The organism is Streptomyces sp. NPDC051018 (assembly GCF_044456085.1).
In the GTDB taxonomy this organism is placed as follows: Bacteria; Actinomycetota; Actinomycetes; order Streptomycetales; family Streptomycetaceae; genus Streptomyces.
The window spans coordinates 402,676-518,018 of record NZ_JBITFN010000002.1 but is presented as its reverse complement, the minus strand read 5'-3'; the positions used below and the strand labels follow the sequence as shown (position 1 = coordinate 518,018).

Below are 115,343 nucleotides of genomic sequence, written 5' to 3'. Positions count from 1 at the left end.
GGGGTGTGCCAGGGGGTTCCCGGTCCGCCGGCCCGGGAGCCGGTAGGGCGGGGCGGTGGGCCCGGTGCGCCCGGGAGCGCTTCGGGGCCGGGAGAGTGTGCGCGACGGACCGCGTGGGCGGGGTGCGGCACAGGGGAAGGGGAGCGGTGAAGCGGTGCGGGGCCATACTTCCGGTGCGGCGGGCGCGCGCGGGTCCGGTGTTCCGGGCGACGAGGCCGGGACCGGAGCCGGGGTCCGGCCGTCAGCCGCCGCGGTACTCGTCCCGGGGCGGGGTGAAGATGTCGAGGATCCAGGTCTCGCCGTGCTCCGGGTCGCCGATGAACAGGCTGTCCCCGTGGTCATGGCCCTTGGGCGCCCAGTAGACATCGCCGGGGCCGAGGGTCCGGCGCTCGTCCGAGCCGATCCGGAAGTCCAGCCTGCCCTTGAGGACGATGCCCCACTGCTCGTTGTCGGGATGGTTGTCGTACGGAGTGGGGCCGCGCCCCTCCTCGATGCGCCAGAAGGTCAGCATCATGTCGTCCCCCGTGTAGACGCGTCTGCGGAACCCGGGCTTGACCTCCTTGAACTCCGAATCGTCGAACGGCCAGATGTGCTGTTCCCCGCTCACGGGCGAGTCCGTCCTCTCTGTCGTGCCGCGCCCCGGCCGCCCCCGCCCCGCCCGGGGCCGAGGGCGACCGCCCGGGGCCTGTCGTCAGAACATGCGGGCGATCATGTGCTTCTCGACCTCGCCGAGATGGTCGGCGGCGGCGAGTGCGGCGGCCCGGGCATCGCCGCCGGACACCCCCGCGGCGATCCGCACATGGGCGAGGGAGGCTTCCGCGATGACCTCGCGGACGGCCCCGGCGTTGTCCTCGGCGTCCAGCAGCGAGGAGAAGTCCTCGGAGTCGAACACCGCGTCCAGCGCCTTGCGGTACAGCTCGTGCAGGGTGGGGTTGCCGCAGGCGCGCGCCAGCGCCAGATGGAAGCGCCGGTCGAGGTCCCGGAAGTCCTCCAGCCCCATCCCGGCGCCGAACCGGTCCGCCAGGGCGGTGATATGGGCGCGTTCGGCCTCGCTCGACCGCAGGGCGGCCAGCCGGGCGATGGCGACCTCCATCACCTGCCGTACCTCGAACAGCTCCGACACATTGCGCTTGCGCTGGTCGTCGGCGCCCAGGGGGACGTCGGGCAGGCTCTCGGCGACGAAGAACCGGTTGCCGCGCTTGATGACGCATCCCAGGAAGACCAGCCCCTGCACCGCCTCCCGCACCGAGGTCCGCGCCACGCCGAACTGTTCGCACAGCGTCCGCTCCGCGGGGAACCGGGCGCCGGGTGCGAGCACTCCGTCACGGATGCTCTCCAGCAGCGAGTCCCGTACCTTCTCGGAGACCGTCGCGCGGGAGACGGGGGCGAAGCGCAGCGGGTCCATCGGCACAGGTGCCTAGGAGCCGCTCGCGACGGCGAAGCGCCGCAGCTCCGCGTCGATGTCCAGCGGCCGGACGATGGCCCGGTGCTCCTCGTCGCCCCAGTGTTCCGGCGGGACGAGCCACATCACCTCGAACTCCAGCCCGTCCGGGTCCCTCGCGTACAGGCTCTTGTTGGCCCCGTGGTCGCTGGCGCCCTTCAGCGCGCCGGCCGCGGCCAGCCGGTCCCGTACTCCCGCGAGGTCCTGAAGCGACGGCACCTCCCAGGCGATGTGGTACATCCCCACGGTCGCGGTGCCCGCGTCGGACTGCTTCGCCTGCTCGCCGATGGTGAAGAAGGCGATGTCGTGGTGGTTGTCGGAGGCCGGGGCCCGCATGAAGACAAAGCTGCCGGGCGGGCCTTCGATGATGGTCTCGAAGCCGAGTACGTCCTGGTAGAACGCGGCCGTCCGGCGGGCGTCCCGCACATACAGGACCGCGTGGTTCATGCCGGTGATCGCCATCGTCGGCAACTCCTTCCGGGTTTTCGGACTGATGGTCTGACGGTCAGAAGGTAGGTATGCCGGACCACGCGGGTCTTTGTTTCAGGAGCACAAATCGGGGATTCAGCCACTGTGCACCTGGATGTTCACGGCCTTGACCCGGGTGTAGGCGTCCACGCCCGTACGGGAGAATCCGCTGGCCTTGCGGGGCTCACCCCGTCCGCCGTTCATGTCCGGGGCGAAGTGGCAGTTCACATTGACCTCGCCGCAGTCGAGGGTGTCGGCGAAGCGGAAGGCGCGCTCCAGGTCACGGGTGAACACGGTGCCGTTGAGGCCGTAGCTGGTGCCGTTGGCGATCTCCCCCGCCTCGGCCTCGGAGCGGAACGGCATCGCGGCCAGCACCGGGCCGAAGACCTCCTGCTGTTCCAGCTCACAGCCCCGGCGCACCCCGCCGAGCACGGTGGGCGCGACGAAGGCCGGGCCGAGTCCCTCCGGCAGCTTCGGTGAGCCGATGACCTCGGCGTCCCCCGCGGCGAGCGCGCGGCTCACGAAGCCGCGGACCCGGTCCGCGTGGGCCTCGTTGATCAGCGGTCCGATGAAGGTCTCCGGATCGAGGGCGTCCCCGACCGGAAGCCCGGCGGCGGCCTCGGCGACACCGTGCAGGACCTCCTCGTACACGGACTCCTCGATCAGCAGCCGGCTGCCCGCGACACACACCTCGCCCATGTTCACGAAGGCCGCCATCATCGCCCAGCCGACCGCCTGCTCCAGATCCGCGTCGGCGAAGACCACGACGGGCGACTTGCCGCCCAGCTCCAGATGGACGGGGGTCAGATTGCGTGCGGCGGCGGCCATCACCCGGCGGCCCGTCCCGGTGCCTCCGGTCAGGCTGATCAGATCGATCCTCGGGTCGGTGATCAACTGCTCGCCGACGGTGCCGCCCGGGCCGAGCACGAGATTGAGCACACCCGGCGGCAGCCCGGCCTCACCGAGCAGCCGCCCGAGTTCGCTGAGGGTGACGACCGCGTCGGCGGGAGGCTTCGCGACGATCGAGCAGCCCGCGGCGAGCGCGGAGGCGATCCGCTGACTGCCGGTCATCAGCGGCCCGTTCCACGGCAGCAGTTCGGCCACCACCCCGGCGGGCTCGGGCTCCCGCACGGTGAGGATCCGCGGGCCGCCGCCGGGCAGCAGCTCCGGCGGGAAGGTGGCACGGCGGGCGTCGCCGTGCGCGGTACGGGCCACGGCGGCGGCGTACGAGAAGGCGTTGGCGGCCTCGTACACATCATTGGCCAGCGCGCCGGACACCCCCTTGCCGGTGTCGAACGCCTCCAGCGCGGCGAACCGCCGCGCGTCGGCGCGGATCGCGGCCGCCGCGGCCTCCAGCACCTCCGCACGGCGCGGTCCCGGCATCCGCCGCCACACCCCGGTGTCGAAGGAGGTACGGGCGGCGGTGACCGCCTCGTCCACCTCCTCGGCGGTCGCCGCCAGATAACTCGCGGGCCGCAGCCCGGTGGACGGGTCGGTGATCGGCCGGAGGGTGCCCCCGGTGGCCTCACGGCCGCCGATCAGCTGGGGATAGGGGTCCGTACGGAGCAGGCCCGGCCGGAGCCGGGATCCGGCACCGGCGCCCCGGCTCCCGTCGGCTGCCTGTTCGGACGTCGCGGCACACATCGCGGCTACTCCCTCTGACTACCTGGACGCCATGGACGAATGCGTGTCAGGTTGGCGTTCCGGTGGGCGGCCCGCATCGTGTTCCCGGCATGGACGAGACGCCAGGGATTGTGCTCCCGGCCACGATGTCCGGCGGCGGTGCGCGACCTACTGTCCCTGGTCATGGTGAGCGACCACGACCCGAGCGCCGGGCACGACCCGGGCGCCGACCGCGGCACGCGTCCCGACCTGCTGGTCACGGGCGGCGACGTGGTGACCATGAACGCGCGCCGGGAGGTGCTCGCCGGGGGCACGGTGGCCGTCGCGGGCGACCGTGTGCTCGCCGTCGGCGCCACCTCGGCACTGCGGGCACGCTGGCCGGGTACCCGGGAGCTGCGCGCCGACGGATGTGTGGTCACCCCCGGGATGGTCAACGCCCATCAGCACCAGACCGGTGACCCGCTGGCCCGCGCCCGGATCCCCGACGATCTGCCGCCCGGCGCGTCCGTCGATTCCTGGGCCGTCCCCCTGCACGCCGCGCACACCGGGGACGACGACGAGCTGTCCGCGCTGCTGGTCTGCGCGGAGAACGTTCGCAACGGGGTGACGACCGTCGTGGAGGCGGGCACCGTCGCCCATCCGCACCGGGTGGCGGACGCCATGCGCGCGGTCGGGGTGCGGGGCACGATCGGCGCCTGGGGCTGGGACGTGCCCGGCGCGCCCTTCGGCGCGCCCGCGCCCCGGGTCCTGGAACGGCTGGGCCGGCTGCTGGAGTCCTATCCGCCCGGCGGCCGGGTGGAGGGCTGGGTCACCCTCGTCGGCCACGGTCTCGCCTCCGACGCGCTGCTGTCCGGGGCCGCGGAGCTGGCCCGTTCCACGGGTGCCCGGATGACGATGCACCTGTCTCCGTCGGAGGCCGACCCCCGGCACTATCTGCGCGCCACGGGCCGGCGTCCGGTGCTGCATCTGGAGCACCTGGGGGTGCTGGGCCCGCGGCTGCTGCTGGCGCACGCGGTGTACCTGGACGACGCCGAGGTCGAGGCGGTCCTCGCCAGCCGTACCGCCGTCGCCTACTGTCCCTGGGCGTATCTGCGGCTCGGCCAGGGCGTGACCCGGGCGGGACGGCACGCCGAACTCTTCGAGCGGGGCGGCCGGCTGGCCCTCGGCACCGACTCGGGCAACGCCGGTGACAGCTCGGACATCCTGCGCACGGCCGCGCTCGCCGCCGGACTGGCGAAGGACATGCGCGCCGATCCCACGGGCCTCGGCGCGGCCGAGGCGCTGGAGCTGGCGACGATCCGGGGCGCGGAGGCGGTCGGCATGGCGGACCGGATCGGTTCGCTCGAACCGGGCAAGTACGCCGATCTGGTGGTCCACGGGACGGCCCGCCCGGAGTGGACACCGCGCGGTGACATCGCCCATCAGCTGGTGTGGTCCGCCGACGGGCGCTCGGTGCGCGATGTCCTCGTCGGGGGCCGGATCGTGGTCCGCGACCACGTCTGTACGGGGGTCGACGAGTCGGTGCTCCGGGCCGACGCGGCCCGCCGCGCCCCCGAGTTGCTGTCCCGGTCCGGGGTTCCGGCGCGCCCCCGCTGGCCGGTGCTGCCCGCGCTCTGACCGCTTCACCTCCGAAACACACACCACAAGCACCACGGATCACCAGCACCACGGACCACGCATCACGCATCACGCACGACGAGCATCACACCCGACGAGACTCCGGGAGTCCACCGAATGAAGATCGCCGTCATCACCGCCGCCGAGCAGGTCGGACTGCGCGAGGAGCCGGACCCGGTACCGGGACCCGAGGACGTTCTGGTCCGGATCGGCGCCTGCGGGCTGTGCACCATGGAACGCCGTCTCTACCTCGGGACCAAGCCCGTCTACCCGGTCGCCGCCGGTCACGAGGTCGCCGGGGAGGTCGTCGCCGTGGGCGCCAAGGTGGCCTCGCTGCCCGGTGTGGCACGGGTGGGCGACACCGTGACCCTCGATCTGCTCACGCGCTGCGGCACCTGTACGTCCTGCCGCCGGGGGCGCAGCGCGCTGTGCAAGCAGCCGCAGGGCGGGGCCCTCTCGGACGGCACGATCTCCATGGGCGCGGGCCTGGCCGAGCTGGTGAAGGTGCCCGCCGCACAGGCGTTCGGCACGGGTTCCGCTCCGCTGCGCCATGCGGCGATGGGCGAACCCCTCGCCTGCGTCACCCACTCGGTACGGCTCGGCCGGCTGCGTGCCGGGGACCGGGTGGCCGTCGTCGGCGCGGGCTTCATGGGCAGACTCCATCTGGCGCTGGCGAAGCTCAGGGGCGCGGCGCGGGTCGGGCTGATCGACATCAGCGGGCAGCGGCTCGCCGAGGCGCGGGCGGCCGGTGCCGACTGGACCGCCACCCCCGACGAGGCCCTGACGACGGGCGGCGAACAGGATCTGGTGTTCGTCACCGCGGGCGCCCCCGGTGCGCTGGAGACGGCCGTCTCGATGTGCGACGACGGTGGCACGGTGGTGCTGTTCGGCGCGTTCCCCAAGGAGCTGTCCGCAGGGATCAGCCCCGATCTGGTCCACCATCACGAGCTGACCGTGACGGGTGTCTTCAGCCATGAGCCGCAGGACTGGACCGAGGCGGCGGCCCTGATCGCGTCCGGCCGGCTCGCCGCCGATCTGGACGCGCTGGTGACGGCGCAGTTCCCCCTCACCGAGGTGGACGAGGCATTGAAGCTGGCCGCCGGTTCACCGGTCTACCGCGTCCTCGTGGGCGGCTGACCGTGGCGCCCGCGCCGCCTCCGGTGGTCGTCGGCGTCGACCTGGGGAGCAACTCGGCCCGCGCGCTGGCCCTCGGCCCCGACGGCCGGACCCTGGGCAGCGCGACCGCCGGATACCCCGGCTCGCCGTCCTGGCGGCCCGGCCGTGCCGATCCCGAGGGGTGGCTCGCCGGGGCGGTCGACGCCGTGCGACGGCTCGCCGGCCGGCTGCCCGCCGCCTCGGCCCCGGTCGCCCTCGGCTTCGGCGGGCAGAGCCCGACGACCGTCGCCGTACGGGGTGACGGCACGGCGACCGCGCTGACGTGCCGTCACCCGGCGGGGGCCACGGGTTCCCCGGTGGAGCAGCACCTCGCCCAGCACGCGGCCGCGGGGGCGGACAGTACCCCCTGGCAGCTCTACGACTGGGTCATGGCGCGCCTGGGCGCGGACCGGCACCAGTCCCGCTGGCCCGGGGATCCGCGGCTCGACGGCTACGGCCCGCTCGCCCGTACGGGCACGGTGACCGGGACGGCCTCGGGGGCGTACGGCATCCCGGCCGGTACGCCCCTGGTGGCGGGCGCGCAGGACGCGTACCTGGCCTTCTGGGCGGGCGGACTCGACCGGGCGGGCCGGGCGATGGACCCCGGCGGGCGGACCGGCGGGCTCGCGGTCGCGGTGGCGGCCGGTTCGCCCGCCGCCGACCACTACGCGCTGCCCAGCGCCGTCCCGGGCCTCGATATCGTCGGCGGTCCGGTCGCCGCCCACGGACTGATGCTGGAGTGGCTGAGCACACTGACCGGACGCGCGGTCCCGGAACTGCTGGCCCTGGCCGGTCAGGTGCCGCCCGGGGCGCGCGGGGTGACCGTGACCCCGTATCTGGAGGGCGAGCGGGCGCCGCGCTGGAACCGCGATCTGCGCGGCGAGATCCACGGGCTGTCGTCCGCGGCGGGCCCCGGCGAGATCGCCCGCGCCGCCGTGGAGGGCGCCGCCTACGGACTCGCCCATATCGCCGTCGGACTGGCCGCGGGCGGAGCCCCGCTGGACACCCTGGTCTGCGCGGGTTCCCCGGCGCGCAGCCGTCTGTGGTGCGAGGTCAAGGCCGCCGTGCTCGGTGTCCGGGTGGAGGTCCCCGATCCGGTCGACGTGGCCGCCTACGGAGCGGCGCTGGCGGCGGGGGCGGGTGCGGGCTGGTGGCCGCAGCCGGGTACCGGACGCGGCGGCGACTGGCCGCGCCCCCGGATGACGGTGATCGAACCGGAGCCCGATCCGGCGTACGAGGAGGGGCTCGGGCTCTTCCTCGCCCTCGGGGACGCGGAGGTCGCCCGGCTGGCCGGGCGCGCCCGGAACCGGGGAACTGCCGCGCCCACGGCACAGGAGCCGCAAGCACGGGGGCCGGAAGCACGGGAGCCGCAAGCACGGGGGCAGGAAACGCAGACACGGAAAGCACCGGAGGCCCCGGCACCGGACCCGCGAACACCGGGCGCTCCGCCACCCGTCCGGACGGCACCGCGGACACCGACCCGGGACCGGGAGGCACCGCAGCCGTCGCCACCCGTCCGGAAGGCACCGCAAGCACGGTCGACGGGCCGGAAAGCACCGCGGACACCGCCGACGGACCGGAAAGCACCGCAAGCACCGCCGACGGACCGGGAAGCGCCGGGGACCGCGGCGACCGACCGTTACGAGAGCCAGGAGAGCAGATGCCCAACCCCGTGATCTTCATGGACCTGCCGACGCCGGATGTGGAGGCCACCTCGCGCTTCTACGCCGATCTGTTCGGCTGGACCTTCAACCGGCGGCCCGAGGGAGAGTTCCACGAGGTCCTGCCGGGAGTGAAGCCCAATCTCGGCATCCACCGTGAGGAACGGCCGGTCACCGGACCGGTGCCGAGGATCTACGTCATGGTCGACGAGCCGCCCGCGTATCTGGAGAAGGCCGTGGCGAACGGCGCCTCCGTGCTGTGGGAGGAGAAGTCCTGGGCCGAGTTCGAGGCCCGTTACGCGGCCTTCCGCGACCCCTGGGGCAATGAGGTGGTGCTGTGGAGGGACAAGGGCACGTACTTCAAGAGCGGCCACGCCCCGGAGGCGTAGCGCCCGAGCGGTCGTGGGGCAGGGAGCCCGTGAGCCCCGTGAGCCCCGTGAGCCCCGGGCCGCCTCCGGGGTCGCCGGAGCCTTCCGCCCCCTCCGTAACACCAGCCACCCGCCCGCCGGTGTCCCCGCCGGCGGCTTCCCACCCCACCCTGAGGAACCGTCATGACCAACACCCTTGTCTTCGTCGACATCCCGAGCCCCGACGTCGAGGCGTCGACCGTGTTCTACCGGGAGCTGTTCGGCTGGACCATCAATCCCCGGCCGCAGGGCGTCTTCCATCAGATCGTGCCCGGTGAGGGCCTGCACCTGGGGCTGTTCAGCGAGACCGAGCAGCACCCCGACCCGGCGCCGCTGCCCGCGCAGCCGCGTTCCGGGCTGCACACCCGGGTCTACATCCTGGTCGACGCCCCTCCCGGCGACTATCTGAACAAGGCCGTGCTGCTGGGCGCGACCGCGCTGTGGGAGCAGAGCTACTGGGAGGAGTTCAACGGCCAGCACGCCTCGTTCCTGGACCCGTGGGGCAACCAGATAGTGATGTGGCGCGCGAACGCATAGGCCCGCTTGACCGTACCGTCCGTACGGGTCCCCGAGCAGCAGCCCCCTGGAAACCGCCGCGAGCCGGGGGGCTGCCTCCCGCCGTGTGCCCGGGTGACTGCCTTACGCGTCGGAGGGCGGCGGTGGCCCGGGCGGGGCCACGGATCCGGCGGGGGCGGCGGGCCCTTGGGGATCCGGGGCCGGGTTGCTCAGAGCGGGCGGCGGGCGTGGGCCCTTCGCCGCAGCGCGGGGTCCGCGAGCGCGGGCGGGGCGTACGGGCAGTCCGCGGGGTTCACATCGGTCCCCGGCGCCACCAGGGCGTCCAGCCGGTCCATGACGTCGGGCCCCAGCCGTACGTCCGCCGCCGCGAGCTGGGCCGTGAGCTGCTCCATGGTGCGGGGCCCGATGATCGCGGAGGTGACGGCCGGGTGGGCGAGGACGAAGCCGAGGGCGAGCTCGATCATGGTGTGGCCGGACTCGTCGGCGAGTGCGGCGATCTCCTCGACCACGGCGTACTTGCGCGCGCGGACGGTCTCCTCGGCGTGGTCGAAGTGCTCGGCGTTGCGGACGGCCCGAGAGTCGGCGGGGGCGGCGGTGCCCGCCCGGTACTTGCCGGTGAGCCAGCCTCCGTTGAGGGGGCTGTAGACCATCACACCGAGCCCGTGCCGCTCGCAGGCGGGCAGGGCCGCCGCCTCCGCGTGCCGGGCGAGCGCCGAGTAGGCGAGCTGCTCGCTGGTGAAGCGCTCTCCGCCCCGGCGCTCCGCCGTCCAGCGGGCTTCGACGATCGTGTCCGCGGGGAGGGCCGACGAGCCGATCGCCAGCACCTTGCCCTGCCGTACCAGATCGGTCAGGGCGTCCAGTGTCTCGCCGAGGCCGGTGCCGGGGTCGGGCCGGTGCAGCTGGTAGAGGTCGATCCGGTCGGTGCCCAGACGGCGCAGGCTGTCCTCGACCGCGCGCATGATCCAGCGCCGGGAGGCGCCCCGGGTCAGGGGGTCGCCGTGGTCCATCTGCTCACCGAACTTGGTGGCGAGCACCACGCCGTCCCGCCGCCCCTTGAGGGCGCGGCCGAGGATCTCCTCCGTCTCCCCGGAGGCGTACACATCGGCGGTGTCGATGAAGTCGACTCCCGCGTCCAGGGCGGTGTGCACCATGCGCACACACGCGTCGTGATCCGGGTTGCCCCACGCCCCGAACATCATGGTGCCGAGACACAGGCGGCTGACCCGGGGGCCCGTTCCGCCGAGGTTCGCATAGTCCATCGCCCGAGACTGACACGCCCGCCCCGCCGCACCGATGTGGCCGGGGAGCAGCGTGGACGGCCGATGTTCGTGCCTGAAGCACATATCGGCCGTGTGCGCCGCCGACCTACCTTCGGGGCATCGACAAGCAACCGAGTGCAAGCGACCGAGTGTTCGAGAGTGCCTGGGAGGAAAGCCGTGCTGGACCGGATGACCGCTTCGGAACTCGCCCTGCACCAGCGGGGGGACAGGGCCCTCCGTACCACCGGGCCCGAGCGCGAGGGGGACGGGCTCGTCGGGTCGCCTCTCCCGAGCGACATGCTCCAGCCCTGGGAGGTCTGGAGCCAGGAGCTGTTCGACCTGGAGATGATCAGGGTCTTCGGCCGTTCCTGGGTGTGGCTCGGGGACACCGAGGATCTGCGCAGACCCGGTGATTTCATCACGGGGAGGATAGGCGGCCAGTCGGTGCTGGTGGTCAAGCAGCGCGACGGTTCGGTCAAGGGCTTCCTCAACAACTGCCGGCACCGCGCCTCGGGCGTGGCCTTCGAGCCGGCGGGCAACTGCGGCAAGGCGTTCGCCTGCCCGTACCACGCCTGGACGTACGGTCTCGACGGCTCACTGCTGTCCATCCCCGACAAGGACCGGATGTACGGCCCGGACTTCCCGATGAAGGAGTACGGGCTGGTCCCGATCCGTATCCACATCGCCTTCGACAAGCTGGTGTTCGGCTGTCTCTCGCGCAAGGCGCCGGCGTTCGAGGAGTGGATCGCGCCGCTGCTGCCGAGGTACGAGGCGTACCGGATCGGCGAGTACCACCGCTACCACCGTGAGCTGGACGAGATCTATCCGATGAACTGGAAGGTCTTCGTCGAGAACTCCAACGACGACTACCACGTCCGCTTCGTGCACCGCAGGCTGAACAAGGTGCGCAAGCAGATGGACACCGTCGTACGTTTCCAGGGGCGCACCACCAGCGGCTACAAGCCGCACAGCGACGGTTTCGACCTCTCCCTCGGCCGTACGGATCTGAACGAGGAGGATCTGCGCGGCAGCTACGCCGAGTTCGTCTACCCCAACCTCACTCCTCTGCCGTACGGCGCACAGCTGATCATGGTCCGGGTGGATCCGCTCGCCCCGGACTCCAGCAGGCTGGTCTCCCGTATCTACGGGCTCTCCGACGACATCGAGCTCCAGGAGCGGGAGCTGGTCAATCTGGAGCTGACCAACAAGGAGGACACCGACATGGTGACGGTCCTCATGGAGAATCTGCGCTCGCCTTTCTACCGCGTCGGCCCGCCGAGCACCTGGGAGGGCCGGGCCCGGCACATGATGAGGCAGATCCGTGCGGACGTGGCGACTCCGCTGGCGCCGGACGAGTTCGACGGCCCGGTCGAGTGCTGACCCGTGAACCGAAGGAGAGGAGTACCCGTGCCCGACAGGAAGCTCACCGAGGCACGCTGGACCCATATCGCCCTGCCGACGAGCGATCTGGAGGCCGCGATCGAGTTCTACACCTCGTTCACCCCGCTGGTCGTGGTCGCCCGGCACAGTGACGCCGCCGGCGCCAACGCCTGGCTGTCGAACCAGGGGCAGGTGGAGACGCCGTTCGTCCTGGTCCTGGTGGGGTTCGACAAGGACAAGGGCAAGAAGCAGCCGCAGCTGAGCCCGTTCGCCCATCTCGGCATGGAGGTGCCCGAGCGGAAGGACGTCGACACCACGGCTGCCCGTGCCCGGGAGGCCGGCTGTCTGCACTGGGAGCCGATGGAGCTGCCGCCGCCGGTCGGCTATATCTGCGCCCTCACCGACCCGGACGGCAATGTCGTCGAGATCTCCCACAACCAGAAGGTCTTCGAGGAGGTGCGCACCCTCTGGGGAGACGGTGCCGGGCGGTGACGCGGGACGGGGAGACCGCGCAGGGCACCCGTGAGGCAGTCGAGAGCTATCTCGCGGCTCTCAACAGCGGTGACGCCGACCGGATCGCCGACCGGGTGACCGAGGACTTCCACAACGAGCACACCTCGGCACTGGGGCGGAGCGTCCACGGCAGGTCCGCCTACCGGGAGCGGCTGACGGCCTTCCTCACCGAGTTCCGGGAACTGGCGTACACCACCGAGGACCTTCTGGTGGACGGTGACCGGGCGGTTCTCGCCTACCGGATGACCTTCCGCTGGGCAGGGGCAGCGCACCGCCCGGAGATCCGGATCCGGGGCGTGTTCCGGTTCCGGGTCAGGGACGGGGCGGTGGCCCACCGGATCGACTACTGGGACGGCGCGGAGTTCCACCGCCAGGCCGGCGGAACGGCACAGCGGTGAACGGCGGTCCGGCGAACGGCAGATGGCGGATGTCGGACGGGAGGGGCTCAGCGGCCCATCCGCCGGGCCGGTCCGGCGGTCCGGCGGTCCGGTGACGACGACAGACCAGCAGACCAGCAGCGCGCAGCCAGCGATGAAAGGAACAACTGTGCAGACCCATTCGGCCCTCGGGGCGGGCAAGCTCCGGCGGATGCGCCGTATGTTCGGCGAGGACGGACGTGCCGTGTTCGTCGCCATCGACCACGCCGCGTACATGGGTGAGGGCCCGCCGCTCGGCGAGCCGATGGCGCGGATCGCCTCCGGCGGGCCCGACGCCGTGCTCGCCACCTGGCATCTGGCCCGCGCCTACGCCGATGTCTTCGCCGGCTCCGGCCTGGTCCTGCGGGTGGACGGCGGCTCGTCCGAGATCGGCGACTTCGCCCGGAGCGATGTCAACGAGATCATGCATCTGCCGGAGCAGGCCCTGAAGATCGGCGCGGACTGCCTGGTCGTGCTCGCCTTCCCGGGCGCGCCCGACGAGGATCTGTCGCTGAAGCGGCTGGCGCGGCTGGCCTCGGAGTGCGAGCTGCTCGGGCTTCCCGTGATGGGCGAGATGATCCCGGGCGGCTGGGGCAAGGCCGTGCCGTGGACCGCGCAGAACGTGGCGCGGGCCGCACGGATCGGCGCGGAGCTGGGCGCGGACATCATCAAGACCGTCTGCCCCGGGCCTCCCGCGGAGTTCGCCGAGGTCGTGGCGGCGTGTCCGGTGCCCGTGGTGGCGCTCGGCGGCCCCAGGACCGACAGTGAGGACGATGTGGTCGCCCTTGCCAAGGGTGTGGTGGACGCGGGGGGCGCGGGTGTCGCGTTCGGCCGCAATGTGTGGGGGTCGCCGGAGCCGGACAAGCTCGTCGCCCGTCTCCGGGACGCGGTCCACGGCACCGGCGCCTGAGTCCCGGCGCGTCCGTACCGCGCCGGTATGAGACCTCCGGGGCTCCGGCCCCGGGAAAGGCCCCGGGCGGACCGGGTGAGGTACGGGAGCGCAGGCCCGGTCCGCCCGGACTCCGTACTCCGACACCGGGTACGCCGACACCGGTCGGGGCCGGGGTCCGGCTCCCCGGGTGCGTACACCGGACGGATCAGTGGCTCCCCGGCTGCTCACACCGGTCCGGGGCCCGGCTCCCCGGCCGCGTACCGGCCGGGGGTCGGCCGGGGGTCGGCCGGGGGTCGGCCGGGGGTCGGTAACCGGACGCTCTCCCGGCGACCGGCCGGGCCTGATCGGCTCTCGCCGTCCGTACCGAACCGTCGAGGGGGCGGGCTCCCGAATCACCGGCCGGACCGCGGTTCCGGCGGCCCGTCACCCCTCGCCCCCGGCCGGGGGCCGGACGGCGACCCGCCCACCGTCCCCAGCCGGTGCGGTACGAACCGCCGATCCGGTACGGGCCACGTCCCACCGAGCCACCCCTCCGGCGCCGGGGGCCGACCGCTTCCCTGACCGACGGGACCCCCGCCGACGAGCCCCCGGCCCGCGAGCCGCCCCTGCCACCAGGAGTCGTGATCATGACCAAGCAGGTCCTCGCCGTTCCCTCGGTGGTCATCCGGTTCGCCGGTGACTCCGGCGACGGCATCCAGCTCACCGGTGACCGGTTCACCGCCGAGACCGCGGCCTTCGGCAACGACCTGGCCACCCTCCCCGACTTTCCCGCCGAGATCCGTGCCCCCGCGGGCACGCTCCCGGGCGTGTCCGCCTTCCAGCTCCACTTCGCGGAGCACGGGATCTCCACGCCCGGGGACAGCGCCGATGTGCTCGTCGCGATGAACCCGGCCGCGCTCAGGGCCAATCTCGGGCAGCTGCGGGCGGCGGCCCAGATCATCGTGGACCGCGACCAGTTCACCCCGCGGAATCTGACAAAGGCCGGCTACTCCTCCGATCCGCTCCAGGACGGCTCCCTCGACGCGTACACCCTGCGCCCGGTCCCGCTGACCACGCTGACGGCGGGCGCGCTGAAGGACTCCGGGCTCTCGCGCAAGGACGCCGGGCGCGCGAGGAACATGTTCGCACTCGGGCTGCTGAGCTGGATGTACCAGCGGCCGACCGGGAACACGGTGGCCCATCTGACGGCGAAGTTCGCCGGGAGGCCCGACATCATGCGGGCCAACATCACGGCCCTCCACGCGGGCTGGAACTTCGGTGAGACGACCGAGGCGTTCGCCGTGTCGTACGAGATCGCGCCCGCTCCCGCGCCCCCCGGACGGTACCGGAACATCACCGGGAACCTCGCGCTGTCGTACGGTCTGGTCGCGGGCGCGCGGCGGGCGGGGCTGCCGCTCTTCCTCGGGTCGTATCCGATCACCCCGGCCTCCGACATCCTGCACGAACTGAGCCGCCACAAGAACTTCGGCGTGACGACGTTCCAGGCGGAGGACGAGATCGCCGCGGTGAGCGCGGCCCTGGGAGCGTCCTTCGGAGGCTCGCTCGGGGTCACCACGACCTCGGGCCCGGGGATGGCGCTCAAGGCGGAGGCCGTCGGTCTCGCCGTCACCCTCGAACTGCCGCTGGTCGTCGTCGACATCCAGCGCGGCGGACCGTCCACCGGGCTGCCCACCAAGACCGAGCAGGCCGACCTGCTCCAGGTGCTGTACGGGCGCAACGGCGAGTCGCCGGTGCCCGTCGTCGCGGCGAGTTCGCCCGCCGACTGCTTCGACACCTGTCTGGAGGCGGTACGGATCGCGCTGAAGTACCGCACCCCGGTGGTGCTGCTGTCCGACGGATATCTCGCCAACGGCTCGGAGCCCTGGCGGATCCCCCGCGAGCGCTCGCTGCCCGACCTGGCCTGCGAGTTCTCCTTCGCCACCGGCCCCAACGGGACGGCCGAGGACGGCTCCCCGCGCTTTCTGCCCTATCTGCGGGACCCGGACACCCTGGCGCGGCCCTGGGCAGTGCCCGGCACCCCCGGTCTCGAACACCGTATCGGCGGGCTGGAGAAGGCGGACGGCACGGGAGACATCTCGTACGACGCCGCCAACCACGAGTTCATGGTCCGCACCCGACAGGCCAAGGTGGACGGCATCGCCGGGGAGCTGCCCCCGACGGCCGTCGACGATCCGGACGGCGATGCCCGGGTGCTGGTGCTGGGCTGGGGTTCCACGGCGGGGCCGATCACCGCCGCCTGCGCGCAGGTGCGGGCCGCCGGGGGTTCGGTGGCCCGGGCCCATCTGCGGCATCTCAATCCGTTCCCGTCCGACCTCGGCGAGCTGCTGGCCGCGTACGACCGCGTGGTCGTCCCGGAGATGAACCTGGGTCAGCTCGCCCTGCTGCTGCGGGGGCGCTATCCGGTCGACGTCGTCTCCGTCACCCAGGTACGGGGAGCGCCGTTCAAGGCCGCCGATCTGCGGACCGCCGTCGAGAAGGTGCTCTCCGATGTCTGATGCCCCGCCGATACCCGATGTCCCGACGGCGCCCGACGCCCCGCCGATGTCCGACGCCTCGACGGCGTCCTGCGCCCCGGCGAGCGTGCCCGCGACGGACGCGTCTGTGACCATCGCGTCTGTGACGCGCACGCCCCTGACGCTGACCGCGAAGGACTTCCGCTCGGACGAGGAGGTGCGCTGGTGCCCCGGCTGCGGTGACTACGCGATCCTCGCCGCCGTGCAGGGCTTCATGCCCGAGCTGGGTCTGGCGAAGGAGAACATCGTCTTCGTCTCCGGCATCGGCTGCTCGTCCCGCTTCCCGTACTACATGAACACCTACGGGATGCACTCCATCCACGGCCGTGCCCCCGCCATCGCCACCGGACTGTCCGTCTCCCGGCGGGATCTGTCGGTCTGGGTGGTCACGGGTGACGGCGACGCGCTCTCCATCGGCGGCAACCACCTCATCCACGCCCTGCGACGGAACGTCAATCTGAAGATCCTGCTCTTCAACAACCGGATCTACGGCCTGACCAAGGGCCAGTACAGCCCGACCTCCGAGCCCGGGAAGATCACCAAATCGACGCCGATGGGCTCGCTCGACACCCCGTTCAACCCCGTGAGCCTCGCCATCGGCGCCGGGGCCGGCTTTGTGGCCCGTACGGTCGACTCGGACCGGGGGCACCTCACCTCGGTGCTTCGGGAGGCGGCCGCGTACGAGGGCACGGCGCTGGTGGAGATCTACCAGAACTGCAATATCTTCAACGACGGCGCGTTCGAGGTCCTCAAGAATCCCGCCACCCGGGACGGACATCTGCTCCGCCTCGAACACGGCCGGCCGCTGCGGTACGGCGCCGACGGCGAGCGCACCGTCGTACGCGCTCCTTCCGGGTCCCTGCGCCCCGCCCTCACGGCGGACCTGGCCTCCGGAGCGGCGGCCGTCGCCCCGACCGGCAGTTGTACGTCCTGCGGAAGCGCGGCGGCCGGGGGTGAGCCGGCCGGCGGTGGAGGGGTCGCCCGGAAGGACGCCGGGCACGAGGTCGTGCACGACCGCGGTGAACCCGATCCCGCCGTTGCCTTCGCCCTCTCGCGGCTGCCCGAGAACGGCGGCCCCACCCCGATCGGGGTGTTCCGCTCGGTGGCCAGGCCCTCGTACGACCGGCTGGTCGCCGACCAGGTACGCGAGGCGGCCCGCACCGGGGGGCCCGGCGATCTGGACGCGCTGCTCACCGGGCGCGACACCTGGACCGTCGGATAACCCGCGCCCCGGCCGCCCCAGTCCGTTTCCCTCCGGGAGGTGTCCATGACCTATGTGATCGGTACGAACTGCGTCGACGTCAAAGACCGCACCTGTATCGCCGAATGCCCCGTCGACTGCATCTACGAGGGCGAACGGATGCTGTACATCCACCCGGACGACTGTGTCGACTGCGGCGCCTGCGAGCCGGTCTGTCCGGTGGAGGCAATCTACCCCGCCGACACCCTTCCGGCGCAGTGGCTGTGGCATCTGACCGCCGCCACCGAGGTGCTGGCGGGACACCGGGAGGAGCCGGGCGCGGGCCAGGTGACCGACCACCGGGACGTCACCCGGCTGCCCGCCGCCTCCGACGCCCCCTGACCCCGGCACCACGCACACCCGGGGGTCCGGATATCGCCGGACCCGCCGCCCCGCCGCCCGTACCGGCCGGGACCACCCTTCCCACCGCGATCAGAGAAGAGGCCAGACGTGACTGATTGGCGCCTTGCCGTGGACATCGGCGGCACCTTCACCGATGTCGTCCTGCTGGACGCCGACACCGGCCGTGTCGTCGTCGAGAAGACGCTCACCACTGCGTCCGCGCCGCTCGGCGGCGTACGCACCGGTGTGCTGTCCGCTCTGGGCAAGGCCGGGATCGCCCCCGGCGACATCACCCGGCCCATCGTCCACGCCACCACCCTCGTCACCAACGCCCTCATCGAGGGCAAGACCGGGCGCGCCGCGCTGGTGACCACCGACGGCTTCGGTGACACCCTGGAGATCCGCAGCGAGCACCGCTACGACATGTACGACCTCCAGATCGAGTTCCCGGCGCCGCCGATTCCCCGGGACCTGGTCTTCGAGATCAACGAGCGCACCTCGGCGAGCGGGGAGATACGCACCCGGCCCGGCGAGGCCGGGCTCGACGCGCTCGCCGACGAGTTGCGGCAGCACGACGTCGAGGCGGTCGCCGTGTGCCTGCTCAACTCCTATGCCGACGCCGAGAACGAGCGCACGGTCGCGGAGGGGCTGGCCAAACGGCTCGGTGTGCCGGTCTGCGCCTCGCACGAGGTGACCCCGCAGATCCGTGAGTACCCGCGCATGATCACCACGGTCTGCAACGCGGCGACCATGCCGGTCATCGGCCCCTATCTCAAGGAGCTCCAGGACTGGCTGACGGCGACGGGATTCGGCGCCTCGGTGCTGATGATGCTCTCCAACGGCGGTGTGGTCTCCGCCGACGACGCCCGCAGGGTGCCGATCCGGCTGGTCGAGTCCGGTCCGGCGGCCGGTGCGCTGGCCGGAGTCTGGTACGCGCGCCGGCTGGGCGAGGAGCGGCTGTTCTGCTTCGACATGGGCGGTACGACCGCGAAGTCCTGCCTCATCGAGGACTACCGGCCGGAGCTGACCAATGAGTTCGAGGTCGCCAGGGTCTACCGCTTCAAGAAGGGCTCGGGCTACCCCTGTTCGATCCCGTCGGTCGACCTGGTGGAGATCGGCGCGGGCGGCGGCTCGCTGGCCCGTGTCGACGACCTCGGTCTGCTCAAGGCAGGTCCCGACTCGGCGGGCGCCGACCCCGGTCCGGTCAGCTACGCCCGCGGCGGTACGGTCCCCGCGACCACGGACGCCGATCTGGTGATGGGCCTGCTCGACCCGGCGTACTTCCTCGGCGGCGAGATGCCGCTCGACCTCGGCCGGGCGCGGGCCGCGTTCGCGCCGCTGGGCGAGCGGCTGGACGCCTCGGCGGACGACACCGCCGTCGGGGTGTACGAAGTGATCAACCAGAACATGGCGGCGTCCGCCCGGATGCACGCCGTGGAACGCGGGATCGATCTGCGCGGTGTGTCGCTGATCGCGTTCGGCGGCGCGGGCCCGGTGCACGCCTGCGGGGTGGCGTCCCTGCTGGAGGCGCCCCGGGTGATCTTCCCCGTGAACGCGAGTGTGCTGTCCGCGTTCGGCACCCTGGTCAGCCCGGTACGGATCGACCTGGCCCGGTCCATGGTGCGGTCCCTGGACGGGCGGGTCTCGTCCGACCGGGATGTGCTGCTGGAGGACATGCGCCAGGAGGGCCGCCGGATCCTGGCCGCCGCGGGAGCCGCCGCCGGTGATGTGAGGTTCCGGTACGGCCTGGACGCCCGGTACGAGGGCCAGGGCAACGAGATCACCCTCTGGGTCGGCGAGGGCGCCTCCTGGCCGGCGACGCTGGAGGAGACGCTGGACCTGTTCCACGGCGAGTACGAGAAGATCTACGGCCTGCGGATCCCGGATGTCGGGGTCGAGGTCGTGACCTGGCGGGTCGCCGCCTGGTCGGACGCCCCCGGCTTCGAGGTGCCGGCCGTGGCCGGGGGCACCGGCTCCCCCGTGCCCGACCGCCACCGTGACGCCCGCTTCCGCAGGGGCGAGGACCCCGTGCCCGTACCCGTGTACCGGCGTGCGGCCCTCGGCGCGGGTGACCGCTTCGAGGGGCCCGCCCTCGTCGAGGAGCGTGAGACCACATCCGTCATCCCCGGCGGCTGGAGCTGTGAGGTCGCGGCCGACGGCTCGATCATCGCCACCGCCACACCGAAGGAGGTCTCCCCGTGAGCCCTGAGAGCCCCGTGAACCCTGAGAGCGCTCAGAGCCCTGAGCCCGCTGCGAGCGCTGAGAGCGCTGAGAGCCGCACGTTCGACGCGATCGAGCTGGAGGTCCTGTGGGGCTCGCTAGTCGCGACCGTCAACGAGCAGGCCAAGGCGCTCCAGCGATCCGCCTTCTCCCCGATCGTGCGGGAGGCGGGCGACCTCGCCAACGCGCTCTTCGACCGGCGCGGCCGGATGGTCGCCCAGGCCGTCACCGGCACTCCCGGCCATATCAACTCCCTCGCGATCGCCTGCCGCAACATCCTCGACCGCCATCCGGTCGACTCGCTGGCCCCCGGTGATGTGCTCATCACCAACGACCCGTACCGGACGGCGGGTCAGCTGCTGGATGTGACCGTGCTGGTGCCCGTGTGGCGCGGGGGCCGGGCCATCGGGTTCTTCGGCTCCACCATCCACCACACCGACGTCGGCGGGTACGGCATCGGCGCGGGCGCCCGCGATGTGTTCGAGGAGGGCCTGTGGATCCCGATCAGCAAGCTGATGACGGCGGGCGGGCGCAACGATCCGGTCTGGGACTTCATACTGGCGAATGTGCGCCAGCCCACGCATATGGCGGGCGATCTGCACGCGCAGATGGCGTCCGGCGAGGTCGGCGCCGGGCGGCTCCGGGCACTGCTGGACGCCTACGACCTCCCCGACATCGAGAACCTGGCGGACGAGGTGATCCGCCGCTCCGAGGACGCCACCCGGCGCGCGATCCGCGAACTGCCCGGCGGGGTCTACCGGGCCTCGTCGGTGCTCGACCTGGCGGACGGCTCGGAGATCACCATCGAGGTCGCGGTGACCGTCGACTCCGACAAGGGCGAGATCCTGGTCGACTACGCGGGCTCGTCGGGCGCGAGCCCGTGGGGCATCAACGTGGTGAAGAACTACACCCACGCGTATACGACGTTCACCCTGCGCAGCCTGCTCAATCCGGAGATCCCCAACAACGCGGGCTCGCTCGCGCCGATCCTGGTGGAGGCGCCGGAGGGCAGCATCGTGAACGCGGTGCCTCCGTCGCCCTGCACCGCACGCCATGTGGTGGGTATGTTCCTGCCGATGCCGCTGCTCCAGGCGATGTCCCAGGCGCTGCCGGACGCGGTGATGGCCGAGGGCTCGGCCGCCGTGTGGACGATGCAGGTCAGCGGGCACGACGCGGAGGGCAAGCCGTTCATCACGGCGATGTTCACCTATGCGGGCGGGGTGGGCGCGCGGGCGACCAAGGCGGGTCTTTCGACCACCTCGTACCCGACCGGCGTGTCCGCCGTGCCGCTGGAGGTCGTGGAGGCGTCCGCGCCGATCCGGTTCCTCCGCAAGGAACTGCGCCGCGGCTCGGGCGGGAAGGGCGCACAGGAGGGCGGGATGGGGCAGACGATCGAGTTCACGGTCGACTCCCCCTCACCCTGGGTCCTCAACGCGGTGACCAGCCGTCTCGCCCGGGGCCCCCGGGGCGTCTTCGGCGGTGGGGCCGGGGCGACCGGCCGCTTCCTGGTCAACGGGGAGCCGGTCCGTACCCAGGCGCGCATCACCCTCCAGCCGGGTGACGTCGTACGCCTGGAGCTGCCCGGCGGCGGCGGGTACGGGGAGGCGGAACCCCCGGCGGCGGCCGCGTTGGTCTGACGTTCCGTCACGGGGGCGGGTGGGACGTCCGCGGTTCGGGTCCGAGGTGCGGTCCGGTCCCGGTCCGGTCCCTCCGTGGTGCTCGTGGTGCCGGGCCTCCGCCGGTCGGGATGTGGGTCCGCGCGCCAAAGGACAGTCCTCGCCCCCGGGGTTCCGTTCACCGGGTGGTGCCCGTCGGTCCGGTCCTCACGGGGGCGGGGTCACGGCCGGGAAGGCGAGCAGGCCGGAGCGGCCCGCGCCCCACGGGGTGGGCCTCCCCCGCGCGCGGGCCCGCCCGAGTCCCGGCACAGCCCCGTATCCACCCGTACCTCTCCCGCCCGCGGCGGGCCGCACTTCCCCGGCCCGCCGCGGGACCCGGACTTCTTCGGAGGCAGGACATGGCGATCCCACCACCCACCTTCGCGGCCCGCTGGGCGGACACCGTCGCCGCCGTCCCCGGAGCGACCTTCCTCGTCTGGGAGGCACCGGACGGCTCGGTGACCCGCTGGACGTACGGCGCGTTCGACGACCTGGTCGCCCGGACGGCCGGCGCGCTGGTGGAGCGAGGTGTCTCCCGCGGGTCCCGGGTCGGCATCGCACTGCCCAACTGCCCGGCGTACGTGGCCCTCTGGCTCGCCCTCGCCCGCCTCGGCGCCGCGATGGTGTGCTCCGACCCGTCCGCGCGCGCCCCCGAACTCGCGGCCCAGCTGCGCCGCACCGGGGCCCGGCTCGGCTTCTGCGCCCCCGCCCTTGCCCCGGAGTTCCGGGCCGCCGCGGCAGGGACCGGCACCGAGGTGATCGAGGTCGAGGTCACCGACACCGGCCTGGCCTCCCTGAGCGGCCCCCCGGTGTCCGCCGTGCGCGCGGAGCCGGACGATCCGGCCGGGCTGATGTTCACCTCCGGCACCACCGCCGAACCCAAGTGCGTGGTGGTGACCCAGGCCAACTACGCCTTCGCCGGGGACGTCATGGCGTCCGCCGCCGCGCTGCGGCCCGGGGACCGGCAGCTCGTCGTCCTGCCCCTCTTCCACGCGAACGCCCAGTACTACTCGTTCGCCCCCGCCATCGCCGTGGGCGCGTCCGTCGTGCTGATGCCGCGCTTCTCCGCGAGCGGCCTGCTGGCCCAGGCGGCCCGCCACGAGGTGACCCATCTCAGCCTGTTCGCCGCGCCGATCCGGATGGTCCTCGCACGGGGCGCCACCGAGGTGCCCGGACAGCGGATCACCCACTGCTGGTACGCGCAGAACATCACCGGCGAGCAGTACGAGCGGTTCGCCGCGCTGGTCGGGTGCCGCCCGCGCCAGCTGTACGGGATGACGGAGACCGTGCCCGCCGTGCTCACCAATCGCGCCCTCGCCCCGGAACCGTCCTCCATGGGCACGGTGACCCTCGGCTGCCGGGTCGAGGTCCGCGACCCCGGGACGGGGCGCGCGGCAGCGCCCGGGGAGGAGGGCGAGGTGTTCGTCCACGGAGAGCCGGGGACCACGCTGTTCGCGGGCTATCTGGACGATCCGGCGACAACGGCCGCCTCCTACCCCTTCGGCGACGGCTGGTTCGCGACCGGCGACCGGGCGACCACGGACTCCCTGGGCAGGTTCTTCTTCGCCGGCCGCCGTGGCGATGCGCTGAAGGTCTCCGGCGAGAACGTCTCACTGATCGAGATCGAAGCGGTACTCGCCCTCCACCCGGCGGTCCTGGAGGCCGCGGTGGTCGGCGAGCCCGATCCCGTACGGGACGAGGTCCCGGTCGCCTATGTGGTGCCCGCGCCCGGGGCCGAGCCGGACGCCCTGGACGATCTGGCGGACTGGTGCGCCGCGCGCCTGGCGAAGTCCAAGCGCCCGGTGCGGTACGAGCGGGTGCCGGAGCTGCCGCGCACCTCGGTCGGCAAGATCCGCAAGTTCCAGCTCACCGAGAGGTCCCGCGCATGACGGCCACCCCGCCTCCGCACCGCCCCTTCCCCGGCCTCACCGTGCCGGAGCGGCTGCCCTCGACCGCCGCGCTCGCCGACGTCCTGCAACTGTGCGGCAGCGCGGGCTGGCTGACCCCGCCACTGCGCCCGTTCGCGCGGGGCGGTCCGGCACCCGTCCTGGGTGCGGCCCGTACCGTACGGATGGCGGCGGGCCCCGGCACCCACGGGCTCGGTCCGCTGCGTTCCCTCTTCGGCGAGAACCTGCCGGGGCGGATTCTGGTGATCGCCGGTGCCGACTGCGTGCCCGGTGCGGTCTGGGGCGAGATCCTCACCGCGGCCGCGCTCGCCCGTGGCGCGGCCGGAGCGCTCATCGAGGGGCACGTACGGGATGTGACGGCCCTGGAGCGCCTGTCACTGCCGGTATGGGCCCTCGGCGAGGCCACGGCGGGCCCGGGGACAGGGGTGCATGTCGCCGAACTGGACGGCCCGGTCACCATCGGCGGGGTGACGGTGACGGACGGCTCCCCCGTACTCCTCGACGACGGCGGCGCGGTGGCACTGGACCCGGACGAGGCGTCGCGGCTCCTCGCCGACGCCGAGGAGTACACCCGGGCGGAGGAGCAGGTGATCGGCGCCCTGGAGTCCGGACTGCGGCTCCCCCGGGCGTACGCGCCCAAGGCCCGGACCGTCGCCCGCCTGCGCCGGAGCCGGTCCTGAACCACGGCCCTGCGGGCGCCCCGGCACCCGCCGCCCGATGAGAAGCGCTCTCATCACATGACAGTCCACCCATATTCGTTGACCCGCCTGTCCGCACCCTCCTAATCTCGCCAATCACTGCGGTGCGGCGCAGGGTTCCCAAGCCGCCTCGTCCGGGCCTCCCGGCCGTGTCGAGGAGATCCTTGGGAACCGGCACCACATTGCTGCCGAGAAGAGAGCCGTCGCGGCCCATGGCGAAGGCTCTCCCTTGGACCGCTCGTCGGCCTGGCCACTCCCGTACAGGCCGACGGGCTTTTTTCTTTTGTGGCTCGGTTCTCCTCCGGGGGCCCTAAGTGTGCGTCGACGGTCGATCGTGCTCGACCAGTGGGCCGGGCGGGGCGGTCTCCGGACAGTTGCCGACGCGCGGTTTTGTTTTGTGGCTCGGTTCTCCCCCAGACTCCGTCCGGGGGGACCCCCACCCGGGGGCCTGAAGTGTGTGTCGACGGTCGATCGTGCTCGACCACTCGTTCCTCGCGGCCTCCGCGCGTTCTCCCTTTCGACACCCACGGCCCCCTTCGGCTCACTCGCCAAGCACATGGGGTGAAGGGAGAGGGCGCAGGCCCCTCCAGCGGCTGAGGGGCAGGCCCGAGCAATCCCGCCCCACCCGCACGTCAGGACCAAGCGCCCCAAATCCCGCCCCTCCGGCGGCTGAGGGGCAGGCCCGGGCAATCCCGCACCACCCGCACATCAGGACCAGGGCACCAAAAAACAGCCCCTCCGGCGATTGAGGAGCGGGGACCGGGGCAGAGCCCCGCAAGCAACCGGCACACGAGCAGGGCCCGCGCACCAGGCCACCCCGGGGCCGCAGACACCCCCACCCGCGAGGGACCGGACGCATCAACCCGAAACGGCACTTGAGGGCCGGGTCTCCGGCGATTGAGGAGCAGGGTCCGGGGCGGTGCCCCGCGGGCGACCGGCACACGGGCCCGCACACCAGGCCCCGCACAACCCCCTACGCGCCCGCCGAGCGCGAGCGCGTACGGCGGCGGGGGCCCTCCTCCTGGTCCGTGGCGCGCAGATCCTCCAGCAGGCGGGCCTGACCCGTCAGAACGCCGGTGAGGATGCCACGGGCGACCCGGAGGAGTTCGGCCACCTCGGGGCTGGCCAGGGCGTAGTACACCGCCGAGCCCTCACGGCGGGTCACCACCAGATTCGCGCGGCGCAGAACCGCGAGCTGCTGGGAGAGATTCGCGGGCTCGACCCGCACCTCGGCCAGCATTTCCGACACGGCGTGCTCACGCTCACTCAGCAGTTCCAGCACCCGGATACGCACCGGATGCCCCAGCGTCTTGAAGAACTCGGCCTTCAATTGATACAGCGGCGCGGTCACCGGACCCGCCCCGTGCCCCGACGCCCCGGCGTCCGGCCGGACGTCGACCGCCCCGCCCGCTCCATGCCCCACATCCCCTCAGCAGCCACTGTCACATGGACATCATCGGCCATCGCGCCATTGTGGCGACATCACGGCGGCCGGGCCCGGTATTCGGGAAAGCCGGAGAAAGCCATGCGGGCGGCTGTGTCCGCGACTTTTTTGCGGACACAGCCAATCCGTCATGTAGTGAATTGCAGAAGTCTGCAATTCATGGGCAGAAGAAAAGGGTTCGGGAGATCAGCCCGGGTTCCCCTGGTCGTAGCGCCGAACGGCCCAGTCGTCGCCGGGGCCCCAGCTCCACTCCATCGACGGGTCGTACCCCTGCTGAAGGCCGTACTGCGTCTCGTCGTACCCGGAAGGGCGGCCGGGACCCTGCGGCTGGCCGGAGGCCTGTAGGGGGACGCCCTGGGGCGGGGTGCCTTCGGGGCCGTACCCCTGCGGCTGGGGGTACTGCTGATAGTGCTGGTAATGCTGGTGACTGTGGGCCGGGTGCGGAAGGTGCACCTGCGACTGCTGGGTGGACTGCTGCTGGTACGCGGCGCGGCCGTACACCTGTCCGCCCATGCCGTACTGCTGCTGGTGCTGCTGGATGTGCTGGTGCTGCCGGGCGTACGGGCTTCCGTGCGGCAGATGACCGTGGGCGTATCCCTGGGCCATCAGGTGCGGGGCGTCGAACCCCTGCTGCGCCTGGGGCACATAGGGGCGGAAGGTCTCCGGCTGGAACTGCCCGGGCACGGGCCGCGCGGGCTCCTGGGCGGTGACCGTCGCCGCGGTGGCGGCGGCCGGCTCGGCAACGGTTTCGGTCACCGGCGCGGCGGTCGCGGGGCTCTCCTCGGGCCGGTGGCCGGGGAGCAGGACCTCGACGTCCCCGTCGCCGGCCTTGCGCCTGGCCTCCGCCCACTCCTCCAGCTGGGCCTTGCAGGCGAGGTCCAGATGCATCACGGCACGGGCGTCGATCACGACCCGGCTCTTGTCGGCGACGGACTCCAGGGCGTCGATCAGCTTGAGCATCTTCAGGAAGGTGGCGCTGCCCTTGATCACCAGACGGGCGCTGTCGCCGTCGGTGGTCTTGCGGATGGTCATATGGGACATCCGCAGTGCCGTGAGGACGATGGCGACCGCGAGACCGGCGAGTACGCCCTCCAGGAGGTTGGCGAGGACGATGGCGCCGGTGGTGATCACCATGACGATGCCCTCGCCGCGGTCCGTCTTCCACATCTGCACGAACGCGGGCGGGTTGAAGAGCTTCCACCCGGCGTGGAGCAGGATGCCGGCCAGAACCGTCACCGGGATGAGCCCGAGCAGGCCCGGCAGCAGCAGGCCGAAGCCGAGGAGCCAGGCGCCGTGCAGGATGCGGGAGACCTTGGTCTTCGCGCCCGCCTGGACGTTGACCGCGCTGCGGACGATGACAGCGGTCATGGGCAGGGCACCCAGGAATCCGCAGAGGGTGTTGCCGACGCCCTGGGAGAAGAGTTCCTTGTTGTACTCGGTGCGCTCACCGGAGTGCATCCGGTCGACGGCCGCGGCGCTGAACAGGCTCTCCGCGGAGGCGATGATGGTGAAGGTGACGATCATCATCAGCACGGCCGGGTCGAGGAGGTTCCCGAGGTCGGACGGGCCGACGAGGTCGATGGCCTCCGTGAGGTCGTTGACCTTCACCCTGTTGATGTCGAACACCGGCAGCGCGGCGATGATCGAACCGAGCAGCACGGCGAGCAGGGGCGCGGGCACCTTGCCCAGGGGCTCGGGGACCTTCTTCCACACGAAGCACAGCACGACGCTCATGGTGCCGAGGGCCAGCGCGGCGATCTTGTGGTGATCGCCGAGGACGTCCCCGACCAGATCGGGGAGACCGGCGATGTTCTTGGTGGCCGTACCGAGCTGCTTGGAGTCCACGAGGGCGTACGCCTGGCTGAGCATCAGGGGGAGGCCGATGCCCGCGAGCATGCCCTGCACCACGGAGAGCGAGATGGACTGGAACAGCCGGCCCATCTTCAGCATGCCGAGCCCCATCTGGAGCAGGCCGGAGATCAGGACGACGGGTCCGAGCAGGGCCACCCCGTGCTCGGTGGTGAACTCCAGGACGAGGACGGCGAGTCCGGCGGCGGGGCCGCTCACCTGGAAGGTGCTGCCGGGGAGGAAGCCGACGACGAGGCCGCCGACGATGCCCGAGATGATGCCGAGGGACACGGAGACGCCGGAGGCGGCGGCGACACCGATGCACAGGGGCAGGGCCACCAGGAAGACGACGACCGACGCGACGATGTCGGTACCGATGGACCCGGCGGGGGCGGACGAACCGGCGGGTTTCCCGGAAGGTCCGCCGCTGCTCCGTTTGGCGTGACGGCCCGCACCGGGACGTGTTCGTTCAGACGACAAGGTGGTTCCTTCCACCACATCCGGCCGGCCGTGGAGCCCGGGGGGGAAGTCCGTGCGGCGGACCGATGCGTGAGTCGGGGGGGTACCGTCCGGCTCGGACGGCCGGGGCTCCGGGCGGAGTCCCGGGCCGGAGCATGCGCCCGTGCCGTGAGTCGTCCGTGAGCACTTCATGAGAGCGTTCTCACCGAAGGGGCGAAACCCCTGCCCGGACGCGCGGACCCGAGCGGAGCGCCGGGGAGTTCCCCGCACCCCGGCCCCCAGGCCGCCGCCGGGTCGCCGTAGCAGTGCTCTGGCGGCCCGAACGGCCGTGGCACGGGAAACCCCGCGGGAGGGCCCGTACAGGCCGCCGTACGGCCGCTCAGGGTGCGGCAGGAGCGCCGCCGCGGACCGCCCTTCCCGGCAGCGCGTCCGGAACGATCTCTCCGTCACGGACGACGAAGGTGCCGCCGACCAGAAGATGACGGACGCCGGTGGACGGCCGGGTGCTCTCGGCGTAGGTCGCCCGGTCGCTGATCGTCTCCGGGTCGAAGACCACCACATCGGCGTCGCACCCCGGCTGTACACGGCCCTTGGCGCGCATCGCGGGTGCCGCGCGCCCGGCGATCCGGGCCGGGACGAGGGTGCAGCGGCGGACGGCCTCGGGCAGGCTCCACAGACCCGTCTCCCGTACCGTCGTCCGCAGGGTGCGGGCGAACGTCCCGGCACTGCGCGGATGGGTCACCGCGCCCGGCGGCAGCGGCCATCGCAGCGGGTCGGCGGGCCGCCCGCCGGGCCAGGTCAGCGGAAGGGCGTCGCTCGCCACCGCCCCGCCGGGAAAGGCGAGCGCCCTGGTGAGGAACCCCCGGTCGGCCGGGTCCCGTTCGTCGAGCAGTTCGACGAGGGTCAGCCCGCCGGGATCCTCCCCGCGCAGCCGGAGCAGATGGGCGGTGTCCCTCACGCGCTCCCCCGTCGGCAGATGCACCAGGGACGACGGGCTGAGTCCCCAGCGGCCCAGACGCCCGGGGTCGAGGAAGGCGGCCCCGATCCCGGTGGCACCCGTGCCGTAGGGATACGCCTCCGTGGACACGGACGCACCGTGCTCCACGGCCCGTGCGATCAGCGCCAGCACCCGGTCGACATGGCGGCGCGAGGTGCTGTTGATGTGGCACAGATGCAGATGCGCCCCCGTGTCGCGGGCGGCCGAGACCACTTCCGCGGCGCCGTCGGCGGGAGTGCCGGGATCGGCTTCCACCAGTTCCCGCGCATGGGTGTGGACGGGGACGCCGAAGCGGGCCGCCAGTCGCGCCACGGCGGTGAACTCCTCCGGCGCGACCCGGGGCGCGTATCCGATGAGGACGCCGACGCCCAGCGCGCCGTCCGCGAGGTCCTCCGCCAGCAGGCCGAGCAGCGCCCGGAGCTGCGCCGGGGTCGCCGGGGCCTGCCAGCGGGGATCGGCGACACGGGCGAGCATCCCGGAGAGCCTTCCCGCGCCCGCGAGCCCGCCGACGACCCGCATCCGGGCCGCCGCCCAGGAGGTCGCGAAGCCGTGGTTCAGGGGCCTGCCCTCCTCGGCGGCGGCCGCGTAGGCGGCGGCGACGGGCAGGGCACCCGCCTCCAGTTCGAGCGCCGTGGTGACCCCGTCCAGCGCCTGGAGCCGCTGCTCGGCGATGCCCTGGCCATGGCTGTGCAGATCGATGAAGCCCGGGCAGGCCACCAGGCCGCCGATGTCGAGGACCGTGCGTCCCCGCAGCTTCTCCGGGGCGCCGGCGAGGCCCGAGATCCGTCCGGAGGTGATGCCGATGTCACGGACGCCGTCGAGACCGGTCCCGGGGTCGATGACACGCCCGCCCGTCAGCACCAGATCGTGTTCCCGGTCCCGGTCCCGGTCCCGGTCCCGGAAGCCGGCGCCGGGCAGACGCGGGTCGCCCTCCACCGGCGCCCCGCCGGAGCGCTCCGTACGGCTGCTCACGCCGAGAACCACGACTCGATGCCCAGCGGGGTCACGAGCTTCCCCGGGAGCTGCTCGTCCAGGGCCTCCAGGGTCCAGCGCCCCTCGCTCCTGAGGTCGTGGACGACGGGCGGCAGGGCCGAGACGATCAGCCGCGCGCCGACGAGCTGGAACACCTGCCGGTCGGCGGGACAGCCGGAGGCGGCCAGCCAGGCGATCAGCGGGGAGACATGGGCGGGGTCGAGCGGATCGAATCCGGATCCGGGCGGTGCCATGGCCTGTTCACCGCCGTCGGCGCTCGCGGCGATACGGGTCCTGCCGCCCGGCGACACGGTGTTGGAGCGGACTCCGTACTTCTCCCCCTCGATGGACGTCACCTGGGACAGCGCGAGCACACCGAGCTTGGCGGTCGCGTAGTTGGCCTGCCCGAAGTTCCCGATGAGGCCCGCGAGGGAACTCGTCATGACGACGCAGCGGTCCTCGCGCGCGCCGGCCCGGGCGCGTTCCCTCCAGTACGCCATGGCGTGGTGGGTGGGGGCCGCGTGGCCCTTCAGATGCACGCGTACGACCGCGTCCCACTCCTCCTCGGACATATTGACCAGTGCGCGGTCCCGGACGATTCCCGCGTTGTTCACCAGCACATGGAGGTCGCCGAACGTCTCGACCGCGAGCGCGATCAGCTCCTGCGCACCGCGCCAGTCGCAGACGTCCTGCCCGCCGGCCACCGCCTCGCCCCCGGCGGCGCGGATCTCCTCCACCACCGTCCCGGCGACCGTGCCGTCCTCCCCGCCGCCGTGGACATCGCCGCCGAGGTCGTTGACGACGACCTTCGCACCGTGGCGGGCCAGCTCCAGTGCGTGGGCCCGCCCGAGCCCACGGCCCGCGCCGGTGACGACGGCCACCCGTCCGTCCAACCGCCCGCTCATGCCCGGCTCCCTTCGTCCGCCGCCGTCCGCGTCTGCCGCGCGAGTGCTCCGCGCCTGATCTTTCCCGCCGCGTCCCGGGGCAGTTCCCGGGTGAACCCGAAGCTCTTGGGGACCTTGTGCGGCGACAGCCGCTCCCGGCACCAGTGGCCGAGTCCGTCGGCCGAGGCCACGGCGTCCGGGGCGAGCTGCACGACCGCGTGCACCCGCCGGCCCCACTCCTCGTCGGGCAGGCCGATCACCACGGCGTCCTCCACCGAGGGGTGTTCACCGAGCACGGCCTCCACTTCGGCCGGGTAGACGTTGACCCCACCGCTGATGATCAGGTCGACGCGCCGGTCGGAGATATGGAGATAGCCGTCCTCGTCGAGCCGGCCGAGGTCGCCGAGGCCGATCCAGCCGTCGGAGGTCTCCTCGGCGGGGGCGGCTCCCACATAGCGGTACGACGGGGTCCCGCCCGCCTTGACGAAGATCTCCCCGGTCTCCCCGGGCGCCACCGGCCGGCGCCGCTCGTCCAGGATCCGCAGCGCGCCGGGGTCGGGCCGGCCCACACTGCCCGGGTGCTCGATCCACTCGTCACCGCGGATCAGGGCTCCGCCGAGGCCCTCGGTCGACCCGAAGGCCTCGAAGACGATACGGGGGTCCACCAGTTGGAGCCAGGTCTCCTTGACCCACCGGGGGCACACGGCCCCCGAGTGGACGATCCCGCGGAGGGAGGACAGATCGCGCCGGTCCGCGTCCGGGAGGCGGGCGCAGCGCTGCATCATCGTCGGCACCAGGGTCATGAACTCGATGGCGTGCCGCGGTACGAGATCCAGCAGCAGCGCCGCGTCGAACTTCTCCATGACGACGGTCCGCTGTCCGGCGAACAGCGCCAGATTTCCCCAGGAGAACGCCATGTTGTGGTACAGCGGGCCGGGTACGAGCGAGCTGCGGGCGTCCTGGAAGCCGAGCCGCTCTCCCAGCTCCCCGACGGCCCGCTCCGGATCGGCGCTCCAGGGCCGTGGATCGACGATGATCTTAGGTGTTCCCGTGGAGCCGCCGGAGGCGATGGCCTTGCCCGGGTGGGAGACGGTGTCGGGGAGTCTGGCCCTGCCCGCGGCGGTTGCCGCCGCGGGCAGGGCCGTACGGTCCAGGGTCCGCCGGCCGCCCCAGTCCGCGAGGATCACGGCGGGATCCGCGAGGGACAGGAGCGCGTCCCGCTCGTGCTCCGGCATCCGGGGGTTGAGCGGCAGGGCGAGAGCGCCCGCCGCCCAGCAGGCCCAGACGGCGACGAAGTGCTCCAGGCTGTTCGGGTACCCGATGACGACGGTGGAGCCGGGCGAGACGCCCGAGCGCACCAGCAGCCCGGCGAGCGCCTGGACCCGGCGGTCGAACGCGCCCCAGGTCAGTGACTCCTCCCGGCCGTCGGCGCGGACGAGCACGAGGGCCGTTGCTCCGGGGTCGTCGGCGGCGAGCCGTGCCAGCCGGGCGGGAAACGATACGGGCATGATCACGTTCCTTCGGACGCGGGGGCGCCGCCGGGCGGCAGGGGCCGGAACACGGGCAGGGGCGGGCCGTCGGGGCGCTCGCGCCAGGTGACCTCCACCCGGTCGCCGATCCGGGCGGGGCCGCCGACGAGGTTGGTCACCAGCCAGGGCCCTTCGTCGAGTTCGACGACGGCGACCGCGTAGGGCGGGGTGAGGCCGGGGGTGACGGCGATATGGGTGGTCGTACGGGAGTGGACGACGCCTAGGCCCGACGCGGTGACCCAGCCGACGGCGTCGGACTGGCAGGTCAGACAGAAGGGGCGCGGATAGAACTGGAAGACCCGGCAGTCGGCGCACCGCTGGAGCACCAGCCGGTGCTCGCGCGCGGCCTCCCAGTAGGGCGCCGTGGTCGGGTCCTGATGAAGGTCACCGGTCGTCTCAGTCACGGCCCAGCACCACCGTCGCCGCCACGGAGGCGAGGCCCCCGATCCCGTGGACGACGGCCACTTCGGCCGAGGGCACCTGCCGGTCGCCGCACTCGCCCCGCAGCTGCCGGGTCGCCTCCACGAGCAGTTGGACGCCGAGGGCGCCGGGGTGGTTGTAGGACAGTCCGCCGCCCGAGGTCATCGAGGGGAGCGATCCGCCGGGCCGCAGCCTCCCCTCCGCCACGAACTCCCCGCTCTCACCGCGTCCGCAGAATCCGAGGTCCTCCAGCGCCAGCAGTACGTTGACGGTCGAGGCGTCGTACGGTTCGAAGACATCGACGTCGTCGGGGGTGATCCCGGCCAGGGAGAACGCCTCGCGTCCCGAGACCACCGCCGCGGTGGTGGTGAGGCTGGGCTGCTGGGAGAGGTGCCACGCGGTGTGGCTCTCCCCCGCGCCCAGCACCCTGACCGGCCGTTCGGCCGCGTCCGCGGCACGGTCGGCGGTGGTCAGCACCACGGCCCCGCCGCCGTCGAGCAGCAGACAGCAGTCGAGCTTGTGCAGCGGCTCGGAGATCATCGGTGAGGCGAGGACGTCGTCCACGGTGAGGGGGTCGCGCCGCCATGCCCGGGGGTTGTGCTGCGCCCAGGCGCGGGCCGCGACGGCGACCTCGGCGAGCTGTTCGGACGTGGTGCCGTACTCGTACATGTGCCGGGCGGCGAGCAGGGCGAAGTGCCCGATGGGCGCGGCGATCCCGTACGGAGCCTCGAACTGGGCCATGAGGGTGCCCGGGGGCCCGGCCGAGCGCGACCGGAGCCGTTTGGTCCGCTGGCGGGAGGCGAAGGCGATCAGGGCCACGCTGCACCGGCCGGCGGCGAGCGCGAGCATCGCGTGGTGCACATAGGCGTCGAAGGCGGCGCCGCCGAGGTCGCTGGAGTCGGCGTACCGGGGCTGGATGCCCAGATACTCGCCGAGCTGGACCGTCCCCTCGTCGCCCATGTAGTTGACGAACAGGCCGTCGACGTCCTTGAGGGTCAGGCCGGCCTCGGCGAGCGCTTCCCGGGCGGCCAGGGCGGCCATGGAGTTCTCGCTCTGGCCGTGGACCAGACCGAGCGGTGCCTCCGCCACGCCCGTGATGTAGACGGGGCGCTGCAGGAGCTGATTGCGGGGAGTGCTCATCGGCCGTCTCCCGGGTGCAGGACCAGGTCGAGGAGCGCGTCGGTCAGTTCGCTCGCCCCGAGCCAGTCGTGGGCGGTGGCCACGACGGCGGTGCCGGTGTCCGGCAGGATGTGCATGATCTGGCCGCCGTGGCCCAGCGCGCTCGCCGACCGGACGGTCCCGCCGTCCGGTGCGGGGGTGTCGAGCAGCCACCACTGGTATCCGTACGCCGCCATTCTGGGGACGAGGGGGTGGGGACCGGCGGGCGCCGACTGTTCGGTGACGGACCGCCGGATCCACTCCGCGGGCAGGACGCGCCGGCCCTCCCACACTCCCCCGTCGAGCACGAGCCGGCCGAACTTCGCGAAGTCCCGGGGTGTGAGCCAGAGTCCGCCGCCGGTGTGGCAGGTGCCGTCGGGCATCGTCATCCAGTGGAACCGTTCGATGCCGAGGGGCTCGAACAGGCGCCGCCGGGCGGCTTCGGGGACGGGCAGTCCGGTCACGGCGCGGACGAGTTCGCCCATCAGCAGCGAGAGTCCGCTCTGGTAGACGAAGTCGCCGGGCCGGCGCCGTGCGCCGAGCGGGGTGTTCAGGACGAACTCGATCCAGTCGGGGGCGCCGTTCATCCTGGTGGCGTCGTTGTCGGGGTCGGAGTAGGGCCGTTCGACCTCGTCCCAGTCCAGCCCCGCCGACATCGACAGCAGTTCGTGGGAGGTGACGCCGTACGCCTCGTCGATCCAGCGGGTGCCCTCGCGGTGCTTGAGGTAGCGGCCCGCGGGGACATCGAGGTCGACGGCCCCCTCGGCGACCAGGGTGCCGAACAGGAGCGCCGTGATGGACTTGGTGGCGGACTGGAGGGAGTGCAGGCCGTCCGGGGTCCGGCCGTAGAAGTACTCCTCCAGGACCGTCTCGCCGCCCTCGATGAGATGGAGGCTGTCGACCCAGGGGAGCCGGCCGTCCTCGACGGCGCCGGTCAGCGCGGCGGCCGTCGGTGACGCCTGCCGGTCCGGGCGGGCGTCCGCGGCCAGGGTCCGCCGGGGTGAGGCGAAGACGGCGTCCATGGGGTGGCCGCGGCGCAGCTCGAAGGCGAGGCCGGGCAGGACGGACGAGGTCAGGGAGCCCTTGAGGGTGTGCCCTGTCCGTTCGAGGGAGAGCAGGGTGGGGCCCATGGTGCCGGTGAGCCTTCCGTCGGCGACGGTGACTCCGGTCAGGGGGGTGGGTCCACCGAGCGCCTCGAACCCGAGGACGACCTCGGGGGCTCCGCTCGCGCTGACGCCGCGTACGGTGATCCGGACGGGTCCGCCGACGGTGGCGGGGGCCGGTCCGGTCCAGGTGCCGAGGTACTGCTCGTAGTCGTTCACGGTGTGTCATCGCCTTTCGTGCCGGCGTCCGTCGGGCGCCGGCGGGTGTACCGCTCGATGTAGTGCGGTGTGGCGGGTGCTCCGGGCCGGGGGTCCGGTGGGCCGAAGACGGTCTCGACGGGGATGACGCCGGACCAGTGGTCCGTGCCGTGCCCGGTACGGGAGCGGCCGGGGCCGGACACGGCTCCGGGTTCGACGGGCGGGCCGGTGCGGGACTTCACGGACGCCTCCCGCAGCGGGATCCTCAGCAGGGCGGTCGCGGCCAGCTCCCGTGCGTCGGGGGCGACGCTGTCGTCCGCGCGTCCCGGTACGACATGGTCGACGAGGGCGGCCAGCACCTCGGAGCGCTCGCGCGGGTCGTCGACGAGACGCGCCCGGCCGTGGACCACGGCGCTCCGGTAGTTGAGCGAGTGGGTGAAGTGACGCCGTCCGAGGACGAGCCCGTCCACGAGGGTGACGGTGAGACAGACCGGGATGCCCTCGGGCCCCACGGTGCGCAGCAGTCGCGCCGCGGTGGAGCCGTGGACGTACACCCGGTCGCCGACGCGTACATGGGTCGTCGGCAGCACCACCGGCTCGTCCGCGACGACGAAGCCCAGATGGCAGATCAGCGCCTCGTCCAGGACCGCGTGCACGGCTTCCGCCTCGTACCCGACGAGTTCGCGCCTGCGGGTGGGCGTGGTCCTCGGGGTCGGGGAGTACGTGGTCACCGCTCGGCCCTCCGGGTGCCGAAGGCGCCGTTCATCAGGCCGCTCGCCTGTTCCGCGCCGTTGAAGACGAACGCGATGTCCCAGGTGTGGTGGGTGGTCATCTCGTCGTCGCCCGGGAGGAAGCGGTGGTCCCCGATGGGCTTCAGCTCGGTGGTGAGCGACGGCAGGTCGTCCCGCTGCTCGAAGTTGTCGCCGTTCTTGGCGTTCCGGGTGAGGAAGAGCCTGCCGTCGGCGGCGGTGACCTCGTAGGTGAAGCCGTAGCAGTCGTAACTGCCGGTGTAGAGCGCGGTGTCGACGGGCAGTGAGCCGTCGGGGACGGGCCGGGTGGGTTTGCCGACGCCCAGGACGTCCGGGAACAGACGGCCGAGGAGGCGGTCGGTGAACTCGTAGCCCTTGGAGGGAACGTTCATCGTCACCGCGATGACGGCCTCGTGCTCCGGCACCCACAGCAGCAGGGACGAGCCCCCGATGTTGGTGCCCGAGTGGCCGTAGACGTCGGTGCCGTCCCAGGTCTTGTGGTAGGGACCGACGCACCAGCTGTCGGCGAACCACTTCGCGGGGACGTCGGCGGTACGGGTGTGCAGGACGGCGGCCGACTCCCGTGTCAGCGCGCGGGGGCCGCCGGACGCCTGTCCGCCGCTCATCAGGACCTGCCCGAACCGCATGAGATCTCCGGCGGCGGCGCACAGGGTGGTCCCGGCGGGTCCCATGCCACGGCCGATGATCCACGGGCGCCGCAGCCGGGCGGGTCCGGTGCCGGTGTCGTGGCCGACGGCGACCGAGTGGTAGATCTGGTCCTCCGGCAGGGTCGCCGCCCGGTGCAGCGCGAGGGGTGCCAGCAGCCGGGAGCGCAGGGCGCGGTCCCAGGTGACGCCGGTCAGCCGCTCGACGAGCAGGCCCGAGACGACGGTCGAGGCGTTGCTGTAGCCGTATCGCTCGCCCGGCGGCGAGATGAGGGGAATACGGCCCAGCAGCCCGGCGTACCGGGCGATCGCGTCGTCACCGCGCCCGGTGTCGCGGTAGGGACCGTTGTCCAGCCCGCTGGTCATCGACATCAGCAGGCGCGGTGTGATGTCCGCGGCCTCCGGTGAGGAGGAGAGCGGGATGTCCGGCAGCCGGCGGGAGACCGGGGTGTCGAGTCCGAGGAGGCCCTCGTCGACGAGTTGCAGGATCAGGGCCGCGGTGAACAGCTTGGTCGTGGACCCCACCTGGAAGATGGTGTTCGTGGTGACGGGCTGGCGGGTCCTCGCGTTCGCCAGTCCGGTCGCGCATTCGGCGGTGTCGTCACCGACGGCCATCGCGAGCTGCGCTCCGGCGACGCCCATGTCCTGTGCGGTCTCGTCGAGCAGTTCCTTCAGCATGGCCGGGTCCGGCCGTCGGGGGCTCACAGCCGGGTCTCCCTGTTCGCGGTCATCGGTACGGGCTCCTCGGCGGTGTTGCAGGTCAGGGGAAAGTGGCAGGCCGTACGGTGCCCGGTGTCCCCGCCCGACGGCTGGGGGCGGACGCGCAGACAGCGTGTGCGTTCGGGGCGGTGCAGGGGCCCGAGCGGGCAGCGGGCGGCGAAGGCGCAGCCCTCGCCCGGGCTCCCCGGCGGCGCGTCGGCGGCGGATTTCGCGGGAGCGGCGAGCGGCGTCCCGCCCAGGGCCGGGACGGCGTCGATCAGCATGCGTGTGTAGGGATGGCGGGGGGCGGCGAGAACGCCCGTCGTCGGGCCCGACTCGACGATCCGCCCCGCGTACATGACATGCACCGTCTCCGTCATGTAGCGCACGACGGGGAGGTTGTGCGAGATGAACAGCATCCCCATGCCCGTCTCGCGGTTGAGGCCCCGGAGCAGGGTCAGAACGGCCGCCTGGGTGGTGACGTCGAGTGCGGTGGTCGGCTCGTCGGCGACGAGGATGTCCGGGGCCGCGGCGAGCGCCCGTGCGATGGCGACCCGCTGGCACTGGCCGCCGGAGAGCTGATGGGGGTAGGCGCCGGCGATCCGTTCGGGCAGCCCGACCTGGGCGAGCATCGCCGCCGTGGTGGGCCGGGTGGCCGGGTCGCCGTCATGGTGTTCCAGGGCCTCCCCCAGCGAGCGCCCGATACGCAGCCGGGGGTCGAGGGAGGTGAAGGGGTTCTGGAACACCATCTGGAGCCGGCGGTAGAGCGGTGCCCGGTCGCGGGCGCGCCGGAGCCCGATCTCCCTCCCGTCGAGGCGGACGGTGCCGCTCATGAGCGGCACCTGTCCGAACAGCGCGTTGGCCAGGGTGGACTTGCCGGAGCCGGACTCGCCGACCACTCCGATCCGCGCGCCCTGCCGCAGCGTCAGTACGACATCGTCGAGTGCGGTAACCCGTCTGCGGCCGCGGCCGAATCCGACGGTCACGTTCTGGGCTGTCACGGTTGTCACCGGGGGTCCCTCGCTTTCGCCGGGGTGGCCGCGTTCACCGCGGCGGAGGGTTCGACGGCCAGACAGGCGACCCGGTGCGGGGCGCCGGCGGGGTGGAGCACGGGCTCCCGGTCGGCGCACCGCGCGGTCGCGTCGGGGCAGATCGCCCGGTAGGGGCAGCCGCCGGACGCCGGGCCCGGGACGGGGGCGCCGTCCTCCCGGCCGCCGGGGGCACCGTCGGGGCCGCTCGGGGTGTCCGTGTCCGATGGGTCCCGGGCCTCCGTGCCCGGCCGGGTGCCGTCCGGGCCGGTGCCGTCGGGGCCCGGGATGCCGGGGAGATCGGCGTCGATGTCCATGTCGAGGGTGGGCACGGCGGCGATCAGGGCCTTGGTGTAGGGATGGCGGGGATGGGCGAGCACCTCGGCCGTGGGACCCTCCTCGACGACACGGCCCCGGTACATCACGGCGACACGGCGGCAGACCTGGGCCACGACCGAGACATCGTGGGAGATCAGTACGAGGCTCAGCTCGTAGCGCTCCTGAAGCTCCCGGATCAGGTTCAGCACCCCGGCCTGTACCACCACGTCGAGCGCGGTGGTGGGCTCGTCGGCGAGGAGGACCGACGGCCGCCCCATCAGTCCCATGGCGAGCAGGGCGCGCTGGCGCATTCCGCCGGAGAGCTGGTGAGGGTACTGCCGCAGCCGCAGCGCGGGCTCGGTGATCTCCACCTCGTCCAGCTTGTCGACGGCCTGGGCCGTGGCCGCGGAACGGGAGACCTTCCTGTGGTGCCGTACGGACTCGGTGAGCTGGCGGCCGAGCCTCAGGGCCGGGTTGAACGCGGTCGCCGGGTTCTGTGAGACGAAGGACATCTCCACCGTCCTCGGGTCCGGCCCGCCGTCACGGGTGAGCAGGTCGTGCCCGTTGAAGCGGAGTTCGGCCGCGGTGAGTTCGGCGTTCGAGGGGAGGAGCCCCGCGGCGGCCAGGGCGAGGGTGCTCTTGCCGCTGCCGGACTCCCCGACGATGCCGAGCGAGTCGCCGCGGACGAGGGTGAGGTCGATGTCGTGCAGCACGGGTACGCGCCCGCCGTCGGTGAGGAAGGAGACGGACAGCCCGCGGACCGCGAGCACCGCGGACCGCGGCGGCTCGGGAGCGTCCCGCGGCGGCGCGGGCCGGGGCACCGGCCGGGCCGTGGAACCGGACCGGCGCAGCGGGTCCAGCCGCTCGGCGAGCCGTTCCCCGACGAAGCTGATGCCGATACCGGTGAGCAGGATCGCCGTCACGGGTCCCAGAGGCAGTGTCGGCTGGGTGAACATCTGGTCCAGGCCCTGGGTCAGCATCCGTCCCCAGTCCGCCGACGGCGGCTGGACTCCGATGCCGAGGAAGCTCAGTCCGGAGACCGCGATCAGCGCGTTGCTGATGGCGACCGAGCCGAGGATCACCAGCGTGGCGGACATATTGGGGACGATGTGCCGCAGAACGACCCGGTACGCCGGTACCCGGAGCAGTTTCGACGCGGTGACGAACTCCCTGCCGCCGATGGACAGTGCGAGGGTGGCGGCGGTGCGGGCGAACCCGGGGGCGAGGGCCAGTCCGACGGCGAGGACCACCGCCTGCGCCCCCACTCCGATGATGGTGGTCAGCAGCAGGGCGAGCACGAGGGGCGGGAAGGAGATCGCCACGTCGATGCCCCGCATGAGCAGGTTCCGGGAGCGCCCGGGAAGCACGCTGGCCAGCGCCCCGGTGGTGAATCCCGCCACGGCGCCGAGCAGTGCGGCACCGACGGCGAGAGCGAGGCTGAGGCGGCCCGCGGCCAGGGTCTGGAGCAGGACGTCACGGCCGAGGTTGTCCGTGCCGAGCAGATGCGCGGCGCTGGGACCCTGCCGGGCCTCGGAGGGTACGGCTCTGGTGGCGGCGTCGCCGATCAGGGTGGGTGCCAGCATGATCAGCACCAGCCCGGCCACGATGACGGCCGCGGCGGTGAGCTGCCAGGTCCCGGCGCGCTTCCGGCCGGCCGCCGGCGGCGCGGCGGTGATGGTGTGCGTCATGGTGCCGCCACCAGGGACCGGGGGTCGGCGATCGCCAGCACCACGTCGACGAGGGTGTTGATCAGCAGGACGGCCGCGCCGAGCACGATGACGATGCCCTGGACGAGGGTGTAGTCGCGGGCGACGACGGCGGCGACGACCTGGCTGCCGAGGCCGGGCCAGGCGAAGAGGTTCTCGACGATCACCGTGCCGCCGAGCATGGCGCCGAGCAGCAGCCCGCCGACGGTCAGACTGCTGGTGAGCACGTTCGGCAGCAGATGGCGCAGATAGATCAGCCTGGCCGGAAGCCGTTTGGAGCGTGCCACCCGGATGTAGTCGGACTCGAAGGCGGCGAGGCCCTCCGCCCGGACGATCCTGGTGAGTACGGCGACGGGCCGCAGGCTCAGCGCGGCGACGGGCAGGACCATGGCCGCGAGGCCCTGGTTCCCCCCGGCGGGCAGCCAGGACAGGAACACGGCGAAGAACAGGATGAGATACGTGCTCGCGACGAACTCGGGGATCGAGGCCACGGTCCCGGTACCGCCCGCGAAGATCCGCTCCCAGGTCCGGCCGGGCCTGCGCCGGGTGATCGCGATGGCCAGCAGTCCGAGGACCAGGCTGGAGACCATGATCACGGCGAAGGCCGCCACGGCCAGCGAAGCGGTCGCCGGAAGGCGTTCGCCGATGACGTCGACGACGGGCCGCCCGCTGGTGAACGAGTCGCCGAAGTCCCCGGTGGCGAGGTCGCCCATGAAGGTGGCGTACTGCTCCGGCAGCGGGCGGTCGAGGCCGAGCCCGAGGCGGAGCCGCTGGACGTACTCCTCCGTGGCGTCCGCTCCGGCGATGCGCCGGGCCGGATCGCCCGGGACGGCCCGCAGCGCCAGGAACACCACGGTGGCGAGTACGACGACGCCGGCGACGAGCTGGACGGTCCTGCGCAGCGCGAACCCGAGCCAGACGGACGCCGCGGGGCCGGGCCGGGGGGCCCGGCGCCGGACGCGGACGAGCGGTGTGCCGACGGCGGTCATCAGCGGGTCACCCGGAAACTCGTGGGCAGGAAGGTGTATCCGGTGAAGCCGCCGATGTCGAAGGACACGCCCTTTCCGTAGTAGCGGACGACGTCGTAGTAGAGGGGAAGGACGTCGGTTCCCCGGTAGAGGGCCGCTTCCGCCCGGCCCCACTGCGCACAGGCGTCCTTCTGGGTGGTCGCGGCGAGGGCGGTGGCGGAGATCCGGGTGTACTCGGGGTTGTCGATGGAGCTGAAGTTCCGTCCCTGTGGAGCGCTCGGCCCGGAGAAGTAGGGAGTGAGGATGCTGGGGACCGTGATGCCGCTCTGGGCCAGCACGGCCACGTCCCAGTCCTGGCCGGAGAAGAGGCGTTCCACGGCGGTGGCGCCGTCGGGGGTGTCGATCGTGACGTCGACGCCGGCGCGCTTCCAGGCGTCGGCGAGGAACTCGGCGGTCGCCACCTCGCCGGAGAGGTCGCTGCTCGAAGCGAGGAGCCTGATCCGCAGTCCGGCACCGGAGAGGGTCCTACGGGCGGTGTCCGGGTCGTACGCAGGCAGTCCGCTCCCCGCGTTCTCGTCGTAGCAGGGTGCGGAGTCCAGGATGAGACTCGGCGCGTAGGCGGCCTTTCCCTCCATGGCGATCTTCGCGAGTGCCATGCGGTCGACGGCCTGGGCCAGGGCCTTGCGGATGCGGGCGTCGGCGGGCTTCTTCCCGGGCCGCTGGTTGAAGTAGAGGTGGACCACGGCCCGGCTGGTGCCGCGGGAGAAGACCTCGCCGCCGGTGCGGAGCCGGTCCTGGGTGCTGCCGGCGGCCGAGGTGATGTCGAGCTGCCCGCTGAGGAAGAGATTGGCGCCCGTGGAGTCGGTCTCCGCGACCTTCAGCGTCAGTTCGGTGGGTGTTCTGACGTCCCAGGCGGTGTCTCCGCCGGGGCCCCAGGTGTAGTCCTTGCGGGGTTTCATCGTGTAGTGGTCGCCGGGTACGGCCTTCTCCAGCGTCCAGGGGCCCGTTCCGTACGCCTTGGTGGCCAGGGCCTTCGGATTCTTCAGCCCCTGGGGGCAGATGATGCTGGGGAATGTGGTGAGCCCGGTCAGCAGGTCGCTGTTGGGCGACGGCAGGTCGACGACCAGCTTCCCCCGCGCGGCGGCGACCTTCAGCCGCGTACTGCCCAGGAAGGTGGCGGCGAAGGGGCCCCCGGTCTTGGGGTCGAGCACACGGTCGAAGTTCGCCTTGATGTCGGCGGCGGTGAGCCGGTGCCCGTCGTCGCAGGTGGCCTTGTCGGTGAGGTCGAACTCGTAACGGGTGGGGGACTGCTGCCGCCAGGCGGTGGCGAGCCCGCTGACGATCTTCCCGTTCTGCAGGTGCAGCAGGGTGTCGTAGGTGTAGAAGCCGAGTTCGCGGCCGATCGCCTGGTTGGTGGTGTGCGGATCGATATTGGTGGGTCCGGCCGGAAGCCGTACCGAGATCGGTTCCCCGGAGGGGTTCCCCGGCTCCGGTGCCGGGTTGTCGCGGGTGCCCGTTGTGCCGGTGCAGGCCGCGAGGGCGAGCACAGCGCACACGGAAACAGCCGCGGAAAATCGTGGAGCCCTCATCTGTGTCTCCTCATCACCCGGCGGCCGGCGCGGGGGCCGGTCGCCGGGTGGACGTGGACGGGATGTCCGGGACCACGGGCGGATCGCAGGGCTACTGCTCGGACTGCCTCCGCCGTGATCTGGTCTTGGTTGCCTCAAGTGCCGACCTGACGTGGTCGAGAGCCGGCTCTCGATGGGTGTTCAGGAGGTTCTCCACCAGGGCGCGGGCCTCGTGCCCGGTCCAGTCGGAGGGCAGGGCCTCGGCGGGCAGCCGGGGATCCGCCTGGACGATCAGCCGCCACTGGTTGTGGGTGGCGGTGAGATCGGTGAACGCCTGCCGCGGATCGGGGGCGGCCGACGGGCCTCCCGGAGAGCGCGGTCCGCGCTCGGCGATGAAGTCGCGGTACTGCCGGTCGAGGGTGTCGAGGTCCCAGCACTGCGAGGCGAACTCCCGCAGGCTCACGGAGCCCTGGTACTGCGCCGTGGTGAAGAGCCGGACGTCCTCGGTGAAGCCGAGCTGCTCGATCAGCTCGGCGACGGGCGCGCGTACGCTGTCGGGCCTGATCCACAGTCCGTTGGCGACGGTCCCGAAGCCCTGGCGGGCGAGGGACGAGCGCAGGACGTGCCGGTCCGAGCGGCGCGACTCGGGGATCGAGAAGCTGAGCAGGGTCCATCCGGTGAACGGCTCGTCGTGGTCGTCGAGCAGTTCCGGGTAGCGCTTGCTCATATAGCGGCGCCAGTCGGTGGTCGGCGCGTATCCGCTCGCGCCGTCGCGGGTCTCCCGGCGCAGGAAGCCTCCCTTCGTCATGCGGTGGAGTCCCGTTCTCGCGCTGTTCTCCGGGACTCCGAGATCTCCGAGCAGCCGTACGTATCCGGCCGCGGGCAGCCAGTCGCCCAACTGGTCCAGGTACTGGAGGCAGAGATCGGTGATGAGGCTGTTCTGCCTCGTGGACGGCATCTGCCAGTCGAGAGCGAGCCTGCCGTCTTTATCTTTCAGTTGCGTGACGCCCGTCATGGCATGAGAATGTAGCAGTGCGGCTTCCGGTTGGCCAGACACCATGCGGAGCCGTCATCGCACCGGATGCGACCAGGAGGAACGTGGTATGCGGCCGTTCGACAACAGCAGGCCGGGCAGGGTCAGGGCCAAGGGCGCGCCCCTGGACAGGGCGGGCTGGACCCCTTCCCAGGAGGCGCTCCCCCGTCTCCCGGAACAGCGGGCCGAGCACGGCGGGGCGTCGGTCTTCGGCCGGGGCAGCCCCTCCCCGCTCGCGCTGGTACGGAACGACCGTCTGCTCGGCAATGTCGACGCGATGGCGATGTACTGCCGGGCGCACGACGTGCTTCTCGCCCCCCACAACAAGACGGCGCTCTCCCCGGAGGTCGCCGCGCTCCAGCTCCGCGAGGGCGCCTTCGGACTCACCGTGGCCAACGCCCGGCAGGCGAGTGTCGTCCACGGCTGGGGAGTGCGGAGGATCCTGATCGCCAACGAGGTGGTCGACCCCGCCGGACTGGCCTGGATCGCGGGCGCTCTGGACGACCCCGGCGACCCGGCCGAGATCTATGTGTTCGCGGACTCCCGGCAGGCGGTCGCCCTGCTGGAGGAAGCGCTGCCGGTACCCGGGCCCGGCGCCCGGATGCCCGCGCCGCTGCGGGTCTTCACCGAACTCGGCACACCCGGCGGCCGGTGCGGCGCCCGGTCCCCGACCGAGGCGCTCGCCGTCGCCCGCAGCATCGGCGGCGCCTCTCCCCGGCTCGCCCTCGCGGGAGTCGCCACCTTCGAGGGCCTGCTCGGCGCGGAGCGGGACGCGGCCACGCTCGGGCGCGTACGGCGGCTGACACGAGACGCGCTGGAGCTGGCCGGACACATCGCCGGCGAGGGGCTTCTCGGCGCCGGCCGGGGGCTGGTCACCGCGGGCGGCAGTTCCTTCTTCGACGGTGTGGTCGACGCCTATCTCTCGTCCGCGGCACGCGCGGCCGGATTCCGGCTCGTCCTCAGGAGCGGCGGCTACGCCTTCCACGACCACGGTATGTACGCGGATGTCTCACCGCTCGACCGGCCCGGGCTGCGCAGACTCCGGCCCGCGCTGGAGCTGTGGAGCAGTGTGCTGTCGCTGCCCGAACCGGGCACCGCGATCTGCGACTTCGGCAGGAGGGACACCGGTTCCGACGCCGGTCACCCGGTCGCGGCGGGGCTCCGCACCCGCGGCGGCCGGCCGAAGACGCTCCCCGGGGGGATCCGGGTCACGGGCCTCAACGACCAGCACGCGTATCTGCGGGTGCCGCCGGACCACGGGCTCGCCGTGGGCGACCGTCTGGGGTTCGGCATCTCGCACCCCTGCTCGACCCTCGACCGCTGGGACGTGCTCCCGGCGGTCGACGAGGCCTACCGGGTCGTGGGCCATGTCACCGTGTCCCTCTGATCCCCCTGCTCCCCCCTGATCCGGCTGATTCGGCTGATTCGGCTGAACCCGCTGTTCCCGCTGTGTGAGGCGCACGTCCCGCCCGCACCCCGCACCACCCGCCACCGCCGGCAGAGCGCCGGATCCAGCACAGAGAAACAGGAGACCATGCCGACACCTGCACTCCTCGCCGAGGACTACCGGCGTGCGGAGCACCTGCTGGGCCATCACCGGTCCCGGCTCGTACTCGGCGCGGTCGTTCCCCAGTGGCTCGACGAGCACCGCTTCCGGTACACCACGCAGACCGCCGACGGGCCGCGTACGGTCGTCGTCGACCCCCGGGCCGGAACCCGTGAGCCGGCCGCGGAGCCGCCCCGGGCCGACGAGGCCGGGCAACCGCCCGGCGGTGCGCCCGAGTCGCGTTCCCCCGACGGCAGATGGGCGGTGTTCCGCCGGGACCACGACCTGTGGCTGCGCCCGGTCGCCGGCGGCGGGGAACGGCGCCTCACCGACGACGGAACCCGGGACCGCCCCTGGGCCGCGAACCCGGACTCAGCCGGGTTCCGTATCACCCTGCGCAACCTCGGCCTCGCCGGGCTGCCCCCGGCCGTCGTCTGGTCGCCCGACTCACGGCGGCTGGTGACCCACCGCCTCGACCAGAGCGCCGTACTCCCCCTGCATCTGGTGGAGTCCACGCCGCCGGACGGCGGCCGTCCCGTGCTCCACACCAGCCGCTTCGCGATGCCCGGGGACAGGGAACTCCCCCGCGCCGGTCTCGTGGTCCTCGACATCGGGCGCGGCACCCGGCTCGCTCCCGAGGAAGCCACCGTGCTCGTCCCCCATATGTCGCCCGTCTTCCAGCGGAAGATCTGGTGGGACGGTGACGGGCTCTCGGTCTACTGGCTCGACCAGTCCCGCGACTACCGCACCCTGCGCCTGAAGCGGCTCGACACGGTGACCGGAGCCGTGCGCACGCTCGTCGAGGAGTCCTCTGCGACCAGGACCGAGCCCGCGCAGGAGTACCTCCAGGAGCCCATGGTCCGGGTGATCGACCGGGGCCGGAAGGTGCTCTGGTACTCCCAGCGCGACGACTGGGGGCATCTGTATCTGTACGACGCTGCCTCGGGCCGGCTCGAACGACGGCTCACGGCCGGTGAGTGGGCCGTCCAGCGGATCGTACGGGTCCACGAGAGCGCGGGCACCGTCCACTTCCTGGCGTCGGGCCTGGTGGGGGGCGATCCCTGTCTCCGGCAGCTCTGCCGGGTCGGCCTCGACGGTACGGGCTTCGCCCGGGTCACCGACGACGAACGCGACCACGAGGTGTTCCCGGCGCCGTCCGGGGCGTACTTCGTCGACAGCGCCTCCACCCCCGAACATCCTCCCGTCTCCACCGTCCGCGACTGGGACGGCTCCGTGCTGATGGAACTGGAGACCGCGGACGACTCCCGTCTCGTCGCGGCGGGCCGGCAGCCGCCCGAGCGCTTCTGTGTCAAGGCCGCCGACGGGGTCACCGATATCCACGGTCTGCTGTACCGGCCCCACGGTTTCGACCCGGCGGGGCGCTATCCGGTCGTCGACCACCCCTACCCCGGCCCCCAGACGCGCCGGGTGCGGCCCACGTTCGACCCGGGGCCCTACGGCTACGATGCCGAAGCGGTCGCCGCGCTGGGCTTCGCGGTGGTGGCGCTCGACGGACGCGGAACTCCGGGACGGAGCAAGTCCTTCCACGACCTGTCGTACGGACGCCTCGGTGACGCGGGCTGTCTGGACGACCATGTCGCCGCCCTGCGGCAACTCGCCGGGACCCGGCCGTGGCTGGATCTCGACCGCGTCGGTCTGTTCGGCCGCTCCGGCGGCGGATTCGCCACGGTCCGGGCGCTGCTCGCCCATCCCGAGGTCTTCAAGGTCGGGGTCGCCGAGTGCGGAAACCACAACCAGGGCTTGTACCAGGCGCTGTGGGGCGAGGCGTATCAGGGCCCGTACGACGAGCGGACCTACGCGGAGGCGGACAACGGAGAACTCGCGGACCGGCTCACCGGAAAGCTGCTGCTGGTCCACGGTGAACTGGACGACAACGTCACACCGCACCTCACGATGGGGCTCGTGTCCCGGCTCATCGCCGCCAACGCCGACTTCGATCTGCTGATCGTGCCCGGTGCGGAACACGGCTTCCACGGCTACGAGCCGTATGTCATCCGGCGCCGCTGGGACTATCTCGTCCGGAACCTGATGGGAGCCGAGCCGCCCGCGGGCTACCGCCTGGCCGACATCCCGGGTGACCCCGAGTCGTTCCTGGCGATGTTCGGCTGACGAGGCGGCCCGCGCCCCCGCGGCAGCGGGGGCGTCACCGGGCGGCGGACCGGGAACCGGATCCGCCGATCCTGCGCACCGGCGGCCGGTCACGGAACGCGCGCCACCAACTCCCGTACCAGCGAGGCGACCTGGTCCGTCTCCACCAGGAAGCCGTCATGGCCGTACGGTGAGCCGATCACCCGCAGCCCGTCCGCGCCGGGGATGCCGTCCGCCAGTTCCCGCTGCTGGTGGAGCGGGTAGAGGCGGTCGGAGTCGACACCGGCGACCAGGGTTCTGGCGGTGATCCGGCGCAGCGCGGCCTTCGTGCCGCCCCGCCCCCGGCCGACGTCATGGCCGTTCATGCCCTCCGTGAGGACGACATAACTGCCCGCGTCGAAGCGGCGTACGAGCTTGGCCGCGTGGTGGTCGAGATAGGACTCCACCTGGTAGCGGCCCCGCCGCCAGGGGTCCTCGTCGCCCTGCTGGCCACGGCCGAACCGGTCCTGGAGCTCCGGTTCGCTGCGGTACGTCACATGGGCGAGCCGGCGGGCGACGCCCAGGCCCGTGTGGGGGCCTCCGCCGGGGCCCGCGTCATGGTAATGGCCGGCGTGCCACTGCGGATCGGAGCGGATCGCGTGCAGCTGGACATGGGCCCAGGCGATCTGCTCGGCGCTCGCCGCCGCCGTGGTGGCGAGCAGCAGCAGCGACTCCACCCGCGCGGGGTGGGAGACGGCCCACTCCAGCGCCCGCATCCCGCCCATCGAGCCGCCGATCACCAGGGCCCAGCGGTCGATGCCGAGCGCGTCGGCGAGCCGGACCTCGGCCGCGACCTGGTCACGCTGTGTCAGATAGGGGAAGTCGCCTCCCCAGTGGCCTCCGCCGGGGCGCGGGGAGGAGGGGCCGGTACTGCCCTGGCAGCCGCCGAGCACATTGGGCGCGACGACGAACCAGCGGTCCGTGTCCAGTGCGAGGCCGGGCCCCACCAGACCGTCCCACCAGCCGGGCTGGAGGTGGCCGGGTCCGGCGGGCCCGCTGACATGGGAGTCACCGGTGAGGGCGTGCAGCACCAGCACCGCGTTGGAACGGTCCGGGGCGAGCCGCCCCCAGGTCTCGTACGCGAGCCGCACACCCGGCAGTTCGCCGCCCGCTTCCAGCCGCAGCGGCTCCGGCAGCGCCTGCCACCGGCGGCGCCCCGGCGGGTCCCCCTCCCGCCAGGCACCGGTCGCCGGCGGGAGGGGGGTGGTCTCGGAGGTTGTCACCGTGTTCAGGACGCGCCCTTCACCGCGCGGAAGCCGGCCTCCAGGTCCGCCTTGAGGTCGGCGAGGTTCTCGATGCCGACGGACAGCCGGACCAGTCCGGGCGAGGTGCCGGTCGCGGCCAGCTGCTCCTCGTCGAGCTGGCTGTGGGTGGTGGACGCGGGGTGGATGATCAGGCTGCGTACATCACCGATGTTGGCGAGATGGCTGAACAGCTCGACGGCGTCCACGAAGCGCTTGCCGGCCTCGACCCCGTCGCGCAGCTCGAAGGTGAGCACCGCTCCGGCGCCGCGCGGAAGGTAGCGCTGCCCGGCCTCGTACCAGCGGTTGGAGGGCAGGCCCGGGTAGTGGACGGCGGCGACCTCCTCGCGGCTCTCCAGCCACTCGGCCAGCGCCTGTGCGTTGGCGGTGTGCCGCTCCAGGCGCAGCGACAGCGTCTCCACGCCCTGGAGCAGCAGGAACGCGGAGTGCGGGGACAGCGCCGGGCCGACATCGCGCAGCAGCTGGACGCGCAGCTTGACGGCGAAGGCGCTCGGGCCGAGGGCGGGCCAGTAGCGCAGTCCGTGGTAGCTGGGGTCGGGCTCGTTGAAGTCGGGGAAGCGCTCGGCGTGCGCGCCGAAGTCGAACGTGCCGCCGTCGACGACCACACCGGCGATGGTGGTGCCGTGCCCGCCGAGGAACTTGGTCGCCGAGTGCACGACGATGTCGGCGCCGTGCTCGATGGGCCGCACCAGGTACGGCGTGGGCACGGTGTTGTCGACGATCAGCGGGACGCCGGCCTCGTGGGCGACGTCGGCGACGGCGCGGATGTCGAGGACGTTCCCGCGCGGGTTGCCGAGCGACTCGGCGAACAGCGCCTTGGTGTTGGGGCGGACGGCCGCGCGCCAGGCGTCGAGGTCGTCCGGGTCGTCGACGAAGGACACCTCGATGCCGAACCGGGGAAGCGTGTGCCGGAAGAGGTTGAACGTGCCGCCGTACAGGGAGGTGCTGGAGACGATGTGGTCCCCGGCGCTCGCGACGGTGAGGATGGCGAGGGTCTCCGCCGCCTGCCCGGACGCCAGCGCCACCGCGGCGACTCCGCCCTCCAGCGCGGCGATGCGCTGTTCGAGGACGTCCGTGGTGGGGTTGTGGATACGGGTGTAGATATTGCCCGGCTCGGCGAGGGAGAACAGGTCGGCGGCGTGCTGGGTGTCGCGGAACACGAACGAGCTGGTCTGGTAGATGGGCACGGCCCGCGCCCCGGTGGCCGGGTCCGGGACCGCTCCGGCGTGGATCTGCTGGGTCTCGAACGACCACGCGGGGGCGTCCGCCCCGGCGGGGGTCTCGTCGGGGGTGTGGCCCGCGGCGACGGAGTCGATGGGCTGGCTCATGGTTCTCCCTTGGTGCGATGGGTACGGCGCGGCATCCGCACGCTCCGCGCGGGCGGGCGGAGAACGCGCGAGCCGCGCGGAGGCGTACGGGTTGTGGCGAATCGGGCGGGGTGACCGGTGTCAGCGGCTGGAGCGGAGCATCGGCTCCCGGCTCGAACAGCCCATCGTGGTGACACGCGCGTAGTCGACGTGGCGGCGGGTCACAAGCAAGGTCATGCGGACAGAGAACCACATACCTGTACCTTGCACCAGCATCTGTCCACACAGCGGACACCTACGGCCCCCGCGTCCGGCATCCGGTGAGGTACGGGAGCGGGCGCGGCCGTCGTCCCGGGTCCCGGCAGGGGCGGGCGCGGCCGTCGTCCCGGGTCCCGGCAGGGGCGGCCGGAGCCGCCGCCCCGGGCGCCCGCCGGGGCCTCGGACCGTACGCTCCGGGTCCGGTCGGAGACCGGCGCACCCCCGTGCCCGACGGCCGGGGCCGCCGCGGACCGCTCCACGGCGCCCGGACTACCGCGAACCGCTCCACGGCGCCGGGACGAAGGTCCACAGGACCTCGGCCGGGGACGGGCCGGTGTTGCGCCAGTTGTGGGGCTCGCGACCCGAGAAGGTGAGGGTGTCACCGGCCGTCAGGGTCTCCGTACGGCCGGTGAAGAGGACCGAGACCTCTCCGCTGACGACATGGAGCACCTCGACGTCGCAGTTGACCGTGTAGAGGGTGTCGCCGCCGTGGGCGCCGGGTTCGAGGTGCGAGCGCAGCACCTGGACCTTGGACTGGGCGCGCGGGGTGATCATGCGGTCGACCACCCCGTGGCCGCCCATGTTGATGTGCGGAGCGTCGCCGATGCGGACGACCTCGGTGTCGGCGTCCTCGAAGAGGGAGCCGACCGGAAGGGACAGCACCTGGCAGAGGGTGACCAGGGTGGCGACGCTGGGAGAGGTCTCGTCCCGTTCGACCCGGCTGAGGAATCCCCTGGTCACCGTGGCCGCGGCGGCGACCTGCTCGATGGTGAGCCCCTGCGCCTTGCGGCAGGCCCGCAGGCGTGCGCCGACCCGGACGGGGGATGCCGACGGCGTCGGATGAAGAGCTTTCATGAAGTCCCTCGCGTCGCTCGGTCTGCTCAGGGGCGACCCTTGACAGGGTGAAAGCCCGGAGCCACACTACCCGGAATGAAAGTTGCCTAATAAGCATTCTTTGTTGTGTATAGGTAACTTCCCCAGAGCACAGATACCTGAGGTTCCGATGAACGCTGTCGAACCCCCTCTCGGCCCCCCTGACGCCAGCCTCAGTCCGCGCTACGCCGGACTGGCCACGTTCGCGCGCCTCCCGCGCATCGAGGACGTGCCCCGCGCGGACATCGCCGTCGTCGGCGTCCCGTTCGACAGCGGGGTCAGCTACCGGCCGGGGGCCCGGTTCGGGCCCGCGCACATCCGCGAGGCGTCCCGGCTGCTGCGCCCCTACAACCCGGCGCAGGACGTCGAGCCGTTCGCCGCGCAGCAGATCGCCGACGCGGGAGACATCACCGCCAACCCGTTCAGCCTCACGGAGGCCATCGGGCAGATCCAGAGCGCGGCCGAGGCGCTCACCGCCGACGGCAAGCGCCTGCTGACCCTCGGCGGGGACCACACCATCGCGCTTCCGCTGCTGCGTGCGGTCGCCGCGCAGCACGGTCCGGTGGCCGTTGTGCACTTCGACGCCCACCTCGACACCTGGGACACCTATTTCGGCGCCCCGGTCACCCACGGCACGCCCTTCCGCCGCGCGTCCGAGGAAGGGCTCATCGACCTCACCGCCAGCATCCATGTCGGCACCCGGGGCCCGCTGTACTCACGCGAGGACCTGCGGGACGACGAGCGACTGGGCTTCGCGGTGATCTCCAGCCCGGAGATCGAGTCCGAAGGGCTCCCCCGCGCCGTCGAGCGGATGCTCACCCGGCTCGGCGACCGCCCGGTGTACCTCTCCATCGACATCGACGTGCTCGACCCGGCGCACGCGCCCGGCACCGGCACCCCCGAGGCCGGCGGTATGACGAGCCGTGAACTCCTCGCCATGATCCGCGCGCTGCGCGCGGTGCGTCTCGTCGGCGCCGATGTCGTCGAGGTGGCTCCCGCCTACGACCACGCCCAGCTCACGGCCGTCGCCGCGTCCCATGTGGCGTACGAGATCCTCTCGGCCATGACCCCGGCCGCCCCCGCTCCCGCCGGATGACCGGCCCGCACCCCCGATAGGACGACGATGGCTTCCCCCGAGACCGCGACCGGTCGCGAAGGACCGATCGAGCAGCATTCGATCGACTATGTGCCGAGCTCCGAGCGGCACGGCAAGGTCTGGCACCAGGGCCCGTTCTGGTTCACGGGCAACTTCGTGCTCCCCACCATGGTCGCCGGCTTCGTCGGCGCCTCCATGGGTCTCAGCGTCGGGTACAGCGTGCTGGCGATCGTCCTGGGCGTGGGCTTCGGCACCTTCTTCATGGCGTTCCACGCCAACCAGGGCCCCCGGATGGGGCTCCCCCAGATGATCCAGTCACGGGCGCAGTTCGGCAGCCGGGGCTCCACCGTGCCCTTCGCCGCGACCGTGTTCGTCTATGTCGGCTTCCTCGTCTTCGACACGGTCCTCGCCGAGCAGGGCATCGGGCTGATCCTGCCGGACGGCAAGCTGTTCTGGTACCCGGTGCTGATCGCGGTCTCGATCGTCATCGCGGTGGTGGGCCACGATCTGCTCCACTTCGTGCAGCGCTGGCTGACGTATCTGCTGATCGTCGTCTTCGCGATCCTCACCGTCGTCGCCATCGTGCACTTCTCCTCCAACCCCGTCGCCCAGGGCGCGCCCGCAGCGACGGCGGGCTGGGACTCGACCGCGTTCCTCGTGCAGTTCTCCCTCGCGGCCGGTTACAACATCAGCTACTCGGTATACGTCTCCGACTACACCCGCTACCTCCCCGCGAACGCCCCCGCCCGCAAGCTGATCACCGCCGTGTACGCGGGTGCCACGTTCTCGGCCGTGTGGCTGATGTCGCTGGGCGCGATCCTCGCGAGCTATCTGCCCGACCCCGACCCGATCCTGGCCCTGCGCGAGGTCGGCGACCTGCTTTTCCCCGGCTTCGGACTGATCGTCGTGCTGACCTCGGTCCTCGCACTGATCTCGATCATGGGCGTGAACGCCTACGGTGCGATGCTGACCGGCGCGAGCGCGCTCGACGGCTTCCGCAAGGTGCGTCCGACCGTACGGCTGAGGGTCGTCGGTCTGGTGATCGTCGGTGTCGCCTCGCTGATCGTGGCGCTGCTGATCCCCGACGACTACATCGGAAGCTTCAACAACTTCGTTCTGCTGATGCTGTACTTCCTGGTGCCGTGGACCGCGGTCAACCTCGTCGACTTCTACTTCGTGCGCCGCGGGAAGTACGCGATCGCCGAGATCCTGAAGCCCGACGGCATCTACGGACGCTGGGCCTGGCGGGGCATCGGCGCGTACGTCATCGGGTTCCTGGCGATGATCCCGTTCTTCTCGACCAGCTTCTACGTGGGTCCGGTCGCGGACGCGCTCGGCGGCGCGGACTTCTCGTTCGTGATCGGGCTGACGGTCTCCGGGCTGCTGTATCTGCTCTTCTCCCGGGGCCTCGACCGGGGTACGGAGGCCGAGGCGCGCGCGGAGAGCGAAGCCGAACTGGAGGGGGCCGCCCGATGACCCCGCGTCCCGAGCCGGCCGGCCGGGCACCCCGCCCCGCCCGGAACTCCACCGGAGCGGAACCCGTAGCGGGCCATGAGCACTGCCGTGGACACGGGTCCGACCAATACCCGGGGCAGGAACCGGGGCGGCGGACCGGGGTCACGGTCGCCTGCTGCCAGATCGCGCCTCGGGTCGGGCGTGTCGGGGAGAACCGCGAGCGTATCCGTACGGCGGTGCTCGCCGCCGCGGACCGGGGCGCGGACATCGTGGTCCTCCCCGAACTGGCCAACTCCGGCTATGTCTTCGAGGACGCGGACGAACTGCGGTCGGTGGCCGAGCCCCTCGACGGACCGACGGTCACGGAGTGGGAGGAGCTCGCGGCCCGGCTGGGTCTGGTGATCGCCGGCGGTTTCGCCGAACTGGGCGAGGACGGCCGGGTCCACAACTCGGGCGTCCTCGTGGACGACAGCGGGCTGCGCGCCTCCTACCGCAAGGCACATCTGTGGAACGGCGAGAAGACCTGGGGCTTCACTCCGGGCGGTGCGCCGCCGCCCGTGGTGGACACCCCGCACGGCCGTATCGGGCTGATGGTCTGCTACGACCTCGAATTCCCCGAGTGGGTACGGCTCGCGGCCCTGCGTGGAGCCGAGTTGCTGTGCGGACCGGTCAACTGGCCGCTGTACCCGCGCCCCGAGGGCGAGCGCCCCGGTGAGATCGTCCGGGTGCAGGCGGACGCCTCCGTCAACCGGATGTTCGTCGCGGTCGCCGACCGCACCGGCACCGAGCGCGGACAGGACTGGCTCGGCGGCAGTGTGATCGTCGACGCCGACGGCTACCCCGTGAGCGGACTGCGCCTGGGCGAGGAGGCGGTCGTCACCGCGACGATCGATCTCGCCGAGGCCCGTGACAAGACCATCAGCGAACGCAACGACGTGCACGCGGACCGGCGACCCGGGCTGTACGCGGGCATCGGAACGGAGCAGCCATGACAGGCACCACGGTCGCGGTCGTCCAGCAGCCGCCGGCCCTGCTGGACCTGGAGGAGTCGCTGCGCCGGGCGGCCGTCCACATCACGGACGCGGCGGCGGCGGGAGCGGATCTGGTCGTCTTCCCGGAGACCTGGCTGACCTGCTATCCGGCGTGGGTGTTCGGCCTCGCGGGCTGGCGGGACGGCACGGCGCGGCACTGGCACGCCCGGCTGCTGGAGCAGAGCCCCGTACTCGATCACGACGGCGGTGTGGACGACGACCTCGCGCCCGTCCGCGCGGCGGCCCGCGAGTGCGGGGTGAGTGTGGTCCTCGGGCTCAACGAGCGGCCGGGCAGGGCCTCGGGGTCGCTCTACAACTCGCTGATCACCATCGGCCCCGACGGCCGCACCCTCAATCTGCACCGCAAGCTGACTCCGACGCACACCGAGCGCATCGTGTGGGCGGCCGGTGACGGGGCGGGCCTGCGGGTCGTCGGCACCCCGGCCGGGCGGGTGGGCTCGCTGGTGTGCTGGGAGCACTTCAGTCCGCTCGCACGGCACGCGCTGCACGCACAGGACGAGGAGATCCATGTCGCGGCGTGGCCCGATATGCCCGAGAGCCATGTGATCGCGGCACGTTCGTACGCTCTCGAAGGGCGCTGCTTCGTCGTCTCGGCGGGGCAGTACCTGACGACGGACGATCTTCCCGCCGATCTGCTCGACGCCTACCGGGCGGGGGTCGGCCCGGACGCGCCCGAGAGCGGGCCCCTGTTCAACGGGGGTTCCCATATCGTCGCCCCCGACGGGTCGTGGGTCGTGGAGCCGGTCTTCGACGAGGCCCGCGTGATCACGGCGACCCTCGACACCGGGCAGCGCTACGGCGAACTGCTCGACCTCGATGTCGCGGGCCACTACGCGCGGCCCGATGTCTTCCAGCTCTCCGTCGACCGGAGCCGCCGTGAGAAAGGTGTCCGGTTCACCGAGTGATTTCGCCCCGTCGAACCGGCCGGTGCACACCGGGGAACGTGCCGTCCGGGCAGGTGTGTTACCCGGTGGCCCGGCCGGTCGGCCGTTGCGGGACCGGGCACGGTACCGCCGCGTCCGGTCGCTGCTCGGGGTTTCCCTCTCCAGGAACTTAGGTTAGCCTCGCCTGAATTCGCGTGCTCGCCATGGGCACGGCGAGCCGGGTACGGAGGGGTGCGGTGGAGGGCGGGGGGCTGTCGCAACGAGCGGTGCTGCGACGGGCGATCACCGGACAGCGCCGCGACATCACCGTCGCGTCCCTGCTGGGAGCGGCCCATCAGACCGCCGAAGCCCTCATTCCGGTCCTGATCGGCCTCGTGATCGACCGGGGCGTCGCCGACGGCGACGGCTCCGGGCTGCTGCTGGGCATCGCCGCACTGGGCCTGGTCTACCTCGGGCTCTCGTTCAGCTTCCGCTTCGGCGCCCGTGCCGGGGAACGGGCCGCCGAGACGGCGGCCCACCGGCTCAGGACCGAGCTGACCGCCCGGATCCTGGCGCCGGAGGGCGGGGCCGGAACCGGGCGGCTGCCCGGTGAGCTGGCCGCCGTCGCCACCCAGGACGCCAAGCGGGTCGGAGCCGTGAATCTGGCCGTCTTCGTGGGCGTCTCGGCACTCACCGGGCTCCTGGTCGGCGCCGTCGTGCTGCTGCGGGTCTCCCTGCTGCTCGGTCTGGTCGTACTGCTCGGCACTCCCCTGCTGCTGTGGGCGGGCCATCTGCTGAGCAAGCCCCTGGAGCGGCGCAGCGGGGCCGAACAGGAGCGGGCCGCCCACGCGTCGGGCGTCGCCGCCGATCTCGTCGCCGGTCTGCGCGTGCTCAAGGGCATCGGCGCCGAGCCGTACGCCGTCGCCCGCTACCGCGACACCAGCCGCGCATCGCTCGCCGCGACCCTGGTGGCCGCGCGGGCCCACGCGTGGCAGGGCGGGATCGTGCTCGCGCTGACGGGGATGTTCATCGCCCTGGTGGCCCTCGTCGGCGGACGGCTGGCCGCCCGGGGGGACATCACCCTCGGCGAACTGGTCTCCGCCGCCGGTCTGGCGCTCTTCCTCCTCGGCCCGCTCTCCGTGTTCTCGTGGGTGAACGCCGAACTGGCGCAGGGCCGCGCCTCGGCCGCCCGGATCGCCGCCGTCCTCACGGCCGACGCCGACGTGGTTCCCGGAACGGCCGCCCCGCGCCGGCCCGTCGAGGGGCGCATCCGGCTGCGCCGCCTGTCGTACGGAACGCTGCGGGACCTCGACGTCGAGTTCGAGCCCGGCGGGATCACCGGTGTCGCCGCCACCGATCCCGCCGACGCGGCGGCGCTGCTGCGCTGTCTGGCCCGGCACGGCGACCCCGACAGCGGCTCGGTCGAACTGGACGGAGTGGATCTGACCGCCCTGGACCCCGTGGACATCCGCACCGCCGTGCTGGTCGCCGAGCACGACGCCGATCTGTTCGAGGGCACCCTCCACGCCAATGTCGCCGCCGCCGCGTCCGGCGGGGACATCCGGGCGGCGATGGCCGCCGCCGGGGCGGACGAGGTCGCCCGCGCACTGCCCCGGGGCGGCGACACGGAGATCACCGAACGCGGACGCTCGCTCTCCGGAGGCCAGCGGCAGCGGGTGGCACTGGCCCGGGCGCTGGCGGCGGACAGCCCCGTCCTGGTCGTACACGACCCGGTGACCGCGGTGGACGCGGTCACCGAGGCCAGGATCGCCGGCGGGATCCGGGAACTGCGCCGGGGCCGTACGACGATCATGGTGACCACCAGCCCGGCACTGCTCGCGGTGACGGACCGGGTCGTCCTCGTAGAGGGCGGCCGGGTGACGGGCAGCGCCACACACGGCGACCTCGTGCGCGACAGCGCCGGCTACCGTACGGCGGTGCTGTCATGACCGGCCCGCACCCGCGGAAGGCCGCGGCGGAGGGCCGGGCGCTGCTTCCCGTCGCGAGCGGGCCCCGTACCCGCGCGGCCGTCGGTGAACTCCTGCGCCCCCACCGCCTCCTCGCCCTCGGCGGCTTCACCGTGACGGTGCTCGCCACGGCCGTGGGACTGCTGACCCAGCCGCTGCTCGGCCGCATCGTCGACATCGCCGCCGACGGCCGTCCCGTGGGCGCGCTGACCTCGACCGTACTGCTGCTGGCGGCCGTCGCCCTCGCCCAGGGCCTCGCCACCGGACTGGGCCTGTCCCTGATCTCCCGGCTCGGCGAGACCGTGCTCGCACGCCTGCGGGAACGTTTCGTCGAACGGGCGCTGGGACTACCGCTGGAACAGATCGAGCGGGCCGGATCGGGCGATCTGACCGCCCGGGTCACCGGGGACGTGTCCGTGGTCGCCGACGGGGTGCGCACCGCCCTGCCGGAACTGGCCCGCTCCCTGCTCGCCATCGTGCTGACCCTCGGCGCCCTCGCCGTACTCGACTGGCGGTTCCTGCTGGCCGCGCTGCTCGCGGTGCCCGTCCAGGCGTACACCGCGCGGTGGTACGTACGGCGTGCCGTACCGCTCTACGCCGAGCAGCGGGTGGCGGGCGGAGCCCAGCAGCAACAACTGCTCGACACGATCGCCGGCGGCTCGACCGTACGCGCGTTCCGGCTGGAGAAGGAGCACACCGAGCGGGTCACCGAACGCTCCCGGTCCCTGGTCGATCTGACCATGCGGGGCGTACGGCTGGTCCTCGGCTTCTACAGCAGGCTGCACATCGCCGAGTTCATCGGGCTCACCGCCGTCCTCGTCACCGGATTCCTCCTGGTACGCCAGGGGTCGGCGTCCCTCGGCACGGCGACCGCCGCCGCGCTCTACTTCCACAGTCTCTTCACGCCCGTCAACTCCGCCCTGGTGCTCCTGGACGACGCCCAGTCGGCGTCGTCCGGCCTGGCGCGGATCGTCGGAGTGGCGGACCTGCCGCCGCCCGGGGAGCCCGAGCGGCCCGCGGTGCCCCGGGACGCCTCTCTCACCGTCACCGGCGTCGGCCACGCCTACGAGAGCGGTCACCCCGTGCTCCACGAGGTGTGTCTGACGCTCCGTCCGGGAGAGCGGGTCGCCCTGGTGGGAGCGAGCGGCGCGGGCAAGACCACCCTGGCGAAGCTGATCGCGGGCATCCACCGGCCGACCGAGGGCACCATCGAACTCGGCGGGGCGCGGCTGGAGGCGATCGGCCCCGCCGCCCTCCGCCGCACGGTCGCTCTCATCACCCAGGAGACGCATGTCTTCTCCGGGCCCCTGGCCGAGGACCTCCGGCTCGCCAAGCCGGATGCCACGGACGCCGAACTGCGGGCGGCGCTCGACCGGGTGGACGCGCTGGCCTGGGCCGAGGCGCTCCCGGACGGTCTGGCGACGGTCGTCGGGGACGGCGGCCACCGGCTCGGCGGCGCCCAGGTCCAGGCGCTGGCGCTCGCCCGGCTGATCCTCGCCGATCCGCCGCTGGTCGTCCTCGACGAGGCGACCGCCGAAGCGGGCAGCACCGGGGCCCGCGCACTGGAGAAGGCCGTGGCCCGGGCCGTGGACGGACGTACGGCGCTGATCGTCGCGCACCGGCTGACGCAGGCCGCGACCGCCGACCGGGTCGTCGTCATGGACGCGGGCCGGATCGTCGAGTCCGGGACACACGACGAACTCCGGGCGTCCCGCGGCAGCTACGCGGCGCTGTGGAACGCCTGGTCCGGCACCCGGGACCCCGCCGGGTAGCCCGGCGCTCCCCCCACACGACGACCGCGCCACCCCGACAGTCCCGCCCTCCGACCGTCCCTCCGACCACGCCTCCCGCCGACCACGCCCTCCCGCCGACCGAACCGAGGAACGACCGATGTCCCGCTCCGCCGTCCGGCGCCTGACCGCCGCACTCGCCTCCGTACTGCTCCTGCTCACCGCCGCCACCGCCTGCGGTTCCGACTCCGAGGGCTCCGGCGGCTCCGAGGGGGGCGGGGCCGCGAAGAGCGGCTCCGCCGACTCGGCCTACCCCGTGACGATCCCGCACACCTACGGCAGCACCCGCATCACCTCCGAGCCGAAGCGGATCGTCACCGTCGGGCTGACCGACCAGGACGCCGTGCTCGCGCTCGGGAAGGTCCCGGTCGGCACCACCGAGTGGATCGGCCGCTACCCGGGAGCCATCGGCCCCTGGGCCGAGGACGAGAAGGGCGACGGCAAGACGCCGGCCGTCCTCAAGGACACCGGCACCGGACCCCAGGCGGAGAAGATCGCCGCGCTCAGGCCGGATCTGATCCTCGCCGTGTACGGCGGGCTCACCAAGGAGCAGTACACCTCGCTGTCCCGGTTCGCTCCGGTCGTCGCCCACCCCAAGGAGTACAACGACTACGGCATCCCCTGGCAGGAGCAGACCCGCACGATCGGCAGGGCGCTCGGCAAGTCCGCCGAGGCGGACGCGGCCGTCGCCGGTGTGGAGGCGAAGTTCAAGGCGGCGGCCAGGCCGGAGTTCAAGAACGCGACGGCGCTGATGGCCACTCCGTACGAGGGCATGTTCGTCTTCGGCACCCAGGATCCGCGCTCCCGGATTCTCACCGGGCTCGGCTTCAGGCTGCCGGACGGTCTGGACAAGGCGATCGGCGACCGGTTCGGCGCGAGCATCAGCAAGGAGCGCACCGACCTCCTCGACCAGGACGCCGTCGTGTGGATGGTCACCGATGTCGCCAAGGACTCGGCGAAGCTCCACAAGGACGCCTCCTACGGAAATCTGAAGGTGGTCGAGGACGGCCGTGAGGTCTTCGTCCACGAGACCAGCGGCTACGGGAACGCCATGGCGTTCGGCACGGTACTGAGCCTGCCGTACGTCATCGACCGGCTGGCGCCGCAGCTGTCCGCCGCCGTCGACGGGAAGCCGGCGACCGCGGTGGGGCAGCCCGCCTCCTGACCGCACGCGGCGCGGGAGCCGGACCGCGCCGGGACCCCGGGTCCCGGCCGGCCTCCCGCCCGCCGACCGCGCACGACGACGCGCCCCCTCCGGGCGGGCGCCGGCCGGCCCCTCGTCCGGGGCCGGTCCGACCGGTGAAGGACATGATGTGGGGAGCCCGGTGACGAAGGAGCAGCGCCCGCGCGCGGCGCTGCTCGTGGTGCTGTCCGCGACGGCGCTCGCCGCGCTGGTCGCGGTCTCGCTGTTCTTCGGCGCGCTGAGTGTGCCGCCCGGCCAGGTGTGGAGCACGCTGCTCGGTGACGCGCCCAGTACCCGGGTCGACAACGCCGTCTGGTCGGTACGGGTACCGAGGACCGCGCTGGGCATCGCGGCGGGAGCGGCCCTCGGGCTGTCCGGTGCGCTGATGCAGGCCCTGACCCGCAATCCGCTCGCCGACCCGGGAATCCTCGGGGTGAGCGCCGGGGCCGCCTTCGCCATCGTGCTCGCGGTGGGGGTGCTGGGTCTGGGATCCGTCCACGGGTATGTGTGGTTCGCCTTCGCCGGGGCGTTCGGCGCCAGTGTGCTGGTGTATCTGCTGGGCGGGCTCGGACGGTCGGGGACGACACCGGTCAAGCTCGCGCTCGCCGGAGTCGCCATCACCTCGCTGCTGTTCTCGCTGACCAGCGCCATCGCGCTGACCGATCCGGACGCCCTGAACCGCTACCGCTTCTGGTCGGCCGGATCCCTGGCGAACCAGGACGAGGGCACCCTGCTGCGGATCCTGCCGTTCCTCCTGGCCGGCGCGGCGATCGCGCTGGCCGTCGCGCCCGCGCTCAACAGCCTCGCGCTCGGCGACGATGTGGCCGCCTCGCTGGGGACGAGGCTGGGGCTCGTCCGTGTTCTGGGCGTGGTCGCCGTGACCCTGCTGACGGGAGGGGCGGTGGCCGTGATCGGCCCGGTGGTCTTCGTCGGCCTGGTCGTCCCGCATGTGGCGCGGGTGCTCACCCAGTACGCGGGGATCGGCCCCGACTACCGCTGGCTGCTCCCCCTGTCGGCGGTCCTCGCCCCCTGTCTGCTGCTCGCCGCCGATGTCACGGGACGCCTGCTGGCCCGGCCGACCGAGATCCAGGCGGGCGTCCTGGTCGCCTTCATCGGGGGACCGTTCTTCATCGCGATGGTCCGCCGCCGCCGACTCGCGGAGCTGTGAGCATGACCGACATCGTTCCCTCCTCCGGCCCCCGGGCCCCCGGCAACGGCGCTGACGGCCCCGGGGCGCGGGAGCCACACGCCCCAGGCGCAAGCGCCTCCGGCCGGGACGCGTACGGAGGTGACCTGCCCGGCCGGGACGCGCCGGGCGGCGACCCGGCCGGCGGTGACCTCTCCGGCCGAGACCCGTCCGGCCGTGAGCGCGGGCGCCCGCCCGGCCGCGGCGCCCGCCGGGTTCACTTCCGGCTGGCCGTACCGCCCGTCTCCGGAGTGCTGCGGCCACGGCTCGCCGGGGTGTGCGCCGCCCTCGCAGCCGCCGCGTTCCTCGTGTTCTGCTGGGGGATGTCCGTCGGCGACATCCCGTACAGCCTCACCGAGGTGATGAACGCTCTCCTGGGCTCGGGCGACCCCGGCACCCGGCTGATCGTCCAGGAGCTGCGTCTGCCCCGGGCGCTGGCGGGCCTGCTCGTCGGCATCGCCTTCGGCATGTCCGGCGCTCTGTTCCAGACCGTCACCCTCAACCCGCTCGCCAGCCCGGACATGATGGGCATCACCCAGGGCGCGGGTGCCGTGGTCGTCGCGGGTGTCGTCCTCGGCTGGGACGGCACCCTGGGCACCCAGGTGCTGGGACTGCTCGGCGCCCTCGGCGCGGCCCTGCTGGTGTACACGCTGGCCTGGAAGCGCGGAACCACCGGATACCGCATCATCCTCGTGGGCATCGGGGTCGCCTGGATCTCCACCAGCGCCACGGACTATCTGATGGCACGGGGGGAGCGGTTCGAGGCCCAGGCCGCGCTCGGCTGGCTCGTCGGCAATCTCAACGGCCGCGAATGGGACCAGGTCACTCCTCTCCTGTACGCCCTGACCGTCCTGGTCCCCGCGGCGCTGCTCCTCGGCCGGCTCACCCGCACCCTCCAGCTCGGCGACGACGTCGCCCGGGGACTGGGCACACGGATCCAGGTGGTCCGGCCCGCGGTCCTGCTCACGGGCGTCGCCCTGGCCGCCTTCGCCACCGCCGCGGCCGGGCCCGTGGTCTTCGTCGCGCTCGCCGCACCGCAGATCGCCCAGCGGCTGGCCCGTACGGCCTGGCCACCGCCGCTGGCCGCGGGACTCACCGGGGCCGTGATGGTGCTGGTGTCCGATCTGCTCGCCCGCGAGCTGATCGACGGGACGGAGCTTCCCGTCGGAATCGTCACGGGAGTCCTCGGCGCGCCGGTGCTGCTGTGGCTGCTCGTCCGTGCCCAACGCGCCGGCTCAGGAGGCTGACCGCATGTCCGTGAAATCCGCGAAGTCCCCTGATCCCGGGACGGGTTCCGGGTCCGTCGCCACCGCTTCCGGGCCCGGGGCGGCCGCCGCTTCCGGGGCAGCCCCGGGTACCGAGGCGTCACCGGGGTCCGGGCCGCCGGCCGAAGGGCCGACGACCGAGGGGCTGCGGGCCGAAGGGCTGCGGGCCGAAGGGCTGCGGCTGGCGTACGACCACCGGGTCGTGGTCGACGGTCTCGATGTGGCCGTCCCACCGGGCCGCGTCACGGCGATCGTCGGGGCGAACGCCTGCGGGAAGTCGACCCTGCTGCGGGCCCTCGCCCGGCTGCTGACGCCGAAGGCGGGCTCGGTGCGGCTCGACGGCCGCTCGGTGCACGCCATGCCGACCAGGGAACTCGCCCAGCGCCTGGGAATCCTGCCCCAGTCCCCCGTGGCCCCCGAGGGCCTGACCGTGATCGATCTGGTGGGCCGCGGCCGCTCCCCGCACCAGACGTGGTGGCGTCAGTGGTCCTCCGCCGACGAGCGCGCGGTCCACGACGCACTGCGCGCGACCGCCATGACCGATCTCGCCGAACGCCCGGTCGACGAACTGTCCGGCGGCCAGCGCCAGCGCGCCTGGATCGCCATGGCGGTCGCCCAGGGCACCCCGGTGCTCCTGCTGGACGAGCCCACGACCTATCTCGATCTGGCCCATCAGATCGATGTGCTCGATCTGATCACCGATCTGAACCAGCACGAGAACCGTACGGTGGTCATGGTTCTGCACGATCTCAACCAGGCGTGCCGTTACGCCGATCATGTCATCGCCCTGAAGTCCGGACGCGTCGTCGCCGAGGGCCGCCCGTCGGACGTCATCACCGCCGCCATGGTGGAGGAGGTCTTCGGCCTCCGCTGCCGGATCGCGCCCGACCCGGTCAGCGGGACCCCGATGGTCATTCCGATCGGCCGCCACCACGAGAACGGTGGGACGAGCGGGAACCGTGAACGACCCGAGCCGCCCAAGCCGCCCGAGAACCGCGCGCAGCCCGAGTAACGGTCGACCGTGCTCGGCCGGCGGCACCGGGCGAAGGACCTCCGGACAGTCACCGACGCGCGCCCCTTTTGGGTGGCTCGGTTCTCCCCCAGACTCCGTCCGGGGGCACCCCCACCGGGCCGCTTGAGCGTCTGTCGACGGTCGACCGTGCTCGATCCCTCGTTCCTCGGGACCTCCGCGCGCTCTCCCTTTCGACACCCGCGCGGCCCTGGGCTCACTCGCCCAACGGGCGAAGGGCCTCCGATTGTTCGGGACCTCGCGCGGGCCCTTCGGCCCACCCGCCCAACCGGCGAAAGGTCTCCGAGTGCTCGGCGTCCCGAGAACCCCCCAACCCACCCGCCCGAGGGGTGCAGGGCCTGTGCTGCTGGCCGTTCGCCCTCGGTCGGGGCAGCCGGACCGTGCGGTTCCGGCCTGTCGTCCGCCGTCAGGGACAGCGCTTGCACAGAGGGCCCGGCCTCCGTCGCACCCGCCCGGAAGACCGGTCGGGCGCCCCTCGGCCGCTCGCTCCGGCGCCCGCGTGCCCGGAACGTGACACCCTGTGCCGTCCGGCGGCCCCGAGTACCGGGTCACGGGATGCCGGACGGGTGGGCCCGGGCGGCGGATCAGTCTCGGCCACGGCCCGCGCGGGCGCCTTGATCCCCGTACGGCCCGGCCGGTTGAATCGCCGGGTGATCGAGATCGGTGTGGACCTGGGCGTCGTCACGGCCCCCTCGGGTGTGCTCGTGCTCGGGATGGCGGGCTGGATCGACCACTGGTCCCGGGCCGGGGCGCCGCTGTCCGAACGTGCCGCGGCCGCGGCCGGGAGCGGCGGGCATCTGCACGAGCCGGCCGGAGGCCGCCCTCATGAGTGGATGTGCGAGGCGGTCGCGGTACCGGCGGCGGCCGACCGGCCGCTGCGGGTACGGGCCGCCGCGTCGCCCTCGCCCTTCGACGGCGGTCCGACGATCGCCGTTCTGGAAACGGACCTCGGCCTGCCCTGGCCCTCCACCGCCGGGGACGGCCGGCCCGTGCTGCTCGGGGACCTTCCCGTCGACCGCTGCGGCATGGTGCTCGGTGACGCGTCGGCCCTGGACTCCTTCACCGGGGAGAACGGCGAGTCGTCCGACGGGCTCGCGGACGTCGCGTACTGGGGCAAGCACGCGGAGACGGTCTACGCGAAGTTCGGCGGTGACCGGGTCACCGGGCACGGCGGCGACACGACCCACGGGTGGCCCGATGTGCCCGTGGCGAAGGCCGAGGCGCTCGCGGAGACCATCCGGTCCTGGGCCGCACAGATCACCGGGGGCGAGGGTCTGACGGTGGCGGTCGCCCTCCACACCCACGCCTACCGGCTGCACCACGCGGGCCGGGCCCATCCCCTGCTGGCCGGCGTCGTCGAGGTGGCCGGATGCCCCGTCCTGGGACTCGGCTGGGACAGCGGCGACCACTCGACGCGGCACCGGGGCGAACGGCGCTCCGGCCATGTCTACCCCGTCACCCTCGAAGCCTCCCCCGGCGGCGGCACGGTGCTGCGCTGGACCATCCCGCCCGCCGAGCCCCCGGAGACGGACCGCTGACGGATACGGCACCGCTCGCCCGGCCCTCCGGGCCGTACGGACAACAGGCCCCGGCCCGGGAGTTTCCGGCCCGGGCGGGACATCGTGGAGGCTCACGCCCGTACGGGACGTACAGACGCGCGCGCCCCGACAGCACAGCTCGGGGCTCCTCCCCGGCCTCCAGGCCGTTCAAGCGGTTCGTGACGGCTCCGCCTACGTACCGTCGAACGAGCCGTGGCGGCCCGCGCCGCTCGCGAAACGGTCCGCGCCCGACCGGGTCTCCCCCGCGCTGAGCGGCACCAGCCCATGGCGGTACTCGACCGCCAGGGCCTCCGGCTCGCTCAGCCCGTGCTGTTCCCGTGCCGACATCCGGTCGCTGCGCAGACACAGTTGGGGGAAGGCGGCGATCTCACGGGCGAGACGTTCGGCGGCGGCCCGGGACTCCCCCGGAGGTACCAGGCGGTTGGCGAGCCCCATCACATACGCCTCCTTCGCCGGTACGGGACGGCCAGTGAGGATCATGTCCATGGCACGGCTCTCGCCGATCAGCCGGGGCAGCCTGACCGTACCGCCGTCCACCAGGGGGACTCCCCAGCGGCGGCAGAAGACACCGAATACGGCGTCCTCCTCCACGACCCGCAGATCGCACCAGGCCGCCAGCTCCAGTCCCCCGGCCACCGCGTGTCCGGCGACCGCCGCGACGACCGGTTTGGCCAGCCGCATCCGGGTGGGGCCCATGGGCCCGTCGCCCTCGGCGAGCACCCGGTTGCCGAGGTCGGTTCCGATCGCCTTGAGGTCGGCACCGGAGCAGAAGGTGCCGCCCTCGCCCCAGAGCACGGCGACGGCCGCGTCCGGATCGGCCTCGAACTCCCGGAAGGCGTCCGCGAGCAGCGCGGCGGTGGGGCCGTCGACGGCGTTGCGTACGGCGGGCCGGGAGAGGATGACGGTGAACACCGGCCCCTCGCGCTCCACGCGTACCGCGGGGCTTCCGTTCCCGGTGCTCATCCCCTGCCCTCCCACAGGGGGTCACGCAGCGCACGCCGGAGGATCTTGCCGACCGGGGAGTACGGGATCGTGTCGACGAAGTGCACGGCCTTGGGCACCTTGTACCCCGCCAGCCGGGCCCGGACGTGGTCGCGGAGCGCCGCCTCGGAGGTCTCGGCCCCCGGCCGGAGGGTGACGAAGGCGGTGACGGCCTCGACCCAGGTCGGGTCGGGGGCGCTGACGACGGCGCACTGGGCGACGGCGGGATGGGAGGCGAGCACGTCCTCCACCTCCCGGGGGTAGACGTTGTACCCGCCCGTGATGATCATGTCGCTGCTGCGGTCGACGAGATGCAGATAGCCCCGCTCGTCGAAGCGTGCCAGGTCCCGGGTGCGGATCCAGCCGTCGGGGGTGAGGCTCTGCGCGGTCAGCTCGGGTGCGTTGTAGTAGCCCGCCATGGCGAACGGGGCCTTGACCCGTACCTCGCCGATCTCACCGGGAGCGACCCGGGCGCCGTCCTCGTCGGTGAGGACCAGTTGCGCGTCGATGACGGGGTGCCCGGCGGCGCCGAGGAGTTCACCGCCCTCCGCGTGGTCGTCGCGGTCCAGGACCGTGAGACACAGAGGGGCCTCGGTCTGGCCGAAGTACTGGACGAACCTGGGCCCCCACACGTCCAGCGCGTGCTCGATGAGCGGCCGGGGCATGGGGCTCGCCCCGTAGACGACGGTGTGCAGCCGTCCGAGGTCGGCGCCCTCGGCCTTTCCCCCGGCGAAGAGCAGGCCGAGCATGGTCGGGACGAGATTGACGGCGGTGACCCCGTAGCGCGGGATGGCGTCGAGGTAGGCCTCGGGCTCGAAGCCGGTGAGCACCACGGACGCGCCACCGCGCACCCAGTACGGAAGGACGAAGGTGCCGCTGGCGTGGATCAGCGAGGCCGCGTGCAGCATCACGTCGTCACGGCCGGGCGAGACCAGGTTGGCGAGGATGTTCGCGGTGATGGCGGCATAGCTCGCCTGGGTGTGCTGCGCGGCCTTGAGCGTGCCGGTGGTGCCCGAGGTGTAGAGGATCAGGATCACATCGTCGGGTTCGGCGTACCGCATGGGGTCGGCCGGGCTGGCCTCCCGCATCGCGGCCATCAGATCGAGGTCGCCCGTGTCCTCGGAGGGGCCCAGGCAGGCGAGGGTCAGTCCGGGCACGGCGGCCCTCAGCTCCTCGGCGCGTTCGCTCAGCTCGGGCCCGTAGACCAGGAGGGAGACCCCGGTGTCCCGGAGCATCCGGGTGTGCTCCGCGAGGGAGAGGCGGCCGTTGAGCGGGACCCGGGCCGCGCCCGCCTTGAGGCAGGCGAAGTCGACGGAGACGGACCACAGTCCGTTGCCGAGGAGGAGACCCACACGGTCCCCGCGGTCGGTGCCGAGTCCGGTGAGGACGTGGGAGAGCCGGTTGGCGGCCTCGTCGACCTCGGCGTAGGTGAGGGATTGACTGTCGAAGTACAGGGCGGTTCGTCCGGCGAAGCGCGCAGCGCCCAGGCGGACCAGGTCTACGGCAAGCATGATGCGGAGGATAGCCCCGAAACATACAGTCCGTCCAGACGGTTTGTTGTTCGGCTTCCGATTGCCGTACCGTCGGCCCATGTCCGCCACACGACGCACTCAGCGGCAACGCCGGGAGGAGACCCGCCAGCGCCTTCTCGACGCCACGATCGACTGCCTGGTCGAGTACGGCTTCGCGGGCACCACCAATCAGCGGGTCCAGGAGCGGGCCGGGATCTCCCGGGGCGCCCTGCTGCACCACTTCGCCTCCAAGGCGGACCTTCTGACGGCCGCGACCCACCATGTCGCCGAACTGCGGCTGGCCCGTCTCCACGAGGAGGCCGACACCGGCACCCGGACCCGGGAGCAGGGACTCGCCCTGCTGCGGAGCGCCATGTCGGGCCCGCACTTCCTCGCCGGGCTGGAACTGTGGCTGGCCGCCCGGACCGACCCCCATCTCAAGGCCGCCCTCCTGCCGGCCGAACGCGAGGTGGGCGCGGCCCAGCGCGAGGTGCTCGCCAAGCTCTTCGGGCCGGAGGTGACCGCCCGCGAGGACTTCGCCCTCCTCTGCGAGTCCCTGCTGGTCCTGCACCGCGGCCTCGCGCTGACGAGCGTGCTGCGCGACGACCCGGACTTCGAGGACCGGCTGCTGGGACTGTGGGCGGACCGGTTCCTGGGGACGGCGACGTAACGGCCCTCCCGAAGCGGCGGCCTCCCGCCGGAGGAACCGGAGCGGACCGCCGCCGGGCCGGGGCCCTGGGTCCCCGGTCTTCCACCGGGTGACGCGAGGCGGATCCGCACGGCCGGTCCCGTACGCACCCGCACCGCCGGACCAGCCCGTGCCCGTGCGCCCCCGCACCGGCGCACCGCTGTGCGTCCTCGTACCCGCACCGGCGACGGCCGCCGTACCGCCGTCCGCCGGGCACTCCCGCGCTCCCCGGGCGCCACGCTCCGGCCGACCCCCGGGTACCTCGGAAGTGCCGCACGCGCCCCCGGAACGCAACCCCCCTGCCGCCGGGGCGATTTCAGAAAGACCACTGATGTTCACCTGCGCGCTACCCCACAACCGCCCGGCATGACCGAGCATCTATGCCCTGACCTGCTGGGAGGGATCACATGGAGCAGCACCGGCACCATCGGCGCACACGTCTGTTCGCTTCGGTCGGTTCGGCGGTGGCCTGCGCTTTACTCCTCTCGGCTTGCGGACTCTGGAGCGAAGACGATGAACCGGAGCCCGCGCCCACGGCGGCGAGCTCGATCTCCTGTGCGCCGCAAGGGCAGTTGGCGGCGTCCGGGTCGACGGCTCAGCAGAACGCCATGAAGCACTGGATGCGGGAGTACCAACAGGCGTGCCCGGGGGTGAAGATCCGTTATGTGCCCATCGGTTCGGGGGGCGGAGTGTCCCAGTTCCTGCGCGGGGCGACCGTCCTCGGCGGTACGGACAGCACGCTGGAACCCGAGGAGGTCGAGGTCTCCCGTGAGGTGTGCCGCGGGGGCCGGGCCATCGATCTGCCGATGGTGGGCGGTCCGATCGCCATCGGCTACAACCTCGGCGGCGTGGAGAATCTGGTGCTCGACGCCGAGACCCTGGCGGAGATCTTCGACTCGAAGATCGACACCTGGGACGATCCCGCGATCGCACGTCTGAACCCCGGGGTCCGGCTGCCGTCGGCCCCCATCGTCGCGGTCCACCGCTCCGACGAGTCCGGGACGACCCAGAACCTCAACGCCTATCTCAAGGGAGCGGCGCCGGACGCGTGGCCGTACGCGGCCGAGCGGGCGTGGCAGGCCAAGGGGGGTCACTCGGCGGCGGGTTCCGGCGGGGTCGCGTCGCAGGTACGCGCGACCGAGGGCGCCATCGGGTACTTCGAGTTGTCCTTCGCGACGGCGGACGACATCACGACGGTCCGCCTGGACACCGGTGCGCCGGATCCCGTGGCCGTGTCGGCCCGGACCGCGTCGGCCGGTATCGCCGCGGCCCGGGTGAGCGGCACGGGCAAGGACATGGCCCTGGAGTTCGACTACCGGACCGGCCTCGCCGACACCTATCCGATCGTCCTCATGACGTATGTCATCGTGTGCGACACGGGAAACCGGCCCGAGGCACTGCCCGCGCTGAGGTCGTTCCTCAGCTACACCGCGAGTACCGAGGGCCAGCGCGAACTGGCGCGGCTGCACCACGCGCCGCTGCCGGAGAAGGTGGCCGCCCAGGTGCGCGGCGTCATCGGCACCCTGTCCTGACCCCGTCCCGACGGCCGACGCCGTCGGACACTCCGCCCGACCGCTCCCCGGACGGGCACCCACCGCCGAGGCCGTGGTGGACGAGGCACCGCCGTCGTCCACCACGGCCTCACTCATGTCTCGCGGCACCCGGGGACCGCCCGGACGGCGGTGGGGAAGCGGGTGGCGGGAACCACCGTCCCCGGCACCACTCCCGGCGCCGGCGCGGTACCGACCGGTCTCGGCCAATGCCCGCCGGACGGCCCGCCAGTGGCGCAGTGTCAGCGCATGAACCGCCTGCGTCAGAAAACGGCCACGAAAATGAGAAATACACAACGCCCAGATTAGAACAATCCCCATGTGGGTCACGGAAATGCAAAGAGGTCACATGGGTCGCCCACGTTTCGATGAAATCTCAGTAACGCGACAAGGGAGAACCAAAACGCCACAACCCCACGACTTGGGTTTACCCCATGCCAGCAAGGCGGGATTCCAGCCATTGCCGGGCAACTGATTCACCATGCGGGACCGCACGCACGACACCAACGGTTACGGCGGTCACGCAGGGGAGTTCGGCATGCTTCCGCATCTGCGGACGGTCTTTCCCGCCCATATCCGCCGCACAGCAGAAAGACCTGTACCAGCATGAACATCACTGTTCTTGGACAAGGCTACGTCGGGCTTCCACTGGCCATGCGGGCAGCTGAAACCGGGCATCAAGTCACCGGCTACGAACCGGACTACGCCCGGTGCGCGCAGCTTACTTCAGGTGACTCCTATGTGGAAGACATTCCCTCCGCCCGGCTGCGCGAGGCGATCGCCGCCGACACCTACCGGGCCACGGACGATCCCCGCGACCTCAAGGGCTTCGACATAGCGGTCATCACCGTGCCGACGCCCCTCACCAACCGCGCACCCGACCTCACCTGCGTACGCGACGCGGCACGCACCGTGTCGTATTACATCGAGCCCGGTTCCACGGTCGTCCTCGAATCGACGACATATCCGGGCACCACACGGGATGTGGTGATCCCCCTCCTCGAAGAGGGCTCCGGCCTCACCGCGGGCCGGGACTTCCATGTCGGCTTCAGCCCGGAGCGCATCGACCCGGGCAATGCCACCTGGCGCTTCGAGAACACCCCCAAGGTGGTGTCCGGGCTCACGCCCGCCTGTCTGGAGCGTGTCAAGGCGTTCTACGACAGCCTCGTGGACACGACCGTCCCCGCGTCCGGACTGGAGGAGGCCGAGCTCGCCAAGGTCTTCGAGAACACCTTCCGGCACGTCAACATCGCCCTGGTCAACGAACTCGGCAAGCTCGGGCATCTGCTCGGCGTCGACGTCGGTGACGCGCTCGACTGCGCCGCCACCAAGCCCTTCGGCTTTATGCGCTTCACCCCGGGTCCCGGTGTGGGCGGACACTGCCTGCCGATCGACCCGGTGTACCTCTCCCACCACGTCCGCCAGCAACTCGGCGAGACCTTCCGGTTCGTGGAGCTGGCGCAGGAGGTCAACGAGCGGCAGCCCGCCTATGTCGTCGAACGGCTCCAGAGCGCGTTGAACCGCTTCGGCAAGTGCCTCAAGGGCGCCCGGATCCTCGCGCTCGGCCTCACCTACAAGCCCGGCACGGCCGATATGCGGGAATCCCCGGCCCGCAGCGTCGTGGAACTACTCACCGCCCAGGGCGCCGACTGCACCGTCGTCGACCCCCACCTCACCTCCCACCCGGGCACGCCGTATCTGACGGCGTTCACCGAGCGGGACCTCGCGGGCGCCGACGCCGTGCTGGTCCTGACGGATCACCCGGAGTTCGACTTCGAGAAGGTGCGCGACCACGCCGCCTATGTCCTCGACACCCGTCGCGCGGTCCCCGCCGGCGCCCACGTCGAACACCTCTGAAACACCTCCCCCCACAACGAGTTCAAAGAAAGCAAGTGAGAAACACATGTCCGAGAATGGACAGCTCGCCCGTACCGGTTCGGCCGCCGGCGCCATCATCGTCGGCGGGACAGTCATCACCGGCTGGTGGCTCCTCGGCATAGCCGCCCTCGTCGTCTGCGCAGGCGCCGTCCTGATCCGCTTCAGCTTCCGCCGCGACCGCACCGCCGACCAGCGATGAGTACCAAGGCCCTGGCGGCACATCCGCACCATTCCGGCACGGTTCTTGTCGGGGGCATCGCGCTCACCGCGGCCGCCGCCTGGGCCGCGCAGCACGCCATCGCCGCCACCCACTACGGCGACGCCACCCGTGGCCGGCTGGGTGTGGTGTGGGCCGTCACCTTCGTTCTTCTGATGGCCCAGACCGTGATGTACCACTTCGACCGGCCCTACCGAGCGACTCCGCGTGTCGGGCGCCTGCTGGCCGGCAAACACGTCGCCGTCCTGGTTCCGGCGTACAACGAGGACGAGGGCTACCTCCGCATGGGGCTCCAGTCCCTGCTGGACCAGACGAGGCTCCCGGACAGCGTGCACATCGTCGACGACGGGTCGACGAGCACCGACTACGCGTCCGTCCGGGCATGGTGGCTCGGGGCCGCCCGGGCGGCCGGCATCCGGACGACCTGGCAGCGTGTCCCCAACGGCGGCAAGCGCCAGGCCCAGGGTCACGGGGTCCGGGCCAGTCCCGAGGCCGACTTCTATGTGACGCTCGACAGCGACAGCTGTCTGGCGCCCAACGCGATCGAGCAGGTAATGCTGCCGTTCGGCCGGAAGTCGGTCCAGTCGGTGGCGGGGATCGTCCTGGCCACCAACCACCGGGTCAATCTGCTGTCGCGGATCACCGACCTCTGGCTGCTGACCGGTCAGCTCGTCGACCGGTCGGCGCTGTCCACGGTGGGTGCCGTGCTGGTCAACTCCGGTCCGCTGGCCGCCTATCGGGCGGCCGTGATCCGCGACAACCTCGACGCGTATCTCGGCGAGACGTTCCGGGGCAAGCCCGTTCACCTGTCCGACGACAGCCTCCTCACCCTGTACGCGCTGCTGCGCGGCAAGACCGTCCAGCAGCCGACCGCCGTGGTCTTCTCGGCGATGCCGGAGAAGTTCGGTCATCTGTGCCGCATGTATCTGCGCTGGATGCGCGGATCGACCATCCGCTCGCTGTGGCGCATGCGGTATCTGCCGCTCGACAGCGTGGCCTACTGGATTCATCTGCTGCGCTGGTTCCAGGTCGCCCTGTCGACCTCGGTCCTGGTGTGGCTGCTGGCGGTGGAGCCGCTGAAGTACGGGAACACCCCGGACGCCTCGTTCCTCCTGCTCCCCTTCCTCATCGGCTGGGCGCAGGGCCTGCGGTATCTGAGCATCATCCGCTCCGACGAGCGCATCCGCTCCCGGCTCGTGACCTGGCTGCTCATGCCGCTGGGTGTGCTGTTCGCCTGGACCGTCCTGCGCTTTATGCGCTGGTACGGGGCCGCCACCTGCTCCAACACGGGCTGGGGCACCCGGCAGGGCGGCGCGGAGGTCTCGCTCGACGGCGGCGGAGGCAGTACGCCCGCGGCCGAGGTGCCTCCCTTCCCCGAGGAGGCACCCCTGGGACCCGGCCCGTACGAGGGCTCGAACGAGTACGGGCCGGGCGGGTTCCCGGAGCCGCGCGAGTACCAGCCGTACGGGCATCCCCATCCCGGGCGGAACGGGTACCAGGAGCCGTACGGGTATCCCCGGCCGGACGGCCACCAGGTGCCGGACGAGTACCAGCGGCCCGCGGGCTACCCGGACGACTACGCGACCGCTCCCCTCAAGCTCCTCGATCCCGTCACCGGGAACACCCTGGAGCTCCCCGTCCGCAGGGCGAGCACCCGGTGAGCCGTTCCGGCCACGCGCCGAGGTGACGCGGAGGCCGGCCCCCGGCAGCTGACCGGACAGCTGCCGGGGGCCGCGTCGTGCCCGTCCGTCCCCCCGGGCCGGCTCATCACGGCGTGCGCGGGCCCGCTGTCGGGACCCGAGGCCACGGACGGACGCGGCCCCGCCCGGTGACGCGCGTCCCGCCGCCGGTGGTGCCCGCCGTCCGTCAGCGGGTCTCCAGGTTGGCCATCATGACCGCGTGATGGCGGCGGACCGCCTCCAGCGCGGCGCCCTCGTCACCCGCCTCGACGGCGTCCCTGATCGGTTCATGGACCGCGAGCAGCCGCTCGGCCTCTCCGGGGGCCAGCCAGGGCGGCATGCTCTGCGAGCGGATCCACGGTTCGTACTCGTAGCGGATGACGGCCGTGTGCACGGACTCGTAGATCGAGGTCAGGAACGGGTTGCCCGAGCGGCGCACGATCGCCGCGTGGAAGACGGTGTCGGCGGCGATCCAGGCAGAGACGTTCCCGGTGCTCTCCCGCAGCCGGTCGAAAGCGTGGTGGACATCTGCGAACCTGGCCCCGGCGGGAAAGTCCGTACCCGCACCGGCCCCGGAGCCCCTGTCCGCTCCTGATCCCGTGCCGGGGCGCGTGGCGGATCCGGCGGCGGGCGGGTTCTCCCGTACGGCCCGTACCGCCTCCCGCACCGCGACCGTCTCCAGCCACAGCCGCAGCCGCGCCAGATGCGGTACGGAGTCCCTGTCGAGGTCCAGCATCAGCTCGACGGTGGCGGTCATCGCCCGGTCCGGACGGTGGACGACATAGGCGCCCGAGCCGGGGCGGATCTCGACCAGCCCCATCAGCGAGAGCGTGCGCAGGGCCTGGCTGACGGTGGGCCGGCTGGTGCCGAAACGGGCGGCGAGGTCCCGCTCGGCCGGCAGCCGGGTGTTCTCGGCGAGATCCTCGGCGACGATGAACTCGCGGATCTGGTCGGCGACACGGTCCGGGAGCCTGCTGACGGTGAGCGGTCGCACGGGCCGCAGCTCCGCGGCGAGTGTGCCTCCCGTCTCCCCCGGGTCCCCGGCCATCCGCCCGGCGCCGCCCGGCTCCCCGGCGCCCACCGCGCGTTCGCCGCCGTCCGCCTCCCGGCCGCCCGTCCCCGGTGCGACCGGCGTCCGCCGCGCGCCGGCACGCGTTCCCGCGCCCGGGGACCGTCCCGCCCTCCGCGCCCCCGAAGGGCCTTGTGCCGCCGAAGCGCCTTGTGCCGTACGGCCGTACGGCCCGCTCTCCTCGGTGTCGGTCATGGCTGCCTCTTTCCCCGGCCGGTGGCCAGGCCACTGTGCCACAGGACGGCCGGGCACGGTCCGGCCATGGACCGCACGGTCGACTCCCTCTAATATTGGCTAATTGGCTTAGCCAATTTACCCTCAGGAGCGATCATCATGAAACTGCGCGACGCCCTCGGCCGATGCCCCACCGAACTCCTCATCGGCGGTGAGTGGCGGCCGGCCTCCGACGGCCGCCGTATCGACGTCCACGACCCCGCGACCACGGAGCCCCTGGCATCCGTCGCCTCCGCCGCCGAGAACGACGCCGTGGACGCCGTGTCGGCCGCGGCCCGGGCCCTGCCCGGCTGGGCCGCCACCCCCGCCCGGGAGCGCTCGGCCGTGCTCCGGCGCGCCTATGAACTGATGACCGAGCGCGCCGAGTACTTCGCGACCCTCATCACCGCGGAGAACGGCAAGGCCCTGGCCGACGCGCGGGCAGAAGTCGCCTACGCCGCCGAGTTCTTCCGCTGGTACTCGGAGGAGGCGGTACGCCTCGCGGGCACCGTCCAGCACGCTCCGGCCGGGGGCTACCGGATCCTGGTCGACCGCGCCCCCATCGGGGTCGCCGTACTGATCACCCCCTGGAACTACCCGGCCGCCATGGCCACCCGCAAGATCGGCCCCGCTCTGGCCGCGGGCTGTTCCGTCGTGCTGAAGCCCGCCAGCGACACCCCGCTGACCGCCCTCGCGACCGGCGCCCTGCTGGCGGAGGCGGGGGCGCCCGCGGGTGTGGTCAACGTACTGCCGGCCGACCGCTCCGGAGCCGTCGTCACCGCCATGCTCGACCAGCCGGCCGTCCGGAAACTGTCCTTCACCGGCTCCACCGAGGTCGGCAGACGGCTGCTGCACGGTGCCGCCGACCGGGTTCTGAGCACCTCCATGGAACTCGGCGGCAACGCCCCCTTCCTGGTGCTGGCGGACGCCGACCTCGACGACGCCGTCCGGGGCGCGATGCTCGCCAAGATGCGCAACGGCGGCGAGGCGTGCACCGCGGCCAACCGTTTCTATGTGCACGAGTCCGTCGCCGAGGAGTTCGCGTCCCGCCTCGCCGAGGCCATGGGCGCACTGCGGATGGGCCCGGGTCTCGACGAGGGCACCGAGGTGGGCCCGCTGGTGAACGCCGCCGCCCGGGCGAAGGTGGACGAACTCGTCCGGGACGCGGTGGACCGCGGGGCCCGGGTGCGGACGGGCGGCCGGATCCCGGACCGCGCGGGCCACTACTACCCCCCGACCGTTCTCGACCGGGTCGCCCCGGACTCCGCCCTGCTCTCCGAGGAGATCTTCGGGCCGGTGGCACCCGTGGTCGGGTTCCGGGACGAGAGTGAGGCCGTCCGGCTCGCCAACGCCACCGAGTACGGGCTGGTGTCGTATCTCTACACCCGCGATCTGCGGCGGGGCCTCGCCCTGGCCGGAGAGCTGGAATCCGGCATGGTCGGACTGAACCGGGGCCTCGTCTCCGACCCGGCCGCGCCCTTCGGCGGGGTCAAGCAGAGCGGACTCGGGCGGGAGGGCGGTCACGAGGGCGTCCTGGAGTACACCGAGACGAAGTACATCGCCACCGGCTGGTGATCCGGCCCGTCCCCCGGGCCGGGCCCACCGGCCCGGGGGGTGTTCCCCGGGCACCCGGTCCACGGGCCCGCCGGAACACCCGGCCGGGGGTGAATCGCGTACGCCACCATCGTGTCGCGGAGCCACCGGGCTGCCGGCTTCCGGAAAGTGGCGCTGCGTCAGCCTGCTCGGCACAAGACACACACCGACCGCGTCCCCGTGCACTTCGACCGGGTCTCGCCGACGAGGCACCGGCCCACCCTGGGGGATCCGGCCGGTCCTGCCGCAGCGGCGATGCCCCCGCCGAGGGCCCCGCACCCGCCGGGGAGAGCCCGGCCTCTCCCGGGACAGCCCGGGACAGCCCGGGACAGCCCGGGACAGCCCGGAAGCCGCCGTGTGCGCACCGCGCAGGACAGGGAGCGGTGGCACGCACACGGCGGCGCATACGGAGGGCCGGCCCCGCACCCGGCCAGGCCGGTGACGGGGGCGACCCGGTGGCGGGCCTGCCCGGAGGCGGCACAGGCCCGGGGCGGCCCGCCGGGCGGTCCCGGAGGTCCGGCCGCCCCCGGCGACACCACACCCGGCGACGGCACCGGACCGGGAACAACACCCGCCCGTGAGCCACCCGGTGGGGCGAGGCACGGCCCGGAAACAACATCCGGCCGGAGGCCACACCGTGGCGGGACACACCCGGCGGCCGGGCCACCGGGCGGCAGCGGAGGCGACGGCACAACACCTGCCTGCCCGGGCCGTTCCGAGGCGGGCACGCCCCGGAACAACACCCGGGCGGAGGCGGCTCGATGGGCGACCCCGGGACCCGCGGCCCGTGTCAGGCGGAGTCGGTCCCGCCCCGCATCCCGGCGGCCCGGGCCTCGACCTCGTACAGCGCCGCGTAGTCGTCCTCCGCGAACCCATGGCCGATCGCCGTCTGGATGAGCTGGTGGACGACGGCGCTCACGGGCATCGGCACCTCCAGCTCCCGGGACGCGCCCAGCCCCAGGTCGAAGTCCTTGCGCAGCATCTTGTTGTTGAAGGTGGGGGTGTAGTCGCGTTCCACCAGGGCACGGCCCTTGTGGCCGATGAAGATGGAGCCGAGCACCGATCCATTGATGAAGTCGATGAACGCGGCGCGCGGGACCCCGCCCTTCTCGGCCAGCGCGGTGACCTCCACCAGCGCCTGCGTGATCATGCCGAGCATCAGGTTGTGGCAGATCTTCACCAGCCGGCTCTGTTCACCCGGTCCGGCGTGCACCACGACAGGCGCGATCAGCTCCAGATACGGCACGACCCGGTCGTACGTCTCCCGGGGCCCGGAGGCCACGATGGCCCCCTTCCGGTCGGCGACCATATGCGGATTGCCGCTGATGGGCGCCGCCAGGAACGCCACCCCGGCCGCCTCCGCCGCCGCCCGTACCTCCGCGGACGCCTCCGCCGACACGGTCGAGCAGTCCACGATCACCCCGGGGAGCCGCTCGCCCGAGAGGAGCCCGCCCTCGCCCTTCGTCACCGCGATCAGGTCGTCGCTCGCCGAGACCATCACAAAGACGATGTCCGCTCCCGTCAGGTCCCCGATCGCCTCCACGGCCCTGGCGCCGCGCTCCACCAGCGGGCCGGTCTTGGACGCCGTACGGTTCCACACCGATACATCGGCGCCGCCTGCCAGCAGGCTCGTGGCCATCACGGCGCCCATGCGCCCGGTGCCGAGCCAGCCGATCCGCTCACCGCGGGTTGCACTCATCGTCCGTACCCTCTCGTTCTTTCCGTGACTGCTGAAGTGTGGGGAACATAGCCAAAACTGTCGGCTATGGCCTATTTGTCCAGTGTGATGGCGACCGTGTCCGCGATCCGGTCCACCGAGGGGATCGCCAGGTCCTCCAGCGAATCCGCCGACGGCAGCGGGATGTGGGGTGTGGTGATCCGTACCGGGGCGCCGGTCAGCGCGCCCCAGCACTCCTCGGTGGCGATGGAGACGATCTCCGCCCCCCAGCCGCAGAGCCGGGGATTCTCCTCGACCGTGAACAGCCGTCCCGTACGGGCGGTCTGCGCCAGGATCGTCGCCGTGTCCAGCGGTACCAGACTGCGGACGTCGACGACCGTGCACTCGATGCCCCGCTCGGCACTCAGCCGCTCGGCGGCGGCGAGCGCCCGGGGCACCATCGCGGCCAGGGCCACGAGGGTGGCGTCGTCACCGTGGCGGCGCACCACGGCACGCCCCAGCTCCTCCACGATCTCCCCGTCCAGATCGGGGATCTCCTCCTTCGAGGAGTAGAGCGCCTTGTGATTGAAGAAGATGACCGGGTCGTCGTCCCGCACGGCCGCCGCCATCAGCCCCACCACATCGCGGGCGGTCGCCGGGGCGACGACCTTGAGTCCGGGGATCGCCATCGCCCAGTTCTCGACGGACTGGGAGTGCTGGGCACCGAAGCGCAGACCCGCTCCGTTGCCGCACTGGACGACCAGCGGGAAGGAGACCTGCCCGTCGGACATATAGCGGCTCTTGGGGATCTCATTGGCGACCAGGTCCCAGCAGACCGCGAAGAAGTCGCTGTACATGATCTCCGCGATGGGCCGCAGCCCGGTCATCGCGGCGCCCATCGCCGCACCGAGGATGGCCTGTTCGCTGATGGGGGTGTCCCGCACCCGCCGGGGGCCGAACTCCTCCAGCAGGCCCGCGGTCGTCTTGAACACCCCGCCGGCCGCGGCGACGTCCTCACCGAGGAAGACCACGCGCGGGTCACGGCGCATCTCCTGGGCGATGCCGTGGGCGACTGCCTTGCGATAGGTCAGCACGCTCATCGGTGCCTCCCCCTTTCCGTTCCTGCCGTACGTTGCGTTCCTGCCGGGCGGCCCGGTCGTCGCGAACCGTCCGGTCGTCGCGTACGGTCCGCTCGTTCCGTACGGTCCGCTCGTTCCGTACGGTCCGTTCGTCGCCCGGGGTGTGCGCCCGGTGTGCCGGTGGCGCCGGGCGTCGTGTCAGTTGCGCCAGGCATGGCCACCGTCGCTCCAGACGTTGGTGAACAGCCGTGAGGCGTGCGGCCAGTCGCCCGCCATCGCCTCCTCGGTCGCCGCGTCGATCCGGGCCGCGATCGAGGCGTCGATCCCGTCCAGCACGTCGTCGCCGATCCCCCGCGCGTTCAGCCGGGCCCGATAGGTGACCAGCGGGTCCTTCTCCATCCAGGCCCGGACCTCACCGGGGTCGCGGTACTTCGCCGGATCGGCCCGCGAGTGTCCGCCGTGCCGGTAGGTGACCGCCTCGATCAGGGAGGGCCCGCCACCGGCGCGGGCGGTGGCGATCGCCTCCGCTGCGGTCAGATGGACCTCGTCGGCGTCATTGCCGTCGATGACGACGGACGGCAGTCCGTACGCCCCCGCCCGGTCGGCCGCCGGGTTGTCGACCGCGGTGACGCTGTCGATCCGCGTGTACTCCATGTACAGGTTGTTCTCGCAGACGAACACGACCGGCAGTTTCCAGACCACCGCGAAGTTCAGCGCCTCGTGGAAGGCGCCGATATTGGTGGCCCCGTCGCCGAAGAAGCAGACCGTGACCTGCCCGCTGCCCCGGTACTGCGCCGACCAGGCGGCTCCGTTGGCGATGACGAGCTGGGCGCCGATGATCGCGTACGAGCCGAGGATTCCGCGCTCGGCGTCGATCAGATGCATCGAGCCGCCCTTGCCGTGCATCAGGCCGTTGTCACGGCCGAGGAGTTCGGCCATCAGCGGAGCGAGCGGTGTGCCCCGGGCGATCAGATGGTTGTGGCCCCGGTAGGTGATGAACGAGTAGTCGTCCTCGCGCATCGCGGCGGCCACCCCGGCGGCGATGGCCTCCTGGCCGATGCCGAGATGGGTGGTGCCCTTGACCAGGTTCTTCAGAAACAGGTCGTACGCCCGCTTCTCGAACTTCCGGGCGGTGCTCATGGTCCGGTAGAGGCCGAGGGCGGTCTGCTCGGACACCTCACCGGGGAGTGCTGTATCGAGGGTCATGACGGTCTCCCGCTCAGTACTGGTTGGCGATGAACAGCTCGTCGGCGGGGAACCGGGTCAGCACCTCGACGCCGGAGGCGGTGACCACGACCTCCTCCTCGATCCGGGCGGCGGAGACACCGTCGGTGGCCGGGCAGTAGGTCTCCAGGGCGAAGACCATGCCCTCCTCGATCTGCATCGGGCTCTCCAGGGAGGTGAGCCGGCTGATGATCGGCCGCTCGTGCAGGGCGAGCCCCAGCCCGTGCCCGAACAGCAGCCCGAACGCGGTCTTCTCGTCCTCCACCCCGATCTCCTCGGCTGTCGGCCAGAGCCGGGCCACGTCGGCGGTGGAGACACCGGGCTTGATCGCGTCGATCGCGATGTCCATCCACTCCCGGGCCCGTACATAGGCGTCACGCTGCACGGTGGTGGCCCGGCCCACGTTGAAGGTGCGGTAGTAGCACGTCCGATAGCCGTTGTACGAGTGCATGATGTCGAAGAACGCCTGGTCGCCCGGGCGGATGATGCGGTCGGAGAAGTTGTGCGGATGGGGGTTGCAGCGCTCGCCGGAGACCGCGTTGATGGACTCGACGTCGTCCGAACCCATCTCGTAGAGCCGCTTGTTGGCCAGGGCCACGATTTCGTTCTCACGGACGCCGGGCTTCAGGGCCTCGGTGATGTCGTGGTAGACGCCGTCCACCATCGCGGCGGCCATCGACAACAGGGTGATCTCGTCACGGTTCTTGATCTGGCGGGCGTCCAGCATCACCTGCTGTCCGTCGCGGACCTCGACGCCCTGCCGGGTCAGCTCCGTGTGCAGCGGCAGATCCAGGATGTCCACGCCGATGGGCAGACCGCCCACCCCGGCGTCGGCCAGCCGGCCCTTGATCTCGGTCACGGCCCGCGCCATCAGCCCGGCGTCCGGCGGGACCGCGCCCCGCATGGTGGTCCAGGAGGACAGACAGTTCTCCGGCTTCATCCACGGCGCGTACATACGGTTGTGCACGGCCGCCGAGCCGAAGTCCCACAGGATCAGCTCACCGGTACGGGTGTAGATCGCGTACCGCGACAGCTTCTCCCGGGTCCACTCGCCGATCGAGATCCCGGTCAGATAGCGGATGTTGTTGTTGTCGAAGACCAGCACCGCGCCCAGCTCGCTCTCGTCCAGCGCCTGCTGGATCCGGGAGACGCGGTAGGCGCGCAGCCGGTCGAAGTTGACCCGCTCCTCGAAGTCGACGAGTGCGTGGCCGTGGGCGGGCGCGATGGGGAGCGCGGGGGTCGCGGGAATGCCGCTCATGAGGAACTCCGGTGTCGGAAGGGGAACTCGGGAGGACGTCGGAAGGGTGGTGTGGGGGTCGGGACAGAGATGAGGACGGTGGTGAGGAGGGCGCGCCATCGCCGCCCGGTCCCGGTCCCGCTGACGGACCGGGAGCGGAAAGAGGCGGACCGGTGCGGGTCCGGCCGGCCGGCGAAGGCCGGGCCGTCGCCCGGGCGACCGGTATCAGCGGACGGGCCGGTGACGGCCGCGAGCGGGCGCGAGCCCGTCACGGCCGGAGCCGCCGCCGGATCAGAGACCGCCGCCGGGCGCGATCCCGGTGCCGGCGGATGCGCGCCGCCGCGCGGTACGCGCCGCCTGGCGGACGGGATTGGCGACCAGGGTGGAGGCCAGCAGGGCCTTGGTGTAGGGGTCCGACGGATGGCGGTAGACCTGGTCGGCGGGCCCCGACTCGACGAGCCGGCCGTGGTGGAGGACACCGATCTCATCGCTGATGTGCCGCACGATCTCCAGGTCGTGCGCGATGAACAGATAGCTGACGCCCAGCTCGCGCTGGAGCTCCATCAGCAGATTGACGACCTGGCTCTGAGTGCTCACATCGAGCGCGCTGACGGGCTCGTCGCACACGATCAGCCGGGGCCGGGGGGCGAGCGCGCGGGCGATCGCGACGCGCTGGCGCTGCCCGCCGGAGAGTTCGTGCGGATAGCGGTCGCGGTGGTAGCCGGAGAGCCCCACCCGGTCGAGCGCGCCGAGGACCTCCCGGTCCCGTTCCGCGGCGGAGAGCCGCCGGTGGCGGGTAACGGCCTGGGCGATCGTGGTGGCGATGGTCTGCCGGGGGTTGAGGGACGACATCGGGTCCTGGAAGACCACCTGTACGTCCCGGTGGAAGGAGAGAGGGGTACGCCTGCCGAAGGCGGCGGTGTCCTGGCCGTCGAAGACGATCCGGCCCCCGGTGACGGGCGCGAGTCTGAGGACGGCCCGTCCGATGCTGCTCTTCCCGGAGCCCGATTCGCCGACCAGGCCGAGGGTACGGCCGCCGCCGATGGTGAATCCGACGTCGCGCACGGCGGTGAGGGTCCTGGCCCGTCCGGTCAGACCGCGGCCCAGCTGATAGCGGACGGTGAGGTTCTCCACCGACAGCAGCGGGGCCGCGTCCCGTGCCGGCCGGTTCACCGGGCACCCGCCAGGTCCAGTTCCGGGGCGCGTACACAGCGCACGCCCCCGGAGTCGACCGGGACCGCGCCGGTGCGGCACGGGTCCGTGGCGTAGGGACAGCGCGGATGGAACCGGCAGCCGGCGGGCCATGCCCACGCGGGCGGCACCCGTCCGGGAATGGTGGCCAGCGGCTCCCCGTCGGTGTCGCTGTGCGGTACGGCCGCGAGCAGGGCCTCGGTGTACGGATGCCCGGGCGCGGCGAACGCGTCCGTCACGGAACGCTGTTCGACGATCTGGCCCGCGTACATCACGGCGATCCGGTCGCAGCTGTCGGCGACGACCCCGAGATCGTGGGTGATCAGCAGCAGAGACATGGAGAATCGTTCCCGCAGATCGGCGAGCAGATCGAGGACCTGTGCCTGGATGGTGACGTCGAGGGCGGTGGTGGGCTCGTCGGCGATCAGCAGCTCGGGATCGCAGGCCAGGGCGCCCGCGATGACGACCCGCTGCGCCATCCCGCCGGAGAACTGGTGCGGATAGTCGCGCAGCCGCTCCCGGGGGTTCGGCACACCGACGAGGGAGAGCAGTTCGGCGGCGCGCTCGGTGGCCTGGGCACGGGTCAGATCGCTGTGCGCCCTGATGGCGTCGGTGAGCTGGCGGCCGACCGTGTGGACCGGGGAGAGTGCCGAGCCCGGGTCCTGGAAGACCATGCCGATACGCCGGCCGCGCACCTGGCGGAGCGATTCGCCCCGGAGCCCGGCGAGTTCGGTGTCCCCGAGCCTCAGTGAGCCGGACCGGATGCCGACTCCGCCGGGCAGCAGACCGAGGATCGCGGCGGCGGTGACGGACTTGCCGCAGCCGGACTCCCCCACCAGCCCGAACGTCTCTCCGCGCCGGATGTGGAAGGACACGTCCGAGACGAGTTCTGCGCCGCCCGCGTCGGTGACGGTGAGTCCGTCGACACGCAGCAGGGCGTCCTCGGGGGCGGACGCCCGCCCGCCGTCGGCGGGCGCGGCCGCGACCGCCCGGGCACGGGGCCGGGTGCGCGCGCCGGACCGGGGGGATCCGGCGTCCCGCAGCCCGTCGCCGAGCAGATTGAACACCAGCACGCTGAGGGTGATCGCCACACCGGGCAGGATGGCCAGCAGCGGGTGGTCGGCGACATGCTGGCGTGAAGCGTCCAGCATCGCGCCCCAGCTGACCTGGGTGGAGTCGATGCCGACACCGAGGAAGCTCAGGGTCGCCTCGATGAGCAGCGCGGTGCCGAGCGCGATCGACGCCTGCACGATGAGCGGCGGCGAGACATTGGGCAGCACCTGCCGGAGCATGATGCCGGAGGACCGGAGTCCGAGGACCCGTGCCGCGTCCACGTACAGCTTCTCGCGCTCGGCGAGCACGACGGCCCGGGTGATCCGCATAAAGCTGACGGCGAAGATCAGTCCGACCGCGAGCATCGCGTTGCCGAGGCCGTTGCCGAGGACGGCGACCAGGGCGAGGGCGAGCAGCAGGGCGGGGATGGACTGCATCACATCGGCGATACGCATCCCGATCCGGTCCCACCAGCCGCCCCGGTAGCCGACGAACAGACCGAGGCCGACGCCGAGGACGAGTCCGATGGCGACGCTCTCCGCGGAGGCGAGGAGCGCGGTGCGGGTGCCGTAGATCAGCCGGGACAGGGTGTCCCGTCCGAGGTCGTCGGTGCCGAGCCAGTGGTCGGCGCTCGGGCCCTGGAGCTTGTCGACGACATCGGGGGCGGCGGGGTCGTACGGGGCGATCCAGGGCGCCGCCAGGGCGAGGACGAGCTGGAGCAGCAGCACGCCGAGGCAGACCAGGGTGACCGGCCGGCCCGCCATACGGCGCAGGGTACGGGCCCTGACGGGGGGTCCGGCGGTACCGGGGTCCGTCCCGTCGCCACCCGGCTGTCCGGAATGCCCGGGATACTCGGGGCGTTCGGGGTGCGCGGTCGCTCCGGCGGCCTCCGGCTGAGGGGCCGGACCGGACGAGGCGCCCGCGGGACCGAGGGCACCGGCCGGATCGAGGGCCGCGGCCGGTACCGCGGCCCCGTTCGGGCCGGGCTCCGGGGAGAGCGCCCCACCGCGTGGTGTGTCGTTCACTGCGGCCTCACCTTCGGGTTGATCACGCCGTACAGGAGATCGGCCGCCAGATTCACCAGCAGGACGATGACCGCCACCAGGACGATGGAGCCCTGGAGCACCGGGTAGTCGGCGCGTACGACGCTGTCGATGAGCATGGTTCCGAGACCGGGCACCGCGAAGATCCGTTCGATGACGAAGCTGGCGGCGACCAGGACGGACATCTGGATCGCGATCACGGCGAGCACCGGGACCAGCGCGTTCTTCACGGCATAGCGCAGCACGATCTTCCGCCGGCGGATGCCCCGCGCCAGCAGTGTCTGGACGTACGGGGAGTCCAGCGCGTCGATCATCGCGCCCCGGGTCTGCCGGGCGATGACGGCGGCCGTGTGCGAGCCGAGCGCGAGCGCTGGCAGGATCATCCCCCGCGCCCACGCCCCCGGGTCCTCGGTGAACGGGGTGTAGCCGACCACGGGCAGCCAGCCGAGGTTCACCGCGAACACCAGCACAAGGAGCAGCCCCAGCCAGAAGCTCGGTACGGCGAGGCCGAGGGCGACCACGGTGGTGAGCAGCCGGTCGGCGGCACTGCCCGGGCGCAGCGCGCCCAGCACCCCGAGGGGCACGCCCACCAGCAGGGCGATGGCCATCCCGGCGACGGCGAGGGAGAGGGTGATGCCGATCCCGGAGGAGATGGAGTCCGCGACGGGAACGCTGGTGTACAGGGAGGTGCCGAGGTCTCCCCGTACCGCGCCGCCGAGCCATTCGGCGTACTGCTCCGGCAGGGGGCGGCTGAGGCCGAGCTGTTCGCGCAGCGCGTCCTTGTCGGCGGCGGGCGCTCCCTCACCGAGGATCTGGGCCACCGGGTCGGTGGGCGTCAGATGGACCAGGGTGAAGACGAACGCCGACACCAGGAGCAGGGTGGGCAGGGCCGAGAGCAGCCGCTGGAGGACGAACTTCGTCATGTGCCCGCGACCTGTCCGGATGGCGCGGCGCCGTCCGTCCGGTGGGCCGCCGCGTCGGCGAAGATCCGCTCACGGACCCGTCGGGTGGCGGCGCCCGCGTCGGCCGGATCGAGGTCGGTCAGCTTCCCGTCCCGTTTGCGGACGGCTCCGCCGACGACGACGGTGTCCACATCGCGCGGTCCGCTCTGGAGGACGATGTGCGCGGCCGGGTCGCCGAGCGCGACCCCGTAGGGCTCGGTGTCGACGAGGACGAGGTCGGCGAGCCGCCCGGGGGCGAGGGTGCCGAGGTCGTCGCCGAGGCCGAGGGCGTGTGCCGCGTGGACGGTGGCGTACTCCAGCATATGGCGGGGCTCGACGAGCGGGACGCCGTCGCGCCGCTCCAGGGGGTAGCGGCCGGCCTCGCGTTCCTGGGCCGCGTCCACGTTGCGCATCAGCAGGAAGGTGAGCCGCATGGCCGCGAAGAGATCGATGGGGACGCGGGAGACGGTGTCGATGCCGAGGCTGGAGCGGACTCCGGCGCGGTGGGCGCGGTTGAGGACGGTCATGGAACGGCCGCCGCCGAACTCTCCCTCCGGGGTGAAGGAGATACCGCCGCCGCAGGCCGCGAGCAGGTCCAGCTCGCCGTCGTCGGCGGCGTTGGCGTGTGCGGGCAGGATGTCGGAGCCGAGCAGTCCGGCCTGGTGCAGGGCCCGGATCTGACCGGCCGGGTTCTGGTGGACGGTCATCCGCATACCGAGGTCGCGGGCCAGCGCGACCTCGGCCGCGGTGCGGTCCAGGCTGCCGTACTCGATGGAGGACAGGGCCATGCCGACCCGCAGCAGCCCGTCGTCCCCGGTCTGCTCGCGCAGCGCGCGGATGTGGTCGAGCCGCCAGGCGTGGTCCTCGGGCGGGGCGCCGAAGCTGCCCAGCATCCCGTACGCCCACAGGGTCCGCTGGCCGGTCCTCCGGTGGGCGCGCAGTCCGGCTTCGGCGTGCTCGGGCGACATCACGTTGTGGCAGAAGTCGAGGACGCCGGTCACTCCGCCGTCGAGCATCTGGATGGAGCCGGCCAGGGTGGCGTCGTGGATGTCGTCGGCGCCGAAGTGCTCGCGCAGACAGAACACCCGGGACTGGTAGTCGTCGAAGGTCCAGCCGTCGGCGTGCAGTCCCTTGAGGGGGGTCTGCCAGGTGTGCATATGGGTGTCGATCAGTCCGGGGATGGCGATCATGCCCCGGGCGTCGATCTCCTCGGCTCCCGGGTCGCTCAGTCCGGTGCCGACCGCCGTGATCCGGTCGCCGGTGATCAGGATGTCCCCGGTGGCGAGGTCCCCGAGGCCGGGGTCCATGGTGAGCACGGTGGCGTTCTTGACGATCAGTCGGGTGGTCTCAGGCACGGCTGGCTCCCTGCGGACGGGGCGTGGCGACGGGCAGGCCGTCGAAGGGCTTCGCGGTGTGGACGACACGTCCGCCCACGAGGGTGAGCACGGATTCGATCCCGGGAATGCGCTCTTCGGCGACGGTGAAGTAGTCCTCGCTCAGTACGGCGAGATCGGCGAGGAGCCCGGGTTCCAGCCGTCCGCGCTCGTCCTCCTCGTAGCTGAACCAGGCGCCGGACGCGGTGTAGCCGCGCAGGGCCTCCTCACGGGAGAGGAGGTTGTGGGGCGCGAGCGTCGTATTGCCCTGGACGGTACGGCCGTTGAGGAACCAGGCGAGGGTGGCGAAGGGGTTGTACGAGGCGACCCGCATGGCGTCCGAGCCGAGGCCGAGGGGGATGTTCCGCTCGATCAGGCTCCGCAGCGGCGGTGCCTCGGCGACGGTGTCGGCTCCCCATACGGTGATGGCCTCCTCGCCCTGGAACCGGTAGAGCCCCTGGGCGAGGACTCCCGCGCCGAGTGCGGCGATCCGGTCGACGTCGGTGGGCGTGAGCGGTTCGGCGTGGACGAGGGACCAGCGCAGCGGGCTGATGTCGTGTTCGGCGTGGACCTCCTCCCAGGCGCTGAGGATGGCGTCGATGGTGGCGTGCTGGTGGGCGTGGGCGTGCACGGTCCAGCGGTTGCGGGCGAGGTCGCCGAAGATCCGGCGGAACTGCTCGCGCACCTCGTCGCCGATCTCCACCGGGTGGGCGATCTTGTCGACCGTGCCGTAGAGGATGACCTCTCCGGCGCCGATGACCCTCAGCATGCTGTCGCCGATGTCGAGCGGGGTGAAGCGCTGGTATCCGGCGAGTTCCTCCAGTTCGGTGCCGGCGCGGGAGGCGTGCACGGCGAGTCTGGCGCGCACGGTGAGCAGGCCCCGGCGCCAGGTCTCGTGGACGGCGGGATAGGCGTCGGGCCCGCTGTTGAAGCCGCCGCCGTCGATCGCTCCGGTGATGCCGAGCCGGTTGAGCTCACGGGACATCTCGGCGGTGGAGGCGACCTGCTCCTCGAAGGTGGGGCTCGGCATCCGGCGGTAGAACCACTCCATCAACGGGGTGCCGTTGACCTTGCCGGTCAGTTCTCCGCCGGGGCCGGTCTCGAAGGACGCGGTGTCGAAGCCCTGTTCGCCCAGTTCGCGGACGAGTGCCGGGTCGACGCCGAGTTCGCGCATGGCGGCGGTGTTCAGTACGGCCCAGTCGTAGAGGAACTGCACATAGACCGGGTGGTCGGGGGCGGCCCGGTCCAGTTCCTCCCGGCTCGGGCCCCGGCCCTCGGGGAACTGCGCGGGGTGCCAGCCGCCGATGACCTTGATCCAGCTTCCCTCCGGGCGCCGGGCGGCGCGGGCCGCGATGGCGGCGAGACCGGTCTCCAGGGTCTGCTCGTCCTCCCAGCGGACCTCGTCGCGCCAGGTGCGGCCCGCTCGCACGATGTGGACGTGGGAGTCGATGAGGCCGGGGACGACCCGTCGTCCCTCCAGGTCGACCACGGTGGTGCCGGGACCCGCCAGGGCCTGGATCTCGCGGCTGCTCCCCACGGCGGAGATCCGCTCTCCGGTGATCGCGAGGGCCCCCGCCTCCGCGTGCCGCGCGTCGGCGGACATGGTGGTCACGCGTCCGTTCAGCAGGACCAGATCGGGAATCGCGGCGGCGGGCAGGGATGTGCTCATGGGTGGGTTCTCCATCCGGGGGTACGGGGTGCGGTTGGCGGACGCGGGGAGGGCGGGATCAGCCCTTCACCCGGGCGTCCTTGTAGCGGAAGACCGCGACGTCGTTGGTGGTGGAGACGATGTTCTCGACCTTCTTGGGGTTGTAGGCCCAGAAGCCCGTGTAATCGAAGTAGCCGCAGTCGAGCGCCTCGTCGTTGACGATCTCCGACATCTTCTTCCAGGCCGCCTCGCGTACGGCGGGGTCCGTGGCGTTCAGCCCCTCCCGGGCGGCGGCGTCGAGCGACGGGTAGGTGATCTTCAGCGGGTTGCCCGGGGCGTCGGGCGCGAACTTGCGGATGTAGTAGTCGTACGCGCCGGAGCGGGAGCCGTCCGAGAGGATGGCGGCCGGGTACTTGCCGCTCTGATAGGTGCTCAGGAACTGCGGGAAGTTGGGCAGCTGGAGTTCGACCTCGACGCCGATCTCCGCCATCTGGCTGCGGAACAGCTCGGCGATGGTCCGCTGGGTGTCATAGCTGATCAGGGTGAACTTGCGCTGGGGGCCGCCCAGTTCCTTCATCAGCTGCCGGGCCCTGTCGAGGTCGTGGGGGTAGCCCCGGAGCGCGGGGTCGTGGCCGGGCTGCCCCGCGGGGAAGCGCTGGAGGGGGACCTTGCCCTTGCCGCCGAGGGCCGCGTCCACATAGTCCTGCGGGTTCATGGCGTGGCAGACGGCCTGCCGGAACTTCTTGTCCTTGAAGGTGTTCCGGGTGTCGTACATCTGGAGGTGCCACAGGACGGAGGGGAACCAGGTGGACTTCAGGCCCTCCTTGTCCGCCCGGGCGGCGAGCGGAGGAGTCGTCCAGACGACGTCGAGCTGGCCGGCCCGCAGGGCGTTGTAGAGGCTGTCGGGGTCGTTGATCTGGGTGATCTCGACCCTGGAGGGCCCGACCGACTTCTTGTCGTAGTACTTGTCGAAGGCGGTGACGACCGTGCGCAGCCCCTTGGTGGACGCCTTGGGGTCGTACTTCCAGGGGCCGGTGCCGCTGCCCTCGGTCTTCCAGTCACCGTCCGCGAGGGCCTTCGGGGAGACCATGTACATCCCGAGGCGCGCGAGGTTGGTGACCAGGCTGGGTGCGGGCTGCTTGAGGTCGATCCGTACATGGGTCGGGTCCACGGCGGTGACGCTCTTGACCGCGGCCAGCTGCCCCCGGTACTGGCTGGGAGTCTTCTGGATCCGCTCCAGGTTCGTGACCACGGCCTCGGCGTCGAAGGGCGTGCCGTCGTGGAAGACGACTCCCCGGCGGAGGGTGAAGTCGACCCGCAGCGGGGTCTCCTTCCACTCGGTGGCCAGCTGCGGCCGGAGCGTGAAGCCGTCCGGGGCGACGCTGAGCAGCGACTCGTACACCAGCGAAGTGAAGGTGCTGTTCTGTTTGGTGACGGTCTCCCAGTCGTCGAACTGCTGGTTGGTGCCCACCTTGAGCGTGGTGCCGGCGCCGCTCCCGGAGCCCTGGCCGGACGGCCCGCCGCCGCTGCACGCGGCGAGGGTGACCGTGAGTGCGACGGCGAGCAGCGCCCCGCCCGCCCGGTGGGCCGACGGTGATCCGGGTCTGCCGGCCCGTCCCCGGGGAGAGGGCGATCCGATGTCTGTCACAGCAAAACCTCCAGGGGCTGCTGAACTGCGTGAGGGTGGGTCCGTGATGCGGTGTGCGCTATAGTGGACGCATGTGCAGTGCAACTGTCAAGAGCTGCGTACAAGATTGAAGAAAAGTCCCCTGTGACATAGGGAAGCGTGCAGATAAAGCCGGATAGACACCTATTTCTCTCTGCACAACTGTCCAGCGGGTAGCCAAAATCGAAGGCACAGTGTTCAATATGGCGAGCGCATATGTGCAGTAACGTGCAGTCCTGTACGGTTGTCCAGTGCGCGAACATGCCGGATCACAGCGATCGGGAGGCCCGATGAAGCCCGAGGGGGGAAGCCCCGGTCTCGGTGCACGGCTCAGAAGAGTCCGCTCCGAACGAGGTATGTCACTACGGGAGCTGGGCCGGCTCGCCGGCTGTTCCGCGAGCCTGATCTCCCAGGTCGAGCGCGGCCAGACGGCCCCTTCGGCCGGTGTCGTCTACGGCATCGCGAACGCGCTCGACATCTCGCTGGACTATCTCTTCGGCGTCGCGGACGCGGAGGAGGCGTCCGCCCCCGCCTCCCGGCCACGGGCGCCCCAGGTCGCGCCACCGCCACGGGGCGGCAGGGACACATCGCCTCTGTTCGCCGCCGTCGGCACGCCCGCGAACGGTACGACCCGGCTGGGGACCGAGGGCGCGGAGACCGATGAACCCGCCGGGAGTACGACGGCGCCGGGGGCGAATGTTCCGCAGGGCGGGGCGAGCGCGGGCGCACCGGCGACCGGTCCCGGACTGGCACCGGCGACGGAGACGATCGTGCAGCGCGGGGGCCGCCGCCGGACCATCGATCTGGCCAGCGGTGTCCGCTGGGAACGGCTGACCCCTCAGCAGGACGCCCGGGTCGACTTCCTCGAAGTCGTCTACGCGCCCTACGGCAGATCGACCGACACCCGCTGCCCGATCCGGCACGACGGCCGGGAGTACCAGCTCGTCCTCCAGGGGACCCTGCACGCGGACGTGGGTTTCGAGACCTATGTGCTGGAGGCCGGGGACTCGCTGGCCTTCGACCCGGCGACACCGCACCAGTACCGCAATATGACGGGCGAGGAGGTCCGGGCGGTCTCGGTCGTCGTCCACGCGGACTGACACGGGCCTGTCCCGTACCGCCGGCACCGTCCCGGGCCCTGCTCCCGCGCCGGCCCCTGCCTCCGTGTCCGCGCCCGGGCCCTGGTTCCGCGCCGGTCCCTGCCCTGCGCCGGGCCGTCCCGTACGGCTGGAGCCCGTCATCGGTGTCGGCCGATGACGGGCTCCTTCACCGCTCCGTGAGCGGGCGTCGGCTGCTCACCGGTCTCTCCGCGCCCGCCCCACGATGCGATGGTCCGGATGGGCTCTCCCGCCGGGAGCCCGGGGGTGTGACCCCTGGCCGACCACCTCCGCATACGCTAAGTGACATCGCGAACACCATCGGTGCCCGTACCGGTAAACCCCTCCCATGAGGGGCGCCTCCCGCGCGCCGTTGACGGGCGGGGCCGTACGGGCGGCACGCTCCCCTCGCACACGGGCCCCGGCGGGTCGAACCTGGCGGTATGGATGACAACGCGCCCGATGTGGTCCTGCGGCCACCCGTCGATGTGATGCGGCCGAGGTCCGTGGACGAGATCCCCGCGCCGGCCGGGTCACCCGGCGGGCTCCAGTACTCCCTGAAGCTCGACGGATTCCGTGCCGTCGCCTTCGTCCTCGGCGGCGGCCGGGTCGTCCTCCAGTCGCGTTCACGCCGTGACCTCGCCCCGGACTTCCCCGATATCGCCGCGTATCTGGGGGAGAGCCTGCCGCCGGGCATCGTGCTCGACGGTGAGCTGTGCGCGTTCCGGGAAGGCCGGCTGAGCTTCACCGATCTGCTGCGGTCCCACGCCGACCGGGTGCGGTCGGGGGTCCCGGTGTCCTACATCGCGTTCGACATCCTCGCCGTCCCCGGCCGGGACACCAGGGCCCTGTCCCTGGAGAAGCGCTGGGAGCTGCTCGGGGCCGCGCTGCACGACATCGGGCCACCGCTCCAGCGGGTGCTGGCGACGACCGACGAGGAGACCGCCCGGACCTGGTTCCACGACATGAGGGCCGTGGGCGTGGAGGGAATCGTGGCCAAGTCGCTGGCCTCGGCCTACCGGCCGGGTGCCACCTGGGCCTGGCGCAAGGTCCGTCACACGGACACCAGGGACGGCACGCTCCTCGGGGTGTTCGGCCCGGTGGAGCGGCCCCGGGCGCTCCTGGTCGGCCTCCCCGGCGGCCGGACGCTGGTGACCTCACCGCGTCTGAGCGCCGTGCAGTCCCGGGGGATCGCAGAGGCGGTGCGCGATCGCCTGGGCGACCGGGTGGACCACCCCGACGGCCCCGTGCGGATGCTCACCGAACCGCTCCCCGTCGAACTCCTCCAGGTCTCCGGCCGCCAGGAAACGGCCCGCTTCGTCCGCATACGCTCCGACGGCTGACCCGTCGACGCCGCTGCGGTGGTGGCCGTGCGCCGCCCGCGTACCGCAACACCCCGCACGGCCCCATGGGACGCCGGGGCTTGGTCCTCAGTCCCGTGCGTCCGCACGCCGGGCACCCGCGATCACGAAGGTGACGCTGATCAGCAGGGCCCAGGACGCCCACTTGGAGAGGGAGACGGGTTCCCAGGATTCGAGCTGGTGCGGGTATCTCCAGGCCCCGAAGTAGGTGGCGATGTTCTCGGCGAGCCAGAGGAAGAAGCCGATCAGCACGAAGGAGAGCCCGACCGGCATACGAAGACGCCGGCCGTCGACCGTGAAGTGCACCCAGGAGCCCCAGCCCGCCAGCAGGAGCAGCCCTCCGAGGACCCAGCGCAGATCGGGCAGCCAGTGATGGCTCAGAAAGTTGATGTACAGCCCGACGGCCAGTACGGCGGTCGTCCTCGGCCGGTAGCCCGACAGCCCCAGATCGAACAGGCGCCACGCCCGGCAGACATAGCTGCCGACGGCCGCGTACATGAATCCGCCGTACAGCGGGACACCCGCGACCACGGTCAGGGCCGGCTCGGGATAACTCCATGAGCCGACCCGCACCTTGACCACTTCGAAGAGGAACCCCAGCACATGGCAGACGGCGACGACCGCCACCTCGCGCCGGGTCTCCCACACCAGCAGACAGCCGAACCCGGTCAGCGCCAGCCCGTAGACCAGCAGCAGGTCGTAGCGTGGCACGGGCAGCCCCGGAAGCACCTCCGACACCGCCATCCCCGCGAACAGGGCGACGGCGAACACACAGCACCGCGCCTGGATCCACGCGAACACCATCAGCTGTCTCAACGGCCCCCGGCCTCCCGACGACACCGTCCGGGCCTTGCCAGGGCACCGGGATCTCCCGGGGACGACGCCCCGGCCGAGGGGGTGGTTCCCGGCCAAGGTTTCCCGGTCGCGGCCGGTGTTCACCGATGGCGGGAAACGCAGGGGACGATGCCATGCGGCCGACGGAGTACGGCCTTTGGCGCAGGCGCCCGCTCCGGGGAGCCGGGCCCGTCCCGAGGGGCGCGCCACCGGCCGTTCGCCGGTTCGGTTCGGCACGTCCGGCCGGTCCCGAGCCGCCAACGGGCGGTGTGTCGCGGGCCGGTGTGCGGACCGCGGGACGGCAGGCGGGAAGACCCCGGGACTGCCCGAGGCAGTCCGAAAGTCGCTCTAGCTCCGCCCTATTCGAACTGATCGAATCAGGTCCTAGTGTCGGCACGGAGGAAATCAACGCAACACCGGTCACGGAATGACATTCTCAGACGGAGGTCACTGCGTGAGTTCCCTGACGTACCTGGACCTGCACCGGCAAGTCTCCCCGGACATCGAGGCGGAGATCACCGCCGCTCTCGAACGGCTCGGCCCGGCGTCGGACGCGATCGGGAACGCGGTCACCGAACTTCTGCGGCACCGGGAGTTGAAGCACCCCCTCTCGGTACTGCCGCTCCTGGTGCACGCCGCCGAGACCGGAGCGCCCGGCCCCGCCCTACCGGTGTCGGCCGTGCATGTGCTGTGGTGGACCTCGGCGTGCTATCTCGACGATCTGGCCGACGGCGCGGGCGCGGCCGTCGCGGGTGCCCTCAGCGAGGACGAGGCACTGCTCGCCACGGTGATCAGCGGACATATCCTCCCCCTGCACATCATCCGGTCACCGCGGATTCCCGAGTCGGTGCGGGGCGCTCTGACGACCGAGGTCGCCGGCGGCTGGACAGGGGCCATCGAGGGACAGCTGAGCGATATCCGCGGTGACAGCGGCCGGGCCACCCGCGATTCCGTGACGACGGTGTACCGGCGCAAGTCGGGCTCCCCCTTCGGCATGGTGACGGCGATGGCCGCGATCGTCTCGGGCGCGAACACCGGGAGAGTCGAACTGTGGCGGGAGTTCGGCTGTGTCTTCGGGATTCTGTGGCAGATCTTCAACGATCAGGAGGACATTCTGACCGGCCGCAACGAGGACCTGCTCAACGGCACCGTGACCTATCTGCTCGCCTGCGCCCTCGAAGTGGCCCCACCGCGGTCGAAGGAACGGATCCGGACCCTGTGCGGCGCCTCACGGCACTCCCACGGGGCAAGGGCGGAACTGACCGGACTGCTGCTGGAGCCCGCCGCCCTCCACCGGTACCGCGAGGACATCTCCGGGTTCCGTGACGGGGCCCACCGTCTGCTCGACGATCTCGGCGGTGACGAGCGGTATCTGCCGGCGCTGCGCCACCTCGTGGACCAGTCCTCGCGGATGCTGCTCGGGGCGGAAGCCGTCCGCGCCGAGGCGGCTCCGGGCCAGAGCTGAGCGGACCGGCGGCGACGGTATGCCGTAAGGACCCCTCCGGCGGACCGGACAGCCGGACCGCTCCCTGAACCGATGGTTCGACAGACCGGGCGCACCCGATTCCGGACAGCCACGGGACGGACGGACCGCGCCCGCTTCCCCTGTCCGGGGAGGCGGCCGGGGCCTGTGAGCGGCCCGACCAGGAGCCTGCCCCGGGCGGAGGCTTCGAGGCGCTCCGTGATCCCGGCCGGCGCCGAGAGGCGCCGAACCTCCTGGCTGATGTCCGGCGTGCCTCTCCCGTCACCACGAGAACACGGGTGTAGGGCAGTACGGTGCCGGGGCATAAACCGATCACCGACGACACCCCGGAGGCCGTACGCACCGCCCGCACGGGTGCGCTCGGCGTAAGGGACGGGCGCCGAACGGGCCGTGAGGGGCAGCCCCTAGGCTTGCAGAGTTGTGCAATTCATCAGCTGTCTAATCGGCCCAAGGGCCGGGGTAGGAGCAGCATGGGCGAGTTCCAGGACGCGGCCTTAGAGCGGATCCGGCGGGCGCGGATCCGGCTGGAGGCCGCCCGTGTCGCACAGGACGTCTTCGAAACGGCCGAGGCGGCCGAGGAGTTGGAGGACGCGCTGCGGATCGCGCGCAACAACGGCGTCACCTCGGACGAGGGGGTGCAGCCGACATGACCGCAGCGCGCTCGGCCGTCTCCGGGGCGGGCGACACGCGGACGGCCTCGCTCCCCGGGTCCACGGTTCGGCAGGCGCCCCCGGCCGTTCCCACGCCTCCGGCCATTCCGGCGCCATCGGCTCTTCCATCACCACCGGCTCGGCGTGTGCCACCGGGTCCTCGGGCCCGTCCGTGCGCCGGTCGTCGCGCCGGAGCCTGTCCCCACGAGTCCCTGAGCGGTCCCGCGGCGGCCCACCGGGCGGGCAGCGCGCCTGAGCGTCCCGCCCGGGAGCCGTACGGACCGGGGCGGTGGTGACGGACAGCACGAGGCGGACCGCACCCGTGAGGCAGACGGAGCGGTGGAAGGGGCGCGGTGTGACGCTGCGCGTCCTCAACTGTGTTTTTGGTACTCATCTGTTCGCCGGATTCATCTGGCTGCTGACCTCTGTGGGCGAGAACGCCCGGAAGTAGCGGGCCTGGCCGGCTCCCCCGTCGGCCAGGACTCCGTAGACCGGAGCCCCACCCGGATCCCCTGAGGTCCGAGGTCGCCGCCCGCTCGTGTACGGCGATGTCATCGACCGCCGTCCGTGCAATCCGGACGCGTGCCCGGACGGACGGCGGCGCCCGCCAGGTCTCCGAACGGACGGGGACCGCACCCGCGGGGCCCGCCGATCGCGGGCCCCGCGGGTGCCGGGCACGGGTCCATCAGGGTGCGAAACCGGGGCCGTGCCCCTCAGTTCCTCTCCGGCTTCTTCTCCAGCTCCACCTTCGGCAGCAGCCGTTCCAGCGGCGCCGGCAGCCACCAGGCGCGGCGGCCCATCAGCTGCATCGCAGCCGGGACGACCAGACAGCGGATGATCACCGCGTCGACGAAGATGGCGACCGCCATACCGAACCCCGTCTGCTGGAGCATCCGTTCGGAGCTCAGCATGAAGGCACCGAAGACCACGATCATGATGGCCCCGGCGGCGCTGATGACCGATCCGGTGTGGGCGCCAGGCCCTCGCGCACCGCGCGGGCGCCGTCCCGGGTGCGTACCCACTCCTCGTGCATACGGGAGACCAGGAAGATCTCGTAGTCCATGGAGAGACCGAAGACGATGGCGAAGATCATCACAGGGAGGAAGGCCTCGATGGGACCCGGTTCCACCCCGAACCAGCCGTGCTGGAACACCAGGGTGATCGCGCCGAGCGCGGCGCCGATGCTGAGCAGATTCAGCAGGGCGGCCTTCAGGGGGATCAGCACCGAACGGAACACGGCCATCAGCAGGAGGACCGAGAGGCCCACGACGATGGTGACGAACAGGGGCATGCGCCCGGCGACCTTGGCGGAGTAGTCCTCGGCCGCGGCGGTCGATCCGCCGACCAGATAGTCGGCCCCCGTCCGCTGCGACAGACCGGGCAGTACGTCGTCCCGCAGTGCGCCGACCCGTTCGGAGGTGGCCTCGTCCTGAGGCGAGGAGTCCGGGAAGGCGATCACCGCCACGACCTCGGGGTTCTCGGTGGGCACCGGCGGGGAGACCGCCTCGATGCCCGGAACACCGCTGAGGACCCGGACCGCCTCCCCCGCGGGCCCGGCCGCGTCCGTGCCCCCGGTGCCGTCGACCACCACGAGCAGGGGGCCGCTGAAACCGGGGCCGAAGCCTTCCGCCAGCAGGTCGTACGCCTGCCGGCTGGTGCTCTCGGGGGCGTCGTTGCCCGCGTCGGCGAAGCCGAGCCTCATCGAGAGGGCGGGCAGGGCGAGGGCTCCGAGTGTGACGCCCGCGAGCAGCAGGGCGACCAGCGGCCGACGCTGCACCACGGTGGCGAGAGCGCGCCACCGCTGCCCCTCGGGCGGCCTGCCCCTGGCCGCCCGCCTGGCCGCGCGGGCGGTGAACCCGCGGACGAACCGATGGCCGAAGACACCCAGCAGGGCGGGCAGCAGGGTCAGCGACGCGACCATCGTCACCAGCACGGTGAGCGCCACCGACAGTGCCACGCCCCGGAGGGAACCGAGTCCGAGTGCGACCAGGCCGAGCAGGGCCAGGATGACCGTGCACCCCGCGAAGAAGACCGACCGGCCCGCGGCGTCCAGGGCCGCCACCGTCGCGCGCACCGGCGTCCGGCCGTTCACCAGTTCCGTCCGGTAGCGGGCGAAGATCAGCAGCGCGTAGTCGATACCGACGCCCAGGCCGACCAGCATCATCAGGAAGGGGGTGTAGTCGGCGATGGTGACCAGATGGGAGGCGAGGACGATGGCACCGAGGGTGGTGCCCACGGCGAAGACCGCGGTGATGACGGGCAGTCCGGCGGCGATGACCGAGCCGAACATGAGGACGAGGATCACCAGGGCGGCGAGCAGCCCCGCCCCCTCGGCCGCGCCGCCGCCTCCCGCGGCCAGCAGTCTCGCCGCGTCACCGCCGAGTTCGGCCCGGAGCCCGTCGCCGTCCGCCCGCTGGATGACCTCGTGGATCCGCTCGGTGTCCGCCTTCGTCATCTCGGTGGAGGGCACGTCCAGCGTGACCGTCGCATAGCCGATCACGCCGTCGGGCGCGATGGCGGACGCGTCGTCGTAGAGGCTGCGCACCTGGGTGACCCGGGGCTGTTCGGCGACCTCGGTGAGCATCGTGTCCACCCGCTGCCGGACGTCCGGCGTACGCAGACCGTCCTCGGCCCGGAGCACGATCTGAAGCGTGTCGCCGGTGCGCGCGGCCCCGTGTTCGGCCAGCAGATCCGCCGCGGCGGCCTGGGACTCGGTGCCCGGCAGGGCGAAGTCCTCGCGGTAGTCGCCGCCGGTGGCCGAGGCCACGGCCCAGACCCCGGCCATCACGACGAGCCAGAGGGTGAGGGCGAGCCGGCGACGGCGGTGGGAGAAGGCAGCGACGCGTGCGAAGACTCCTTCCTTCGGCGGTGCGGTGGGGACGGACTCCGCCGTCCCCCGGTTCATGGTCGATTCTGTCTCGTGTGCGGTCACACACCCACAGTGGCCGTCGGCCTCCGCCGCCGCGTCGGCCGCCGGATGTCACCGTGGATACGTCCTGCGGGGTGGCTGACCCCCGGTCGTACACCCCGGGTTGGCGGGCCGGATGCAACCCGCGCCGGGCTCGTCGGGCCCGACCGGGGCTGGGGCGCCCCCGGAGCGGGCCCCGAGTCCCGGGGACCCGCGCCGCGGGCCGGGGCATCGGGTCAGCCGAGCCAGCCGGGTGTGACGAGTCTGCGGGGTCAGCGGCCTCAAGCCCACCTTCGGACGGGTGCCGAAGTCGGGGTGCGTACCGCTCGGCCACTCGCTCGACCACGTCGGCCCGATGGCCGCCTCGGCCCGCGACTGCGCCGTATTGCTCGGTGTGCTCGCGGGCCGCCACCCCGGCGACCCCTCGTCGGCCGACGTACCCGTGGACGACTACCCGGCGGCCCTCTCGGGCGATCTGGGCGGGCTGCGGATCGGTGTCGACCGGCTGTCCCGGATCGGCGGGCAGGCGGAGGACCCCGCTCTCCCCGCGGTCTTCGGCCGCGCGGTCGACGCCCTCAGGGGCTCGGGGCCGAGGTGGTGGACCTGGAGCTGCCGCTGTACGACGAGCTGACGAGGGCCGCCCATGTGACGCTGGTCAGCGAGGCGTTCGCCTACCACCGGGAACGGCTCGCCCGGCACTGGGACGGCCTCTTCCGTACCACCCGGCTCAGGATCGCGGCCGCAATCCACTTCTCCGGCGCCGACTACGTACAGGCCCAGCGGGTACGCCGGCGGGGGCAGAACGCTCTCGCGGCGGTGTTCGCGCCGGACGAGGGGGTCGATCTGATCGTCACCCCGACCTGCGGGGCGGGCGCGCCGACGGTCGACGACATGACCCGGCCCGTCGTGCCCCGGCTGACCGGCGCCTTCGGCCCGGTCTGCACCCCGTACTGGAACAGCACGGGCAACCCGGTGCTGTCGGTGCCGATGGGGTTCACGGAGGCCGGGCTTCCCCTGGGACTCCAGATCGCGGGCCGCCCCTTCGAGGAGGCGCTGGTGCTGCGGGCGGGTGACGCCTTCCAGCAGGCCACCGACTGGCATCTGCGCACTCCGGGGCTGCCGTCCCTCCCCGGCGGGCCGGGAACGCCGTCCGCCCCCGCATCCGACATCTGAGAGGTGATCGCAGTGTCCGAAGACGGCTCGGCGCAGACGCCGGACCCCTCCGACCCCGTACGGCTTCCCCTGGACGGAATCCGTGTCATCGATCTCACCACCACGTTCATGGGCCCCTACGCCACGATGCTGCTCGGCGGGCTCGGCGCCGACGTCATCAAGGTCGAGTTGCCGCAGGGCGATGTCGCACGCTATGTGGGCCCGCGCCGGCACAACGCCATGGGGCCGGTCTTCCTCAACGCCAATCACGGCAAGAGAAGCATCGCCATGGATCTGACCACCGAGGCGGCCAAGGAGGTTCTCGGACGGCTGATCGCCTCCGCCGACGTCTTTCTGACGAACATGCGGCCCGCGGCCCGGGCGAAGCTCGGCCTGGAGAGCCAGGACGTGATGGCCGTCAACCCGGGGATCGTCTACTGCACCATGAACGGCTTCGGCCAGGACGGCCCCTACCGCGACCTCGCCGCGTACGACGATGTGATCCAGGCGATGTGCGGCCTCGCGTCCGTACAGGGAGGGCCCGGTGGCTCGCCCGCGTATGTCAAGACGGCGATCGCCGACAAGCTCGTGGGTGTCTTCGGCTTCGGTGCCCTTCTCGCCGGGCTCTTCGCCAGGGAGCGCACCGGTGAGGGCCAGATCGTCGAGGTGCCGATGTTCGAGACCATGGTCACCAATCTGGCGATCGAGACCCAGGGCGGCACCGTCTTCGACCCGCCGACCGGCCCCCCGGGCTATCCGCGCAGTGAGACCCCCTACCGCAGGCCGTACGCGACCGCCGACGGCCATCTCGCCGTCCTGCCCTATACGGACCGGCAGTGGCACCGCTTCTTCGAGTTGATCGGGAAGCCGGAACTGTGCGAGGACGAACGGTTCGACACCATCGGCCACCGTACGGTGAACGCCGACGAGCTGTACCGGATGCTGGAGGCCGAGATCGCCGGGCGTACCTCGGCCGAGTGGATGCGGGCGCTCACGGAGGCGGGAATCGCCCACGCCCCGGTGCTGACCGTCACCGAGACGCTGGAGGATCCGCACTCGCGGGCCGTCGGGCTGTTCCGGCGCCGGGAGCATCCGACCGAGGGCGGGATCCGGGTCAGCCGTATCCCGATGAGGTTCGGCGACCGCGGTGTCGAGCACCGGCGGCTGGCGCCCGTCCTGGGTGAGCACGGCCGCGAGGTCCTCACGGAGGCGGGGTACGACACCGCGCGGATCCAGGAACTCCTGGACGCGGAGGTCGTCGTCGAGCCGGCGAACGCCCCGGCGCCCGGCTGAGACCTACGGCGCGGGGCCGAGGCATGCAGCTCGGGCGGGGGCATACGGCTCGGGGGCGGCGGCTCATCCGCCCCCGCGGTGCGCTCCCGGCCCGCGCCCGCAGGCACCGGGCCCGGAGGCCCCCGGTTCCGTACAACGCGCCCGTACGACCCGGGTTCCGCACACCGCGCCCGCCCTCTCCCAGCCCCTTCCCCGCACCCGTTCCCTTCCTGCGGTCCGGCCGCCGCGCCCGTCCCGCGCCCCCGGCCGTCCCCGTTGTCTCCTCCGTCCCACCAGACCCGAACGAGATTGGGTGAACCATGTCAGAGCCTGTCCTGTACCGCGCGAGCGAGGGCATCGCCACCATCACCCTGAACCGCCCCACCGCCGCAACGCCATCAACCCCGCACTCGGCGACGCCCTGCTGGACGCGCTGGAACGCGCGGAGAGCGACGACGAGGTGCGGGCGGTCGTCCTCACCGGCAGCGGTGGCAACTTCTGTGTCGGCGCCGAGCAGTCGGCGCGGGCCAACGACCACGAAAGGGCCCTGACCAAGGCGTCCACCACGTCCTCCAGGACCCTGCTGCTGCGCTTCACCCGGCTGGTTCACTTCATGTATGAGATGAACACGCCGACCGTCGCCGAGATCCGGGGCGGCTGCGCCGGGGCGGGGATGTCCCTGGCCCTCGGGTGCGACTTCCGCTATGCCTCGACGGACACGGTGATGAGCACGGCGTTTCTGAAGGTCGCCTTCTCCGGCGATCTGGGCATGTCGTGGCTGCTCACCCGGGTGGTCGGCCCGGCCCGCGCCAGGGAACTGCTGCTGCTGTCGCCCAAGGTGCGCGGCGACGAACTCCTCGGCTGGGGCCTGGTGAACGGGGTGAGCGCACCGGACGAGCTGGGCGACCGGGTGCGGGCGACGGCACGGACGATCGCCGACTCGGCTCCGGTCGCGATGCGTTCGGCCCGGCAGAACCTCCAGGCCGCGCTCACGCTGTCGCTCGGCGATTATCTGCCCGTCGAGGGAGACCGGCTGATGGCCTGCGCGCAGGCGAAGGACGATGTCGAGGAGGCGCTGAAGGCCTTCGTCGAGAAGCGTCCGCCCAACTTCTTCTCCGCCGACCGCTGACCCGTGGGGACGGGTTCGGGGCACCTGTCCGTGACAACGGAACCGCGGGCGCGGCTCCGCGACACACCGCACCCGGACACCGGATCCCCGCACCGCTCTCTGACACCGGCGCCTGCCCCGGCCACTGACACAGGGGCGGGACGCGGGGACGGGACACACAGGGGTGCGGCCGGCGAGCCCGATGGACGGCGCGACACCGCACGAACGGCGCTTCACTTCACCGAGGCAACGCCACTCACCACGCACGGCCACCACGAGGGACACCCCAAATAGCTTCCAATTACATCTTTACTTACTTGCACGTCGACGGGAGAATCACAGCCATGGACCACAACCACTGGCACATATTCCGGGCGGTCGCGGCGGCGGTACCCGATCGCGAAGCACTCATCCAGGGAGAACGGTGATTTACTTACGCCCAGCTGGCCGACCGTACGTCACGGCTGGCCAGCGCGCTGCGCGGCCTCGGGCTGGGGGTCCGTACCCCCCGGGCCGAGCTGGAGCCCTGGGAGGTCGGACAGGACCGGGTGGCCCTGCTGATGCACAACTGCCCGGAGTACGCGGAGGGCCTGCTCGGCGGATTCGCCGCGCGGGTGGCCCCCTTCAACGTCAACTACTCGTATGTGCCGCACGAACTGGCGTATCTCTTCAACGACGCCGACGCCACGGCCGTCATCTACCAGTCCCGGTTCGCGGCACGGATCGCCGAGACCCTGCCCCTGCTCAACCGGCGCCCGCTGCTCATCCAAGTCGCCGACTCCTCGGGCGAGGCCCTGCTCCCGGGTGCGGTCGACTACGAGTCGGCGCTCGCGGCGGCGGACCCCACCGCGCCCACGGACCAGTCGCCCGACGACGTCAAACTCCTCTACACGGGCGGCACCACGGGCATGCCGAAGGGCGTGATCTGGCGTCAGGGCAGCCTGTGGCAGAGCATGCTCGCCCGGGGACGGCACCGCGGCGGGGCCACCATCGAAACTCTCGCCCAGGACGCGGCGGGCCGCCGCGGCAGCCGGTCGCTGGTCTGCGCGCCGATGATGCACGGCGGCGGCGCACTCAACGCCCTCGGGGCGCTGGTGTACGGCGACACCATCGCCTTCCCGGCCACCACCGAACGTCTGGACGCGGCGAAGGGTGGCGCACGATCGCCGCCGAGCGCTGCGAGGCCATGCTGATCGTGGGTGAGGCGTTCGCCCGCCCGCTGCTGCGGGAGCTGAGCGCCGGCGCCCATGACGCGTCCAGTCTGCGGATGCTGATGACCGGCGGCGCCCCGGTGAGCCGGCAGACCAAGGACACCGTCGCCCGCGACCTCCCCCATGTCACGCTCTACGAGCTGATGGGCGCGTCGGAGACCGGCGGCGCCCTCCAGCGCACCGACAGGAGCGGCGAGAAGCGGCTGGAGCCCGGTGTCTTCGACCGGCGTCCCGGTGCGGAGGTCACCGTCGTGAGCGCCGACCGCACCCGCAGGGAGACCCCCGGGCACCCGGAGTCCGGCTGGCTCGCCGTCGCCGGGAACATCCCGCTCGGCTATCTGGGCGACCGGGCCAAGACCGAGGCGACGTTCGCCACCGTGGACGGCACCCGCTGGTCCATCCCCGGTGACCGGGCGCTGCTGCGTCCCGACGGAGTCGTCGAGATCCTCGGCCGCGAGGCCACCACCATCAACACCGGGGGCGAGAAGGTCTTCGCGGAGGAGGTCGAGGAGGCCCTGCTGACCCATCCCGCGGTCGCCGACGCGGCCGTCGCCGGCCGCCCCAGCGAGCGCTGGGGACAGGAGGTCACCGCGCTGCTGATCGCGCTCCTCCCCGGGGCCAGCGCCACCGACGAGGAGATCAGCGAGGCGGCGGCCCGGCACATCGCCCGCTACAAGCTCCCGAAGGCGATCCTCCGCGTGCCCGCGATCCACCGTACCGCCGTGGGCAAGATCGACCGCTCATGGGCGAAGCAGATCGCGGCGGAGGGTGTGGGGGCGACCCAGGCGGGCTGAGCCCGGCCACGCATGCCCACCGGCACGGCACCACCACGCCTCCCCGGCCCCGGCCCGCTCCCCTCCCCTCGCCTCCTCAGCCCAACCCTCCTCAGCCCATCCCGTCCCCTCCCGTACGTCCTCTCCTTCTCGCCTCCGTGCCCGACCCGTCCCCTGTCCGCCGCCCCTGTCCGTTCCCGGTGCGGCGATCCGTGGCGCCCGTATGCGCCGCTCAGCCGCCCGAGCGCTCCGTCCCGCTGGAGGGAACCACCGATGCCCCACGTGTACGCGTACGAGTCACTGCTCGTCGAGCGGACCGGCCGCCTGTTGAAGGTGACCCTCAACCGCCCCGAGGCCCTGAACGCGGTCGGAGCGGTGATGCACCGGGAACTCGACGAGTTCTTCCGCGAGGTGCGCTTCGACAGCAGTGTGGGAGCCATTCTGCTGACGGGAGCGGGCCGGGCCTTCTCCTCCGGAGGCGATGTGAAGTTCGTGGCGGGCGAGGCCGCCGCGGACAAGCCCCGCTCCAACGGAGCCCAGCGCGTCGGCAAGACGCTGCTGTCGTCCAAGAGCCTCATCACGAACATGCTGGACGTGGAGCAGCCGATCGTGTGCGCCGTCCAGGGGTTCGCCATGGGGCTCGGCGCCACCATCGCGCTCTGTGCCGATGTGGTCCTCGCCGCCGAGGACGCGGTCCTCGCAGACACCCATGTCGACATCGGGGTGGTGGCCGGGGACGGCGGCGCGGTGATCTGGCCGCTGCTGCTCCCCATCAACACCGCGAAGTACTACCTGATGACGGGCGACCGCCTCACCGGCAAGGACGTCGAGCGCCTCGGTCTCGTACTGAAGGCGGTACCCGCGGGCGAGCTGGACGCCGAGGCCCTGGCGATCGCCGAACGGCTCGCGAACGGCCCGACGCTGGCCATCCGCTGGACCAAGACCGCGGTGAACAAAGCCCTCCGCGAGCGCGCCAACCTCCTCTTCGACACCTCACTGCTGCTGGAGGGCGCGACCTTCCTCAGCGACGACCACAAGGAGGCCGCGGCGGCCTTCATGGAGAAGCGGGAGCCCAAGTTCCAGGGGAGGTAGTCAGCGTATGAGTCCGAATGGATCGCCCTCTCCCGCGAGGACCGCGCTGGTCACCGGCGCGGGGCGGGGTATCGGCCGGACCGTGGCCCTCGATCTCGCCCGCGACGGCTTCGACGTCGCCGTCGTCGACGCCGACTTCGGCGGCTACCGGACGTACGAGGCCGAGCAGTACGGCTGCACGGTCGTGGAGGAACTGGCGGACTCGGGACCGCGGGTCCTGTCCGCCGAGGCCGAGACCACCGACGCGGACGCGATGCGCGACCTGGTCGCCCGTGTCACCGGGCAGTGGGGCCACCTCAACGCCGTCGTCTGCGTCGCGGGCGGTGGCACCGGCCCGAGCGACGGCAACCGGGCTTCGGCCATCGACCTGGACGATCTGGACGTCGTGCTGCGAAGGAATCTGCACGGCACCATCGTCACCGTGTCGGCGGCGCTGCCCGCGATGACCGGCGCGGAGAACGCCTCCATCGTCACCATGGCCTCGCGCAACGGCCGGGAGACGACCGAGAGGGGGCGGTACGCGCACTACGGCATCGCCAAGGCGGCGGTCGCGCACTACACCCGCTATCTCGCCGCCGATGTCTCCGAGCGCGGGATCCGCGCCAACTGCGTCGCTCCGGGCGTCATCACGACCGGGCTGCTGCGGCACCGCATCCGGGAGAACCCACGGGTGCGGGCCGAGGTCGAGTCCCGGCCGTCCGGCTTTGGCGCACCCGCCGATGTCTCCGGGCTCGTGCGCTATCTGGTCTCGCCGGACTCGGGGTTCATGACCGGTCAGGTGCTGCGGCTGGACGGGGGATTCCAGGGCGGCCGGGCGTGGCCGGGACCCGGCCGCGATCGCGTACCGGTGCCGTACCGCTTCCCGGCTGCCCGTCCGAAGGAGCCGGTGCCGTACTCCTCTCCCCCGCTACCGCCCCACGGAGCCGGTGCCGTACCGCTCCCCGGCTGCCGGGGCGGGGAGCGGGCCCCCGTCACGGATCCCGTACGGCGCGGATGGCGGCCACAGGTGCCCCCCGGCCTTCTCGGACCCTTGGGGGGAAGTGACGCCCCCGCGTCAAGCGCTGCCGAGGACTCCCCCGCCGTGGAGCAGGCCCGTTCCCCGGCGGCGACAACGCTGCCGGGGAACGGGCCTGAACGGCTCGCGGAGGCCCTGGACCGTACTGCCCAGGACCTCTTCGCCGTATTGCCCGGAACCTTCTGGTCAGAGGCCGAACTCCTGCGGGGACACGCCGAGCGCCACGCACGCCTCCCGCAGGATCTGCTCCTCGGCCGGGGCGACATATCCGTCCGCTCCGGCGACGACGAAGCCGGTCTGTACGACCGCCTTGGCCTCCACCGGCTTCTTCGCCGCCTTGGCGACCTCCTGGAGTGCCTCGGCCTTGCCCTGCTGGAAGTTGAACGTCAACTGGTCGACATGCTTGTTGAACCGCTGCCGCAGCTGGTCCGGCGGGAAGTTCCGCAGCACCTCGTTCTGGAGGATCAGTGACTCCACCTGCTGCCGTTCGGCCGGGTCGACCGACCCGTCGGCGGCCGCGACCAGGGCGCACATCGCCATGCTGGCGTCCCGGTAGGAGCCGCTCTTCAGCTCGTTCTTGAGCGAGAGGAGCTGGGTCTTGAGCGTGCCCACGAGCTGAGCCTTCGATCCCCCGCTTCCCATCCCCGGCCGGCTCTGGCCGCCGGAACTCCGTGCTCCCTGTGACTGGTTCTGCAGGCCCTTGGCTTGGTCCTTGATCCGGTCCCACATCGCCATCCGTGCCACCTCGGCTACCCGTTCGATCGTCCGCGTGCGTTCCGCGCTTCCTCGTGGCAACGCGTACCCGCCCCCCGGAGTTCCATGGCCGCACGGCCGGTTGTGCCTCGTCGGCCACCGTACGGGGCGGGCGCAGGCACCCCGTACGGGAGCGGGGGCGTGACCGGCTCCAGCCGCGTATGCCGTTCCGCCTTCGGACCGCACCCCGCCCGCACCCCGCTCGTGCCCCGCCGCCGCCGTGGGCGTCCGTCCGGGCCGGGACATCGGCGTGAAGTGAGTCACAGTTCCTGGATGGATGTCACACACCGCGCGCCCGGACCGCTCTCGGATCAGAAGGCATCCGCGACGGGAGTACCCCATGACGCATCACCCCCCGCCAGACCCACAGACGGCCGTGTCCGCGGGCCACCCGCGGACAGCGGCGCCGGATCCGGTGGAGGACACCGCGACGCAGGTGTTCAACGAGGACCGTGAGCTGCTGTTCTCCCTGGTCTACAACATGCTCGGCGTCATCGCCGACACCGAGGACGTGCTCCAGGAGACATGGCTGTCGTGGACGAGCAGAAACCGGGCACCGGACGCGGAGCCGATCGACAGCCCGCGTGCCTACCTGGTGCGGATCGCGGTCAACCGGGCCCTCGCCCACCAGGCCGCCGTCAGCCGCCGCCGTGAGACCTACCCGGGACCGTGGCTGCCCGAGCCGCTGGTCAGCGCGCTCCCCGGCGTTCCCGCCGCGGACGATGCCGCGGATGCGGCCGTGCGCGCCGAGTCGGTGTCGATGGCACTGCTGGTGGTCCTGCAGACCCTCACTCCGCTGGAGCGCGGGGTGTTCGTCCTGCACGAGGTGTTCGGCTACGCCCACACCGAGATCGCCGAGATCCTCGGCCGCAGTCCCTCCGCGATCCGCCAGCTCGCCCATCGCGCGCGCGAGCACGTCCACGCCCGGCGCCCCCGCTACGAGCCCACCCCGCACGTCCGTCGGCAGGTGACCGAACGGTTCCTGGCCGCCGCGCTCGGCGGCGACCTGAACGCGCTGCTGAAGATCCTGGCGCCGGAGGTGACCATGTGGACCGACGGCGGAGGCAAGGCGCGGGGAGTGGTGGGACTGCGCCCGATCCTCGGCCGCGACAAGGTCGCCCGCCTGCTCGCCGCCGTCGCCCCCGACTCGGGCAAGGCACTCGACATCGCGTTCCGCAGCGTCAACGGTGACCCGGCGGTGCTGCTGCTGGCCGACGACGCGCCGTACGCCGTCCTCGTCCTCGACCTCACCCCGGAGGGCGACCAGGTGTGCGGGATCTACGCCGTCGCCAACCCCGACAAGCTCTCTCACGTCGACTGAACACCGAGGAATCTCACATGATGCGAAAACTGGCGTCCTTCCCCAGTGGCAGGAAGACGAAATGGGTCGTCATCGTCCTCTGGGCAGCCCTGCTGGTCCCGGCGCTCATGCTGGCCGGCAGGCTCGGCGACGTAGAGGAGAACGACAGTTCGGCCTGGTTGCCCGGTGACGCGGAGTCGACCGCGGTCGTGGAGCGAGCCGAGAAGTTCCTGCCCGGCGATACGGTGCCGGCGATTGTCGTCTACGACCGGCCCGGCGGTATCACCGCCGCCGACATGGCCAAGGCCCGAGCCGACGCCGCGGCCTTCCAGGGTGTCGAGAGGGTGGTGGGGACACCACAGGGCCCGCTGAAGTCCGAGGACGGCCAGGCCATCCAGACCGTGGTCCAGGTCCAGAAGGACAAGAGCGGCTGGAACGGGATCGGCGAGGTCGTCGACGCGATGACCGAGGTCGGCGAGGAGGGCGCGGGCGGTCTCGGGTTCCATGTCACCGGACCGGCCGGCTACGCGTCCGACTCGGTCAAGGCCTTCGGCGGAGGAGGCGGACTGACGGCGATCACGGCGGCGGTCGTGGTCGTGATCCTGCTGCTCACCTACCGCAGCCCGCTGCTGCCGCTACTGCCCCTGCTGACCGCGGGCGGCGCCCTGGTCACATCGGAGGCGGTGATCTATCTCCTGGCGAAGAACGCCGGACTCGTCGTCAACACACAGACCAGCTTCATCCTGACCGTCCTGGTGTTCGGCGCCGCCACCGACTACGCCCTGCTGCTCACCTCGCGCTACCGGGAGGAACTGCGGCGGCACGAGGACCGGCACAAGGCGATGGCGGAGGCTCTGTACCGCTCCGGTCCCGCGATCACCGCCAGCGCCGCGACCGTCGCGGTCAGCCTGATGCTGCTGATGCTGGCCACCCTCAACTCCACCCAAGGACTCGGGCCCGCCTGCGCCGTCGGCATCCTCGTCGGACTGCTCGGCATGGTCACCCTGATGCCGGCCCTGCTGGTCGTCTGCGGACGCTGGATCTTCTGGCCGGTGAAGCCGGTGTACGGAGCGGCCGAGGCGGCGAAGGAGGGCGTCTGGACCCGGGTGGGCAACGCCGTCTCCCGCCGGCCCCGGATCGTGTGGATCGGCACCGCTCTCGCCCTCGGTGTCATGGCGATCGGAGCGTTCGGGCTCAAGGCGGACGGGCTCTCCAACAAGGACCAGTTCACCGGCAAGCCGCAGATGGCCGTCGGCGAGGAGATCAGCAACAGGCACTTCCCCGCCGGGTCGGGCGACCCCGTCTACGTCGTGGCCAAGGCCGCCTCGGCCGAGGACGTGAAGGCCGCGCTGTCCGGTGTCCCGGGAATCGCCGAGGTCTCGCCGCCGGCGTTCAAGGGCGATGAGGCCATGATTCTCGGGGAACTCAGGGACTCTCCCAGCGGCACCGCCGCGATGCGCGCCGTCGAGCGGGCCAGAGACGCGGTCCACCGGATCGACGGCGCGGATGCCCAGGTCGGCGGCAACACGGCGATCACGCTCGACACACGGGAAGCGGCCGCCCGCGACTCCAGGCTGATCATTCCCATGGTGCTGGTCGTGGTGTTCCTGATCCTCGCGCTGCTGCTGCGGGCGATCGTCGCGCCGCTGCTGCTCATGGCGACGGTGGTGCTGTCGTTCGCGGCGGCCATGGGTGTGAGCAGTCTGGTGTTCGACCATGTGTTCGACTTCGCCGGAGCGGACGCCAACTTCCCGCTGCTGACGTTCGTGTTCCTGGTCGCCCTGGGGATCGACTACAACATCTTCCTGGTCACCCGGGTGCGGGAAGTGACGCTGTCGCACGGCACGCGGCGCGGCGCGCTGATCGGTCTGTCCACCACCGGGGGTGTGATCACCTCGGCGGGCCTGGTGCTGGCCGGCACCTTCGCGGCGATGGCCTCGCTGCCGCTGGTGTTCGCCGCGGAGCTCGGGTTCGCGGTGGCGTTCGGCGTGCTGCTGGACACCATGGTCGTCCGCTCGGTGCTGGTCACCGCGCTGACACTGGACCTGGACCGGTGGATGTGGTGGCCCAGCGCGCTGTTCAGGCGCGGGGACGCTCCCCGGCCGCCGGAGCAGGGCCTGCCCGACCTCGAACCCGCCCTCGGGGCCAGGTGACGAACCGTCCGCCTTCCCGACCGTACGCCTCGGACCTTCCGGCCACGGCCGGGAGGCCCGGGGCGCCGGAGAGGAGGACCGTCCCGGGGGACTGCCTGCGGGGGACCGCCCCTTTACCGCCGCGGGCCGGGGTGCTTCCGCAGGTCGGGTGGACTGTCGACTTCCGTTCGCCGACCGGGTGTTGCCGTGTAACGGGGCCGCTACCGCGCTGTCCCGGGAGGACACGGAGTGCGACGTACCGGATCCCGGGCCCGTCATAGCAGCCAAGACAGCGGGCACCGGCGCCGAGGCCGCTCGCCAACCATTCTCAGGGAGTCCCCATGACGAACCGTCATCTGCGTACGGCCGTAGTCACCACCGCCGCGCTCACCGCCGGACTTCTGATGACGGCGTGCCAGAGCGGCTCGGGAGACGACACGTCCGGGAAGAAGGCGGCGGCCCCCGCGGCCGAGGCGGACAAGGCCTCGGACTCCGGCAAGGCCAAGGGTGTCAGCGGTTCGTTCAGGAACGGCGAGGTCACCCTTCTCGCCCCCGGCAAGTACCTCGTGTCGATACCGGGCAAGGGCGACCAGCAGTTCCTCGTCGCCGAGGACACCGAGGTGCACGGCGCCGGTGTCGTCTGCGGCGACGTGCGGTCCAAGGTGGACGCGCCATGCACAGCGGAGCAGCTGGAGGCCGCCGCCCGGAAGGGCGCCGTGCCCGCGGATGTGGAGATGTCAGAGGGCGTCGCGAGCCGGGTGACCGAGCGGCGCGCCCCCCGGCAGGGCTCCGGCCCGGATTCCGGCTCGTCGGCGGGTTCGGGCTCCGGCTCCCCGAAGGACCCCTCGAACGGCTCCGACCGGTCCACCATCGAGGACATCAACGACGGCAAGGGCGTCAACGGAACCTGGTTCGGCAATGTCTCGTACCTGGCGCCGGGCAAGTACACCGTCTCCGGCCTCAGGGGTGTCGAGCAGCAGTTCTTCGTCGCCACCGACACCGAGATCTGGGGCTACGGCGACATCTGCGGCGACGAGAACACCTACGAAGGCGGCCAGGGCGGCATCGAGTGCACAGAGGCCGAACTGGAGAAGGCCGCCAAGAAGGGCTTCAGCGCGGAGGTCGGGATCCGCAACGGCATCGCGACGGTCATCCGCGACGACCACTGAGTCCGCGGCCGGGAGCGCGTACGGCCATGACCGCCGACCGGTAACGGTCCCTCCGGCGCAGGCGGTCCGGGGGCGGACACGGAGGCCGTGACCGGGCCGACGGCTCGGGCGCCCACCCGCGGGGTACGGGCCCGGTGCGACGACAGCGCGTCCCGGGGCCCCGGCCGCCCCCGCCGGGGACTCCCGGGCAGCCCGGACCTATGCATGGCATGCACACACACAGTTCCGGTGAGGGAGTCCCCCGCGGATGTGGTGTCCGCTCCCGGGAGCCGGGCCCGGTCCCGGCCCCACCGGCCGCGGAGGCGGTCAATCGTCCGCCGGGACCGGGCAGAACGCCGGACGGGCGATCACGCCGGCGGAAGGGGCGTCTCACGCGCCCGGAGACGAACCGACCCGGAGTCGAATGTACGTCCGCCGCTAAGTAAAGGTATGTTCTGGACTGATGGACGCGCCGGGCGAACGGGGACCGGTGCCGTGACGTGAAGGCTGGAGCGGTATGACCGAGAGCGGGCCCGGAGCCCCGACCGGAACTCCCACCCGGAGCGGGAAGACCCCCGAGCGCGCCCGGCGGCCGAAGGACCGGCGGGTCACGATCGAGAGGATCGCGGCGGAGCTGTTCGCCGAGCGCGGGTACTCGGCGACCGGGGTGGGGGACATCGCCGACCGGGTCGGGGTGACACCCGGCGCGATCTACCGGCACTTCAGCGGCAAGGACGATCTGCTGCGGCACATCCTCGAAGGCGCGCTGGCCGACTTCACCGCGGTGGCGCAGCCCGGCCCCGAGGTCGGAGACGACCCCGAGGCGCGGCTGGAGGCGGCGGTCCGGAGCAATGTCGAGCTGACCCTGTCCGAGCCGTCGCGGACCGCCACCTACCTCCAGGAGTGGCACTCGCTGTCCGAGGCGGCCCGGGAGGAGCTGCGTACGGGGGAACGGCGGCTGACGCGGGTGTGGGAGAAGACGATCCGCGACGCCCGCCCGACCGTCTCCCACGGAGACGCGGTGACCCGCCAGCGGGCGCTCAACGGCGTCCTCGGGCGGTTGGCACGGCGGCCCGACGCACTCCAGCGCCCTCGTGCGAAGACCCTGCTGACGGATTCCCTGGTGGCACTGCTGCTCGCTCCCGGGGACCGCTCCGCCGCCTTCACGGCGCCCGGGCCGCGCCGTAGCTGGACGCCTCCCCGCTCCAGGCGCCAGGAGATCCGCGACGCCGCGGCCTCCCTGTTCCGCCAGCACGGCTACCACGGCGTCGGCATCGACCAGATCGGCAAGGCGGCCGGGATCTCGGGGCCCACCGTGTACGGGACGTACACCAGCAAGGCGGAGATCCTCGTCGACGCCTGCGACCACGCGGCCGCCAAGCTGGAGGTGGCCATCGAACGCGCCATGGAGGAGGCACACGGCCCGGAGGAGGCGCTGAGCCTCGCGGTTGCGGCGTATGCCACGGTCGCGTTCACCGACTCGGACATCGTCGCCATCAACACCCGGGAGGTCGACGCCCTGCCCGAGGCCGACCGTGCCCGGATCAACCGCCGCAGGGCGGCGATCCGGCAGGTGCGCGGCGCCGTGCTGGCGCAGGTGCGCACGGATCTGGACGAGCACGAAGCCCGGGTCCTGCTCGTCTGCGCCGACGCGGCCGTCCAGGAGATGGCGCTGGTACGCCGGAACCGCACCTCCGCCACCGCGGCCACGGATCTCATCCTGCGGTTCCTCCTCGGGAGTCCCGCCGCCCGCGGCTAGAGGGGCGACCGGGACCGACCACCGGCCCGCGACGCCCGGCGCTGCCCCTGGGACCGGCGGCCCGGCTGGTACCACCACCCCTGGGCCTGACGGCCGCGGCCGTACCCCCGCCCCTGGGTCCGGCACCCCGGCGGTATCCCGGCCTCCTGGCCCGGCCCGGGGGTCGCCCCGAGCCGCGTTGCCGGGAGTACGGCAGAGCACGGGAGCACCGTACGTACGAGCCGCCGGCCTCCGCCGGGGCTCCCTTCCCCTTCGGCGTTCGGCGACCGCTGCCACCGGGCTCCGGAGTCGTATACGACCGGCCACCGGTCCGCCCACGGCCCGAACACCGGAACGCGCACGGCCCGGCCGATGGCTGGGTGTCCATCGGCCGGGCCCGTGCGGGTCCCGCGGAGAGTGCCGGCTACGGCAGCACGAACTCGGCGTCGCCCTTGAGCGCCGCGCTGCCGGTCTGGCGTTCGCAGCGGAGTTCCACCGTGACCCGCCGGCCGCCGCCGGGCTCATCGGCGATGGCGGTCACCTTGGCAGTGCAGGTCAGCTCGTCGTCCGGCCAGACCTGGTCCACGAAGCGGATCTTGAACCGGCGCAGGGTCTCCACGCCGAGCCAGTCGGTGACATAGGTGGCGAGCATCCCGGCCTGGAGCATGCCCACGGAGAACACCGACGGAAAGCCGGTGGCCTTCGCGAACGGCTCGTCGTGGTGCAGCGGGTGGAAGTCACCGGAGGCGCCCTGGTACTTCACGAAGTCGGTACGGGTCAGCTTGGGGTAGGTGCGGGGATCCGCCTCCTGGCCCACCTCCAGCTCGATCCGCTCGACGGTCGCGGACTCGCTCATGTTCAGCCCTCGTCCTTCTTGGGTGCCTTCTCGGTTTCGACGAGCGTGCTGCGGGCCTCGGCGACGAGCGTGCCCTTCTCGTCGCGGAACTCGGTGACGACGACGCCGAAGCGCATGCTGCCGCCTCTCTTGCCCGGCTTCTCATAAGTCTCCACGACCTTCGCCTCGCAGGTCAGGGTCTGTCCCGCCGCGGGCAGCGGGCCGTGGAAGACATACTCCTCCTCACCGTGCAGGATCCGGCGCATATCGAAGCCCAGCCGGGCGATACCGGACTCGGCGACCGGCTCCCACAGGGTGCGGGAGCTGAGCAGGAAGGTCGGGGGGATGACGGGGGTGCTGCCCTTGTGCGCCACATGGCGGGTCTTGACCGCGCGGGCGAACTCACGGATCTTGCCGAGTTCGATCGGCATGGTGTAGCTCATACGGCTGCTGCTCCTGGTTCCTAGAGAGGGACGCGCTG

The 115,343-nt window shown here is 72.1% G+C and carries 89 protein-coding genes and 4 pseudogenes (1 of these 93 running past the window's edge); 51 read left to right on the top strand and 42 right to left on the bottom strand.

From position 1 onward, the window contains the following. Positions 1-241 precede the first annotated feature (241 nt). From ACIBCM_RS05925 to ACIBCM_RS05910, 4 genes are all read right to left on the bottom strand, one after another. The gene (locus ACIBCM_RS05925; protein WP_399240645.1) at positions 242-607 is read right to left on the bottom strand and encodes a cupin domain-containing protein; all 366 of its coding nucleotides are present in this window, start codon (positions 605-607) and stop codon (positions 242-244) included. A gap of 84 nt (positions 608-691) precedes the next feature. After that, entirely contained in the window at positions 692-1,405 is a 714-nt protein-coding gene (locus tag ACIBCM_RS05920) for a FadR/GntR family transcriptional regulator (RefSeq protein ID WP_399240643.1), read from the bottom strand. A 12-nt stretch (positions 1,406-1,417) separates the two neighbouring features. Beyond that, positions 1,418-1,903 carry a VOC family protein gene (locus ACIBCM_RS05915; RefSeq protein WP_399240641.1) on the bottom strand — a complete coding sequence of 162 codons (486 nt, stop codon included), beginning with the start codon at positions 1,901-1,903 and terminating at the stop codon, positions 1,418-1,420. 102 nt (positions 1,904-2,005) lie between these two features. Next, positions 2,006-3,553, bottom strand: a complete 1,548-nt coding sequence (locus tag ACIBCM_RS05910) for an aldehyde dehydrogenase family protein (RefSeq protein WP_399240639.1) — start codon at positions 3,551-3,553, stop codon at positions 2,006-2,008. 138 nt (positions 3,554-3,691) lie between these two features. On the opposite strand from ACIBCM_RS05910, the gene ACIBCM_RS05905 reads away from it, so the two are divergent. The 5 genes from ACIBCM_RS05905 to ACIBCM_RS05885 all read left to right on the top strand — a co-directional run bounded on the left by ACIBCM_RS05905 (position 3,692) and on the right by ACIBCM_RS05885 (position 8,909). Beyond that, the gene (locus tag ACIBCM_RS05905; RefSeq protein WP_399240637.1) at positions 3,692-5,149 is read left to right on the top strand and encodes an amidohydrolase family protein; all 1,458 of its coding nucleotides are present in this window, start codon (positions 3,692-3,694) and stop codon (positions 5,147-5,149) included. A 117-nt stretch (positions 5,150-5,266) separates the two neighbouring features. Then, entirely contained in the window at positions 5,267-6,286 is a 1,020-nt protein-coding gene (locus ACIBCM_RS05900) for a zinc-binding dehydrogenase (protein ID WP_399240635.1), read from the top strand. Positions 6,287-6,288: 2 nt separating this feature from the next. Continuing rightward, complete coding sequence (locus tag ACIBCM_RS05895; RefSeq protein ID WP_399240633.1) at positions 6,289-7,980, top strand: FGGY-family carbohydrate kinase; 1,692 nt, start codon at positions 6,289-6,291, stop codon at positions 7,978-7,980. Continuing rightward, positions 7,965-8,354: a VOC family protein gene (locus ACIBCM_RS05890; protein WP_399240631.1), complete on the top strand. Its 390-nt coding sequence runs from the start codon at positions 7,965-7,967 to the stop codon at positions 8,352-8,354. Before ACIBCM_RS05895 ends, ACIBCM_RS05890 begins: the two co-directional genes overlap by 16 nt. 162 nt (positions 8,355-8,516) lie before the next feature. After that, complete coding sequence (locus ACIBCM_RS05885) at positions 8,517-8,909, top strand: VOC family protein (protein ID WP_399240629.1); 393 nt, start codon at positions 8,517-8,519, stop codon at positions 8,907-8,909. Between the two features lie 188 nt (positions 8,910-9,097). Here the strand turns inward: ACIBCM_RS05885 and ACIBCM_RS05880 are convergent, their stop codons facing one another. Further along, positions 9,098-10,147: an aldo/keto reductase gene (locus ACIBCM_RS05880; RefSeq protein WP_399240627.1), complete on the bottom strand. Its 1,050-nt coding sequence runs from the start codon at positions 10,145-10,147 to the stop codon at positions 9,098-9,100. Between the two features lie 189 nt (positions 10,148-10,336). Between ACIBCM_RS05880 and ACIBCM_RS05875 the strand changes: the two genes are divergently transcribed. The 11 genes from ACIBCM_RS05875 to ACIBCM_RS05825 all read left to right on the top strand — a co-directional run bounded on the left by ACIBCM_RS05875 (position 10,337) and on the right by ACIBCM_RS05825 (position 23,905). Continuing rightward, positions 10,337-11,527 (top strand): aromatic ring-hydroxylating dioxygenase subunit alpha, encoded by a 1,191-nt coding sequence (locus ACIBCM_RS05875; RefSeq protein WP_399240625.1) that lies wholly within the window; start codon positions 10,337-10,339, stop codon positions 11,525-11,527. A 27-nt stretch (positions 11,528-11,554) separates the two neighbouring features. Then, positions 11,555-12,019, top strand: a complete 465-nt coding sequence (locus ACIBCM_RS05870) for a VOC family protein (protein WP_399240623.1) — start codon at positions 11,555-11,557, stop codon at positions 12,017-12,019. After that, positions 12,016-12,438, top strand: coding sequence for a nuclear transport factor 2 family protein (locus tag ACIBCM_RS05865; RefSeq protein ID WP_399240622.1), 423 nt, complete (start codon positions 12,016-12,018; stop codon positions 12,436-12,438). Before ACIBCM_RS05870 ends, ACIBCM_RS05865 begins: the two co-directional genes overlap by 4 nt. Positions 12,439-12,586: 148 nt before the next feature. Continuing rightward, the gene (locus ACIBCM_RS05860; protein WP_399240621.1) at positions 12,587-13,366 is read left to right on the top strand and encodes a class I fructose-bisphosphate aldolase; all 780 of its coding nucleotides are present in this window, start codon (positions 12,587-12,589) and stop codon (positions 13,364-13,366) included. Positions 13,367-13,974: 608 nt separating this feature from the next. Then, positions 13,975-15,843, top strand: a complete 1,869-nt coding sequence (locus ACIBCM_RS05855) for a 2-oxoacid:acceptor oxidoreductase subunit alpha (RefSeq protein ID WP_399240620.1) — start codon at positions 13,975-13,977, stop codon at positions 15,841-15,843. Positions 15,844-15,889: 46 nt separating this feature from the next. Then, complete coding sequence (locus tag ACIBCM_RS05850) at positions 15,890-17,083, top strand: 2-oxoacid:ferredoxin oxidoreductase subunit beta (RefSeq protein WP_399240799.1); 1,194 nt, start codon at positions 15,890-15,892, stop codon at positions 17,081-17,083. A gap of 45 nt (positions 17,084-17,128) precedes the next feature. Beyond that, positions 17,129-17,443 (top strand): ferredoxin, encoded by a 315-nt coding sequence (fdxA, locus tag ACIBCM_RS05845; protein ID WP_399240619.1) that lies wholly within the window; start codon positions 17,129-17,131, stop codon positions 17,441-17,443. Between the two features lie 108 nt (positions 17,444-17,551). Next, a complete protein-coding gene (locus tag ACIBCM_RS05840) occupies positions 17,552-19,645 on the top strand; it encodes a hydantoinase/oxoprolinase family protein (RefSeq protein ID WP_399240617.1) in 2,094 nt (697 codons plus the stop codon). Next, complete coding sequence (locus tag ACIBCM_RS05835) at positions 19,642-21,300, top strand: hydantoinase B/oxoprolinase family protein (protein WP_399240615.1); 1,659 nt, start codon at positions 19,642-19,644, stop codon at positions 21,298-21,300. The genes ACIBCM_RS05840 and ACIBCM_RS05835 overlap by 4 nt, the downstream gene beginning before the upstream one ends. A gap of 377 nt (positions 21,301-21,677) precedes the next feature. Next, on the top strand, positions 21,678-23,207 hold the full coding sequence (locus ACIBCM_RS05830; RefSeq protein ID WP_399240613.1) for a class I adenylate-forming enzyme family protein: 1,530 nt from the start codon (positions 21,678-21,680) through the stop codon (positions 23,205-23,207). After that, positions 23,204-23,905 carry an RraA family protein gene (locus ACIBCM_RS05825; RefSeq protein ID WP_399240611.1) on the top strand — a complete coding sequence of 234 codons (702 nt, stop codon included), beginning with the start codon at positions 23,204-23,206 and terminating at the stop codon, positions 23,903-23,905. Before ACIBCM_RS05830 ends, ACIBCM_RS05825 begins: the two co-directional genes overlap by 4 nt. Before the next feature lie 991 nt (positions 23,906-24,896). Here the strand turns inward: ACIBCM_RS05825 and ACIBCM_RS05820 are convergent. The 15 genes from ACIBCM_RS05820 to ACIBCM_RS05750 all read right to left on the bottom strand — a co-directional run bounded on the left by ACIBCM_RS05820 (position 24,897) and on the right by ACIBCM_RS05750 (position 43,651). Further along, positions 24,897-25,274 (bottom strand): ArsR/SmtB family transcription factor, encoded by a 378-nt coding sequence (locus ACIBCM_RS05820; protein WP_399240609.1) that lies wholly within the window; start codon positions 25,272-25,274, stop codon positions 24,897-24,899. Between the two features lie 279 nt (positions 25,275-25,553). After that, on the bottom strand, positions 25,554-27,695 hold the full coding sequence (locus ACIBCM_RS05815) for a SulP family inorganic anion transporter (RefSeq protein WP_399240607.1): 2,142 nt from the start codon (positions 27,693-27,695) through the stop codon (positions 25,554-25,556). 358 nt (positions 27,696-28,053) lie between these two features. Continuing rightward, on the bottom strand, positions 28,054-29,643 hold the full coding sequence (locus tag ACIBCM_RS05810) for an amidohydrolase family protein (RefSeq protein ID WP_399240605.1): 1,590 nt from the start codon (positions 29,641-29,643) through the stop codon (positions 28,054-28,056). Next, positions 29,640-30,548 carry an SDR family NAD(P)-dependent oxidoreductase gene (locus ACIBCM_RS05805; protein ID WP_399240603.1) on the bottom strand — a complete coding sequence of 303 codons (909 nt, stop codon included), beginning with the start codon at positions 30,546-30,548 and terminating at the stop codon, positions 29,640-29,642. Before ACIBCM_RS05805 ends, ACIBCM_RS05810 begins: the two co-directional genes overlap by 4 nt. Further along, positions 30,545-32,035 (bottom strand): AMP-binding protein, encoded by a 1,491-nt coding sequence (locus ACIBCM_RS05800; protein WP_399240601.1) that lies wholly within the window; start codon positions 32,033-32,035, stop codon positions 30,545-30,547. Before ACIBCM_RS05800 ends, ACIBCM_RS05805 begins: the two co-directional genes overlap by 4 nt. 2 nt (positions 32,036-32,037) lie before the next feature. After that, positions 32,038-32,460, bottom strand: coding sequence for a Zn-ribbon domain-containing OB-fold protein (locus ACIBCM_RS05795; RefSeq protein ID WP_399240599.1), 423 nt, complete (start codon positions 32,458-32,460; stop codon positions 32,038-32,040). After that, a complete protein-coding gene (locus ACIBCM_RS05790) occupies positions 32,453-33,616 on the bottom strand; it encodes an acetyl-CoA acetyltransferase (protein WP_399240597.1) in 1,164 nt (387 codons plus the stop codon). The genes ACIBCM_RS05795 and ACIBCM_RS05790 overlap by 8 nt, the downstream gene beginning before the upstream one ends. Next, on the bottom strand, positions 33,613-34,956 hold the full coding sequence (locus tag ACIBCM_RS05785) for a serine hydrolase domain-containing protein (RefSeq protein ID WP_399240595.1): 1,344 nt from the start codon (positions 34,954-34,956) through the stop codon (positions 33,613-33,615). The genes ACIBCM_RS05790 and ACIBCM_RS05785 overlap by 4 nt, the downstream gene beginning before the upstream one ends. Then, on the bottom strand, positions 34,953-35,666 hold the full coding sequence (locus tag ACIBCM_RS05780) for a pyridoxamine 5'-phosphate oxidase family protein (protein WP_399240593.1): 714 nt from the start codon (positions 35,664-35,666) through the stop codon (positions 34,953-34,955). Before ACIBCM_RS05780 ends, ACIBCM_RS05785 begins: the two co-directional genes overlap by 4 nt. Continuing rightward, positions 35,663-37,054, bottom strand: coding sequence for a serine hydrolase domain-containing protein (locus tag ACIBCM_RS05775; RefSeq protein WP_399240591.1), 1,392 nt, complete (start codon positions 37,052-37,054; stop codon positions 35,663-35,665). Before ACIBCM_RS05775 ends, ACIBCM_RS05780 begins: the two co-directional genes overlap by 4 nt. After that, complete coding sequence (locus ACIBCM_RS05770; protein WP_399240589.1) at positions 37,051-38,058, bottom strand: ABC transporter ATP-binding protein; 1,008 nt, start codon at positions 38,056-38,058, stop codon at positions 37,051-37,053. The genes ACIBCM_RS05775 and ACIBCM_RS05770 overlap by 4 nt, the downstream gene beginning before the upstream one ends. After that, positions 38,055-40,082 carry a dipeptide/oligopeptide/nickel ABC transporter permease/ATP-binding protein gene (locus ACIBCM_RS05765; protein ID WP_399240587.1) on the bottom strand — a complete coding sequence of 676 codons (2,028 nt, stop codon included), beginning with the start codon at positions 40,080-40,082 and terminating at the stop codon, positions 38,055-38,057. The genes ACIBCM_RS05770 and ACIBCM_RS05765 overlap by 4 nt, the downstream gene beginning before the upstream one ends. Then, on the bottom strand, positions 40,079-41,089 hold the full coding sequence (locus ACIBCM_RS05760) for an ABC transporter permease (protein WP_399240584.1): 1,011 nt from the start codon (positions 41,087-41,089) through the stop codon (positions 40,079-40,081). The genes ACIBCM_RS05765 and ACIBCM_RS05760 overlap by 4 nt, the downstream gene beginning before the upstream one ends. Beyond that, positions 41,089-42,615 carry an ABC transporter substrate-binding protein gene (locus tag ACIBCM_RS05755; protein ID WP_399240582.1) on the bottom strand — a complete coding sequence of 509 codons (1,527 nt, stop codon included), beginning with the start codon at positions 42,613-42,615 and terminating at the stop codon, positions 41,089-41,091. Before ACIBCM_RS05755 ends, ACIBCM_RS05760 begins: the two co-directional genes overlap by 1 nt. Before the next feature lie 133 nt (positions 42,616-42,748). Further along, complete coding sequence (locus tag ACIBCM_RS05750; RefSeq protein ID WP_399240580.1) at positions 42,749-43,651, bottom strand: PaaX family transcriptional regulator C-terminal domain-containing protein; 903 nt, start codon at positions 43,649-43,651, stop codon at positions 42,749-42,751. Positions 43,652-43,739: 88 nt separating this feature from the next. Here ACIBCM_RS05750 and ACIBCM_RS05745 point away from each other — a divergent pair, with 88 nt between their 5' ends. Together ACIBCM_RS05745 and ACIBCM_RS05740 are read left to right on the top strand one after the other, a co-directional pair. Further along, entirely contained in the window at positions 43,740-45,056 is a 1,317-nt protein-coding gene (locus tag ACIBCM_RS05745) for an alanine racemase (RefSeq protein WP_399240578.1), read from the top strand. Positions 45,057-45,203: 147 nt separating this feature from the next. Beyond that, the gene (locus ACIBCM_RS05740; RefSeq protein ID WP_399240576.1) at positions 45,204-47,345 is read left to right on the top strand and encodes a DPP IV N-terminal domain-containing protein; all 2,142 of its coding nucleotides are present in this window, start codon (positions 45,204-45,206) and stop codon (positions 47,343-47,345) included. A gap of 89 nt (positions 47,346-47,434) precedes the next feature. On the opposite strand, the gene ACIBCM_RS05735 is transcribed toward ACIBCM_RS05740, so the two are convergent. From ACIBCM_RS05735 to ACIBCM_RS05725, 3 genes are all read right to left on the bottom strand, one after another. Continuing rightward, positions 47,435-48,595: a homoserine O-acetyltransferase gene (locus ACIBCM_RS05735; protein WP_399240798.1), complete on the bottom strand. Its 1,161-nt coding sequence runs from the start codon at positions 48,593-48,595 to the stop codon at positions 47,435-47,437. Beyond that, positions 48,592-49,953 (bottom strand): bifunctional o-acetylhomoserine/o-acetylserine sulfhydrylase, encoded by a 1,362-nt coding sequence (locus tag ACIBCM_RS05730; RefSeq protein ID WP_399240575.1) that lies wholly within the window; start codon positions 49,951-49,953, stop codon positions 48,592-48,594. Before ACIBCM_RS05730 ends, ACIBCM_RS05735 begins: the two co-directional genes overlap by 4 nt. Positions 49,954-50,460: 507 nt before the next feature. Beyond that, complete coding sequence (locus tag ACIBCM_RS05725; RefSeq protein ID WP_399240573.1) at positions 50,461-51,045, bottom strand: helix-turn-helix domain-containing protein; 585 nt, start codon at positions 51,043-51,045, stop codon at positions 50,461-50,463. A 148-nt stretch (positions 51,046-51,193) separates the two neighbouring features. Here ACIBCM_RS05725 and speB point away from each other — a divergent pair, with 148 nt between their 5' ends. The 11 genes from speB (at position 51,194) to ACIBCM_RS05670 (ending at position 65,488) form a co-directional block, all read left to right on the top strand. Further along, on the top strand, positions 51,194-52,159 hold the full coding sequence (gene speB / locus ACIBCM_RS05720) for an agmatinase (RefSeq protein WP_399240571.1): 966 nt from the start codon (positions 51,194-51,196) through the stop codon (positions 52,157-52,159). Positions 52,160-52,186: 27 nt separating this feature from the next. Further along, the gene (locus ACIBCM_RS05715) at positions 52,187-53,635 is read left to right on the top strand and encodes a purine-cytosine permease family protein (RefSeq protein ID WP_399240569.1); all 1,449 of its coding nucleotides are present in this window, start codon (positions 52,187-52,189) and stop codon (positions 53,633-53,635) included. Continuing rightward, positions 53,632-54,606 carry a nitrilase family protein gene (locus tag ACIBCM_RS05710; protein WP_399240567.1) on the top strand — a complete coding sequence of 325 codons (975 nt, stop codon included), beginning with the start codon at positions 53,632-53,634 and terminating at the stop codon, positions 54,604-54,606. The genes ACIBCM_RS05715 and ACIBCM_RS05710 overlap by 4 nt, the downstream gene beginning before the upstream one ends. Next, positions 54,603-55,571: a carbon-nitrogen hydrolase family protein gene (locus ACIBCM_RS05705; RefSeq protein ID WP_399240565.1), complete on the top strand. Its 969-nt coding sequence runs from the start codon at positions 54,603-54,605 to the stop codon at positions 55,569-55,571. The genes ACIBCM_RS05710 and ACIBCM_RS05705 overlap by 4 nt, the downstream gene beginning before the upstream one ends. Before the next feature lie 182 nt (positions 55,572-55,753). Then, on the top strand, positions 55,754-57,478 hold the full coding sequence (locus ACIBCM_RS05700; RefSeq protein ID WP_399240562.1) for an ABC transporter transmembrane domain-containing protein: 1,725 nt from the start codon (positions 55,754-55,756) through the stop codon (positions 57,476-57,478). Beyond that, positions 57,475-59,268 carry an ABC transporter ATP-binding protein gene (locus tag ACIBCM_RS05695; RefSeq protein WP_399240560.1) on the top strand — a complete coding sequence of 598 codons (1,794 nt, stop codon included), beginning with the start codon at positions 57,475-57,477 and terminating at the stop codon, positions 59,266-59,268. Before ACIBCM_RS05700 ends, ACIBCM_RS05695 begins: the two co-directional genes overlap by 4 nt. Positions 59,269-59,386: 118 nt before the next feature. Continuing rightward, on the top strand, positions 59,387-60,451 hold the full coding sequence (locus ACIBCM_RS05690) for an iron-siderophore ABC transporter substrate-binding protein (protein ID WP_399240558.1): 1,065 nt from the start codon (positions 59,387-59,389) through the stop codon (positions 60,449-60,451). A 160-nt stretch (positions 60,452-60,611) separates the two neighbouring features. Beyond that, on the top strand, positions 60,612-61,637 hold the full coding sequence (locus ACIBCM_RS05685) for a FecCD family ABC transporter permease (protein ID WP_399240556.1): 1,026 nt from the start codon (positions 60,612-60,614) through the stop codon (positions 61,635-61,637). A 2-nt stretch (positions 61,638-61,639) separates the two neighbouring features. Next, positions 61,640-62,902 (top strand): FecCD family ABC transporter permease, encoded by a 1,263-nt coding sequence (locus tag ACIBCM_RS05680; protein WP_399240553.1) that lies wholly within the window; start codon positions 61,640-61,642, stop codon positions 62,900-62,902. 4 nt (positions 62,903-62,906) lie between these two features. After that, positions 62,907-63,932 (top strand): ABC transporter ATP-binding protein, encoded by a 1,026-nt coding sequence (locus ACIBCM_RS05675; RefSeq protein WP_399240551.1) that lies wholly within the window; start codon positions 62,907-62,909, stop codon positions 63,930-63,932. 668 nt (positions 63,933-64,600) lie between these two features. Beyond that, positions 64,601-65,488 carry a hypothetical protein gene (locus tag ACIBCM_RS05670; RefSeq protein WP_399240549.1) on the top strand — a complete coding sequence of 296 codons (888 nt, stop codon included), beginning with the start codon at positions 64,601-64,603 and terminating at the stop codon, positions 65,486-65,488. 192 nt (positions 65,489-65,680) lie between these two features. On the opposite strand, the gene ACIBCM_RS05665 is transcribed toward ACIBCM_RS05670, so the two are convergent. Together ACIBCM_RS05665 and ACIBCM_RS05660 are read right to left on the bottom strand one after the other, a co-directional pair. Then, positions 65,681-66,472 (bottom strand): crotonase/enoyl-CoA hydratase family protein, encoded by a 792-nt coding sequence (locus tag ACIBCM_RS05665; protein WP_399240547.1) that lies wholly within the window; start codon positions 66,470-66,472, stop codon positions 65,681-65,683. Then, positions 66,469-68,001 carry a class I adenylate-forming enzyme family protein gene (locus ACIBCM_RS05660; protein WP_399240544.1) on the bottom strand — a complete coding sequence of 511 codons (1,533 nt, stop codon included), beginning with the start codon at positions 67,999-68,001 and terminating at the stop codon, positions 66,469-66,471. Before ACIBCM_RS05660 ends, ACIBCM_RS05665 begins: the two co-directional genes overlap by 4 nt. A gap of 79 nt (positions 68,002-68,080) precedes the next feature. Here ACIBCM_RS05660 and ACIBCM_RS05655 point away from each other — a divergent pair, with 79 nt between their 5' ends. From ACIBCM_RS05655 to ACIBCM_RS05635, 5 genes are all read left to right on the top strand, one after another. Next, entirely contained in the window at positions 68,081-68,671 is a 591-nt protein-coding gene (locus ACIBCM_RS05655; RefSeq protein WP_399240542.1) for a TetR/AcrR family transcriptional regulator, read from the top strand. A 425-nt stretch (positions 68,672-69,096) separates the two neighbouring features. Beyond that, on the top strand, positions 69,097-70,221 hold the full coding sequence (pstS, locus tag ACIBCM_RS05650) for a phosphate ABC transporter substrate-binding protein PstS (RefSeq protein WP_399240540.1): 1,125 nt from the start codon (positions 69,097-69,099) through the stop codon (positions 70,219-70,221). Between the two features lie 624 nt (positions 70,222-70,845). After that, on the top strand, positions 70,846-72,096 hold the full coding sequence (locus tag ACIBCM_RS05645; RefSeq protein ID WP_399240538.1) for a nucleotide sugar dehydrogenase: 1,251 nt from the start codon (positions 70,846-70,848) through the stop codon (positions 72,094-72,096). Between the two features lie 46 nt (positions 72,097-72,142). Next, positions 72,143-72,316: a hypothetical protein gene (locus ACIBCM_RS05640; protein WP_389264708.1), complete on the top strand. Its 174-nt coding sequence runs from the start codon at positions 72,143-72,145 to the stop codon at positions 72,314-72,316. Continuing rightward, positions 72,313-73,995 (top strand): glycosyltransferase, encoded by a 1,683-nt coding sequence (locus ACIBCM_RS05635; protein WP_399240535.1) that lies wholly within the window; start codon positions 72,313-72,315, stop codon positions 73,993-73,995. Before ACIBCM_RS05640 ends, ACIBCM_RS05635 begins: the two co-directional genes overlap by 4 nt. Before the next feature lie 205 nt (positions 73,996-74,200). Here ACIBCM_RS05635 and ACIBCM_RS05630 read toward each other — a convergent pair whose 3' ends face one another. Further along, positions 74,201-75,277 (bottom strand): FadR/GntR family transcriptional regulator, encoded by a 1,077-nt coding sequence (locus tag ACIBCM_RS05630; protein WP_399240533.1) that lies wholly within the window; start codon positions 75,275-75,277, stop codon positions 74,201-74,203. 138 nt (positions 75,278-75,415) lie between these two features. On the opposite strand from ACIBCM_RS05630, the gene ACIBCM_RS05625 reads away from it, so the two are divergent. After that, positions 75,416-76,870 (top strand): NAD-dependent succinate-semialdehyde dehydrogenase, encoded by a 1,455-nt coding sequence (locus ACIBCM_RS05625; protein WP_399240531.1) that lies wholly within the window; start codon positions 75,416-75,418, stop codon positions 76,868-76,870. A gap of 808 nt (positions 76,871-77,678) precedes the next feature. Here the strand turns inward: ACIBCM_RS05625 and ACIBCM_RS05620 are convergent. From ACIBCM_RS05620 to ACIBCM_RS05575, 10 genes are all read right to left on the bottom strand, one after another. After that, the gene (locus ACIBCM_RS05620) at positions 77,679-78,587 is read right to left on the bottom strand and encodes an NAD(P)-dependent oxidoreductase (protein WP_399240529.1); all 909 of its coding nucleotides are present in this window, start codon (positions 78,585-78,587) and stop codon (positions 77,679-77,681) included. Positions 78,588-78,658: 71 nt separating this feature from the next. Further along, the gene (locus ACIBCM_RS05615; protein ID WP_399240527.1) at positions 78,659-79,645 is read right to left on the bottom strand and encodes an alpha-ketoacid dehydrogenase subunit beta; all 987 of its coding nucleotides are present in this window, start codon (positions 79,643-79,645) and stop codon (positions 78,659-78,661) included. A gap of 177 nt (positions 79,646-79,822) precedes the next feature. Then, positions 79,823-80,830, bottom strand: coding sequence for a thiamine pyrophosphate-dependent dehydrogenase E1 component subunit alpha (locus ACIBCM_RS05610; RefSeq protein ID WP_399240525.1), 1,008 nt, complete (start codon positions 80,828-80,830; stop codon positions 79,823-79,825). Between the two features lie 13 nt (positions 80,831-80,843). Continuing rightward, positions 80,844-82,106 carry a M24 family metallopeptidase gene (locus tag ACIBCM_RS05605; protein WP_399240523.1) on the bottom strand — a complete coding sequence of 421 codons (1,263 nt, stop codon included), beginning with the start codon at positions 82,104-82,106 and terminating at the stop codon, positions 80,844-80,846. A gap of 270 nt (positions 82,107-82,376) precedes the next feature. Further along, positions 82,377-83,258 (bottom strand): ATP-binding cassette domain-containing protein, encoded by an 882-nt coding sequence (locus tag ACIBCM_RS05600; RefSeq protein ID WP_399240521.1) that lies wholly within the window; start codon positions 83,256-83,258, stop codon positions 82,377-82,379. Next, positions 83,255-85,354, bottom strand: a complete 2,100-nt coding sequence (locus tag ACIBCM_RS05595) for an oligopeptide/dipeptide ABC transporter ATP-binding protein (RefSeq protein WP_399240519.1) — start codon at positions 85,352-85,354, stop codon at positions 83,255-83,257. The genes ACIBCM_RS05600 and ACIBCM_RS05595 overlap by 4 nt, the downstream gene beginning before the upstream one ends. Next, on the bottom strand, positions 85,351-86,295 hold the full coding sequence (locus ACIBCM_RS05590; protein WP_399240517.1) for an ABC transporter permease: 945 nt from the start codon (positions 86,293-86,295) through the stop codon (positions 85,351-85,353). Before ACIBCM_RS05590 ends, ACIBCM_RS05595 begins: the two co-directional genes overlap by 4 nt. Then, the gene (locus ACIBCM_RS05585) at positions 86,292-87,668 is read right to left on the bottom strand and encodes an amidohydrolase family protein (protein ID WP_399240515.1); all 1,377 of its coding nucleotides are present in this window, start codon (positions 87,666-87,668) and stop codon (positions 86,292-86,294) included. The genes ACIBCM_RS05590 and ACIBCM_RS05585 overlap by 4 nt, the downstream gene beginning before the upstream one ends. Beyond that, positions 87,661-89,355 (bottom strand): amidohydrolase, encoded by a 1,695-nt coding sequence (locus ACIBCM_RS05580; protein WP_399240513.1) that lies wholly within the window; start codon positions 89,353-89,355, stop codon positions 87,661-87,663. Before ACIBCM_RS05580 ends, ACIBCM_RS05585 begins: the two co-directional genes overlap by 8 nt. A 58-nt stretch (positions 89,356-89,413) precedes the next feature. Continuing rightward, positions 89,414-90,982, bottom strand: a complete 1,569-nt coding sequence (locus tag ACIBCM_RS05575; protein ID WP_399240511.1) for an ABC transporter substrate-binding protein — start codon at positions 90,980-90,982, stop codon at positions 89,414-89,416. Positions 90,983-91,290: 308 nt separating this feature from the next. On the opposite strand from ACIBCM_RS05575, the gene ACIBCM_RS05570 reads away from it, so the two are divergent. Together ACIBCM_RS05570 and ACIBCM_RS05565 are read left to right on the top strand one after the other, a co-directional pair. Next, complete coding sequence (locus ACIBCM_RS05570) at positions 91,291-92,100, top strand: helix-turn-helix domain-containing protein (RefSeq protein ID WP_399240509.1); 810 nt, start codon at positions 91,291-91,293, stop codon at positions 92,098-92,100. Positions 92,101-92,540: 440 nt separating this feature from the next. Continuing rightward, positions 92,541-93,440, top strand: coding sequence for a DNA ligase (locus tag ACIBCM_RS05565; protein ID WP_399240507.1), 900 nt, complete (start codon positions 92,541-92,543; stop codon positions 93,438-93,440). 87 nt (positions 93,441-93,527) lie between these two features. On the opposite strand, the gene ACIBCM_RS05560 is transcribed toward ACIBCM_RS05565, so the two are convergent. Continuing rightward, positions 93,528-94,274, bottom strand: a complete 747-nt coding sequence (locus ACIBCM_RS05560; RefSeq protein ID WP_399240505.1) for a DUF817 domain-containing protein — start codon at positions 94,272-94,274, stop codon at positions 93,528-93,530. Between the two features lie 472 nt (positions 94,275-94,746). Here ACIBCM_RS05560 and ACIBCM_RS05555 point away from each other — a divergent pair, with 472 nt between their 5' ends. The 3 genes from ACIBCM_RS05555 (at position 94,747) to ACIBCM_RS05545 (ending at position 96,876) form a co-directional block, all read left to right on the top strand. Continuing rightward, positions 94,747-95,757, top strand: a complete 1,011-nt coding sequence (locus ACIBCM_RS05555) for a polyprenyl synthetase family protein (protein ID WP_399240503.1) — start codon at positions 94,747-94,749, stop codon at positions 95,755-95,757. Between the two features lie 488 nt (positions 95,758-96,245). Next, positions 96,246-96,425, top strand: coding sequence for a hypothetical protein (locus ACIBCM_RS05550; RefSeq protein ID WP_399240501.1), 180 nt, complete (start codon positions 96,246-96,248; stop codon positions 96,423-96,425). A 322-nt stretch (positions 96,426-96,747) separates the two neighbouring features. Then, the gene (locus ACIBCM_RS05545) at positions 96,748-96,876 is read left to right on the top strand and encodes a DUF6126 family protein (RefSeq protein ID WP_399240499.1); all 129 of its coding nucleotides are present in this window, start codon (positions 96,748-96,750) and stop codon (positions 96,874-96,876) included. A gap of 262 nt (positions 96,877-97,138) precedes the next feature. Here the strand turns inward: ACIBCM_RS05545 and ACIBCM_RS05540 are convergent. After that, positions 97,139-99,330 (bottom strand): annotated as a pseudogene (locus tag ACIBCM_RS05540) (MMPL family transporter). A gap of 304 nt (positions 99,331-99,634) precedes the next feature. Between ACIBCM_RS05540 and ACIBCM_RS05535 the strand changes: the two are divergent. The 7 genes and pseudogenes from ACIBCM_RS05535 to ACIBCM_RS05505 all read left to right on the top strand — a co-directional run. Further along, positions 99,635-100,506 (top strand): annotated as a pseudogene (locus tag ACIBCM_RS05535) (amidase). Positions 100,507-100,518: 12 nt separating this feature from the next. Further along, on the top strand, positions 100,519-101,778 hold the full coding sequence (locus tag ACIBCM_RS05530) for a CaiB/BaiF CoA transferase family protein (protein ID WP_399240497.1): 1,260 nt from the start codon (positions 100,519-100,521) through the stop codon (positions 101,776-101,778). 292 nt (positions 101,779-102,070) lie between these two features. Then, positions 102,071-102,886, top strand: a complete 816-nt coding sequence (locus tag ACIBCM_RS05525) for an enoyl-CoA hydratase/isomerase family protein (protein WP_399240495.1) — start codon at positions 102,071-102,073, stop codon at positions 102,884-102,886. Between the two features lie 419 nt (positions 102,887-103,305). Continuing rightward, positions 103,306-104,058, top strand: a pseudogene (locus ACIBCM_RS05520) (AMP-binding protein); the annotation flags it as partial. Then, positions 104,052-104,870: an AMP-binding protein gene (locus tag ACIBCM_RS05515; protein ID WP_399240493.1), complete on the top strand. Its 819-nt coding sequence runs from the start codon at positions 104,052-104,054 to the stop codon at positions 104,868-104,870. The pseudogene ACIBCM_RS05520 and the gene ACIBCM_RS05515, both read left to right, overlap by 7 nt. Positions 104,871-105,122: 252 nt before the next feature. Continuing rightward, positions 105,123-105,941, top strand: coding sequence for an enoyl-CoA hydratase-related protein (locus ACIBCM_RS05510; RefSeq protein ID WP_399240491.1), 819 nt, complete (start codon positions 105,123-105,125; stop codon positions 105,939-105,941). A gap of 7 nt (positions 105,942-105,948) precedes the next feature. Then, positions 105,949-106,731: pseudogene (locus ACIBCM_RS05505) on the top strand (SDR family NAD(P)-dependent oxidoreductase); the annotation flags it as partial. Positions 106,732-107,142: 411 nt separating this feature from the next. Here the strand turns inward: ACIBCM_RS05505 and ACIBCM_RS05500 are convergent. Continuing rightward, positions 107,143-107,691, bottom strand: coding sequence for a tellurite resistance TerB family protein (locus tag ACIBCM_RS05500; protein WP_399240489.1), 549 nt, complete (start codon positions 107,689-107,691; stop codon positions 107,143-107,145). 433 nt (positions 107,692-108,124) lie between these two features. On the opposite strand from ACIBCM_RS05500, the gene sigJ reads away from it, so the two are divergent. The 4 genes from sigJ to ACIBCM_RS05480 all read left to right on the top strand — a co-directional run bounded on the left by sigJ (position 108,125) and on the right by ACIBCM_RS05480 (position 114,048). Further along, positions 108,125-109,030 (top strand): RNA polymerase sigma factor SigJ, encoded by a 906-nt coding sequence (gene sigJ / locus ACIBCM_RS05495; RefSeq protein WP_399240487.1) that lies wholly within the window; start codon positions 108,125-108,127, stop codon positions 109,028-109,030. Between the two features lie 17 nt (positions 109,031-109,047). Beyond that, the gene (locus ACIBCM_RS05490) at positions 109,048-111,162 is read left to right on the top strand and encodes an MMPL family transporter (RefSeq protein WP_399240485.1); all 2,115 of its coding nucleotides are present in this window, start codon (positions 109,048-109,050) and stop codon (positions 111,160-111,162) included. A gap of 320 nt (positions 111,163-111,482) precedes the next feature. Then, the gene (locus ACIBCM_RS05485) at positions 111,483-112,310 is read left to right on the top strand and encodes a hypothetical protein (protein ID WP_399240483.1); all 828 of its coding nucleotides are present in this window, start codon (positions 111,483-111,485) and stop codon (positions 112,308-112,310) included. A 496-nt stretch (positions 112,311-112,806) separates the two neighbouring features. Then, the gene (locus ACIBCM_RS05480) at positions 112,807-114,048 is read left to right on the top strand and encodes a TetR/AcrR family transcriptional regulator (protein ID WP_399240481.1); all 1,242 of its coding nucleotides are present in this window, start codon (positions 112,807-112,809) and stop codon (positions 114,046-114,048) included. A gap of 403 nt (positions 114,049-114,451) precedes the next feature. Here the strand turns inward: ACIBCM_RS05480 and ACIBCM_RS05475 are convergent, their stop codons facing one another. The 3 genes in view from ACIBCM_RS05475 to ACIBCM_RS05465 are tightly spaced (at most 20 nt apart) and all read right to left on the bottom strand, a layout consistent with a single transcriptional unit that may run on beyond the window. Next, entirely contained in the window at positions 114,452-114,883 is a 432-nt protein-coding gene (locus ACIBCM_RS05475; RefSeq protein WP_399240479.1) for a MaoC/PaaZ C-terminal domain-containing protein, read from the bottom strand. A 2-nt stretch (positions 114,884-114,885) separates the two neighbouring features. Continuing rightward, on the bottom strand, positions 114,886-115,305 hold the full coding sequence (locus tag ACIBCM_RS05470; protein ID WP_399240477.1) for a MaoC family dehydratase N-terminal domain-containing protein: 420 nt from the start codon (positions 115,303-115,305) through the stop codon (positions 114,886-114,888). 20 nt (positions 115,306-115,325) lie between these two features. After that, positions 115,326-115,343 carry the end of an SDR family NAD(P)-dependent oxidoreductase gene (locus ACIBCM_RS05465; RefSeq protein ID WP_399240474.1) on the bottom strand. Its footprint extends 864 nt past the window's final position, so the window shows 18 of its 882 coding nt (coding positions 865-882); its start codon lies off the right edge, out of view — the gene reads right to left on this strand; it ends in the stop codon at positions 115,326-115,328.

Excerpts from the sequence above, each read along its gene's own strand:
- speB (WP_399240571.1), top strand. The coding sequence starts at position 51,194 with ATGAACGCTGTCGAACCCCCTCTCGGCCCCCCTGACGCCAGCCTCAGT.
- ACIBCM_RS05630 (WP_399240533.1), bottom strand. The coding sequence starts at position 75,277 with ATGACCGACACCGAGGAGAGCGGGCCGTACGGCCGTACGGCACAAGGC.
- ACIBCM_RS05660 (WP_399240544.1), bottom strand. The coding sequence starts at position 68,001 with ATGCTTGCCGTAGACCTGGTCCGCCTGGGCGCTGCGCGCTTCGCCGGA.
- ACIBCM_RS05745 (WP_399240578.1), top strand. The coding sequence starts at position 43,740 with ATGCGGCCGTTCGACAACAGCAGGCCGGGCAGGGTCAGGGCCAAGGGC.
- ACIBCM_RS05850 (WP_399240799.1), top strand. The coding sequence starts at position 15,890 with ATGTCCGACGCCTCGACGGCGTCCTGCGCCCCGGCGAGCGTGCCCGCG.
- ACIBCM_RS05480 (WP_399240481.1), top strand. The coding sequence starts at position 112,807 with ATGACCGAGAGCGGGCCCGGAGCCCCGACCGGAACTCCCACCCGGAGC.
- ACIBCM_RS05800 (WP_399240601.1), bottom strand. The coding sequence starts at position 32,035 with ATGCCCGTATCGTTTCCCGCCCGGCTGGCACGGCTCGCCGCCGACGAC.
- ACIBCM_RS05510 (WP_399240491.1), top strand. The coding sequence starts at position 105,123 with ATGCCCCACGTGTACGCGTACGAGTCACTGCTCGTCGAGCGGACCGGC.
- ACIBCM_RS05640 (WP_389264708.1), top strand. The coding sequence starts at position 72,143 with ATGTCCGAGAATGGACAGCTCGCCCGTACCGGTTCGGCCGCCGGCGCC.
- ACIBCM_RS05655 (WP_399240542.1), top strand. The coding sequence starts at position 68,081 with ATGTCCGCCACACGACGCACTCAGCGGCAACGCCGGGAGGAGACCCGC.
- ACIBCM_RS05915 (WP_399240641.1), bottom strand. The coding sequence starts at position 1,903 with ATGGCGATCACCGGCATGAACCACGCGGTCCTGTATGTGCGGGACGCC.
- ACIBCM_RS05570 (WP_399240509.1), top strand. The coding sequence starts at position 91,291 with ATGAAGCCCGAGGGGGGAAGCCCCGGTCTCGGTGCACGGCTCAGAAGA.
- ACIBCM_RS05550 (WP_399240501.1), top strand. The coding sequence starts at position 96,246 with ATGGGCGAGTTCCAGGACGCGGCCTTAGAGCGGATCCGGCGGGCGCGG.
- ACIBCM_RS05910 (WP_399240639.1), bottom strand. The coding sequence starts at position 3,553 with ATGTGTGCCGCGACGTCCGAACAGGCAGCCGACGGGAGCCGGGGCGCC.
- ACIBCM_RS05605 (WP_399240523.1), bottom strand. The coding sequence starts at position 82,106 with ATGAGCGGCATTCCCGCGACCCCCGCGCTCCCCATCGCGCCCGCCCAC.
- ACIBCM_RS05880 (WP_399240627.1), bottom strand. The coding sequence starts at position 10,147 with ATGGACTATGCGAACCTCGGCGGAACGGGCCCCCGGGTCAGCCGCCTG.
- ACIBCM_RS05830 (WP_399240613.1), top strand. The coding sequence starts at position 21,678 with ATGGCGATCCCACCACCCACCTTCGCGGCCCGCTGGGCGGACACCGTC.
- ACIBCM_RS05620 (WP_399240529.1), bottom strand. The coding sequence starts at position 78,587 with ATGAGTGCAACCCGCGGTGAGCGGATCGGCTGGCTCGGCACCGGGCGC.
- ACIBCM_RS05885 (WP_399240629.1), top strand. The coding sequence starts at position 8,517 with ATGACCAACACCCTTGTCTTCGTCGACATCCCGAGCCCCGACGTCGAG.
- ACIBCM_RS05760 (WP_399240584.1), bottom strand. The coding sequence starts at position 41,089 with ATGACCGCCGTCGGCACACCGCTCGTCCGCGTCCGGCGCCGGGCCCCC.
- fdxA (WP_399240619.1), top strand. The coding sequence starts at position 17,129 with ATGACCTATGTGATCGGTACGAACTGCGTCGACGTCAAAGACCGCACC.
- ACIBCM_RS05890 (WP_399240631.1), top strand. The coding sequence starts at position 7,965 with ATGCCCAACCCCGTGATCTTCATGGACCTGCCGACGCCGGATGTGGAG.
- ACIBCM_RS05790 (WP_399240597.1), bottom strand. The coding sequence starts at position 33,616 with ATGAGCACTCCCCGCAATCAGCTCCTGCAGCGCCCCGTCTACATCACG.
- ACIBCM_RS05515 (WP_399240493.1), top strand. The coding sequence starts at position 104,052 with ATGCTGATCGTGGGTGAGGCGTTCGCCCGCCCGCTGCTGCGGGAGCTG.
- ACIBCM_RS05875 (WP_399240625.1), top strand. The coding sequence starts at position 10,337 with ATGACCGCTTCGGAACTCGCCCTGCACCAGCGGGGGGACAGGGCCCTC.
- ACIBCM_RS05725 (WP_399240573.1), bottom strand. The coding sequence starts at position 51,045 with ATGAAAGCTCTTCATCCGACGCCGTCGGCATCCCCCGTCCGGGTCGGC.
- ACIBCM_RS05615 (WP_399240527.1), bottom strand. The coding sequence starts at position 79,645 with ATGAGCGTGCTGACCTATCGCAAGGCAGTCGCCCACGGCATCGCCCAG.
- ACIBCM_RS05645 (WP_399240538.1), top strand. The coding sequence starts at position 70,846 with ATGAACATCACTGTTCTTGGACAAGGCTACGTCGGGCTTCCACTGGCC.
- ACIBCM_RS05610 (WP_399240525.1), bottom strand. The coding sequence starts at position 80,830 with ATGACCCTCGATACAGCACTCCCCGGTGAGGTGTCCGAGCAGACCGCC.
- ACIBCM_RS05675 (WP_399240551.1), top strand. The coding sequence starts at position 62,907 with ATGTCCGTGAAATCCGCGAAGTCCCCTGATCCCGGGACGGGTTCCGGG.
- ACIBCM_RS05565 (WP_399240507.1), top strand. The coding sequence starts at position 92,541 with ATGGATGACAACGCGCCCGATGTGGTCCTGCGGCCACCCGTCGATGTG.
- ACIBCM_RS05470 (WP_399240477.1), bottom strand. The coding sequence starts at position 115,305 with ATGAGCTACACCATGCCGATCGAACTCGGCAAGATCCGTGAGTTCGCC.
- ACIBCM_RS05485 (WP_399240483.1), top strand. The coding sequence starts at position 111,483 with ATGACGAACCGTCATCTGCGTACGGCCGTAGTCACCACCGCCGCGCTC.
- pstS (WP_399240540.1), top strand. The coding sequence starts at position 69,097 with ATGGAGCAGCACCGGCACCATCGGCGCACACGTCTGTTCGCTTCGGTC.
- ACIBCM_RS05765 (WP_399240587.1), bottom strand. The coding sequence starts at position 40,082 with ATGACGCACACCATCACCGCCGCGCCGCCGGCGGCCGGCCGGAAGCGC.
- ACIBCM_RS05665 (WP_399240547.1), bottom strand. The coding sequence starts at position 66,472 with ATGAGCACCGGGAACGGAAGCCCCGCGGTACGCGTGGAGCGCGAGGGG.
- ACIBCM_RS05490 (WP_399240485.1), top strand. The coding sequence starts at position 109,048 with ATGATGCGAAAACTGGCGTCCTTCCCCAGTGGCAGGAAGACGAAATGG.
- ACIBCM_RS05590 (WP_399240517.1), bottom strand. The coding sequence starts at position 86,295 with ATGACGAAGTTCGTCCTCCAGCGGCTGCTCTCGGCCCTGCCCACCCTG.
- ACIBCM_RS05635 (WP_399240535.1), top strand. The coding sequence starts at position 72,313 with ATGAGTACCAAGGCCCTGGCGGCACATCCGCACCATTCCGGCACGGTT.
- ACIBCM_RS05680 (WP_399240553.1), top strand. The coding sequence starts at position 61,640 with ATGACCGACATCGTTCCCTCCTCCGGCCCCCGGGCCCCCGGCAACGGC.
- ACIBCM_RS05700 (WP_399240562.1), top strand. The coding sequence starts at position 55,754 with ATGGGCACGGCGAGCCGGGTACGGAGGGGTGCGGTGGAGGGCGGGGGG.
- ACIBCM_RS05825 (WP_399240611.1), top strand. The coding sequence starts at position 23,204 with ATGACGGCCACCCCGCCTCCGCACCGCCCCTTCCCCGGCCTCACCGTG.
- ACIBCM_RS05710 (WP_399240567.1), top strand. The coding sequence starts at position 53,632 with ATGACCCCGCGTCCCGAGCCGGCCGGCCGGGCACCCCGCCCCGCCCGG.
- ACIBCM_RS05750 (WP_399240580.1), bottom strand. The coding sequence starts at position 43,651 with ATGACGGGCGTCACGCAACTGAAAGATAAAGACGGCAGGCTCGCTCTC.
- ACIBCM_RS05805 (WP_399240603.1), bottom strand. The coding sequence starts at position 30,548 with ATGAGCGGGCGGTTGGACGGACGGGTGGCCGTCGTCACCGGCGCGGGC.
- ACIBCM_RS05625 (WP_399240531.1), top strand. The coding sequence starts at position 75,416 with ATGAAACTGCGCGACGCCCTCGGCCGATGCCCCACCGAACTCCTCATC.
- ACIBCM_RS05500 (WP_399240489.1), bottom strand. The coding sequence starts at position 107,691 with ATGGCGATGTGGGACCGGATCAAGGACCAAGCCAAGGGCCTGCAGAAC.
- ACIBCM_RS05900 (WP_399240635.1), top strand. The coding sequence starts at position 5,267 with ATGAAGATCGCCGTCATCACCGCCGCCGAGCAGGTCGGACTGCGCGAG.
- ACIBCM_RS05855 (WP_399240620.1), top strand. The coding sequence starts at position 13,975 with ATGACCAAGCAGGTCCTCGCCGTTCCCTCGGTGGTCATCCGGTTCGCC.
- ACIBCM_RS05705 (WP_399240565.1), top strand. The coding sequence starts at position 54,603 with ATGACAGGCACCACGGTCGCGGTCGTCCAGCAGCCGCCGGCCCTGCTG.
- ACIBCM_RS05475 (WP_399240479.1), bottom strand. The coding sequence starts at position 114,883 with ATGAGCGAGTCCGCGACCGTCGAGCGGATCGAGCTGGAGGTGGGCCAG.
- ACIBCM_RS05920 (WP_399240643.1), bottom strand. The coding sequence starts at position 1,405 with ATGGACCCGCTGCGCTTCGCCCCCGTCTCCCGCGCGACGGTCTCCGAG.
- ACIBCM_RS05580 (WP_399240513.1), bottom strand. The coding sequence starts at position 89,355 with ATGAGCACATCCCTGCCCGCCGCCGCGATTCCCGATCTGGTCCTGCTG.
- ACIBCM_RS05695 (WP_399240560.1), top strand. The coding sequence starts at position 57,475 with ATGACCGGCCCGCACCCGCGGAAGGCCGCGGCGGAGGGCCGGGCGCTG.
- ACIBCM_RS05715 (WP_399240569.1), top strand. The coding sequence starts at position 52,187 with ATGGCTTCCCCCGAGACCGCGACCGGTCGCGAAGGACCGATCGAGCAG.
- ACIBCM_RS05730 (WP_399240575.1), bottom strand. The coding sequence starts at position 49,953 with ATGAGCCAGCCCATCGACTCCGTCGCCGCGGGCCACACCCCCGACGAG.
- ACIBCM_RS05740 (WP_399240576.1), top strand. The coding sequence starts at position 45,204 with ATGCCGACACCTGCACTCCTCGCCGAGGACTACCGGCGTGCGGAGCAC.
- ACIBCM_RS05690 (WP_399240558.1), top strand. The coding sequence starts at position 59,387 with ATGTCCCGCTCCGCCGTCCGGCGCCTGACCGCCGCACTCGCCTCCGTA.